The 113916-nt window shown below is 65.3% G+C and carries 104 protein-coding genes, 4 tRNA genes and 1 pseudogene (2 of these 109 cut by a window edge); 43 read left to right on the plus strand and 66 right to left on the minus strand.

Annotated elements, in window-relative coordinates:
* The 4 genes from AC6CH3_RS03790 to AC6CH3_RS03805 form a co-directional block, all read right to left on the minus strand.
* Window positions 1-354, minus strand: partial view of a GTPase gene (locus AC6CH3_RS03790; RefSeq protein WP_498131186.1) — the start only. It extends 1263 nt beyond the left edge of the window; the window shows 354 of its 1617 coding nt (coding positions 1-354); it begins with the start codon at window positions 352-354; its stop codon lies off the left edge, out of view.
* On the minus strand, window positions 351-2138 hold the full coding sequence (locus AC6CH3_RS03795) for a dynamin family protein (protein WP_498131187.1): 1788 nt from the start codon (window positions 2136-2138) through the stop codon (window positions 351-353). The genes AC6CH3_RS03790 and AC6CH3_RS03795 overlap by 4 nt, the downstream gene beginning before the upstream one ends.
* Window positions 2139-2265: 127 nt before the next feature.
* Window positions 2266-2338, minus strand: a tRNA-Glu gene (locus AC6CH3_RS03800).
* A gap of 130 nt (window positions 2339-2468) precedes the next feature.
* Window positions 2469-2540 (minus strand) — tRNA-Gln (locus AC6CH3_RS03805).
* 171 nt (window positions 2541-2711) lie between these two features.
* Here AC6CH3_RS03805 and AC6CH3_RS03810 point away from each other — a divergent pair.
* Genes AC6CH3_RS03810 through AC6CH3_RS03820 form a run of 3 tightly spaced genes read left to right on the plus strand, consistent with a single transcriptional unit; the run spans window position 2712 to window position 3867 of the window.
* On the plus strand, window positions 2712-2909 hold the full coding sequence (locus AC6CH3_RS03810; protein ID WP_498131188.1) for a hypothetical protein: 198 nt from the start codon (window positions 2712-2714) through the stop codon (window positions 2907-2909).
* Window positions 2910-2959: 50 nt separating this feature from the next.
* Entirely contained in the window at window positions 2960-3637 is a 678-nt protein-coding gene (locus tag AC6CH3_RS03815) for an SGNH/GDSL hydrolase family protein (protein WP_498131189.1), read from the plus strand.
* Window positions 3637-3867 carry a zinc-ribbon domain-containing protein gene (locus tag AC6CH3_RS03820; RefSeq protein ID WP_498131365.1) on the plus strand — a complete coding sequence of 77 codons (231 nt, stop codon included), beginning with the start codon at window positions 3637-3639 and terminating at the stop codon, window positions 3865-3867. The genes AC6CH3_RS03815 and AC6CH3_RS03820 overlap by 1 nt, the downstream gene beginning before the upstream one ends.
* Before the next feature lie 18 nt (window positions 3868-3885).
* Here the strand turns inward: AC6CH3_RS03820 and AC6CH3_RS03825 are convergent, their stop codons facing one another.
* From AC6CH3_RS03825 to ilvD, 16 genes are all read right to left on the minus strand, one after another.
* Window positions 3886-4620, minus strand: coding sequence for an HAD family hydrolase (locus AC6CH3_RS03825; protein ID WP_498131190.1), 735 nt, complete (start codon window positions 4618-4620; stop codon window positions 3886-3888).
* 17 nt (window positions 4621-4637) lie between these two features.
* Window positions 4638-6161 (minus strand): glutamate--tRNA ligase, encoded by a 1524-nt coding sequence (gltX, locus tag AC6CH3_RS03830; protein WP_498131191.1) that lies wholly within the window; start codon window positions 6159-6161, stop codon window positions 4638-4640.
* Between the two features lie 130 nt (window positions 6162-6291).
* Window positions 6292-7068, minus strand: coding sequence for a fumarylacetoacetate hydrolase family protein (locus AC6CH3_RS03835; protein ID WP_498131192.1), 777 nt, complete (start codon window positions 7066-7068; stop codon window positions 6292-6294).
* Window positions 7069-7137: 69 nt separating this feature from the next.
* Complete coding sequence (locus AC6CH3_RS03840; RefSeq protein ID WP_498131193.1) at window positions 7138-7935, minus strand: MBL fold metallo-hydrolase; 798 nt, start codon at window positions 7933-7935, stop codon at window positions 7138-7140.
* A gap of 173 nt (window positions 7936-8108) precedes the next feature.
* Window positions 8109-9221 (minus strand): branched-chain amino acid aminotransferase, encoded by a 1113-nt coding sequence (locus tag AC6CH3_RS03845; RefSeq protein ID WP_498131194.1) that lies wholly within the window; start codon window positions 9219-9221, stop codon window positions 8109-8111.
* 101 nt (window positions 9222-9322) lie between these two features.
* Window positions 9323-10375, minus strand: a complete 1053-nt coding sequence (locus AC6CH3_RS03850; protein ID WP_498131195.1) for a 3-isopropylmalate dehydrogenase — start codon at window positions 10373-10375, stop codon at window positions 9323-9325.
* A 72-nt stretch (window positions 10376-10447) separates the two neighbouring features.
* Window positions 10448-11212, minus strand: a complete 765-nt coding sequence (locus tag AC6CH3_RS03855) for a class F sortase (protein WP_498131196.1) — start codon at window positions 11210-11212, stop codon at window positions 10448-10450.
* 75 nt (window positions 11213-11287) lie between these two features.
* Window positions 11288-11986: a hypothetical protein gene (locus AC6CH3_RS03860; protein WP_498131197.1), complete on the minus strand. Its 699-nt coding sequence runs from the start codon at window positions 11984-11986 to the stop codon at window positions 11288-11290.
* 350 nt (window positions 11987-12336) lie between these two features.
* Window positions 12337-13896 carry a methionine--tRNA ligase gene (metG, locus tag AC6CH3_RS03865; RefSeq protein ID WP_498131198.1) on the minus strand — a complete coding sequence of 520 codons (1560 nt, stop codon included), beginning with the start codon at window positions 13894-13896 and terminating at the stop codon, window positions 12337-12339.
* Between the two features lie 35 nt (window positions 13897-13931).
* Window positions 13932-14687, minus strand: coding sequence for an ABC transporter ATP-binding protein (locus AC6CH3_RS03870; RefSeq protein WP_205653709.1), 756 nt, complete (start codon window positions 14685-14687; stop codon window positions 13932-13934).
* Entirely contained in the window at window positions 14684-17479 is a 2796-nt protein-coding gene (locus tag AC6CH3_RS03875; protein ID WP_498131199.1) for an ABC transporter permease, read from the minus strand. Before AC6CH3_RS03875 ends, AC6CH3_RS03870 begins: the two co-directional genes overlap by 4 nt.
* A gap of 199 nt (window positions 17480-17678) precedes the next feature.
* Window positions 17679-19268, minus strand: a complete 1590-nt coding sequence (serA, locus tag AC6CH3_RS03880) for a phosphoglycerate dehydrogenase (protein ID WP_494034231.1) — start codon at window positions 19266-19268, stop codon at window positions 17679-17681.
* Between the two features lie 127 nt (window positions 19269-19395).
* Window positions 19396-20421, minus strand: a complete 1026-nt coding sequence (gene ilvC / locus AC6CH3_RS03885; protein WP_498131200.1) for a ketol-acid reductoisomerase — start codon at window positions 20419-20421, stop codon at window positions 19396-19398.
* 82 nt (window positions 20422-20503) lie between these two features.
* Window positions 20504-21016 (minus strand): acetolactate synthase small subunit, encoded by a 513-nt coding sequence (ilvN, locus tag AC6CH3_RS03890; protein ID WP_055796055.1) that lies wholly within the window; start codon window positions 21014-21016, stop codon window positions 20504-20506.
* Between the two features lie 2 nt (window positions 21017-21018).
* Complete coding sequence (locus AC6CH3_RS03895) at window positions 21019-22926, minus strand: acetolactate synthase large subunit (RefSeq protein WP_494034229.1); 1908 nt, start codon at window positions 22924-22926, stop codon at window positions 21019-21021.
* A 428-nt stretch (window positions 22927-23354) separates the two neighbouring features.
* Window positions 23355-25076, minus strand: a complete 1722-nt coding sequence (ilvD, locus tag AC6CH3_RS03900) for a dihydroxy-acid dehydratase (protein ID WP_498131201.1) — start codon at window positions 25074-25076, stop codon at window positions 23355-23357.
* Window positions 25077-25419: 343 nt separating this feature from the next.
* Here ilvD and AC6CH3_RS03905 point away from each other — a divergent pair, with 343 nt between their 5' ends.
* The 3 genes from AC6CH3_RS03905 (at window position 25420) to AC6CH3_RS03915 (ending at window position 27911) form a co-directional block, all read left to right on the plus strand.
* Window positions 25420-26445, plus strand: a complete 1026-nt coding sequence (locus AC6CH3_RS03905; protein ID WP_498131202.1) for a sunset domain-containing protein — start codon at window positions 25420-25422, stop codon at window positions 26443-26445.
* A 164-nt stretch (window positions 26446-26609) separates the two neighbouring features.
* Complete coding sequence (locus AC6CH3_RS03910) at window positions 26610-27722, plus strand: PQQ-dependent sugar dehydrogenase (RefSeq protein ID WP_498131203.1); 1113 nt, start codon at window positions 26610-26612, stop codon at window positions 27720-27722.
* 116 nt (window positions 27723-27838) lie between these two features.
* A tRNA-Lys gene (locus AC6CH3_RS03915) sits at window positions 27839-27911 on the plus strand.
* A gap of 119 nt (window positions 27912-28030) precedes the next feature.
* Here AC6CH3_RS03915 and AC6CH3_RS03920 read toward each other — a convergent pair.
* On the minus strand, window positions 28031-28672 hold the full coding sequence (locus AC6CH3_RS03920; protein ID WP_498131204.1) for an NADPH-dependent F420 reductase: 642 nt from the start codon (window positions 28670-28672) through the stop codon (window positions 28031-28033).
* Between the two features lie 79 nt (window positions 28673-28751).
* Here AC6CH3_RS03920 and AC6CH3_RS03925 point away from each other — a divergent pair, with 79 nt between their 5' ends.
* Together AC6CH3_RS03925 and AC6CH3_RS03930 are read left to right on the plus strand one after the other, a co-directional pair.
* Window positions 28752-29087, plus strand: coding sequence for a putative quinol monooxygenase (locus AC6CH3_RS03925; RefSeq protein ID WP_498131205.1), 336 nt, complete (start codon window positions 28752-28754; stop codon window positions 29085-29087).
* A 104-nt stretch (window positions 29088-29191) separates the two neighbouring features.
* Window positions 29192-29350: a hypothetical protein gene (locus AC6CH3_RS03930; RefSeq protein WP_400581492.1), complete on the plus strand. Its 159-nt coding sequence runs from the start codon at window positions 29192-29194 to the stop codon at window positions 29348-29350.
* A gap of 53 nt (window positions 29351-29403) precedes the next feature.
* Here the strand turns inward: AC6CH3_RS03930 and AC6CH3_RS03935 are convergent, their stop codons facing one another.
* The gene (locus AC6CH3_RS03935; RefSeq protein ID WP_494036374.1) at window positions 29404-29880 is read right to left on the minus strand and encodes a MarR family transcriptional regulator; all 477 of its coding nucleotides are present in this window, start codon (window positions 29878-29880) and stop codon (window positions 29404-29406) included.
* 96 nt (window positions 29881-29976) lie between these two features.
* Here AC6CH3_RS03935 and bcp point away from each other — a divergent pair, with 96 nt between their 5' ends.
* The 8 genes from bcp to AC6CH3_RS03975 all read left to right on the plus strand — a co-directional run bounded on the left by bcp (window position 29977) and on the right by AC6CH3_RS03975 (window position 39705).
* On the plus strand, window positions 29977-30459 hold the full coding sequence (gene bcp, locus AC6CH3_RS03940) for a thioredoxin-dependent thiol peroxidase (protein WP_498131206.1): 483 nt from the start codon (window positions 29977-29979) through the stop codon (window positions 30457-30459).
* 149 nt (window positions 30460-30608) lie between these two features.
* A tRNA-Leu gene (locus AC6CH3_RS03945) sits at window positions 30609-30690 on the plus strand.
* Window positions 30691-30915: 225 nt separating this feature from the next.
* A complete protein-coding gene (locus tag AC6CH3_RS03950; RefSeq protein ID WP_498131207.1) occupies window positions 30916-31590 on the plus strand; it encodes a fasciclin domain-containing protein in 675 nt (224 codons plus the stop codon).
* 219 nt (window positions 31591-31809) lie between these two features.
* Window positions 31810-33471, plus strand: coding sequence for an ABC transporter substrate-binding protein (locus tag AC6CH3_RS03955; protein ID WP_498131366.1), 1662 nt, complete (start codon window positions 31810-31812; stop codon window positions 33469-33471).
* 78 nt (window positions 33472-33549) lie between these two features.
* Complete coding sequence (locus AC6CH3_RS03960) at window positions 33550-35055, plus strand: malate:quinone oxidoreductase (RefSeq protein WP_498131208.1); 1506 nt, start codon at window positions 33550-33552, stop codon at window positions 35053-35055.
* 69 nt (window positions 35056-35124) lie between these two features.
* Window positions 35125-38343 (plus strand): efflux RND transporter permease subunit, encoded by a 3219-nt coding sequence (locus AC6CH3_RS03965; protein WP_498131209.1) that lies wholly within the window; start codon window positions 35125-35127, stop codon window positions 38341-38343.
* An 11-nt stretch (window positions 38344-38354) separates the two neighbouring features.
* Window positions 38355-39113, plus strand: coding sequence for a phosphotransferase (locus AC6CH3_RS03970; RefSeq protein WP_498131210.1), 759 nt, complete (start codon window positions 38355-38357; stop codon window positions 39111-39113).
* Window positions 39114-39282: 169 nt separating this feature from the next.
* Window positions 39283-39705: a GNAT family N-acetyltransferase gene (locus tag AC6CH3_RS03975; RefSeq protein WP_498131211.1), complete on the plus strand. Its 423-nt coding sequence runs from the start codon at window positions 39283-39285 to the stop codon at window positions 39703-39705.
* Between the two features lie 32 nt (window positions 39706-39737).
* On the opposite strand, the gene AC6CH3_RS03980 is transcribed toward AC6CH3_RS03975, so the two are convergent.
* Entirely contained in the window at window positions 39738-40238 is a 501-nt protein-coding gene (locus AC6CH3_RS03980) for a hypothetical protein (RefSeq protein ID WP_498131212.1), read from the minus strand.
* Window positions 40239-40892: 654 nt separating this feature from the next.
* On the opposite strand from AC6CH3_RS03980, the gene AC6CH3_RS03985 reads away from it, so the two are divergent.
* A complete protein-coding gene (locus AC6CH3_RS03985; protein ID WP_498131367.1) occupies window positions 40893-43340 on the plus strand; it encodes a galactose oxidase-like domain-containing protein in 2448 nt (815 codons plus the stop codon).
* Between the two features lie 911 nt (window positions 43341-44251).
* The gene (locus AC6CH3_RS03990; RefSeq protein WP_498131213.1) at window positions 44252-44707 is read left to right on the plus strand and encodes a hypothetical protein; all 456 of its coding nucleotides are present in this window, start codon (window positions 44252-44254) and stop codon (window positions 44705-44707) included.
* Between the two features lie 187 nt (window positions 44708-44894).
* Here the strand turns inward: AC6CH3_RS03990 and AC6CH3_RS03995 are convergent, their stop codons facing one another.
* The 5 genes from AC6CH3_RS03995 to AC6CH3_RS04015 all read right to left on the minus strand — a co-directional run bounded on the left by AC6CH3_RS03995 (window position 44895) and on the right by AC6CH3_RS04015 (window position 48730).
* Window positions 44895-45698: an aminoglycoside 6-adenylyltransferase gene (locus AC6CH3_RS03995; RefSeq protein ID WP_498131214.1), complete on the minus strand. Its 804-nt coding sequence runs from the start codon at window positions 45696-45698 to the stop codon at window positions 44895-44897.
* Window positions 45699-45873: 175 nt separating this feature from the next.
* Window positions 45874-46389: a hypothetical protein gene (locus AC6CH3_RS04000; protein ID WP_498131215.1), complete on the minus strand. Its 516-nt coding sequence runs from the start codon at window positions 46387-46389 to the stop codon at window positions 45874-45876.
* A gap of 229 nt (window positions 46390-46618) precedes the next feature.
* Complete coding sequence (locus AC6CH3_RS04005; protein WP_498131216.1) at window positions 46619-47173, minus strand: hypothetical protein; 555 nt, start codon at window positions 47171-47173, stop codon at window positions 46619-46621.
* Between the two features lie 418 nt (window positions 47174-47591).
* Window positions 47592-48119 carry a hypothetical protein gene (locus AC6CH3_RS04010; protein ID WP_498131217.1) on the minus strand — a complete coding sequence of 176 codons (528 nt, stop codon included), beginning with the start codon at window positions 48117-48119 and terminating at the stop codon, window positions 47592-47594.
* Window positions 48120-48568: 449 nt separating this feature from the next.
* Complete coding sequence (locus tag AC6CH3_RS04015; RefSeq protein WP_498131218.1) at window positions 48569-48730, minus strand: hypothetical protein; 162 nt, start codon at window positions 48728-48730, stop codon at window positions 48569-48571.
* A 340-nt stretch (window positions 48731-49070) separates the two neighbouring features.
* Between AC6CH3_RS04015 and AC6CH3_RS04020 the strand changes: the two genes are divergently transcribed.
* Together AC6CH3_RS04020 and AC6CH3_RS04025 are read left to right on the plus strand one after the other, a co-directional pair.
* On the plus strand, window positions 49071-49457 hold the full coding sequence (locus tag AC6CH3_RS04020; protein WP_498131219.1) for a VOC family protein: 387 nt from the start codon (window positions 49071-49073) through the stop codon (window positions 49455-49457).
* Between the two features lie 130 nt (window positions 49458-49587).
* Window positions 49588-49842 (plus strand): annotated as a pseudogene (locus AC6CH3_RS04025) (DUF309 domain-containing protein); the annotation flags it as partial.
* 16 nt (window positions 49843-49858) lie between these two features.
* On the opposite strand, the gene AC6CH3_RS04030 reads toward AC6CH3_RS04025, so the two are convergent.
* Complete coding sequence (locus AC6CH3_RS04030) at window positions 49859-50980, minus strand: aminoglycoside 6-adenylyltransferase (protein ID WP_498131220.1); 1122 nt, start codon at window positions 50978-50980, stop codon at window positions 49859-49861.
* Between the two features lie 986 nt (window positions 50981-51966).
* On the opposite strand from AC6CH3_RS04030, the gene AC6CH3_RS04035 reads away from it, so the two are divergent.
* Window positions 51967-52677 carry a hypothetical protein gene (locus AC6CH3_RS04035; protein WP_498131221.1) on the plus strand — a complete coding sequence of 237 codons (711 nt, stop codon included), beginning with the start codon at window positions 51967-51969 and terminating at the stop codon, window positions 52675-52677.
* Between the two features lie 1814 nt (window positions 52678-54491).
* On the opposite strand, the gene AC6CH3_RS04040 is transcribed toward AC6CH3_RS04035, so the two are convergent.
* Window positions 54492-54944, minus strand: a complete 453-nt coding sequence (locus AC6CH3_RS04040) for a DUF6278 family protein (RefSeq protein ID WP_498131222.1) — start codon at window positions 54942-54944, stop codon at window positions 54492-54494.
* A 150-nt stretch (window positions 54945-55094) separates the two neighbouring features.
* On the opposite strand from AC6CH3_RS04040, the gene AC6CH3_RS04045 reads away from it, so the two are divergent.
* The 6 genes from AC6CH3_RS04045 to AC6CH3_RS04070 all read left to right on the plus strand — a co-directional run bounded on the left by AC6CH3_RS04045 (window position 55095) and on the right by AC6CH3_RS04070 (window position 59634).
* Window positions 55095-55385, plus strand: a complete 291-nt coding sequence (locus tag AC6CH3_RS04045; protein ID WP_498131223.1) for a hypothetical protein — start codon at window positions 55095-55097, stop codon at window positions 55383-55385.
* 179 nt (window positions 55386-55564) lie between these two features.
* On the plus strand, window positions 55565-55930 hold the full coding sequence (locus tag AC6CH3_RS04050; protein WP_498131224.1) for a nuclear transport factor 2 family protein: 366 nt from the start codon (window positions 55565-55567) through the stop codon (window positions 55928-55930).
* Between the two features lie 447 nt (window positions 55931-56377).
* Window positions 56378-56629 (plus strand): hypothetical protein, encoded by a 252-nt coding sequence (locus AC6CH3_RS04055; RefSeq protein WP_498131225.1) that lies wholly within the window; start codon window positions 56378-56380, stop codon window positions 56627-56629.
* 595 nt (window positions 56630-57224) lie between these two features.
* The gene (locus tag AC6CH3_RS04060; protein WP_498131226.1) at window positions 57225-57854 is read left to right on the plus strand and encodes a recombinase family protein; all 630 of its coding nucleotides are present in this window, start codon (window positions 57225-57227) and stop codon (window positions 57852-57854) included.
* Window positions 57855-58030: 176 nt separating this feature from the next.
* The gene (locus tag AC6CH3_RS04065; RefSeq protein WP_498131227.1) at window positions 58031-59170 is read left to right on the plus strand and encodes an LLM class flavin-dependent oxidoreductase; all 1140 of its coding nucleotides are present in this window, start codon (window positions 58031-58033) and stop codon (window positions 59168-59170) included.
* Entirely contained in the window at window positions 59170-59634 is a 465-nt protein-coding gene (locus tag AC6CH3_RS04070; RefSeq protein ID WP_498131228.1) for a MarR family winged helix-turn-helix transcriptional regulator, read from the plus strand. Before AC6CH3_RS04065 ends, AC6CH3_RS04070 begins: the two co-directional genes overlap by 1 nt.
* Here AC6CH3_RS04070 and AC6CH3_RS04075 read toward each other — a convergent pair.
* From AC6CH3_RS04075 to AC6CH3_RS04085, 3 genes are all read right to left on the minus strand, one after another.
* Window positions 59631-59918 carry a VOC family protein gene (locus AC6CH3_RS04075; protein ID WP_498131229.1) on the minus strand — a complete coding sequence of 96 codons (288 nt, stop codon included), beginning with the start codon at window positions 59916-59918 and terminating at the stop codon, window positions 59631-59633. The two genes, AC6CH3_RS04070 and AC6CH3_RS04075, sit on opposite strands and share 4 nt — an antisense overlap.
* A gap of 132 nt (window positions 59919-60050) precedes the next feature.
* Window positions 60051-60869, minus strand: coding sequence for a transglutaminase-like domain-containing protein (locus tag AC6CH3_RS04080; RefSeq protein ID WP_498131230.1), 819 nt, complete (start codon window positions 60867-60869; stop codon window positions 60051-60053).
* A 72-nt stretch (window positions 60870-60941) separates the two neighbouring features.
* Entirely contained in the window at window positions 60942-61733 is a 792-nt protein-coding gene (locus tag AC6CH3_RS04085) for a hypothetical protein (protein WP_498131231.1), read from the minus strand.
* Window positions 61734-61870: 137 nt separating this feature from the next.
* Here AC6CH3_RS04085 and AC6CH3_RS04090 point away from each other — a divergent pair, with 137 nt between their 5' ends.
* Window positions 61871-62533, plus strand: a complete 663-nt coding sequence (locus tag AC6CH3_RS04090; RefSeq protein ID WP_498131232.1) for a DUF1684 domain-containing protein — start codon at window positions 61871-61873, stop codon at window positions 62531-62533.
* A 62-nt stretch (window positions 62534-62595) separates the two neighbouring features.
* Entirely contained in the window at window positions 62596-63462 is an 867-nt protein-coding gene (locus AC6CH3_RS04095; protein WP_498131233.1) for a fumarylacetoacetate hydrolase family protein, read from the plus strand.
* A gap of 22 nt (window positions 63463-63484) precedes the next feature.
* Here the strand turns inward: AC6CH3_RS04095 and AC6CH3_RS04100 are convergent, their stop codons facing one another.
* The 6 genes from AC6CH3_RS04100 to AC6CH3_RS04125 all read right to left on the minus strand — a co-directional run bounded on the left by AC6CH3_RS04100 (window position 63485) and on the right by AC6CH3_RS04125 (window position 69913).
* Window positions 63485-64648 carry a cysteine desulfurase family protein gene (locus tag AC6CH3_RS04100; protein ID WP_498131234.1) on the minus strand — a complete coding sequence of 388 codons (1164 nt, stop codon included), beginning with the start codon at window positions 64646-64648 and terminating at the stop codon, window positions 63485-63487.
* A 7-nt stretch (window positions 64649-64655) separates the two neighbouring features.
* The gene (gene nadC, locus AC6CH3_RS04105) at window positions 64656-65528 is read right to left on the minus strand and encodes a carboxylating nicotinate-nucleotide diphosphorylase (RefSeq protein WP_498131235.1); all 873 of its coding nucleotides are present in this window, start codon (window positions 65526-65528) and stop codon (window positions 64656-64658) included.
* Entirely contained in the window at window positions 65521-67245 is a 1725-nt protein-coding gene (gene nadB, locus AC6CH3_RS04110; RefSeq protein WP_498131236.1) for an L-aspartate oxidase, read from the minus strand. Before nadB ends, nadC begins: the two co-directional genes overlap by 8 nt.
* Window positions 67246-67266: 21 nt before the next feature.
* Window positions 67267-68571, minus strand: a complete 1305-nt coding sequence (nadA, locus tag AC6CH3_RS04115) for a quinolinate synthase NadA (RefSeq protein ID WP_498131237.1) — start codon at window positions 68569-68571, stop codon at window positions 67267-67269.
* A complete protein-coding gene (locus AC6CH3_RS04120) occupies window positions 68568-69278 on the minus strand; it encodes an NrtR DNA-binding winged helix domain-containing protein (protein WP_494036323.1) in 711 nt (236 codons plus the stop codon). The genes nadA and AC6CH3_RS04120 overlap by 4 nt, the downstream gene beginning before the upstream one ends.
* 155 nt (window positions 69279-69433) lie before the next feature.
* On the minus strand, window positions 69434-69913 hold the full coding sequence (locus AC6CH3_RS04125) for an Lrp/AsnC family transcriptional regulator (RefSeq protein ID WP_498131238.1): 480 nt from the start codon (window positions 69911-69913) through the stop codon (window positions 69434-69436).
* A 179-nt stretch (window positions 69914-70092) separates the two neighbouring features.
* Here AC6CH3_RS04125 and AC6CH3_RS04130 point away from each other — a divergent pair, with 179 nt between their 5' ends.
* From AC6CH3_RS04130 to AC6CH3_RS04155, 6 genes are all read left to right on the plus strand, one after another.
* The gene (locus tag AC6CH3_RS04130) at window positions 70093-71544 is read left to right on the plus strand and encodes an amino acid permease (protein ID WP_498131239.1); all 1452 of its coding nucleotides are present in this window, start codon (window positions 70093-70095) and stop codon (window positions 71542-71544) included.
* A gap of 143 nt (window positions 71545-71687) precedes the next feature.
* Complete coding sequence (locus tag AC6CH3_RS04135) at window positions 71688-72725, plus strand: thiamine pyrophosphate-dependent dehydrogenase E1 component subunit alpha (RefSeq protein WP_498131240.1); 1038 nt, start codon at window positions 71688-71690, stop codon at window positions 72723-72725.
* Window positions 72718-73761: an alpha-ketoacid dehydrogenase subunit beta gene (locus AC6CH3_RS04140; protein WP_498131241.1), complete on the plus strand. Its 1044-nt coding sequence runs from the start codon at window positions 72718-72720 to the stop codon at window positions 73759-73761. The genes AC6CH3_RS04135 and AC6CH3_RS04140 overlap by 8 nt, the downstream gene beginning before the upstream one ends.
* Window positions 73754-74083 carry a biotin/lipoyl-containing protein gene (locus AC6CH3_RS04145; RefSeq protein WP_494036328.1) on the plus strand — a complete coding sequence of 110 codons (330 nt, stop codon included), beginning with the start codon at window positions 73754-73756 and terminating at the stop codon, window positions 74081-74083. The genes AC6CH3_RS04140 and AC6CH3_RS04145 overlap by 8 nt, the downstream gene beginning before the upstream one ends.
* Window positions 74084-74087: 4 nt before the next feature.
* Window positions 74088-74915, plus strand: a complete 828-nt coding sequence (locus AC6CH3_RS04150; protein ID WP_498131242.1) for an alpha/beta fold hydrolase — start codon at window positions 74088-74090, stop codon at window positions 74913-74915.
* 95 nt (window positions 74916-75010) lie between these two features.
* A complete protein-coding gene (locus tag AC6CH3_RS04155; RefSeq protein ID WP_498131368.1) occupies window positions 75011-75751 on the plus strand; it encodes a phosphoribosyltransferase in 741 nt (246 codons plus the stop codon).
* A 100-nt stretch (window positions 75752-75851) separates the two neighbouring features.
* On the opposite strand, the gene AC6CH3_RS04160 is transcribed toward AC6CH3_RS04155, so the two are convergent.
* The 3 genes from AC6CH3_RS04160 to AC6CH3_RS04170 all read right to left on the minus strand — a co-directional run bounded on the left by AC6CH3_RS04160 (window position 75852) and on the right by AC6CH3_RS04170 (window position 79374).
* Window positions 75852-77183: an MFS transporter gene (locus tag AC6CH3_RS04160; RefSeq protein WP_498131243.1), complete on the minus strand. Its 1332-nt coding sequence runs from the start codon at window positions 77181-77183 to the stop codon at window positions 75852-75854.
* Window positions 77184-77334: 151 nt separating this feature from the next.
* Window positions 77335-78789: a 4-hydroxyphenylacetate 3-monooxygenase, oxygenase component gene (hpaB, locus tag AC6CH3_RS04165; RefSeq protein ID WP_498131244.1), complete on the minus strand. Its 1455-nt coding sequence runs from the start codon at window positions 78787-78789 to the stop codon at window positions 77335-77337.
* A gap of 54 nt (window positions 78790-78843) precedes the next feature.
* Window positions 78844-79374 (minus strand): flavin reductase family protein, encoded by a 531-nt coding sequence (locus AC6CH3_RS04170; protein ID WP_498131245.1) that lies wholly within the window; start codon window positions 79372-79374, stop codon window positions 78844-78846.
* 187 nt (window positions 79375-79561) lie between these two features.
* Between AC6CH3_RS04170 and AC6CH3_RS04175 the strand changes: the two genes are divergently transcribed.
* A complete protein-coding gene (locus AC6CH3_RS04175) occupies window positions 79562-80296 on the plus strand; it encodes an IclR family transcriptional regulator (protein ID WP_498131246.1) in 735 nt (244 codons plus the stop codon).
* Window positions 80297-80394: 98 nt separating this feature from the next.
* Here AC6CH3_RS04175 and AC6CH3_RS04180 read toward each other — a convergent pair whose 3' ends face one another.
* From AC6CH3_RS04180 to AC6CH3_RS04195, 4 genes are all read right to left on the minus strand, one after another.
* The gene (locus AC6CH3_RS04180) at window positions 80395-81825 is read right to left on the minus strand and encodes an MFS transporter (RefSeq protein WP_498131247.1); all 1431 of its coding nucleotides are present in this window, start codon (window positions 81823-81825) and stop codon (window positions 80395-80397) included.
* A 171-nt stretch (window positions 81826-81996) separates the two neighbouring features.
* The gene (locus AC6CH3_RS04185) at window positions 81997-85026 is read right to left on the minus strand and encodes an AAA family ATPase (protein ID WP_498131248.1); all 3030 of its coding nucleotides are present in this window, start codon (window positions 85024-85026) and stop codon (window positions 81997-81999) included.
* Window positions 85023-86204 (minus strand): exonuclease SbcCD subunit D, encoded by a 1182-nt coding sequence (locus AC6CH3_RS04190; RefSeq protein WP_498131249.1) that lies wholly within the window; start codon window positions 86202-86204, stop codon window positions 85023-85025. The genes AC6CH3_RS04185 and AC6CH3_RS04190 overlap by 4 nt, the downstream gene beginning before the upstream one ends.
* Window positions 86205-86277: 73 nt before the next feature.
* On the minus strand, window positions 86278-87285 hold the full coding sequence (locus AC6CH3_RS04195) for an aquaporin (RefSeq protein ID WP_498131250.1): 1008 nt from the start codon (window positions 87283-87285) through the stop codon (window positions 86278-86280).
* 208 nt (window positions 87286-87493) lie between these two features.
* On the opposite strand from AC6CH3_RS04195, the gene AC6CH3_RS04200 reads away from it, so the two are divergent.
* Complete coding sequence (locus AC6CH3_RS04200; protein WP_498131251.1) at window positions 87494-88621, plus strand: ADP-ribosylglycohydrolase family protein; 1128 nt, start codon at window positions 87494-87496, stop codon at window positions 88619-88621.
* Here AC6CH3_RS04200 and AC6CH3_RS04205 read toward each other — a convergent pair.
* Both AC6CH3_RS04205 and AC6CH3_RS04210 read right to left on the minus strand, forming a co-directional pair.
* Window positions 88608-89144 carry a DUF4395 domain-containing protein gene (locus tag AC6CH3_RS04205; RefSeq protein WP_498131252.1) on the minus strand — a complete coding sequence of 179 codons (537 nt, stop codon included), beginning with the start codon at window positions 89142-89144 and terminating at the stop codon, window positions 88608-88610. The genes AC6CH3_RS04200 and AC6CH3_RS04205 overlap by 14 nt on opposite strands.
* A gap of 9 nt (window positions 89145-89153) precedes the next feature.
* Window positions 89154-90266 (minus strand): 3'-5' exonuclease, encoded by a 1113-nt coding sequence (locus AC6CH3_RS04210; RefSeq protein ID WP_498131253.1) that lies wholly within the window; start codon window positions 90264-90266, stop codon window positions 89154-89156.
* A 68-nt stretch (window positions 90267-90334) separates the two neighbouring features.
* Here AC6CH3_RS04210 and AC6CH3_RS04215 point away from each other — a divergent pair, with 68 nt between their 5' ends.
* Window positions 90335-91102, plus strand: a complete 768-nt coding sequence (locus AC6CH3_RS04215; RefSeq protein ID WP_498131369.1) for a VTT domain-containing protein — start codon at window positions 90335-90337, stop codon at window positions 91100-91102.
* Between the two features lie 85 nt (window positions 91103-91187).
* On the opposite strand, the gene rdgB is transcribed toward AC6CH3_RS04215, so the two are convergent.
* From rdgB to clpS, 6 genes are all read right to left on the minus strand, one after another.
* Window positions 91188-91898, minus strand: a complete 711-nt coding sequence (gene rdgB, locus AC6CH3_RS04220; RefSeq protein WP_498131254.1) for an RdgB/HAM1 family non-canonical purine NTP pyrophosphatase — start codon at window positions 91896-91898, stop codon at window positions 91188-91190.
* Window positions 91895-92653, minus strand: a complete 759-nt coding sequence (gene rph / locus AC6CH3_RS04225) for a ribonuclease PH (RefSeq protein WP_240460304.1) — start codon at window positions 92651-92653, stop codon at window positions 91895-91897. Before rph ends, rdgB begins: the two co-directional genes overlap by 4 nt.
* A gap of 46 nt (window positions 92654-92699) precedes the next feature.
* On the minus strand, window positions 92700-93497 hold the full coding sequence (locus AC6CH3_RS04230; RefSeq protein WP_498131255.1) for an MBL fold metallo-hydrolase: 798 nt from the start codon (window positions 93495-93497) through the stop codon (window positions 92700-92702).
* Window positions 93494-94519 (minus strand): glutamate racemase, encoded by a 1026-nt coding sequence (gene murI, locus AC6CH3_RS04235; RefSeq protein ID WP_498131256.1) that lies wholly within the window; start codon window positions 94517-94519, stop codon window positions 93494-93496. Before murI ends, AC6CH3_RS04230 begins: the two co-directional genes overlap by 4 nt.
* Window positions 94520-94658: 139 nt before the next feature.
* Entirely contained in the window at window positions 94659-95225 is a 567-nt protein-coding gene (locus AC6CH3_RS04240; protein WP_498131257.1) for a DUF2017 domain-containing protein, read from the minus strand.
* Complete coding sequence (clpS, locus tag AC6CH3_RS04245) at window positions 95218-95598, minus strand: ATP-dependent Clp protease adapter ClpS (RefSeq protein WP_498131258.1); 381 nt, start codon at window positions 95596-95598, stop codon at window positions 95218-95220. The genes AC6CH3_RS04240 and clpS overlap by 8 nt, the downstream gene beginning before the upstream one ends.
* 37 nt (window positions 95599-95635) lie before the next feature.
* Between clpS and AC6CH3_RS04250 the strand changes: the two genes are divergently transcribed.
* Both AC6CH3_RS04250 and AC6CH3_RS04255 read left to right on the plus strand, forming a co-directional pair.
* Window positions 95636-96964: a nicotinate phosphoribosyltransferase gene (locus AC6CH3_RS04250; RefSeq protein ID WP_498131259.1), complete on the plus strand. Its 1329-nt coding sequence runs from the start codon at window positions 95636-95638 to the stop codon at window positions 96962-96964.
* 9 nt (window positions 96965-96973) lie between these two features.
* Window positions 96974-97609: an isochorismatase family protein gene (locus AC6CH3_RS04255; RefSeq protein ID WP_498131260.1), complete on the plus strand. Its 636-nt coding sequence runs from the start codon at window positions 96974-96976 to the stop codon at window positions 97607-97609.
* Here the strand turns inward: AC6CH3_RS04255 and AC6CH3_RS04260 are convergent.
* Window positions 97570-97890, minus strand: a complete 321-nt coding sequence (locus AC6CH3_RS04260) for a hypothetical protein (protein WP_498131261.1) — start codon at window positions 97888-97890, stop codon at window positions 97570-97572. The genes AC6CH3_RS04255 and AC6CH3_RS04260 overlap by 40 nt on opposite strands.
* 97 nt (window positions 97891-97987) lie before the next feature.
* Between AC6CH3_RS04260 and AC6CH3_RS04265 the strand changes: the two genes are divergently transcribed.
* Window positions 97988-98608: a TetR/AcrR family transcriptional regulator gene (locus AC6CH3_RS04265; RefSeq protein WP_498131262.1), complete on the plus strand. Its 621-nt coding sequence runs from the start codon at window positions 97988-97990 to the stop codon at window positions 98606-98608.
* On the opposite strand, the gene AC6CH3_RS04270 is transcribed toward AC6CH3_RS04265, so the two are convergent.
* The 9 genes from AC6CH3_RS04270 to AC6CH3_RS04310 form a co-directional block, all read right to left on the minus strand.
* A complete protein-coding gene (locus AC6CH3_RS04270) occupies window positions 98605-100410 on the minus strand; it encodes a vWA domain-containing protein (protein ID WP_498131263.1) in 1806 nt (601 codons plus the stop codon). The genes AC6CH3_RS04265 and AC6CH3_RS04270 overlap by 4 nt on opposite strands.
* 383 nt (window positions 100411-100793) lie before the next feature.
* Window positions 100794-102572, minus strand: a complete 1779-nt coding sequence (locus AC6CH3_RS04275; protein ID WP_498131264.1) for a DEAD/DEAH box helicase — start codon at window positions 102570-102572, stop codon at window positions 100794-100796.
* Window positions 102572-102913, minus strand: a complete 342-nt coding sequence (locus AC6CH3_RS04280) for a DUF3039 domain-containing protein (RefSeq protein ID WP_498131265.1) — start codon at window positions 102911-102913, stop codon at window positions 102572-102574. The genes AC6CH3_RS04275 and AC6CH3_RS04280 overlap by 1 nt, the downstream gene beginning before the upstream one ends.
* A gap of 77 nt (window positions 102914-102990) precedes the next feature.
* On the minus strand, window positions 102991-103773 hold the full coding sequence (nagB, locus tag AC6CH3_RS04285) for a glucosamine-6-phosphate deaminase (protein ID WP_498131266.1): 783 nt from the start codon (window positions 103771-103773) through the stop codon (window positions 102991-102993).
* Between the two features lie 149 nt (window positions 103774-103922).
* Window positions 103923-105494, minus strand: coding sequence for an ABC transporter permease family protein (locus tag AC6CH3_RS04290; RefSeq protein WP_498131267.1), 1572 nt, complete (start codon window positions 105492-105494; stop codon window positions 103923-103925).
* The gene (locus AC6CH3_RS04295; protein ID WP_498131268.1) at window positions 105476-106240 is read right to left on the minus strand and encodes an ABC transporter ATP-binding protein; all 765 of its coding nucleotides are present in this window, start codon (window positions 106238-106240) and stop codon (window positions 105476-105478) included. Before AC6CH3_RS04295 ends, AC6CH3_RS04290 begins: the two co-directional genes overlap by 19 nt.
* Window positions 106241-106349: 109 nt before the next feature.
* Window positions 106350-107453, minus strand: coding sequence for an NADH:flavin oxidoreductase/NADH oxidase (locus AC6CH3_RS04300; RefSeq protein WP_498131269.1), 1104 nt, complete (start codon window positions 107451-107453; stop codon window positions 106350-106352).
* On the minus strand, window positions 107453-108478 hold the full coding sequence (locus tag AC6CH3_RS04305; RefSeq protein WP_498131270.1) for a co-chaperone YbbN: 1026 nt from the start codon (window positions 108476-108478) through the stop codon (window positions 107453-107455). The genes AC6CH3_RS04300 and AC6CH3_RS04305 overlap by 1 nt, the downstream gene beginning before the upstream one ends.
* A gap of 145 nt (window positions 108479-108623) precedes the next feature.
* Window positions 108624-110336: a DUF8094 domain-containing protein gene (locus AC6CH3_RS04310; protein WP_498131271.1), complete on the minus strand. Its 1713-nt coding sequence runs from the start codon at window positions 110334-110336 to the stop codon at window positions 108624-108626.
* A 205-nt stretch (window positions 110337-110541) separates the two neighbouring features.
* Here AC6CH3_RS04310 and AC6CH3_RS04315 point away from each other — a divergent pair, with 205 nt between their 5' ends.
* On the plus strand, window positions 110542-111870 hold the full coding sequence (locus AC6CH3_RS04315) for an AI-2E family transporter (protein WP_498131272.1): 1329 nt from the start codon (window positions 110542-110544) through the stop codon (window positions 111868-111870).
* 54 nt (window positions 111871-111924) lie between these two features.
* Here the strand turns inward: AC6CH3_RS04315 and AC6CH3_RS04320 are convergent, their stop codons facing one another.
* On the minus strand, window positions 111925-112725 hold the full coding sequence (locus AC6CH3_RS04320; RefSeq protein ID WP_498131273.1) for an alpha/beta hydrolase: 801 nt from the start codon (window positions 112723-112725) through the stop codon (window positions 111925-111927).
* Between the two features lie 20 nt (window positions 112726-112745).
* Entirely contained in the window at window positions 112746-113132 is a 387-nt protein-coding gene (locus AC6CH3_RS04325; protein WP_498131274.1) for an Rv1322 family protein, read from the minus strand.
* Between the two features lie 116 nt (window positions 113133-113248).
* Between AC6CH3_RS04325 and nucS the strand changes: the two genes are divergently transcribed.
* Window positions 113249-113916: the 5' portion of an endonuclease NucS gene (gene nucS, locus AC6CH3_RS04330; RefSeq protein ID WP_494036357.1), read on the plus strand. It continues 28 nt past the right edge of the window; the window shows 668 of its 696 coding nt (coding positions 1-668); its start codon is at window positions 113249-113251; its stop codon lies beyond the right edge, outside the window.

Below are 113916 nucleotides of genomic sequence, written 5' to 3' on the forward strand. Positions count from 1 at the left end.
ATGATGGCGCTGGCGTACCTCCAGCCAATCGAGCAGGCCTTCGCAGCCGTCCACTCCCCAGACACTCGCCAGCGGTTCCGACGTCGTGGGCCGGCGGGCGGCCGCCGTCGCGATCTCTGCGCCGTTGACGGCGTTGAACAGGGTCGACTTGCCGCTTCCGGTGGCCCCAAAGAAGCCCACCACGGTGTGGTCCGCCGACAGGGACCGCCGCGAGCTTGCCCGTTCCAGCACGCGGAGGACTTCATCGAGCACATCATCCGGGAGGACGCCCTCGGCAAGCTCACGGGCAGTGTTCAGCGCCTCAAGCCGGGTCTGTAGCTGGGTTGCTTCCCTGAGCAGGCCGTGGCGGCTCATGCGGCGTCCGCCAGCCGGGCCAGCAGCCGGGCATGGCCGGCAAGCACTTCTGCTGAAGGGCCCTGATCAAACGCCAGCCGTTCCAGGAAGCGCTCCTGTTCACCCTGCAGCAGCCTCTGGCAGCGGGCATGGAGATCTTCACGGGCAGTCCGGGCCAGGCGGCGCACGGCGTCCTCGCCGAAGAAGGCCTCAAGCAGTCTTTGGCCGACGACGGCCGTGCCGCCCGCGATGCCGACCTCCAGGCCCGTCAGGCCTGCAGTCATGGAGAATACCACCACCATCAGGGCAGCTCCGAGGCCGTTGATGCCAAAGGAGAGCCACCTCGCCTGCGTCCGCTTGCCTTGCCCCTCGGTCCGGATCAGTTCCATCAGGCTCCCCTGCCAGGCCCGGATCTCCGCGGCGACGTTATCTCCAAACCCCGGCGTGGTTCCCGAGAGATCGTCCGTGCCGAGCAGCTGGCGGCCGGCCGGATCCGAGCGCCAGCGCCGGTCCGCATCCTCGGCAGCGTTGGCCGCTTCATCGACGATGACCGCCTGCAGCCCGGTCTCAATCGCGGTTTCCACTTTCACCGCGGGGGCGGGTTCACCACGGAAAAACGCGCCCATGCGGTCCCGGAACCGGCCGATGTTCTGTTCGACGCTCCGGAAGAACTCCCCCGTGCCCACAAAATCCTGCCAGCGCGCCAGGACCTCACCGCGCAAGAGTGCTCCGTCCTGGGTGGCATGGAGGATCCGGCCCAGCGCATCCTGATATGCGCCACGGACGTCGTCGCCGAGGACTCCCGCCGCCCGCGCCTGTTCGTCCGCGGCCTCCGCCGCCAGCTGTACCCGCTGGCCGAGTGCCCTCACGGTGCCGTTGAGCGTGCGGCGGGCAATGTCCGCCCGGCCGGCGGCGTCCGCGGCCAGGCTTCCCAGCCAGGCCCTGAGAGGCTCGACGGCGGTGGCAGGCAGCATGCCGAGGTGGTTGAGCGAAACTTCCGGAATGACAAACAGCCCGGCGTCCCCGAGCCCCTCGCGGGCCAGCATCGCACGCAGGTCTTCGCTGACTTCGGCTTCCGCCGCCGGAGGGACCCTGTCGAGCACCACGGCGACCATGATGTCCCGGGATGCAGCGTTCAGCAGCAGCTTCCAGGGAACGGCATCCGCGTAGCGGTTGGCTGTGGTCACGAAAACCCAGAGGTCGGCTGCCGCCAGCAGTTGGCCCGCCAACTGGCGGTTGTCATCCGAAATGGAATCGACGTCGGGGGCGTCAAGGAGCGCGACGCCCTGCGGCACGGCCGGATCCGCCACCAGAACCAGCGAAGAGACGGCGGCCTCGTCCGGCGCGGGGCCGGCCTGGCTGGCCGGAACCTCGGCCGGTACCACGACACCCCGGATGCGGCTGAGGTTCGGCAGGATGCGCTGGTCCTCAAACCACCCGGTGTCCGCCGGATGGTGCAGGAGTATCGGCTGTCTGGTGGTGGGACGGATTGCTCCTGCCCGTGTCACCGGATGGCCTGCGAGGGCGTTGACGAGCGTGGATTTGCCCGCCCCGGTGGAACCGCCGACGACGGCCAGCAGCGGGGCGTCCAGGCTGCGGTACCGCGGGAGGATGTAGTCCTCGAGCTGGGCCACGGAACTGCGGATCTCCAGCCTGGTTTGTTCTGCGCCGGGCAGGGCCAGCGGCAACGACACGGAAGCCAGATCGTGGCGCACGGCCTCAAGCAGCGCCACAGCCCCGGCCGACTGCTCGACGGAGAACTGTTGCCGGCCGCTGGGCGACGCTGGCTCGTTGGATGAGGTCACAGCTTCATCATGCCAGTTCAGCGATTTTGCGGGCCAGCGACGGCCGGGCGCGCACACCAGCGGAATTTCCAGCAGGGCGGATTAAACACAGCAGGCTCCGGGCATATGCCCGGAGCCTGCTTTCTTGTGACCCCAGCGGGATTCGAACCCGCGTTACCGCCGTGAGAGGGCGGCGTACTAGGCCGCTATACGATGGGGCCGCGTACTTTTCCGTTCAGCATTTCTGCCGTTCGGGCTAAGTGATTGTTTCACACACTTAGCGAGTGTTCCAAATCGGTAATTCTCTCTGGAACGTCCGAAAATCTGCGGAATTCCGCGGATATTTCAGAGCTGGGATACCAGGACTCGAACCTAGAATGACGGTACCAGAAACCGTAGTGTTGCCAATTACACCATATCCCAAAGGCACTTTCGGGCCGGTCTCACAGGATCAATCCTGCGCTCCGAGCGCCTCAGCACGAGTAATTACTTTACCCGAGAGATTTGCCCCGCACAAATCGGCGGCGGCCTCACCGCATGTTAGGTGCGTCACCCCGCTCTCGCCACGGGAAGAATTTCGTGTCAGTATGCGGCATGAGTACGGTGAGCGACATCGGCAGGATCATCGACACGGCTCGCGAAGAGATGATTTTCATCGGGCCCGACCACCCCTACTACCCATTACTGGCGGGTCTGGTCGCCGCCGTGCGGGATGCATGGCAGCAGGGCTATGACCATTGCACCAGCGGCGGTTCCGGCGCGAACCCCTACGGCTGGACCAACAGTCATTAAGGGGACCAACAGTCATTGAGTGGACGCTAAGTGAAGGGCAGGGAGATCCAATGACGGTGGCGGGCGCGACGCCCTCATCCGGCCATGTAGTGCTGTTGGGCGATTCGATTTTCGACAACAAGGCGTACGTGGGCGAAGACCCGGATGTCATCACACAACTCCGCCGGGAACTTCCGCACGGGTGGCAGGCCACGCTCCTGGCTCTCGACGGCGATGTGATGGCCGGCGTGGACCGGCAGCTTCGCCTCCTGCCGGAGGACGCTACGCACCTCGTGATCAGCGTCGGCGGCAATGACGCCCTCGGTTTCTCCGACATCCTCCAAATGCCCGCCGGAGATGTCACAGGTGCGCTGAACCTTCTGGCCGCCGCCCAGGATGACTTCGCTGCCGGCTATCTGGCCATGGCAAAGGCAGTGGCCGCAACAGGCCTGCCGTCCGCCCTATGCACTATCTATGACACTCCTGCCAACGAGCCCGGGTACAGGACCATCAAAACAGCCCTTGCGATTTTCAACGACTGCATCACCCGGGCCGCTTTCTCCCTGGGCATCTCCCTGATCGACCTGCGCCTCCTCTGCAGCGAGGACAGCGACTATGCGAACCCCATCGAGCCGTCTTCGCTGGGCGGCGCGAAAATCGCTCGAGCCATCGCCCTCATGGCCATGCAAGGCCATCAGCCAGGCAGAACCACCGTCATCGCCGACCATAGACAGCTGAAAGGCACATGATGCTCATCCTCTTCGGCCTCAGCACCAAAGTCAGAGAACTGCCCTCCCGGGCTGCGACCTGCCAACACTGCGGGGCCTTTGCCCAGCAGTATCTGGAGGAGCGTGCGACCAGATTCACGCTGTTCTTCATTCCCGTCATTACAACGTCCCGGTCGTACGAGTTAACCTGCTCAAACTGTGGGCGCCGCTCCAAAATCAGCGGCCGGCAAAAGAACGCCCTGGTCCGCTAGGCACGCCCCGGCCCGCCGTCAACGAGGCGGCTGGACGAGCAGCTCGAGCAGGGTCCCGACCTCATGTCCCTTGTAGTACGGAGCTGATTCCCCCGTCCGGTTCAGCCAGACGCCGACGAGGCCGGCCGCCGTCGAGCCTTCTGCGTCGAGCAGGAGGTTGTCGCCGATATAGAGGGTACTGTCCGGGGAACTGCCCAGCAGGCGCACGCCTTCCAGGTAGATGGCAGGATCGGGCTTCGGCACTCCAACCGTGTCCGTGCCCACGAGCCTGCGGATCCGTTCCAGCCCGGCGCTGTCGAGCTTGGCACGCTGGTAGTCATGCACGTTGTTGCTCACGGCGCCGTAGGGTATGCCGGCGTCATCCAAGGCATCCAGCAGCGGCAGAACGTCCTCGAACGCCCGGACATAGCTCGGCTGGAGGCGGGCATAGGAAGTGAGCCAGCTGTGCGCTTCTTCGCCTTCGCCGAGGTCGACGCCGAAATGCCCCAGTGCCGCACGCCCCCGAAGCAGCCGCTGTTCGTTGAATGTCAATTCGCCCGCCAAATAACGGTCGTAGTAATGCGTGGTTTCGTGTGTGAAGATCCTGCCGAACCTTTCCCACCCGGCCTGGTCCATGCCCGGCAGGAGATGTTCGCTGACGTCGCGCAGGGCCGTGGTCATGGAGAAGGCCAGGTCAACCAGTGTGTCGTCAATATCGAAAAGGACCCCACCCACCGCGCCGAAGCGGCGGTCGAGGACGACGCCGGCTTCCACGCCCGCCTGCCCCTGCATCAGCTGCGGAAGGCGCGCAGCCGCGCCAATGACGAGTCCTTGCCCAGGATCACCATGGATTCGAACAGCGGGGGTGAGATCCGGCGGCCGGAGACGGCGGTGCGGACTGGGCCGAACGCCAGCCTCGGCTTGATGCCAAGGTCTTCCACCAGGGCCTGCTTCAGGGCGGTCTGGATGTTCTCTGCGCTCCAGTCCCCGATGGGCTCGAGCGCGGCCAGCGCGGCGTCGAGCACCTCGTCCAGGTTCTGGGGAAGCCCCTTGCGTGCGTCGTCAGCGATGTCGATGGCGTCGTCGTTCTTGAACAGGAAGGCGAGCATTTCCGGTGCCTCACCCAGCAGGGAGATGCGCTCCTGGATCAGCGGCGCCGCTTCGGCGAGGATCTCCTCGTGGCGCGGGGTCAGGCTGTCCCCCACGAACCCTGCAGCCTGGAGGTACGGGACCAGCCGGCCACGGAAATCCTCCGGATCGAGCATGCGGATGTGGGTGCCGTTGATGGCTTCGGCCTTCTTGATGTCGAAGCGCGCCGGATTGGCCAGGACGTCCTTGACATCGAAGTTTTCAATCAGCTGGTCCACGGTGAAAATGTCTTCGTCGGCAGACAGGCTCCAGCCCAGCAGCGAGAGGTAGTTGAGCAGACCCTCGCGGATGAAACCGCGGTCACGGAGCAAAAAGAGGTTGGACTGCGGGTCACGCTTGGACAGCTTCTTGTTGCCCTCGCCCATGACGTACGGAAGGTGGCCGAAAACGGGCATGTAGCTGGCCACGCCGATGTCCATCAGCGCACGGATCAGCACCACCTGCCGGGGAGTGGAGGACAACAGGTCCTCGCCGCGGAGGACGTGCGTGATCCCCATCAGGGCGTCGTCAACCGGGTTGACCAGCGTGTACAGCGGGGAGCCGTCCGCGCGGACGATGACGTAGTCCGGGATGCTGCCCGCCTTGAAGGTGATCTCGCCACGCACCAGGTCCGTGAAGGTGACGTCCTCGTCGGGCATGCGAACGCGCAGCACGGCTTCGCGGCCTTCGGCCTTGAACGCCGCCACCTGTTCGGCGGAAAGATTGCGGTCGAAGTTGTCGTAGCCCAGCTTGGGGTCGCGGCCGGCGGCCCGGTGGCGTGCCTCCACTTCCTCCGGCGAGGAGTAGCACTCGTAGGCGTAGCCGGCCTCGATCAGTTTGGCGACGACGTCCTTGTAGAGGTCCAGGCGCTGTGACTGGCGGTACGGCTCATGCGGGCCGCCGACTTCCACGCCCTCTTCCCAGGTGATGCCGAGCCACTTCAGCGCCTCGAGCAGCTGCTGGTAGCTTTCCTCCGAGTCGCGCGCGGCGTCCGTGTCCTCAATGCGGAACACGAACGTGCCCTTGGTGTGCCGGGCGTGGGCCCAGTTGAAGAGGGCCGTGCGGATCAGACCGACGTGCGGGGTGCCGGTGGGCGAAGGGCAGAACCGGACACGCACGGGAGTGTCGGCGGTGACTTCACGGAGGGCAGAGCTGGAGACGGCGTTCGACGCAGAAGGAGTAGTCATAGTGACTCCAACTTTACCGCCTGCATCATGGGGGAATTCGTCGTCCACTCCCCGGTTGGCTGCAGCTCCGAAAGCAGAACAGCCGCCACGCTTAGGCGTGGCGGCTGCCGGGAATGCCTGGCGAATCAGGCTAGCGGCGGACGATGGGGTTGGAAAGCCTGCCGATGCCCTCGATTTCGACTTCGAAGCGGTCCCCGGCCTGCACGAGATCGACGCCTGCCGGGGTGCCTGTCATGATGACGTCGCCGGGCAGGAGGGTGAACGCGCTCGAGACGATGGAAACGAGTTCCCGGACGCCGCGGATCATCTGGTTGGTGCTGCCGTCCTGGCGGAGCTCGCCGTTAAGCCGGCCTTTGATGGACAGGTCCTCGGGGTCAAGCTCGGTCTCGATCCAGGGTCCGAGCGGCGCGGAGGTATCGAACCCCTTGGCACGGGCCCACTGCAGATCGGTTTTCTGGACGTCCCGGGCGGTGAGGTCGTTGCCGCACGTGTATCCGAAAATCACGTCGTCCGCGCGCTCCTCCGGAACGTCCTTGCAGATCCGCCCGATCACCACGCAGAGTTCGGCCTCGTAGGAGACTTCGTCCGAGAACTCCGGAAGCACGACGGGATCATTCGGACCCACCACGGAGGTGTTGGGCTTCAGGAACAGCAGGGGGTGCTGGGGTACTTCGTTGCCGAGTTCGCGGGCGTGTTCCGCGAAGTTGCGTCCCACGCCGATCACCTTGCTGCGGGGAATGATGGGTGCCAAGAGGCGGACGTCCTCCAGCTTGTGGCGGACGTGGGTGCGTTCCACGCCGTTGAAGAAGGGGTCGCCGTTGATGACAGTGATTTCCTCACTGCCTGGCTCGCCTTCAACGACGCCGTAGAGGGGATCAGAATCAACTACAAACCGGGCAATACGCATGGCCCCAAGCCTACAGTCTCACCCGGGTGAGCCCGCCGCGCACCCGGGGGTTCCCGCTGTGGGTGCGCGTCAGAGCCGCTCGCGCAGTGAGCGCAGGTACTCCAGCTGGGCTGCCACTGAATTCTCTGCCGCGCGCCGCACGGAAGGGTCGACGTCGGCATAGACGACATCGGTGACCTCCGCGATATCCGGTTCCCCGCCGAGCCCGGCGAGGGCCGCGCGGATCTGGGACAACCGGTCCAGCCGGTGGCTGCGGTAGGCCCGGACCACGGCGTCCAGCGCCGGCAGGACAGGCCCGTGGGCGGGCAGCACCGTGGCTGGCCCCAGCCGTTCCAGCTGGTCGAGGGAGGACAGATAATCGTCGAGCCGGCCGTCCGGGTGGTCCAGCACCGTGGTGCCGCAGCCCAGGATGGTGTCGCCCGTGAGCACGGAACCGGCAGGGCCGTCGAGGGGCAGGTGGAAGCAGACCGAATCGGAGGTGTGTCCCGGAGTGGCCAGGACCCGGACCTCCGTTCCGGCCACGGAGATGACCTCGCCGGGCTGGAGCGGTGCCCCTGCGGTGCAGTGTGCCGGGTCGGCGGCGCGGACCGGGGCACCCGTCAGTTCATGGAGGCGTACCGCCCCTGCCGTGTGGTCACGATGACGGTGGGTGATCAGGATCAGCTTCACGGAACCGGCTGCCAACTCGTGCAGGTGCGCCTCGTCGAGCGGGCCAGGATCCACCACGGCAGCACCCGGATGCCCGGCCGCGGCTATGACGTACGAATTGGTGCCTTCCAGGCTCATCGGCCCGGGATTGGGCGCGAGGCGGAAGCGCGTCAGGGGGCTGCTGGCGGTCAATGCATGGCTCGAGGGCTCAGACGTCACAAGTACATCTTTGCACCAGCGGCCGTTCAGACAAGCAGCAGGGAGACCTCAGCGCTGTTCAGTCGGGCTGGCGCACCCGCCCCCGTGGGGCTCAGCCAAAGTTAACGCCCGACGGCGGCCCCCACCCAAGGTGGGGACCGCCGTCGTTCGCGTTGTTTGCCGGGCGGACCGGCTCAGGCCAGCCTGGTGAGCCAGCCGTGCGTGTCCGGAACCGTGCCCGTCTGGATTCCCAGAAGGTGCTCACGAATGGCCATGGTGGTTTCGCCGGCTTTGGCATCCTCGGAACCGATAAATTCAGTCTCGTCCTTGAGGACGCCGATGGGCGTGATGACCGCTGCCGTCCCGCAGGCGAAGACCTCGGTGATGTCGCCGGAGGCCACGCCGTCCCGCCATTCATCCAGCGTGATCTTGCGTTCGCTGACTTCCCGGCCCATGTCCTTGGCCACCTGGATGACGGACATCCGCGTGACGCCTTCCAGGATGGTGCCCGTCAGCGCCGGGGTTACAAGCGAGCCGTCCTTCAGCACGAAGAAGACGTTCATGCCGCCGAGTTCCTCAACCGCGTTGTCGTTGAACTGGTCCAGGAAGAGCACCTGCTTGCAGCCGTTCGCCTCTGCCTCCTGCTGCGCGATCAGGGAGGCCGCGTAGTTTCCGCCGCACTTCGCGGCACCGGTGCCGCCGCGGCCTGCCCGGGCGTACTGGCGCGAGATCCAGATGGAGACGGGCCTGAGCTCGCCGCCAAAGTAGTTGCCGGCCGGGGAGGCGATGACCCTGAAGGAGACCTCGCGGGCTGCCCGAACGCCCAGGAACGCCTCGGTGGCAATCATGAACGGACGGAGGTAGAGGGCTTCGCCGTCGCCCGAGGGAACCCATTCCTTGTCCGCTGCCACGAGTTCGCGGACGGCACCGAGGAAGTACTCTGCGGGAAGTTCCGGCAGGGCAAGACGGCGGGCCGACTGGTTCAGGCGCGCGGCGTTGGCCTCCGGGCGGAAGGCCCAGATGGTGCCGTCGGCATGCCGGTATGCCTTCAACCCTTCGAAGATCTCCTGCCCGTAGTGCAGCACGGCTGCGGACGGGTCCAGGGTGATAGGACCATAGGCCTCAATCCTGGCATCGTGCCAGCCGCCGTTTCCGTGTTCGTCGACCCTGTAGTCAACGATCGCAGTGTGGTCGGTGAAGTAGTTGCCAAATCCCGGGTTTGCCAGGATGGCTGCACGCTCTTCAGCAGACTTCGGGGTTGCCGAGGGATGCTGGGTGAATTCGACGCCATGGGCAGTCTGAGTCATGGTTCCTCCACGGTCGGCTGCCTGGCATGTGAACGTGGTTCAGCATCGGACCACGGCAGCATATTGGTGATTCAGGTCAAGCTTACGCCTGAAGGACGCGCCTAAACGGCAGCGGCGATGGCGTCCCCGATGGCCTTGGTGCTGCGTACTTCACTGCCGCGGCTTTCGACGTCGGCCACCACGGCGGCTTCGATCTTCTGCGCCGCGGCAGAATAGCCGAGATGCTCCAGCAGGAGAGCCGCCGACAGGATGGCAGCCGTTGGGTCCGCCTTCTGCTGCCCGGCGATGTCCGGTGCAGAACCGTGAACGGGCTCGAACATGGAGGGCGCTGTGCGGTCCATGTTGATGTTGCCGGAAGCGGCGAGACCGATGCCGCCTGTGATGGCCGCAGCAAGGTCCGTGATGATGTCGCCGAAGAGGTTGTCGGTGACGATCACATCGAAGCGCGCGGGATCAGTGACCATGAAAATGGTGGCGGCGTCGATGTGCAGGTAGTCATGGCTGACCTCGGGGAATTCCTGGGCCACGGCCTCGACCGTGCGCTTCCACAGGTGTCCTGCATACACCAGGACGTTGTGCTTGTGGACCAGGGTCAGTTTCTTGCGCGGGCGTTCGTTGGCACGCCGGAAAGCGTCGCGTACGACCCGTTCCACGCCGTGGGCTGTGTTCAGCGAAACCTCCGTGGCCACTTCATGGCGTGTTCCGCCCCGCAGCGTGCCGCCGTTGCCCACATAGGGGCCTTCCGTACCTTCGCGGACCACGACGAAGTCGATGTTCCCCGGGTTGGACAACGGGCTTCCCACGGTGCCGTAAAGCCTGGAGGGGCGCAGGTTCACGAAGTGGTCCAGGCTGAAGCGCAGCTTGAGCAGCATCTCGCGTTCGATGATGCCGGACGGGATCCGGGTATCTCCGGGGGCTGCACCTACGGCGCCGAACAGGATGGCGTCGCGGGTCCGCAGATCCGCCAGCACCTCGTCGGGGAGGGTCTCGCCCGTCTCGAGCCAGTGCTGCGCGCCCAGCTTGTAGTGGGTCTGTTCGAGAGTGACGCCCTCGGCCGCGACCACCTTTTCGAGGACCTTGAGGGCTTCGGCGGTGACCTCGGGGCCAATACCGTCGCCGGGGATGACAGCGAGATTGATCGTTGATGCGCTCATGTTTTTCAGAGTAGCCAAGCGATCCACATTCTGGTCAAACCGTCTCATTATTCAGACAGCGGAGATTGCGGCTTACTTGGACGGCACCGGTGACGCGACCACGGCCACGTTCTTGCCCCAGAGGTCCTGGGTAAAGCAACTGACGAGCACGAGGCGGTTAGGAACCACAGACCAGATGGGACTGTCCTTCAGGGAGGACTTCGTATAAGTCGTGACTGAGTCCACCTTGTAGCTGAGCTTTGCCTTGGCAGTGACGACGGTGAGTATGTCCCCCGGGACTGCGGCTGAGCTGAGGTGGTTAAACGGCGCGTCCTGGCCTTCCCAGCTGTGGCCGATGACGTAGGTCGTGTTCACGGAGCCGACGCCGGGCTGGCCGAAGGGTGTGAGCCAGTACCCGTCCATGGTCTCCGGTGGCACGATGGAGCGGCTGTCGACATCGCCGCCGCCCGGCTTCAGGGGGTGCACTGCTATGTCCATGCCGGCAGCAGGATAGATGATGCGTTGCGGAGGTGCGGCGGTAATAACCAGCGGCTTTGTGGCCGCAGACGGCTTCGGGGCCGCAGGTTTTGCGGGAGCGGCGGCCTTGCCCGCGGCGGAAGCTGTTGCAGGGGCGGCAGGTACCGGGAATTGGGTCGTGGGCGCGGCAGGTGAATACCGGGCAGCAGGCGCGTTCACGGCGGCGGCGGGTGACAGGCCGCTGCCGCCTACGCTGTAGATGAGCCAGGCAGTCAGGATCCCCAGACAGCAAAATGACAACACAAGCAGGTCCACGTAGCTGAGCAGCAGTCTTCGGCTGCCCCCACGCTCCGTCTCCCTGTTCTGTCGATGGCTGCCCATGGCTCCTCCTTGTGGCGGGAATCGGAAAGGAGGGTGCCACGTCCCAGCCACGTGGCACCCTCAAACCGCTACCGTTCAGCTGTCAAGCTTCCTGGCCCGGGCCCCGCCCCGCGCCAGGACTACGGCGGACAGGCCCGTAAAGAGGGCTGTCAGGGCGGCCAGCCAAGCAGGAATCCCGCTCTCGGTTCCGCCGCCGGCAGCCGTCTGCACGTTGTAGCCCGCATTGGTCGCAGGAGCTGCAACGGGCGCCGCCGCGACGGGTGCCGCCGCTGCAGGAGCAGCCGCTGCCGGCTTCGCCACTGGCTTTGCCGCAGGCTTGACCACCGGCTTCACCACCGGCTTCACCACGGGCTTGGCGACTGGAGCATCGGGCACCACAACCGCCGGCGGTGCTACCACCGGGGGTGCCACAACCGGAGCCTGCTCCTCGGCCGGCGGTTCCTCGGCTGAAGGCTCCTCCGCCGCTGGCTCCTCGGCGGGTGGCTCCTCGTACGGCGGCTCCTGGTAGTCGTCGTCCGGCGCTACGTAGCAGGAATCGTCATAGTGCCCGCCGTTGCCGTTCCCGTTGTTCCCGCCGTTGCCGTCGTTCTGATGGCCGTTGGTGGAGTTTTCGTTAACGTCGATGATTACTTCCGGGTTGGTCTCGGAGCCGGTTTCATGGCAGATGGTGACCGTGTCACCAGCCTGCCCGTTGCCCGGCGTGGCGATGGCCGGGAGTGTGGTGCCCAAAAGTCCAAGACCCACAAGCCCCACTGCCGCGATAGTTCGTTTCATTTCATGTCCCTCCATACCGTGATCAAACTGACCGGACCGATCGCGGCATTTCCGTCCCACACGAACCACTGTCTGAAGGTCAAACGGTGGAATAGAGGTGATGGATACTCCCAATGACGCCGTCAGTCTGCTTGCAATCTCAGGGTAGGATGCGGTGCCGCGGCAGTCCCGAGTAGCCAGTACGCCTTATTCGGAGGCCTTCTACTCGGTGGCGTCGGCCTTCGCGCCCGTTTGTACCTGCCACCACTTGGTTACGCACGGCGCGGGTTGGGTACAAAAGAAAAAGGCCCCCGCGCCCTGGGTGAAACCGGGTGCGGGGGCGCCGGCAGCAACCGCCGGAGAAATCAGGGTCAGCCTTCGGCCGGCTCCTCATACTTCGGGAAGACCGGGACCGGCGCGGGCAGGCTGGTGCCGGGCACGATCGGCACGGGGATCGCAGTGAACTGCCGTGCGTCGCCTTCCGGCTGACCCAGCGCGCCGAGCAGCGTGGCCATGGCGCCCGGCATGACAGGCTGCGCCAGGATTGCCACGATCCTCAGCACTTCGAGCGTCACGTACAGTACCGTCTGCATCCGTTCGACGTCGGTCTTCCGCAGAACCCACGGGGCCTGTTCGGCAAAGTATGCGTTGGTGTCGCCCAGTACGCCCCAGATCGCTTCGAGTGCGCGGCTGAATTCCTGCTTGTCAAAGGCCGCACGGGCCTGGTCGAGCAGGGCGTTCGCCCGGGCAAGGATGGCCTGGTCGGCAACGGTGAAGGCCCCGGGTACCGGCACGAGCCCTTCACAGTTCTTCGCCACCATGGACAGCGACCGCTGGGCGAGGTTGCCGAAGTTGTTCGCCAGGTCGGAGTTCATCCTGCCCACGATTGCCTCGTGGTTGTAGCTGCCGTCGGCGCCGAAGGGGACTTCGCGGAGGAAGAAGAAGCGGACCTGGTCGAGGCCGTACTGCGCCACGAAGTCCTCGGGGGCCACAACGTTGCCCAGGGACTTGGACATCTTGACGCCGTTGTTGTTGAGGAAGCCGTGGATCATGATGCGCTTCGGCAACTCCAGGCCGGCGCTCATCAGGAAGGCGGGCCAGTAAATGGCATGGAAGCGCGAGATGTCCTTGCCGATGATGTGGACGTCCGCGGGCCAGTACTTCCTGAAGGACTCAGACTCCGTGTCCGGGTAGCCGGCGCCCGTCAGATAGTTCGTCAGGGCGTCGACCCAGACGTACATGACGTGCTTGTCGTTGCCCGGCACCGGGACACCCCAGTCGAAAGTCGTGCGACTGATCGACAGATCCTCCAAACCGCGCTTCACGAAGCTGATCACTTCGTTGAAGCGGTATTGCGGGGCACCGAATTCCGGCTGCGACTCGTAGAGCGCCAGCAGCTTGTCCTGGTAGTTGGAGAGGCGGAAGAAGTAGCTTTCCTCCGCGGTCCAGGTGACCGGGGTGTCGGTCTCCTTGGTGTACCGCGCGCCGTCCTCCTTGACCACGGTGTCGTCTTCCCCGTAGTAGGCCTCGTCACGGACGGAGTACCAGCCCTCGTATTTGGACAGGTAGATGTCCCCGTTGGCTTCCATCTTCTTCCAGATGGCCTGGGAGGCGGTGTAGTGGTCGGCGTCCGTGGTGCGGATGAACCGGTCATAGGAGATGCCCAGGGCGGCATGGGCCGCCTTGTAGATTTCCGCGTTCCGGTCCACGAGTTCCTTGGGAGTGACGCCTTCCTTTTCCGCGGTCTGGGCGATCTTCAGTCCGTGCTCGTCAGTGCCCGTCAGGAACATCACGTCGTAACCGTCGAGCCGCTTGAAGCGGGCCATTGCGTCGGTGGCAATGTATTCGTACGCATGGCCGATGTGCGGCACACCGTTGGGGTACGTGATGGCCGTCGTGATGTAGAACGGGCTCTTGTCTGGGGAAGTCACGGGCGGAAAGTTACCTTTGGTGCGGAGGGATGGATCTAGATCAGTTCCGTCAGCGTATCGCTGAGCCGGACCAGTTCGTGATCATGTGAAGCAACGAGCACGGCAATGCCATCGGACGTGGTGTCCTTCAGGATGCTGATGATGCGGTTGGCGGACGCCCGGTCCAGGCTTGCCGTAGGCTCATCGACCACGAGCACGCGGGTTCCCAGAATGAGGGCCCGGGCAATGGCGACGCGCTGGCGCTCACCGCCGGACAGCTGGGCCGGGCGGTGCCGCATCCTGCGGCCCAGGCCCACCAGGTCCAGCAGGTCCTTGGCCATGTCCCGGCGCTGGTCCACTTCGCCGTCGGGGACAGCCGGCAGCAGGACGTTCTCGAGGGCGCTCATCCCGTCAATCAGCGCCCCGCCCTGGTCGACGTAGCCGATGAGAGCACGGCGGCGGTCGGCGATCTCGTCGTCGCCCATGCTTTCGAGCGACTCGCCCTCCCACAGCACCCGGCCCGACGTCGGCAGTGTGAGACCGGCTCCCACCGTCAGGATGCTGGTCTTGCCGGAGCCGCTGCGGCCGGCGACGCAGTGCATCTCGCCGGCGTGCAGCGTCAGGTCGAATCCTTCCACAACGCTGACGGCGTCGGCTCCGCCCTTGCCGCCGCCGTAGCGGATGGTGATGTTGTTCAGTTCCAGCGGTGTACCGTGATCGGCGGCCTTGACGAGGGTGTTGGCGCGCGTCTGGAGCGAGCCTTCGCCGTCGTCGTTCCCGCGCGCCCGGCGAAGGTTAAGGTCGTTGGTCATTGGACTACTTTCGTTGCAATCGGAATCCAGCAAAGTACGGCCACGAGCCCGGCCACGGCGGCCCAGAGCGCGGCATAGGGAGCGAGGAGCAGCCCGACACCGAGGGCGCCCAGGACGCCGAGCGGCACCGCCACCGCGCCCACCAGGACATTCTCGAAGAACCGGACCTGCCCAAGCATGTCGGGGTTCCATCCCATTGCTTCAAGCGTGCCCAGGTACTGGCGCTTGGCCTGCAGCTCGAAACGCCCGGTCACGAGGGTCAGCAGCAGTCCGACGGCAACGCCGGCGATGCCAAGGATGATGCTCGGCAGGGCGACGCTGGCAGCGGCCACTCCGCTCAGTGCGCTGGCGCCGGCCGCGCGGGGGATGTCGATCAGCAGTGCGATCAGGCCGCCGACTGCCGCGCCGAACACTCCGACGGCCACCGCGAGCGAGATGGCATTGAAGCGGTTGGTGGTGACTTGCCGGTTGGCGAACGTCAGGGGCGAGTCCACCGCGATGAGCCGCTCGTCGTGCTGCGGCTCCTGGTCCACCTCCTCGCGGTGCCGCAGCTGCTGCGCGGCGAAGAACGCCGCCGCCGCATACAGCACCAGCACGGATGCCGAGACGATCACCGTGGCAAGGTTCCAGCTCAGCAGGCTCAGGATGATGCCGGCCACTGCCAGCAGCCCGGCGCCCACAGCGAATTCCTCCAGGACCCACGAGCGGATCTTCCGCTGGGTCCAGCCCATAGCGCGGAGCGTACCGGCCTCGCGGCGCCGCTGGCGCACGTAGCTCACGGTTGATGCACCGGTCAGCAGCGCTGCGCCGCACAGAGTGAGGAAGAGCAGCGTGATGTTCGTGGCGGTCAGCGAGCCGCTCACGGCATCGGCGGCGTCCTGCCTGACCCATGACTGCTGGACGGTGCCCAGTGCAGATTCCTTGCCGGCGCCGTCCTTTGAGTAGCCGGGGACGAAGATGTTGGCGTCCTCGCGCGCGGAGCCAGCCACGACCGTGGCTTCCAGGCCCATATCACGGATCTCGTTGGCCAGCTTCTCTACTTCCGGCTGGACCTGCTTCCAGCTTCCAGGCGCCGCAGCGCGCACACGAACGGCGTCAATGACCGAGGCGTTCTTCTCATATCCACGGGCGGCCGCCAGGCCGTAGTAGTCCGTGATGGCGCCCGCGGACTGGCTGACCAGCCCCGTGGCGCTCAGCGACGGCTTCAGCGTGGTGTTCTGGACGTCCTTGCCGTGCGCATCCTTGGTCAGGGTCAGCGGCGTGGGGTCGTAGCCTCCCAGCGGGAGCCTGTTGACGTCGCCGGCTGCTTCCTGAACGGCGGCGGGATCGAAGGTCCCATAAACCATGGCGAGCGGAGATGCGAGCTTCTCCCCCGTCTCGAGGTTGTCCCGGTAGGAGCGCTCATCGACGGGATTGCGCTGGGTCTGGTCTACAGGTTCGCCTGCCGCCGTCTTTTCCGGAAGGCGGTTAACGGTTACCCACTCGCCGGGCGTCGCGGTCTTGTCCACTGCGCCGTTGGACGCGGTGGAGCCGTCTGTGTACTTGGGCGCGGAGGCAAAATTCGTGCTCCACGTGGCAGGGGTGTAGAGGCCGCGCCCGAAGCTTTCCGGGTTCCCCAGCAGCTTGGAGTGGTCCGTGGACCCCGGCCAGGAGAGGGCGAAGGGCGACTTTGATACGAACGGCAGGTAGTCCTTGCCGAGGGACCGGTCAACCGTTCCGACGTCCTTGACCACATTTCCGGCATCATCGATTTCCTCGATCTTCACCGAGTACTTCAGGTCGAGAGCTGTGCCCGAGCGGACAATCAGCGGAATCGCCTGGGAATCCTCAGTCAGCTGGCCGCTGAGCTTTGCCTGCTGGTACTGGGTCATCAACGGGGCCCAGTACTTGAGCTTTACGCCGAGGAAGTCCGGCCCCTCTTCCAGTTCCTTCATGCTGATGCCGCTGGTGAAAAGGCTTTCAAAGTGCTGTCCCACCGCAGCGGCGTTGCGGGCATCTGCGGGCGGTGCCTTCTCCAGTGGGGCCAGGAAGTCTCCAGCGGTTCCGAGCAGTGCGCGCTCGGCAACGGGGTCGACGGCGACCACGGACTCTGTGACCTCCGGTGCCATGGGCAGCGCAACGGTGAGGTTGAAAAGGTTGTGCTCGGACCCGCCTGCAGGAGCGGGGAACTTGATGCCCGTCTCCCCCTCGGGTCCGGCGATCCGGATGCTCTTGCCGCCGGCCGTTTCCTCTTCGACGAGTCGGCCCTTGCCGAGCGTCCCCTCTGCCGTGGACTTGAACAGCGTCTGCTCGGATGAGCCGTCCGAACTCGTGGCACTGGCCGTCAGCCGGTACTTCTTGGGGGTGTCCTCCAGCACCGACTCTGCCGCAGGCCATTTGCTGGGATCGGTTGCGCTCGGGTCTCCGGCCGTGGCTGTGCCAACGAGTCCAGAGTTGAAGCCGAGGTAGTCCATCGCTTCAAGCCTCGGCGCCTCGAGGTTCTGGGTGACGCGGGACACGAGGCTGATCGGCGCCGCGACGGAGGTGCCCTGGAGGTCCCGGAGGCCCTGCAGCTGGTCGAAGCTGATGCCGCCCTGGCCTGTGGCGATGTCCGGCTGCATTAATGCGCCTCCGGTACCGGCCTTGGCCTGGACCAGGATGTCGTAAAGCCCGCGCGAGTTTTCGTCCACTGTCCGGTTCAGCGCGGCCTGCGACTGGGTTTGGACCAGGACGGACAGACACATGGCGGCGATCAAAATGGCAGCGGTCAGCAGCAGCACTTTGCTTCTGATGAACCTCTGGACGGCATTCATTGGGCTCCCTGAAACCTGGATGGCGTGCGCACGCCTCATCACCGTTAAAGGCGAAGGTTGTCCCTTGCGGGCGTACAAAAGGTATTGGCCGGTCTGCCGGCAAGATCCTTAATTCGGACCTAGCCATTGTACGCAGACCGGCCAATCATACTTGGCAGGGTGACCGCCGCGGCGCGGAGTTCATCCTGTGTTCATCTTCTTAGTCTTCGAGGTCCACTTCACGCACCATCTCGGCGCCGATGCCGGCCTTGATGGCGTCAAGGACCTGCTGCGGGACGGAGCTGTCGATGGTGAGCAGCGCCAGAACCTGGCCGCCCTCTGCGCTCCGGGCCACCTGCATGCCGCCGATGTTGATGTTGTTCATGCCCAGGATGTGGCCGATGGTGCCGATGACACCGGGACGGTCGGCGTAGGAAACCACAACGAGGTGTTCGCTGATGGGGATTTCCACGTCGTAGCCGTTGACGCCGACGAGCTTCTGCACCTGCTTGGGGCCGGTCAGGGTGCCGGCGACCGAGATCTGGCTGCCGTCGCTCAGGGCGCCGCGGAGGGTGAGGACGTTGCGGTAGTCCTCGGCATCCGGGGTGGTGATGAGGCGGACGTTGATGCCGCGCTGTTCGGCGATGACAGGGGCGTTGACGTAGGACACCTGCTCGGTGACAACGTCGGCGAAAATGCCCTTCAGTGCGGCGAGTTCCAGGACCTTGACGTCAAGGGCGGCGATCTCACCGGCAACCTCGACGTCGACCTGGGTCAGCGAGTCATGCGTCAGCGCCGTGAAGATACGGCCCAGCTTCTCGATGAGCGGGATGCCCGGGCGGACATCGGGGGCGATGACCCCGCCTGCGACGTTCACGGCGTCGGGCACGAGCTCACCGGCGAGGGCGAGTCGGACAGACTTCGCCACGGAAACACCGGCCTTTTCCTGGGCTTCGTCGGTGGAGGCACCCAGGTGCGGGGTCACCACGACGTTATCCAGCTTGAAGAACGGCAGGTCGGTGCTGGGCTCCTGAACGAAGACGTCCACTGCCGCTCCGGCGATCTGGCCGTCCTGCAGTGCCGTGTAGAGGGCTTCCTCGTCCACGAGCCCGCCGCGGGCGACGTTGATGACGTAGGCGGTGGACTTCATCTTGGTAAACGCGTCCGCACCGAGCATGCCGACAGTCTCGGGGGTCTTGGGCATGTGGATCGTGATGAAGTCCGACTGTGCCAGCAGCTCGTCGAGGGTCACCAGCTTCACGCCGAGCTGGGCAGCGCGGGCCGAGGTGATGTAGGGATCGTAGGCGAGGATTTCCGTGTCAAAACCCTGGAGACGGGCGGCGACCAGGGCGCCGATGCGGCCCAGGCCGATGATGCCGATCTTCTTTTCGAAGAGTTCGATGCCGGTGTACTTGGAGCGCTTCCATTCACCGTCCTTCAGGGCGGCACTGGCCTGCGGAATGTGACGGGCCAGGCTCAGGATGTGGCCCACCGTGAGCTCAGCGGCGGAGACGATGTTGGACGTCGGCGCGTTCACCACCATCACGCCGGCCTGCGTGGCGGCCTTGATGTCGACATTGTCCAGGCCGACGCCGGCACGGGCGATGACCTTCAGGTTCTTCGCGGCGGCAATGGCCTCTGCGTCCACCTTGGTGGCGGACCGGACGAGGATGGCGTCGACGTCCTCGATGGCAGAGAGCAACTGGGAACGGTCGGCGCCGTCGGTCTGCCGGATTTCAAAGTCCGGGCCAAGGGCCTCGATGGTGGCGGGCGAAAGCTCTTCGGCGAGCAGTACTACGGGTTTTGACACGGCTGATCCTCTGCATAGCAGTCCTGGGGATAAATCAAGTCTAGGCTGACGGAAAGGCCGGGCTCACATTTGTTAAGTGTGAACCCGGCCTCACTGTTGCGCTCTGAACGGCGCCAGGCGTTACGCCTTAGCGGGCTGCGGAGCCTTCAACATAGTCCTGGTCCTGCTGCTGCCAGGAGAACAGGGAGCGCAGCTCGCGGCCGACACTCTCGATCGGGTGCTGCTCTGCCTTGGCGCGCAGCTCCTTGAACTCGATGCCGCCGTTGTCCTGGTCTTCAATGAAGCGCTTGGCGAAGGCACCGGACTGGACGTCCGCGAGAACTGCCTTCATGTTTTCCTTCACCTCGGGGGTGATGACGCGCGGGCCGGAAACGTAGTCGCCGTACTCTGCGGTGTCGGAAACGCTCCAGCGCTGCTTGGCAATGCCACCTTCCCACATCAGGTCGACAATGAGCTTGAGCTCGTGAAGCACCTCGAAGTAGGCGATCTGCGGCTGGTAGCCGGCCTCGGTCAGGGTCTCGAAGCCGTACTGGACCAACTGGGACACGCCGCCGCACAGGACAGCCTGCTCGCCGAAGAGGTCGGTTTCGGTTTCCTCGGTGAAGGTCGTCTTGATGACACCTGCGCGGGTGCCGCCGATGGCCTTCGCGTAGGACTTGGCCAGTTCCCAGGCGGAACCGGAAGCGTCCTGCTCAACGGCGATGATGTCGGGGATGCCGCGGCCGGCTTCGAATTCGCGGCGCACCGTGTGGCCGGGTGCCTTCGGGGCGACCAGGATGACGTCAACGCCTTCCGGTGCCTCGATGTAGCCGAAGCGGATGTTGAATCCGTGGGCGAAGGCCAGGGCCTTGCCGGGAGTCAGCTTGTCCTTGATGGAGTCGTTGAAGATCGAGCGCTGGTACTGGTCCGGCGCAAGGATCATGATGACGTCGGCCCATTCGGCGGCGTCGGCAACGTTCTTGACCGTGAAGCCTGCGTCCTGTGCCTTCGCGGTGGAGGGCGAGCCTTCCTTGAGGGCGATGACAACCTCGACGCCGGAATCGCGCAGGTTCAGTGCGTGGGCGTGGCCCTGGGAGCCGTAGCCCACGATGGCCACCTTGCGACCCTGGATGATCGACAGGTCTGCGTCGTCGTCGTAGAACAATTCAGTCACTTGCGTAACTCCTCTTGAGTGGATTTGTTGTAGATGGGTGTGGTGGTGCGGTTACAGGCGGAGCGTGCCGCTGGGGCATTGCCTAAGCGGAGCGCAGCGCCCGGTCACTCATGGAGCGGGATCCCCGTCCAACGGCCAGGGTGCCGGACTGCACAATCTCGCGGATACCGAAAGGCTCCAGCACCGACAGCAGTGCCGTGAGCTTTTCGGGGTGGCCGGTTGCTTCAATGACCACGGAGTCTGTGGAGACGTCAACCACTGAAGCACGGAACAGGTCTGCAGCCTGGGTCACCTGCAGACGAGTTGCGGCATCCGCACGTACCTTGACCAGGATGTGGTCGCGCTGTACGGAAGATTCGGAAGTCAGTTCAACAATCTTGATCACATTGACCAGCTTGTTCAACTGTTTGGTGACCTGCTCGATCAGGTCACCGTCGGCATCGACCACGACGGTCATCCGGGACATGCCCGGAACTTCCGTGGGGCCGACGGCCAGTGAATTGATGTTGAAGGCACGGCGGGCGAAAAGGCTGGCCACGCGGGTCAGCACACCGGGCTTGTCTTCGACCAGAACGGACAGTGTGTGGCGGCTCATGATCAGTCCTCCTCTTCCCATTCCGGGGTCATGTTGCGGGCTACCTGGATCTGGTCGTTGCTGACCCCGGCGGGGACCATCGGCCACACCATGGAGTCGGGGCTGACCACGAAGTCGATCACCACGGGCCGGTCGTTGATTTCCAGTGCCTTCTGGATGGTCGCGTCGATGTCCTCCGCACGGTCGCACCGGAAGGACGCGCAGCCGTAGGCCTCCCCGAGCTTGACGAAGTCCGGGATCCGGATGGTTTCGTGGCCCGTGTTGAGGTCCGTGTTGGAGTAGCGCCCCTCGTAGAACAGGGTTTGCCACTGCCGCACCATGCCCAGCGAGGAGTTGTTGATGACCGCGACCTTGATGGGAATCTTGTTGATGGCGCACGTGGCCAGTTCCTGGTTGGTCATCTGGAAGCAGCCGTCACCGTCGATGGCCCACACCACGCGGTCCGGCTCCCCCACCTTGGCGCCCATGGCGGCAGGAACCGCGTAGCCCATGGTGCCGGCACCGCCGGAGTTGAGCCAGGCGTGCGGGCGCTCGTACTTGATGAACTGCGCGGCCCACATCTGGTGCTGGCCGACGCCGGCGACGTAGATGCCCTCGGGGCCCGTCAGCGCACCGATGCGTTCGATGACGCGCTGGGGCGCGGTGAGGCCGTCCTCGGGCTCAGTCCAGCCCAGCGGGTAGGTGTCCTTGAGGTTGTTCAGGAACGACCACCAGCTGGTCAGGTCCGGGGTGCCGGAGGTGCCGAACTGGGTGCGGACTGCCTCCGTCAGTTCCGGAATGATCTCCTTTACCGAGCCAACGATCGGGACGTCGGCGGTGCGGTTCTTGGAAATCTCGGCGGGGTCGATGTCCGCGTGGATCACCTTGGCGTTGGGCGCAAACGTCTTCAGGACGCCGGTGACCCGGTCGTCGAAACGCGCGCCCAGGGTGATCAGGAGGTCGGACTGCTGCAGGGCAGTCACGGCGGAGACCGTGCCGTGCATGCCCGGCATGCCGACGTGCTGGGGGTGTGAATCAGGGAAGACGCCGCGGGCCATGAGGGTGGTGACCACAGGAGCGCCCGTCAGTTCCGCCAGTTCACGGAGCTCGGCCGAGGCATGGGCCTTGACCACGCCGCCGCCGACGTACAGCACGGGCTTGCTGGCGGCAGCGATCAGTTTCGCGGCCTCTCGGACCTGCTTGTTGTGTCCGCGGACCACCGGACGGTAGCCGGGAAGGTCGATTTTCGGCGGCCAGGAGAAGGTCATCTGGCCCTGCTGGGCATCCTTGGCGACGTCAACAAGGACCGGTCCCGGGCGTCCCGTCGAGGCGAGGTGGAATGCCTCGGCCATGACATGGGGGATGTCATTGGGGTCTGTCACCAGGAACGAGTGCTTGGTGATGGGCATCGTAATGCCCACAATGTCGGCTTCCTGGAAGGCGTCGGTGCCGATTACTCCGCTGGAGACCTGGCCGGTGATGGCCACGAGCGGAACCGAATCCATGTGCGCATCCATGATGGCGGTGACGAGGTTTGTGGCACCCGGGCCCGAGGTGGCGATGCAGACGCCCACCCGCCCGGTGACCATGGCGTAGCCTTGCGCGGCGTGGCCGGCTCCCTGTTCGTGACGGACCAGAACGTGATTCATTTTGGAGGCCATCAAGGGGTCATAGGTGGGCAGGATCGCGCCACCGGGCAAACCGAATATATCGTCGACGCCGAGTTCTTCGAGCGAGCGGACAATTGCTTCTGAGCCGGTCATCACCGTCGGGGGTACGACGTTGTTCGGCCCAAGGACAGGAGAGGCGGTTGCAGCAGTGTCGGCGCCGACGGCGGTTTCAGCCGTCCGGTCGGCGCGTTCCGGAGCCTTGGAGGCTCCAGCGGACTTAGTAGCCATCAGCGAGGGGCTGATCGGCGATCCTTTGCTCATCGGACTCTTCCTTAGTGGATCTTGGATTGGGTGGTGCTGTATGAAAGCTCAAAAAGCTGCCACGCTGGGAAATAAAAAAACCCCTCAGCCTGGCGGCTCTTCGAGGGGTTGCGCGTGACAGTTCGTTACCAGTCGGGCTATAGAGCCACGCGCTTGGTAAGGACGACGACTGCATCTGCAGCGGTGCGGCCGGTAACGAGTGCGATCATGCGTTCAGTTTTCCCTCTGGTGGGATGCGTGTCAACGACGGCGGCGTGCATCTCACCATGTGGACATCATTGTCCACTTTTTGATCCTCCCTAGGAGGAACAAACCCTCCCGCCCGCCGTGGGCGGCAGGCGGGAGGCTCCTGCCCCGAGCGCCCGGCGCGGGCGCAGTGCGTTCTCGGAGCCTCCCTTACTAAGCTTGGTTGCCCAAGCTTAATAGCGTCACCCGCAGTATGCCCCGGTGGAGGCGCTGTGGACCAGCTTGGCGTACTTGGCCAGGACACCCTTGGTGAACTTGGCCGGGAGCGGTTCCCAGCCTTCCTTGCGGGATTCCAGCTCGGACTCGTCGACCAGCAGGTCGAACGTCCTGGCGGCGATGTCCACCCGGATCCGGTCGCCGTCCTTGACGAAGGCGATTGGGCCGCCGTCGACCGCTTCCGGCGCAACGTGGCCGATGCACAGGCCGGTGGTGCCGCCGGAGAACCGTCCATCGGTCAACAGCAGGACATCCTTGCCGAGACCAGCGCCCTTGATGGCGCCGGTAATGGCGAGCATCTCGCGCATGCCGGGGCCACCCTTGGGTCCTTCGTAGCGGATCACGACGACGTCACCCTTCTGGATCTGCCCGTTGTCCAGCGCGTCCAGGGCGCCCTGCTCGCGTTCGAAGACGCGGGCGGTGCCCTCGAAGACGTCGGCATCGAAGCCGGCGCTCTTGACCACGGCGCCTTCGGGGGCCAGCGAGCCGTGCAGGATGGTGATGCCGCCGGTCTTGTGGATCGGGTTGTCCAGCGCCCGCAGAATCTTGCCGTCAAGGTCCGGCGGGTTGATGGCCGCGAGGTTTTCGGCGAGGGTCTTGCCGGTAACGGTGAGGCAGTCGCCATGCAGCAGTCCGGCGTCGAGCAGTGCCTTCATGATGACCGGCACGCCGCCGATCTTGTCGACGTCGGTCATGACGTAGCGGCCGAAGGGCTTCAGGTCGCCAAGGTGGGGGATCTTGTCCCCGATGCGGTTGAAGTCGTCGAGCGTCAGTTCGACTTCGGCTTCACGGGCGATCGCGAGCAGGTGCAGCACCGCATTGGTGGAGCCGCCGAAAGCCATGGTCACGGCGATGGCGTTCTCAAAGGCCTTCTTGGTCATGATGTCGCGGGCGGTGATGCCGAGGCGCAGCAGGTTGACCACCGCTTCGCCGGACTTGCGGGCGAACTCATCACGACGGCGGTCCGCCGAGGGCGGGGCGGCGGAGCCCGGCAGGGACATGCCCAGGGCCTCGCCGATGCAGGCCATGGTGTTGGCCGTGTACATTCCGCCGCAGGCACCTTCACCCGGGCAGATCGCCTTTTCGATGCGCTCCAGGTCCCCGCGGCTCATCTTGCCGGCGGCACACGCGCCGACGGCCTCGAAGGCGTCGATCAGGGTGACTTCCTTTTCGGAGCCGTCCTCAAGCTTGACCCAACCCGGCATGATGGACCCGGCGTACAGGAAGACGCTCGCCAGGTCCAGGCGGGCCGCGGCCATCAGCATGCCCGGCAGGGACTTGTCGCAGCCGGCCAGCAGCACCGAGCCGTCAATGCGCTCAGCCTGCATCACGGTTTCCACGGAGTCGGCGATGACCTCGCGGGAAACGAGCGAGAAGTGCATGCCCTCGTGCCCCATGGAAATGCCGTCAGAGACGGAGATGGTGCCGAACTGCATCGGGAATCCGCCGCCCGCATGAACGCCTTCCTTGGCGCCCTGCGCGAGCCGGTTCAGCGAAAGGTTACACGGGGTGATTTCGTTCCATGAGCTCGCGACGCCGATCTGGGGCTTGGCGAAGTCGTCGTCACCCATCCCCACAGCGCGGAACATGCCACGCGCGGGAGCCGCGTGAATGCCGTCGGTGACCACCCGGCTCCGGGGCTTAATGTCAGGCTTGTTGTCGGTTTCGATCTGGGTGTCCTCACTCATGCGTCAAAGTCTATGACTCTGATCGTCCGCCCAACGACCCGAACCGGCGCGGCAGGCGGAATTTTCAGGAAATTTCGATCAGATGGTGGACTCTCGTCTCAAATAATGAGAACGCGGGCAGGCCGTTCTTCACGCCTGTGGCGCATGTCATGTCACCCCATCCAGTATCCGGAGCCGCTTGAAGTCCATGAAGCGAGGCTACGTCACCGCCGCTGAACCGGTGAACCCGGCTAAGAGTCCCAGCCCGGGCCCAGACGGGGATTGACAAACCTAGACAGCCATGTTGGCAGCGACGTACCGTCAAGCAACGGCAACCTCGTGTTATCGACAGAAGGGCTTTGCTATGGAGTGGATCATCTGGGTCATCGTCATCGTGTTGATCATTGCAGTCGTCTGGTGGCTGCTGAACCGCAATTCGGGCAACGCCGCCGGAACCCGCGACACAGCCGCTACCGGCAAGGTCGCCTCCTCCCCGCTCACGGGATCCAGCGCCCGGGAGGCAAGCGCCTCATCTGGCGCCGCTGAATCGGGACCAGAGCGCCGGGACACCACAGCCGGGAACACGGCAGCCGAGGGTGCTGCGGGCCTCGTCACGGCCGGGGGCGCAGGGGGCGCAGGAATGGCCGGCGCCACACAGACGGGGCAGGCACCGAATGCATCTCCGTCACCCGAGCCGGCACCCGTCCGGCAGGAATCGCCCGGCGCAGACCGGACAAACCCCGAGGACGTGGAGCCGGACATCGAATCCTGGGACGCCGCGACCCCCCGCACGGCTGCCGGAACCCCCGCTTCCGCGGGCGGCGACGTCGATGACTGGGAGGACGACGAGGACAAGGCCGAGTGGGACACCCAGTGGTCCGAAACCGGTGCCCGGACCGAATCAGCACCGGCAACGCACCTCCCGGCCGCAGGGCATGCAGCAGCTCCGTCCACGCCCACTCATCACCCTGAATACACCGAACCGCACGCCCCCACCCTGCCCGGGGCCGAATCCGCGGCTGCCGATGCCTGGGATGCGGACGCTGAGACCCGGCAAAGGATTGATTCATCAGCAGCCGCCGAGGCCGGAGCCAGCCACTCTGCCGAGCCTTCCGGCCACCCTGAAGCCGCGGGCATGACGACGGTTCCGGTCAGCGCGGAGCTGGCAGGGGCAGATGTTGCCGGTCAGCCCTATGGTGAAGGCTCGGCGGCCTCCGCGGCGGACGGCAGCGGTCCGGAAGGCTACACGGTGAAGGCCGATACGGCGTCGATGACCTACTACGACGAAGACAGTTCCGGTTATGACGAGGCGCACGCGGACGCGTGGTTCCTCTCCCCTGCGCACGCCGAGGCCGCAGGGTTCCGGGCACCGCGCCGGACAAGGCGCTGACAGCGCGGCTCGCGGCGCACTCATCCTTAGAACGCTGATACTCAGACAACGGGCAACCCCGGGCGGGCAGGACGATGATGACGAACAGGGCGCGCAGCACCAGGGCGAGTGCGGCGCGGGTTGGCGCATGCAGGCGAGCGCAGGCTGGAGCGGGCGCGACTGCGGTGGCTGTTGTTCTCGCGCTTGGGGGCTGCACGGGAGACGGTGCCGGGTCTGCGGGCGGCATGGTCACTCCGGCTCAGGGAACTCCCGGACTCCAGCGAACGCCCGGCACGACGCCGGCGAGTCCCGGAACGGGCACAGCAACCGCCCTCGGGGCGCCCCGGGTCCGCACCACCATTGAGGGCCTGCAGTTGCCCTGGTCCACGGTGTTCCTGCCGGACGGTACGGCGGTGATATCCGAGCGTGACTCCGCACTCCTGAAGTCCGTGCGGAACGGCACGATCAGCACTGTCGGCGAGGTGCCCGGCGTGGTTCCCGGCGGCGAGGGCGGGCTCATGGGCCTGGCCCTGTCCCCCGGCTATGCCTCCGACAGGTTCCTCTATGTCTACTTCACGGCGGCCGAGGACAATCGGATCGCCCGGCTGCGCATCGAGGACGCCGGAACAGGCGGCGGCCTCCGGCTGGGTGACCCGCAGGTCATTTTCTCCGGCATTTCCAAAGCATCCACACATAACGGCGGCAGGATCCGTTTTGGCCCTGACGGATACCTCTACGTGGGGACCGGCGATTCGCAGCGCCGCGAACAGCCGCAGGACCGGAACGCCTTGGGCGGGAAGATCCTTCGGCTGACCAAGGACGGGAAGCCGGCGCCCGGGAATCCGTTCCCGGACAACCCCGTCTACAGCCTGGGGCACCGGAATGTCCAAGGCCTCGCCTGGGACAGCGAAGGCCGGCTCTGGGCCAGCGAGTTCGGCCCAGAGGTCAACGACGAACTGAACCTTATCCAGGCAGGCGGAAACTACGGCTGGCCCGACGTTACCGGCGCGCCGGGTCGCGAAGGGTTCATCGACGCCAAAGTAGTATGGCCCTCCACAGCCGACTCATCCCCGAGCGGGCTGGAGATCGTAGGCAACACGGCCTTCCTGGGCGCCCTCCGCGGACAGCGCATCTGGAGCGTTCCGCTTGAGGGCGAAAATGCCGGCACTCCTGTGGCCCATTTCACACGGCAACATGGCCGGATCAGGAACGTTTCGTTGGCCTCAAACGGGGAATTGTGGGCGCTGACCAACAACCAAAACCCTGATTCTGTGCTGATTTTGAGCCTGTCCGGCTAGCCGACGGGGCCGTCCGGGGCCCGATTTCACATGGGCCAAAAGTTCGTGTAGAGTTACATGTCGTTGCGGAGGTCAACGAGGGAAACAAAGCCCCACGGTTGAACGAAACAGCAGCTGCACCTCTAGCTCAATTGGCAGAGCAATTGACTCTTAATCAATGGGTTCCGGGTTCAAGTCCCGGGGGGTGCACAGATGAGAAACCCCGTCTTCAAGGCCACCACCTTGAAGGCGGGGTTTCGTTTTGCCCCGTTGTTTCGCTGCTGAAGCCTCGTCAGCATTCGGTGAGGGGTCGCAGCAACTCGCAGCGCCTAGATGGTCCGCGTCGCCAGGGCCAGGTTCTCCTTGAGCTCGGCGGCGTTCTGGCGGATGACGTAGGCAGGGCGGTCGCGCTCAACACGCCAGCTCTCGGACAGCGGCCCGATGTTGACGGTGTCGAAGCCGAACTCGTCATACAGCTCCGTCACCAGGTCGCTGGCCTCAAGGTAATCACTGGCCGTGGCAAGTGCGCGGCGGTTCTCCGTGCCGGCCGGAGCACCGTCCGTGGTGATTTCCCTGGCCATGATGTGGTTGAAGCCCTTGGCGACTTTGGAAGTGGCCAGGAGTTTCTGCAGCAGCCCCGACGTGGTTTCTTCACCGTTGTCGAGGACCGGGAAGCGGCCGTCGCGTTCCCAGTAGTAGTTGTTGGTGTCGATCACGATCTTGCCCGCCAAGGGCTCCACCGGAATGTCGCCGATGCTCTTGAGGGGAACGGTGACGACGGCGAAATCACCCGCCGCTGCCGCCTCGGCCGGCGTCGCGGCCCGCGCCTGCGGTCCCAGCTCCGCAACGAGGCCTGACAGGGTTTCCGGTTCCCGTGAATTACTGATTACCACGTCATAGCCGAGCTTCACCGCCTTGCGGGCAATCTGGCTTCCGATATGTCCTGCACCGATGATTCCGATTGTTGTCATGTCCGGGCCAACCGCAATCCGGCAGGAGTTATTTCGAACATTACGCAATACTGCGGGGGGCTGGGTTAGCGTGGGTCCCATGACCTTTGCGAATGTGGGAAGCCTCGGGACCAAACCCGGCCAGCGTGATGCCGTAGTGGCCATCCTGCTCCGGCCCATGCCTGAGCTGCGGGATGCCGGATGCCTGCTCTATGAAGTCGGGATCAACGATGACCAGCCGGACAACGTGTATGTCTGCGAGCTTTGGGAATCCCCCGAGGCTCACCAGGCCTCCCTGAAGTTGCCCGGTGTCCAGGGCGCCATCCAGGAGGCGAGGCCCCTTCTGTCCGGCGAGATGGGCGGCAGCCAGTTCAGGGTTCTTGGCTCTCCGATTGCCGGGCCTCGAGCCCGACACAGTCGCGTGGATGAGGCCTAGAAACGTGGACGCAGCCTAGCAGCCGGCCCTGACCGAAGCGGCCGGGCCGCCCCGGAGCGTGTCCTTCCCCGCTGGCTTGACCGGTCTCGCATATCTTCTTTGGTATGGATGAGGAGCACCCCGGGGAGTTGACCGGGCAGATATCGATCAATGAGTTACTCATTGCCATGGGCGAAGAACCCGTGGTCAGCATGTTGGACCTGACCGTTCCGGACGACGCCTCGTCCCTGGCTGATGGTCAGCCAACCCTGCCGGGCCTCTGAGCTACAGAGCTTCGTTGAGGAACGCCGCGGCGACCACGAGGGTGCCCACTGCTTTAGCGGGGCGCCTCCACGGCGAGGCCCGAATCAACATTCGAGACAATTGCAGCGGTCTCCGGCGATGCAAAGCGTGTGGCCAGTTCCCGCACCACGGCCTTCAGCTCCTGCCGGAGGACGTCCGGATCGATGGATGCGGCGGCAAGGACAGACCGCTCCATGTCCGCCGCGGCGGTAACGGCTTCGGTCCCGCGCTCCGTGAGCGAGACGACGTGGCTGCGGCGGTCGGAGGTGCTGCGTTGGCGGACGATGTGGCCGTGAGCTTCAAGCCGGCTGAGCGTCTTCCCCATGGTTTGCGCCTGGACACGGACCAACTGCGCGAGCTGCGCCTGCGTCATGGGGCCGTTGTTGTAGAGAACTTCAATGGCAATGACCCCAGCGTGGGTAAGGCCAATGGCCCCCAGCTTTTCATTCCAGGAGTGTTCAACAAGGCGTGCCGCCGTGGACAAGAGGCGCCCGGTGGGCCAGCGATCCATATCAGGCATACCAACAAGTATAGCCAAGTGTGGATTCGTCCCGGCGCAGGAGCCTTACTAAGCTGAAATGTCACGCATGAAAACAAGGAGAATATTTTGGCTGAACGACTCAATCCCGGCGACGTCGCCCCGGATTTCACACTGAAAAATTCCGAGGGAGCAGACGTCAGCCTCAGCGGTTACAGGGGCCGCCACACTATCGTCTACTTCTATCCGGCTGCGGCCACGCCCGGCTGCACGAAGCAGGCGTGCGACTTCCGGGACAGCCTGGCGTCCCTGCAGTCTGCCGGCTACGAGGTTCTGGGGATCTCTCCGGATCCCGTTAGCAAGCTTGCTGCCTTCGCCGAAAAGGAGGGCCTGACCTTCCCCCTGCTGTCGGACGATAGCCACGCGGTGGCGGAGGCCTATGCAGCGTGGGGTGAAAAGAAGAACTATGGCCGGACGTACGAGGGCCTGATTCGCTCCACCGTCGTCGTGGATCCGGACGGCAAGGTGGCACTGGCGCAGTACAACGTCCGGGCCACCGGCCATGTGGCCAAGCTGCGCCGGGACCTGCAGCTGGCGGAAAGCGGCAGCTGAGCCAGACCGCAACGACGGGAGCGGCAATTCACCGCACGGCCGCTGCCGGGGGCGCCGCTGACCCGGGGCCCGCCCGCTGACGGTACAATGAAGGCTGGCGATCGCCGTCGTAGGTTTTCTGTTGTTGAGAAGGCCGAAGGCGGAGCCGCGCGCGAGTGGTGAAATTGGCAGACACGCAGGATTTAGGTTCCTGTGCCTTCGGGCGTGGGGGTTCAAGTCCCCCCTTGCGCACAAGAGAACAGCACGCTGAACACGGGTGGAGCCCCGGACCAACTGGTCCGGGGCTCCTCCCGTTTAAAAGTTTCTGACGGTCCACCCATCCGCCGCCTCCCTGCGGACGAATACCCAGTGAGACACCAGCCAAGGGTCGGTGTCCACGCAGTCGCAATAGGGCCACATGCGGGGATCGGAATCGATTCCTGCCGGCAACGATCGGCACAACCAAGGAGAATCACAATGCAGTCCTTCAAGCGCACCACTTTCACCGTCGCAGGCGTCGCAGCTGCAGCCCTGCTGAGCCTCACCGCGTGCGGCGGTTCCGCGACGACGGCACCCAGCTCCTCGCCAGCGGCGGCCGAGCCGTCCGCTTCCAGCATGGCGCCCTCCCCGGCGGAGACCAGCTCTGCAGCAATGGATCCGGCAGCGAACCTCGCCGGTCCCGGCTGCGCCGCGTACGCCGAGCAGGTCCCCAGCGGCGCGGGATCAGTTTCGGGCATGGCACTTGACCCTGTCGCTGTCGCCGCCTCGAACAACCCGCTCCTGAAGACCCTCACGGCCGCCGTGTCCGGCAAGCTGAACCCGAAGGTCAACCTGGTGGACACCCTGAACGGCAGCGAGTTCACGGTCTTCGCGCCCGTCGATGACGCGTTCGCGAAGATTGACGCCGCCACGATTGAGACCCTCAAGAAGGACGACGCGCTCCTGAGCAAGATCCTGACCTACCACGTTGTTCCCGGCCAGGTCACGCCGGACAAGATCGTCGGCACCCACAAGACGGTCCAGGGCGGATCCGTCAATGTGACCGGCACCAAGGACGCGCTGAAGGTCGACGGCGCCAACGTGATCTGCGGCGGAGTCCAGACCGCCAACGCCACGGTGTACCTGGTGGACTCGGTGCTGATGCCCAAGTAGCCTCCGCTGAAGCCACTGCTGAAGCCTCCGGCGGGATCTGGGATTCCGTCGGGGACGGGAAGCCGTGGTCCGCACCCTCGCGTGCGGGCCACGGCTTTGCCGCGCTCCGGCCACCCCGTCCGTCATTTAGACTGGACACCGGGCCAGCAGACCGCAGCCGCCCATTGCCGCAGCCCGGCAGTCCAGCAGCCCAGAGGTGATAATCCAGTGCCCAGCAGTATGACGCGACGCACGGCCATTAAGACCGGCGCCGTTCTCCTGGGCCTGTCACTAACATCCTGCACGGGGGAAGCGGCCCCGCCGCCGTCGTCCGCGGCTCCCGCCGCCACACCCACGGCCAGCAGCCCGACAGCCACGTTCAACTTCGGCACGGCCGCGCCGCCCCTGGGCCTTGACCCGGCACTCGCCAACGACATCGAATCCCAGCGCATAACACGCCAGATCCTCGAAGGACTGGTCGGCGTCAACCAGACCACCGGGGAACCGACACCGCTGCTCGCCACTGAATGGACAGCATCTCCGGACGGCCGCTCCTACACCTTCACCCTTCGCTCCGGGGTGAAGTTCCACGATGGCTCCCCCTTCAACGCAGCAGCCGTCTGCAGCAACTTCGAGCGCTGGTTCAACTTCCCGGCAGCGCTCCGGCAGCAGGCGCCGGGCAGCAGTTTCAAGGGAGTGTTCAAGGAACACTCGGACGAGGCGAGCCTCTCCGTTTTCAAGGCCTGCACGGCGCTGTCGTCGCTCCTGGTGAGGATTGACCTCACGGAGCGTTTTACCGGCTTCCTCCAGGCCCTGACCCTGCCGGCTTTCGCTATTTCCTCGCCCAAGGCGCTCGCCGCGGGGCGCGCCGATGTGCTCAGCGAAAGGCGCGGCAGCCAGGCGGTGTCCGCCTACGCCACCCATCCGGTCGGCACCGGACCGTACCGCTTCGCGTCCTGGGACAGCGCCGGCGTCACGCTGCTCAGCAACAAGGACTATTGGGGTGACCGCGGCCAGATCGGCACCATCAACTTCATCACGTACAACCATCCGCAGACACGGCTCCAGGCCCTGATCGACGGCAAGATCGACGGCTACGATGCCGTGACGGTGGGGAACTTCGACCAGCTCGTCAAGCGCGGAAAGCAGATCGTCCAGCGTGACCCGTTCTCGGTGATGTACCTGGGCATGAACCAGGCCATTCCCGTGCTGGAGGACCTCAAGGTCCGGCAGGCGGTCGAGCTGGCCATCGACAAGGACACGCTGATCCGCCGGTTCTTCATCGACAACACGGCGCAGGCGTCCCAGTTCGTCCCGCCCAAGCTCAGCGGATTCAACAACAACGCCCCGGCCCTGGGGTACGACCCCGCCAAGGCCGAGGAACTGCTCGCCGAGGCAGGCTACAAGGGCCAGCCGCTCAAGTTTTACTATCCAACGAATGTCACCCGGCCATACCTCCCCACCCCGGAGAAGGTCTATGCCGAGATCAGCCGGCAGCTCACAGCCGTGGGCTTTAACATCAGGCCGGTTCCGGTGGACTGGGCGGACGGCTACCTGCAGAAGGTCCAGTCCCCGGGGGACCATGCCTTCCACCTGCTCGGCTGGAACGGGTTCTACTCCGACGCGGACAACTTCCTGGGTCCGCTGTTCGGCCAGAAAAACGGCGAATTCGGGTATCAGGACCCTCAGGTCTTCTCCAAGATCGACCGTGCCCGCGGCCTGCCCGACGGCAAGGAGCGGACGGAGCAGTACCAGACCATCAACGCCCAGATCGCCGAAACGGTGCCGGCGGTGCCTATCGCGTTTCCCATTTCGGCGCTGGCCCTCTCCGACCGCGTCATCAGCTACCCCGCGTCGCCGGTCTTAAATGAAGTTTTCACCAAGGTCCAACTAAAGCCTTGACGGACGGGGACAATTTCAGTTAGTAACCGGTGCGGGATATTCTGTGACAGCCAGAGCCGCTGCTATCGGAGACTGATTGTGACCTTCATTTCCAAGACCCAACATGCCGACGTCGTACTGATTGGCGGCGGCATCATGAGCGCCACCCTGGGTGCGTTCATCAAGCAGCTCGAACCCAACTGGACCATCTCCCTGTTCGAGCGCCTCGACGAAGCAGGCCTTGAGAGCTCGGGTCCCTGGAACAACGCCGGCACCGGACATGCCGCCCTGTGTGAACTCAACTATTCGCCCGCAGCCAAAGACGGCTCGGTCAACCCCGCCAAGGCACTGCACATCAACGAGCAGTTCCAGCTGTCCCGCCAGTTCTGGTCCCACCTCGTGACCAACTCCCTGATCGGATCCCCCAAGGGCTTCATCAACACCGTCCCGCACATGAGCTTCGTGATCGGCGAGGACAACTGCAACTTCCTCAAGGCCCGCTATGACGCGCTGAAGCAGCATCCGCTGTTCCGCAGCATGGAGTACTCGGAGGACTACGCCCAGATCGGCAAGTGGGCACCGCTCATCGTCAAGGGCCGCGACCGCAATGCGCGCATCGCCGCCACCCGCGCCGCCGAGGGCACCGACGTCGATTTCGGGGCGCTGACCCGCGAGCTGACCGCTTACCTGGGGAACAACGGCGTCGAGATCAACTACGGCCACGACGTTTCAGACATCAAAAAAGCGTCCGACGGCGGCTGGGACCTTTCGCTCAAGCACCCGGCTTCCGGGGAACGCGGCAGGATCCACGCCAAGTTCGTTTTTGTCGGCGCCGGAGGCGGCGCCCTGCACCTGCTCCAGGCGTCCGGGATCCCGGAGAGCAAGGGCTACGGCGGATTCCCCGTTTCGGGCCAGTTCTTCCGCTGCACGGACCAGTCCCTCGCCACCCAGCACAACGCGAAGGTCTACGGCCAGGCCTCCGTCGGTGCCCCGCCCATGTCCGTTCCGCACCTGGACACCCGCTACGTGGGCGGCAAACGCTCCCTCCTGTTCGGCCCGTACGCCGGATTCTCCACGAACTTCCTGAAGAGCAGCAGCTGGCTGGACCTCCCGCTGTCCATCCGTCCCGGCAACATCGTCCCGATGCTTGCCGTTGCCAAGGACAACATGGACCTGACCGCCTACCTGGTCAAGGAGGTCGCCAAGCGCCACGGAGCCAAGGTCGAGGCGCTCCGCGAGTACTACCCCGAAGCCAAGGACGGCGACTGGGAGCTCATCACGGCCGGCCAGCGTGTGCAGATCATCAAGAAGGATCCCAAGAAGGGCGGCATCCTGCAGTTCGGCACCGAGGTGATTGCCGCACGGGACGGCTCCATCGGTGCCCTGCTGGGCGCGTCGCCGGGCGCCTCCACGGCCGTGCCCATCATGATCGAGCTGCTGCAGAAGTCCTTCCCGAAGAACTTCAAGGGCTGGCAGTCCAAGCTCAAGGAGATGATGCCGGGCTACGGCGTCAAGCTCAATGACAACCCGGAGCTGGCCGCGGAACTTGAAAAGTCCACGGCCAAGGCACTCCAGCTTGACGTGGCGCCTGCCGTGCAGCGCTAGGACCCTGTCCGGGTTGCGGCAGGCTCCACCACAGGCAACAGTCCGTCAACCCTTCCAGGAGACCAAGCGATGTTCCGGCTGGCCAGTCTTTCCCTCGGCAACCGTGCGCTGATCGCGCTCATCACCGTCTTTGCCTCGGTGTTCGGCGTGATCACCATGTCCTCCCTCAAGCAGGAGCTCATCCCTTCCGTTGAGTTCCCGCGGATCACGGTGATCACGTCGATGCCGGGGGCGTCGCCGGAAGTCGTGGACAAGCAGGTCAGCAGGCCGCTGGAAACCGCCCTGAACAGTGTCGAGGGCCTCGAATCGACCTCCTCCACCTCGCGGAACGGCACGTCGCAGGTCAGCATGGTGTTCGAGTACGGGTCCGACCTTGACCGTGCACGCAACCAGATCGACCGTGCCATTTCCAATGCCAAGCGCACGCTCCCGGAGGATGTGCAGCCGCAGGCCATCGCGGGCAGCATCAGCGACTTCCCCATCGTGTTTCTGGCTGTCTCCTCCGACAAGCCGCTCGGCGAACTGAACACCGACCTTCAGCGGCTGACGGTCCCAAAGCTTCAAAAGCTCGACGGCGTCCGTGGCGCCGAGGTGACGGGCGGCGCCAGCCAGCACATCCTCGTCCTGCCGCGGCCGGCCAGCATGGCCTCCAGCGGGGCGACCATCCAGTCCATCCGCAATGCGCTGACCAACAACGGCGACCTCATCCCGGCAGGAACCATTGAGGAAAAGGGCCAGAGCCTGTCCCTGCAGGTCGGGAGCCCCGTGGACTCCGTCACCGCCGTGAAGGCCCTGCCGCTCGGCGGCGTGAAGGGCGGCGCCACCATCGGTTCCGTGGCTGACGTCAGCATCAGGGACGATGCGCGGACCTCCATCACCCGGACCAACGGCAAGGAAACCCTTGCCGTCTCAGTCACCAAAAAGCCCGAGGGCGACACCGTGGCCATTTCCCACGCGGTCAAGGACTCCCTCCCGCAGCTGGAGGCGGAGCTCGGTTCCAACGCCAAATTCACGCCGGTCTTCGACCAGGCACCCTTCATCGAGAAGTCCATCAAGGACCTCACCACGGAAGGCCTGCTGGGGCTGGGCTTCGCCGTAGCCGTCATCCTCGTGTTCCTCATGTCGGTCCGCTCCACGCTGGTTACGGCCGTGTCCATTCCGCTGTCCCTGCTGATCACGTTCATCGGGCTCTCGGCCACCGGCTATTCGCTGAACATCCTCACCCTGGGTGCGCTCACCATCGCCATCGGCCGGGTGGTGGATGACTCCATCGTGGTGATCGAAAACATCAAACGGCACCTCAGCTACGGCGAGCGCAAGCTCACGGCTATTCTCACCTCCATTCGAGAAGTGGCGGGGGCGATCACCGCATCGACGCTGACCACGGTGGCAGTGTTCCTGCCCATCGCCTTCGTGGCCGGCCTTGCGGGCGAGCTGTTCCGTCCGTTCGCGCTGACCGTCACCATCGCGCTGCTGTCATCGCTGCTGGTGTCGCTGACGATCGTTCCAGTCCTGGCCTACTGGTTCCTCAAGGCCCCCGCCGAAGCACGCGGCCCTGGGACGGCCCCGCAGCCGGCCCCCGAGATAGAGGCCAAAGCCCATGAGGCGGAGCAGCGCAGCCTCCTGCAGCGCGGGTACCTGCCGGTGCTGACCAAGACCCAGAAGCACCCGGTGGTGACGCTGGTGGCGGCCGTTCTGGTGCTGGGCGGAACCGCCGCCATGACTCCCCTGCTGGCCACGGACCTCCTGGGCCGCTCCGGCGAGAACAGCATGACGGTGAAGCAGGAGCTTCCCGCCGGCACCAGCCTCGAAGACACAAGTGCGGCGGCGCAAAAACTCGAAGGAGTACTGCTCGGCATCGACGGCATCAAGGACGTCCAGGTGACCTCCGGCAACGCACAGGCCGGCTTTACGGCGCTCACCTCCTCCGGCGCATCGAACTCCACCTTCACGGTGGTCACCGACGAGGCGGCCAAGCAGGCCGACCTGCAGCAGACCGTCCGGACGGAGCTGTCAAAGGTCAGCGGGGCAGGCAAGGTTTCCGTGGGCGCCCAGCAGGGCGGCTTCGGCACATCATCCACCGTGGACATCACGCTGAGGGCCGCGACGTCGGCGGATCTCAGGAAAGCCAGCGACGCCATGGTCGCCGCCATGACCGGTGTCCCCGGCAGCACGGAGGTAACCACCAACCTGGCGGCCAGCCAGCCCGTGGTCCAGGTGAAGGTGGACCGGGCCAAGGCAGTGGCTGCGGGCCTGAACGAGGAACAGGTGGCCGGTGTTCTGGCAGCCACCGTCAGCCCTGTCCCGGCGGGCACCGTGCGCATCGAAGCGGACGACTTCCCCGTCCGCATCGGCGAGGGCACCCGCTTCACGAGCATCGCGGCGGTCCGTGCCATCCCCCTTCCCGCTGCCGGCGGCCCTGTGCCGCTGGGCAGCGTCGCTGCCGTCGAGCAGGTTGACGTGCCGGTCTCCATTACCTCAAGCAACGGCCAGCGTACAGCGAAAGTCTCCGTCACGCCGTCGGGCGCCAACCTGGGTGCGGTGAGCACCGAGGTCCAGAACCGGCTGAAGACCGTGCAGCTCCCGGCGGGGGTCACCGCCGAAATTGGCGGCGCCACCACCCAGCAGGCTGAGTCCTTCCGACAGCTCGGGCTCGCCCTGCTCGCCGCCATCGCCATCGTGTATGTGATCATGGTGGCCGCGTTCAAGTCCCTGGTCCAGCCGCTGATCCTCCTGGTCTCGGTTCCGTTTGCGGGCACCGGCGCCGTTGCACTGCTCCTCGCCTCCGGGGTTCCGCTGGGACTGCCGGCACTCATCGGCATGCTGATGCTGGTGGGCATTGTGGTGACCAACGCGATCGTGCTGATTGACCTGATCAACCAGTACCGGAAACCGCGGGCGGGCAGGCCGGCCATGAACGTCGCCGATGCCATCACCCACGGAGCCCGGCAGCGCCTTCGCCCGATCCTCATGACTGCCTTGGCAACCGTGTTTGCGCTGACGCCCATGGCGCTTGGATTCACGGGCGGCGGCGGGTTCATCTCGCAGCCGCTGGCCATTGTAGTCATCGGTGGCCTGGTGTCCTCCACGGCCCTGACGCTCGTGCTCGTCCCCGTGCTGTACCGGCTGGTGGAGGGGCGCCGCGAGAAAAAGACAATGCTGCGCGAGCTGAAGGAGCGCCCGGGCTTCGCTCCTGCCGACGACGTCGATGCCGAATTCGCCGACTGGACCACGGGCATGATCCCCAGGACCAGCGGCCGCCGAGCCGCCCCCGGCGCCCCCGAGTAGGTCCTGCCGGGATGGGTGAGGAAGAGACAGAGCTGGCCGGAGGCAACGCGTCAGGCAAAGTTGTACGGGTCGGTGACACCGTGCGCAAACCCTGGATCGATAGCAGCGCGGCCGTACAGAGCTATGTTGGCGTGCTCCGAGCGCGTGGCGTGGATGCCCCCGAACCGCTGGGCCGCGACGAGCAGGGGCGCCATGTGATCGAGTTCGTGGAAGGCAGGCTGGCGCTGGATCACATGCCGCTTGGGCACGACGATTTGCTGCGGGTGGGCAGGATGATCCGCCGCATCCACGATGCCAGCGAAGTCGTTCCGATTCCGGACCCCGACGGCTGGAGAATGCTGCTGCCGGCGGAGAATCCGAACCTGATGTGCCATAACGATCTCGCGCCCTGGAACCTCATCATGGGAGATCGCTGGGTCTTCATTGATTGGGATGGGGCAGGGCCGAGTACGCGGCTGTGGGATCTGGCCTACGCCGCGCAGTCATTCGGCATGCTCATCGCCGGGCAAGCCGTCGAATCCGCTGCCGCGAGGCTCCGTGCTCTCGTGGACGGGTACGGTGCAGACGACGCCCTGCGGGAGGCGCTGCCGGCCGCCATGTCGGAACGGACTGCGGCGATGTTCGAACTCTTGCGCTCCTCCAGCGAGAGCGGATTCCAGCCGTGGGCCGAGATGTATTCGAACGGGCACGGCGAGCACTGGCGTCTCGCCGCCGATTACGTCACCCGAAACCAAGCGGCCTGGGAGCGCGCCCTGTCCCGATTGGAGTAGACGTCCCACAGAGGGTCCCGTCAACACGACGGGTTTTAGAAGCTGGCGTGGCTGTACAGGGGCCACGCGGGACGATACTGGACCTGTGATGAGAGCAGCGAGAACCGACGACCTCCCTCGATTGCAGGCGATTGAAATTGAGGCGGGGGCAGCCTTCCGTACGATCGGGATGGACGCTGTCGCAGACGATGCACCGCCGTCACTGGACACTCTGGCCGTCTATGAACGGGACGGGAGGGCTTGGGTCGCAACCGATTCCGCAGACCAGGCGGTTGCTTACATTCTGGTTGACATTGTTGACCGGGATGCCCACATCGACCAGGTGACTGTCCACCCTGATCATGCCCGGAACGGCGTTGGCCGGGGACTCGTCGATGAGATGGCCCGCTGGGCTGTCGCACGCGGACTCACGGGGATGACGTTGACGACCTTCAGAGATGTCCCGTGGAACGCCCCTTACTACGCGCGTCTGGGCTTCGTACTGCTACCTGAGCACGAGTGGTCGGAAAATATGCGCCGGATCATGCAGGCGGAGACTGCCCGTGGTTTGGGCGGGTGGGAACGGGTGGCCATGAGGAAGACGTTGACGTAGGGCGGAGCTTGGAATCGTCTGACTCGGGAAAGTCAGATGGCCGGCGCGTCCCGGGTGCGGTTACTTCGGAAAATGACCACGAGCGCTGCTACCAACGACATGGCGCTGACGGTATAGAGAACCTTGCCCCAGGGCGCGTGATCCCCGCCCGAAATTGCAAAGGCGTCAGCGAGCCCCATCCCGGCTGGAAAGGATGCCATCCAATGTGATGGTGCCGCTAACACGAGCAGCAATAGGTTGAGGCGTGCAGCGGCTTTTCTCGAGATGGAATGCTTCAGCCCCGCAATCAGAACCGCTGCAGCGAGCAATATTCCGATGGCTGCCCAGGTAAGAGCCACTGGCGCCGCAAGTGATTCATTCGCCCGGTCCATAACCGCATGGATTTCGGCCAGCGTGGCGCCTGGTACAGCAGCCAGAGGGTTCCACACCAGGACCTGTAACGCACCGGCAACTGCGTAGCCCACCACGAGCAGGAATCCGGCTACTACTATCCATGTAGCCCAGCGCTGCCTATCTTTTCCCCCATGATCCATAGTCGCAGCCTAGCGCGGATGGCTCCTCTGGCCGCCGGAGCGGAGGATAACCTCTGAGGATTGTCCCCAAGTGTGGGCAGCAAGACGCGCGGCACCTGGGTGGACAGAAACGGCCCGGCCTTTCCTGCCATGAGATGCAATGCGCAACTTCTATTGGCTGTCTGACCTTGGGTCCCTTTCTGCGCCCCTTCATGGTTTGCGGCAGGGGGCCTTTTGCGCATTGTCCATGTGTGCAGTCCAAGGTTTTTCCAAGCTGCCCGGACTAGCGTTCGCCATGCATGGGGATTGAATCCAGGCGGAGGCGCAGATGTCTCGACTTGTATCCGCGGTTGCGGTCGCATCCCTACTGCTCGGAGCATCGGTGGCGTGGAGCCGGACGGATGCCCAGATGGTGGCTCCCCACGACTCCCCGAGCGCGAACGGATCACATGTGCACAACCCGGCGCTGCCGGCCGCGGCATGGGAGCAGGCCCCGGATCCGTTGTCACGGGCAGGCTGGACGGTTTCGGCCAGCGACGAGGAGATTTCCGGCGAGAGCGGCCGGGCCGCCAACGTCCTCGACGGGGACCCCGCCACCTTCTGGCACAGTAAGAAGACCGCCCCTGCTGCCCCCTTGCCGCACACCCTGACGATCCACACCAAAGTCACAAAACCATCTCGGGGGTCCGCTACCTCCCGTCCACCGACCCGGACGGGAGGATCGGCAGCTTCGAGATCCGCGTCAGCACCAACGGCACCACGTGGGGCACCCCGGTGGCCCGCGGCACCTGGGCGGACAGCAGTGACGAGAAAAGCGTGACGTTCGCTGCGGTATCGGCGCACTATGTCCAGCTGCGCGCCATCACCGAGGCCGGCAACCGCGGGCCGTGGAGCACCGCGGCGGAGATCAACCTCATAGGGCAGACCAGCGGGGACCTGACGGTTCAGGCAGTGGCGAGCGGGTCGCCGGGATCTTGGGGTCCAACGATCAACTTCCCGATTGTCCCGGCCGCGGCGGCCCTGCTTCCCGGCAACAAGCTGCTGACCTGGTCCGCCTACTCCCCCACCACATACGGTGGCGCCACAGGCCGCACCCAGACGTCCACCCTGAACCTCACCTCCGGCGCCGTGAGCCAAACCGAGGTGGCCGACACCGATCACGACATGTTCTGCCCCGGGACTTCGATGCTGCCGGATGGCCGGATCATGGTCAGCGGCGGCAGCAACAGCACGAAAACCACCCTGTACAACCCTGGGACTAACACCTGGACCGCGGGGCCGGCCATGAAGATCGCCCGCGGCTACCAGTCCAACGTGACCACCTCCACCGGTGAGGTGTTCACCCTCGGCGGGTCATGGTCCGGCGGTATCGGCAACAAGCACGGCGAGGTGTGGTCCGCCGCCGGCGGCTGGCGGTCACTGCCGATTGTTCTGGTTGACAACATCCTGACCAAGGATCCCGCCGGCGAGTTCCGTGCGGACAATCACGCCTGGTTGTTTGCCGCCCCTGGCGGCCGGGTGTTCCATGCCGGGCCGAGCCGCCAGATGAACTGGATCTCCACCACAGGCGCCGGCAGCATCAGCTCCGCCGGTCTGCGCGCCGACAGCGCGGACGCGATGAATGGTAACGCCGTGATGTACGACGTCGGCAAGATTCTCACCATGGGCGGGGCGACCGCCTACTCGAACACGCCCGCCACCGCCCGGGCGCACACGATCGACATCACCAACGGCGTTACCGCGGCCCGAACCGCCGACATGGCCTTCACCCGGTCGTTCGCGAACGGGGTCGCTCTGCCGGATGGCCAGGTGCTCGTGGCCGGCGGTCAGGCCACTCCTGCTCCCGCCACCGACGTCGGCGCCAGGATGGCTCCAGAGCTCTGGAACCCGAAGACAGGGCTGTGGACTACCTTGGCCCCGATGGCGATTCCCCGGACGTACCACAGCGTCGCCCTGCTGCTCCCGGATGCCCGGGTGTTCGTCGGCGGCGGCGGGCTGTGCGGCAACTGCACCACAAACCATCTGGACGGCCAGATTTTCACGCCACCCTACCTGCTGAACCCCGACGGCAGCCCGCGCGTCCGGCCGAGGATTGTGAGCGCGCCGGCCGCCGCCGATCACGGCAGCACGATATCGGTAACCACCGGATCGCCGACCCCCACGTTCTCCCTAATGCGGACGAGCACGGTGACCCACACCGTGAACACCGACCAGAGGCGGATCCCGCTGACCGCAACCGCCGTCTCGGGCAACACCGCCTCGCTGAAGCTGCCAGCGGATCCCGGCGTGCTGGTGCCGGGCAACTACCTGCTCTTTGCAATGGACGCCACCGGCGTGCCCAGCGTCGCCAAGACGATCAAGATCGCTACCCTGCCGGCTACCGCTCCATCCCGCCGGAGCATCGGCAGCGCCGCTGACATTGTGGCCGCCGGTCCGGACGGTGTGCTGTGGAACTACCCGGCGTCCGGCCAGGGCACCTTCCAGCCCCGGGAAAGGATCGGCGGCGGCTGGTCCGGGCTGGCAAAGGGGCACGTGTCCGACTGGAACAACGACGGCGTCTTCGACATCATCGCGCAATGGAGGAACGGCCGGCTGAGTTTCTACCCCGGAAAGCATGATGGAGGGTTCGCGCCGGCTCAGGCCATCGGTTCTGGATGGGACAGCTATCACCAAACGGTCGGCCGCTGGCGCATGGCTGATAACTACCCGGGAATCGTTGCCTACGACGCTGCAGGAACTCTCTGGCACTATAGCAACAGCGCCGGAAAGACCTTGAGTCCACGCACCAGGATCGGAGCAGGTTGGCGCGGCCTCTACCTCACCATGGTGGACTTCGACCAGGACGACAGGCAGGACCTCCTGGCCAAACGCAGCGACGGCAGCCTAGCGCTGTACCGCTCAAACGGAACCGGCGCCTTCGTCTTGGAATCCAGGAAAGTGGTCGGCGCCGGTTGGAACACTGTCAACAGCATCACCAAAGTGTCGGCATTTACCAGCGGAAGCCACGGAGTCATCAGCCGGCTGACCGACGGCAGGCTCGCCCACTACCCCTTCAGCAAGGGGACCTGGGGGACGCGAACCATCGTCGGCTCAGGCTGGAACGGCTACAACATCTTCCGGTAACCCCGAGGCAGTCAATCGTAACGCGGCAGAGCTCCGGGACGGCTTCCTTGGCCGCCGCCGCGTCGGCAAACTGGCCCGCGTAGTTCGCGACGAGGACACCTATCGACTCATGCGCCACATCCAGGACGACCCACCAGTACTATGATCCAGCAGAAGATCCCCCAAAGGTTATTGCCACTGCCATCTGTCACCTTGCCCGGTCCTCGAACTGCACCACACCTGCACCGTGGATCCCGTACTAATGGACCCACAACCGGTCGGTATTGCGTGGCTTATTTACGAGCGCCCAGACTGCGGCGAGATCGCCACGTCGCGCTAAACAGCGGCTGGTGGACCCCCAGCGACGTCCCCAGCCCGTTACACTCCAGGCAATATGTATACCGGGAAGGACTGGCGCGGTCCTTATAGCGGCGCGGGGCCGCGATTAGTACCAGTACCGTCTTCCGGCAAGAGGGCGTCCGATTGCACCGAGCACGAAAAGCACGAGGCCGATAACAGCCAGAATCCACCCAATAGTTATCAGGATTCCAATGTTGAAAATATAACCAAGGATTAGTAGAACAACTCCGAGTGAAAGCACCTTAGTCCTTACCTTCCCAAATATTCGGACCAACCCTAAGTTGCAAGACGATTGCTTGCGCTCGTCCCATTCGTACCACACCGGGTTGTCGAGTGGAACAGGAACCTTGTACAGATGTCCGTCCCAGCACCGTCCTTTTTTGGCGGCAAACACGCACCGCCAGGTTCACCTTCACCTCCCGTCCGGTGCTGGCGAACAGCGTCTGCGGCGACCGGTAGGTGAACCAGTAATCGCCGGCCTGTGCCCCTCAGGGCGACTCATCTGAGTACGCGATTGCCGGGGGAGACACGGAGGGATAGCCGTCGCACTGAGGCGGTTGGAGAATAGCGCCATGGGCGGATCTATGTATGTTCGCAGGGCCGATGTCTCCGGCCATCTTTCCCTGCGGGGGCGGATGTCGGCCGAGCTCGAAGCCTTCGGACCCTATGCCGCTCGCACGGGCGCAGAGGGGATTGAGCCGAGCAGTGTGTCCGCCCGTGCGGCCTGGGCTGCGGCTGGTCAGACAGTCATCACCCACTTTGTCATGGCATCAGGACCCGGTTCCGGCGCCGAAGTGTCCGAGTGCCTGGTGACGTTCAAGCCCGAGAGCCCCGGCCCCTATCACGCCTCATTCCTCATGGCGGCTCTAGCCGATGAATTGACCGAGTTCGCCAGAACGAGGGTGCTTTCGGGTTTTGCTGACACTGCCAGGTCCATCAGCGTGGTCCACGGCCCCCGCATAATCTGCGCGTCGACGGTCATCCCGTTCTCGGCTGGGCACTGCCTGCCAGGGGCGCGACTGGATTAGCGGTTGTTCACCGTGACCGCGTTTTGATGTGGCTTGGGGCGGAGGATCGGGGTGTCATTCCCGCGACGATCTATACAAGTGACAGCGGCACGTTTGTGATGAGCGGACGCATCATTTCGACGGACTGATGGGCGAACCCTGAGCGACACAGCTCGCCTGGAATCTGACGCGCATTGAAGATCAGGGGTCACAAGACTATTTGCAATTCGCGGTGCAATAGTTCCTTGGTGGCCTGTTCGAGCTCCAACGGCCAAGAGGCCGCGCACTCCTCGGCAAGCATGCGCGCCCTGCCCAGATAGACGGCTGCCATGCTCTGCTGTGCTTCTCGAATGCTGAGCTCGCTGAGCCCAAAAGCCGGGACTCCCTGCAGGCATTGCATTTGTTCCTGGCTCAAATAGCGGCCAATCCGCTTAGTGACCGTCTCACTTCGAATCCCGTTCTCAGCTAGCAACAGATTGACCAGCAGACGATCGCGCATCATAGCCGTAGCCTGCGCAAGGGCGATGAGATCGCCGCGACGGACCGATGCGACCGTTTTGCCGAGGAAGTACAAGAAAATCTGGACGTCTTGGGCGGGAAAGAACGGCTGGCCGGGAGGGTGTTGTGAATTTGGTCTGTCCTGCATTAGAGCATCGCGGTCAAGGAGAATGCGGCGCGCTCCATTGGAAGGCTGTTCGTTCTCCGAAGAGTGAACATTTAAGTCGATGTGGATCCAGTCGGAAGTGAGGCAGATAAACGCTCCCGTCAGTCCAGGAATCGCATCTGAGAGGACCAGATGCACTTGGGAATCGAGCCATTCGATGGCGGCGAAATTCTCCGGCTCCCTCACCTCCAGGTGAAGGTCAATGTCGCTCCAGTCATCTGCCAATCCCCGTGCTAGCGAGCCTTCGAGCCAGACTGAGCGTATGCGTTCATCATCGATACATTTCGTCAGCAGCATTCGAAGCGTAGGTCTAAGCCGAGGGGGCACATCTTCAAGAGTGGCGTCCATACGGAGATTGTTTCATCCCCCGACGGCCTCACATCCAGGAACTAAAAACCACGCTGGATGGCTCTCCACCAGGTACCTTGTAGACGCGTCCGGCTTCGGAACCTTAGCGGACGCGCGGAGATTGCGGATGGTGCAGGACGGGGGGTGCCTTACGGCGTCCAGTATTGTGTGGGGATTAACCGTCGAGCGGCGCAACACCGCCGAATTCCACTTTGACCGGGCACCCAGCCGCCTTTGAATACTTGCGCTCCAAGCTGGCGACGTCCGATGTGGCCTTGACTGATTCATCCAGGGTGAGGGTCAGGTGTGAACCGTCAGGCGATACCGAAGTGATGTTGACAGCAGGGTCGGAGGCCCATAGCTCGTTGGCAAAATCGCTCAGTTTCCCAGGAGAACAGGCGGTTGGCTGGATTGAAATATCGACGTTTGGAAGCCGGGCCAGTAGGTCCCGTAGCTTCGCGCTTACCTGGCCGTGCCAATGAACGATAATCCGGTTCCCCTCGATCACTTCGACTGAGGCGAGCTGAGCATCCCCGGCCAGCTCCCCGCTCAGCGTGCTGGCCGCATGAGAGATCGTTCCGTCGGCAGGCGCGGCTTCAGGACTGACCAGTGAGTCAGTAGGCGGTTGCGTCGGCGTCGGCTCCTGCGTGGGCGGTTGGGCAGCTTCGCCGGCCGGACCCGCCTGCCCCATTCCGGCGCAAGACGTAGCGAAAAGTGAGAGACCGAGTAGGGCAACAGTTAGGCGCCTGATCAACTTTGAACCTCCACTTGGCGCAGCCATACCTCATGCTATTGATCGGTCCGGAATAGGGCTACCCCGCCGCGGCTGCTGCCATTCTGGGAACGCTGAACGAGACATTCTCTGCATTGGGGCCTCCACTTCGATGGCTGGGGGCGGCATCCAGATCGGTGACTGTCCCCTATTTGGTGACACGAAGCGTAAGTTCGTAGTGTTCGCGTTTTGATGCCGGATGGTCACTGGGCGGGAACACTGACACTTCGATTTCTATCAGCCCTCCTGCTGCTTCAGCATCGGATGAGACGGCGTTCATTGCCTTTTGTGTGCAGTTCTCTGCTTGTTCATTTGCTTCCGGAGTGAAGCTGGACCTGCGGGTGATGACCTTGTATCCAGAATCTGTAAGAAGCTGGTGCAGCTCCGGGCAGCTTATGGAATCCATCCCGAGGTCCCACTTCTGGTTCAGCTCAGGGCATGCTGGTACGAGGCAGTAATAACCGGTGTGCAGCGTTTCGGAATCGCTGACCAGCTTCCACTCCGGCTCAGTCTTGAGTTGCTCTGCCACAACCCTCATGTAGGGTGGAGCCTCCTTGCCATTGACGTGGACGCCCATGGTGAAAACAGAGAACAGCTCAGCGGCGGCGACCAAGCCAACCAAAATTCCTGCCCACCAGAGCAGGACGTTACGAGGGTTCTTCTTCTTGCGGGGCAATGGCAGCCGGTACGGGTCGTCGCTCACGTTGAAGTCCTGCTCTCGCAATCGCGTTGGCTCACAGGCTGATCGTAAGCCCCTGTGCTGCAGTTGCTCCCATAGAAAATCCCAATAGGGCGGGTCTGTCCGCAAGCGTCCCGTTAGCCGGTCGATCACGTGCTGCAGGAGCCTGCCGACACGTTCCGCGCTGTGAATCTCAGCGATAGATGGCAGGCTTTTCACGGCGCTAAATGTCACGCTCGCTGTCCTCAACGCGGCCCGGACGGGTAGCCACATCAGCTGCCTGCTCCTGCCGGCTGTCTTGAAACGCCAGGGATTCAAGGTGTTGCACTCATCATCTGAACTCCCCGCAGCACCTAGGTTATGAGACAAGCCAGACGGACCAGACGCAGGGGCGGTCTGCCTAAGGGAATCGCTATCTGGAACCATCCCCACCCATCTGCCTTCAACTTGTGGGATGGAGCGAGTTGGCCCAGCCATTCCAGTACGTTGCGGTTTGGCTCTCCTGGCGAACCACGCGGTCGGGCGCGTCGCCCTTAGCGGGCCAGAAGCTGAGCTGATAGGTGTCGATTGGCTCCTCCGTTTCAACGGTTGTGTCCACTGCACGGGCAGAGTCCATTCCCTTTGCCGCGTACCGGACGCGATAGGTGCCGGGGGCTAGGTCTATTGGATATGAGACCTGGCCTGCCCACTCCTCTAGGAAGGGACGGTTGACCATTGTGGATGAGACTTCGACGACGTCCTCCCATGCCCGGTCCAGTGGCGGTTCTGCATCGGAGAACTCGACGCTGAAATTCACGTGACCGGTGTGCAGACCCGTGACTAGAAATAGGAGGTTGGGGCTGGATGCACCGCACAGGCCATTGCACTGACCTCGAAAAGATGCCTCCAAATCGGAATCGAAGACGGGCCCGGACACGACATAGGCCTGGCCGTAGTGCACCCACAATCGACCTTTGAAGAGGGTCTTCATGGCAACACTCTAGACTGCTCGCGGATCTTATCTCGGCGCCCAAGATGCCCCAGCCACGGGTCCGCAATGTGCACTGCAGTGCCCGTTGGGCCAGCGGCTTACAGGCGGTGCTGCTCCATGACCACAGCAGGGTATCCCAGCAGATTAACCCTAAATGGCCAAGAAACTGAGGTGGCTATTATTGGTGGGGTGGATGGACCTTTGAGCAAGGGAACGGTGAAGACCTGGCATCGCGAAGAAGGGTGGGGATCTATCCGGATTGAGGGCGTGGCCGCAGAATGCTTCGCCCATTTTTCTTGCATCGTCCAGAGGGCTAATGAGTTTCTTGAGCTTGTTCCAGGCGAGACGTAAGGCTTACTTGGCACGAGGCGCAGCAGGATGAATTCTCCATTGTTGCGGACCGCGTGGAGCGTTCCTAGCCTGACCTCTATAGGGCTAACCCAGGAGTGCTACCTGGACTGACCTGCCTCGCCGGTATTCGGCTTTGCCTTGAGTTCTTTGATTCGGAGGCGGAGAAAGATGATGACCAGCACTAAGGCGTAGATCGCCGTTATGGCGATGGCTGCCATCACTGCGAAATAAAGAATCCCCAGTACTCCGAACGACACCATGCCAAGCCCCCACTATCTGTGTGTCTACTTGCCTAGGCTCCGAGGCTAGCACTGCTCACCGGTTGTCATCTAAGGAACCCTCTACGGCTTTCTGCCGTACGGGGCAAGGTCTGCCCTCGCTCGTGGAAAAAGCTGAGGAGTCCCTCGTATCCGCCGACATTAGTCGGAAGAAGTACCGCGATTTCCTAAGTCACTGGCTTGTACTCGGCCCCTTCTCGGCATCCCCTCCGGCAGCTCCTGCAAAGGTTCAGCGGGATCTTCGGGGATCCTTGAACGCCACACCAAGAATTCAAAGCACGCGGCCGAGCGAAGTGCATGGCTCGAGGGCAGGATAGAGAACATGGAAGTCCTTGGGAGCCGCATCCTGCTTCATCCGTCCGAACCTGGGCAGAGCCAGCGGTTTTATCGGGACACGTTGGGCTTGGCCATCTACCGAGAGTTCGGGAGTCGTGATGCGCCAGGTCTGGTGTTCTTCCTGGGAAACGGTTTTCTCGAGGTCAGTGGACGGTCGACTGATCCGCAGGGGAGCGCCTTGGAGATCTGGATTCAGGTTCGCGACGTGCAGCTCGAGCACGATCGGCTGCTGGCGGCCGGGGTACCGGTGATCCGCAAGCCGCAGCAGGAGCCGTGGGGGCTGGTGGAGATGTGGATCGCGGACCCCGACGGAGTGCGCATCGTGCTCGTTGAGGTTCCAAAGGATCACCCCCTGCGGCGCGACCAGCGGTGATCATTTCTTCTCTCGCGGCCGCCGTCCCGACGGCATCCTTTGCAGTGGAACGGATGTTCGAAGGGCCGGGTCGTAGCATTGGGCAGATGAAGGTTGGTAAGGTCCATGGACGCTCAGAGCGGAAACTGCAATGACCGGTGAAAGGGATCGGGATGCTTCAAGGCGCCCGCGGCAGGCCCGGCCACGTGACGCTCTTGGGCGGCCGCTGCCGTACGGAAGCGCTGGCGTGGAGCCGGTCTCCGAGGAGCCGCTGCCGCCGGCGGAGACGTTGGTCTCGGCCCGGAGCCTAGTGGAAGCGGGCCGGCCCTTCGCCGCGCATGAGGTACTTGAGGCCCGATGGAAAGCTGGGCCGGCCCAAGAACGCAACCTTTGGCAAGGTCTCGCCCAGATCTGCGTCGGGCTCACCCACGCCGCCAGGGGGAACAGCGTTGGCGCGCTCCGGCTTTTCGAGCGCGGTGCAGCCCGACTCGAGGAGTACGGTTCCGGCGAAGGGCCGACGTACGGGCTCGACCTGTCCGCCGTTGTGAGTTGCGCACGCGATCGGATGGGCACCGGCCGCTGAGCTCGCGAACAGCATCCTCGCGGCAGGCGGCGGAGGCACTATTTCCGGGACACTGCTGAGAGTTTGCTTGACCATTAACTTGTCTCATAAGGGGGAAGGTCCAATGGGACAGATTCGCGGCAGCGTGGGATTGTCCCGCACGAGGATCGTCCTTGCGGGCATCCGGATGCATTGCGAGGATGGCTTCGACCTCGCGGTGGACGCGGTCGTGGTTAAAGGACCGGAAGCCAAGGCCGTCCGCGATACGCCTGCCAAGCTTGGCGAACAAGGCGATCGAAGTGCGCAGGGCCTTGGCAGAGTCCGCAGCGTCGAAATGCCCCCAGGCCTGTTCAAGCGCTTGCTGCACGTCGGCGTCCATCCATTGCCGCATGCGGGAGCCCAGGAAACGCACGTCGTAGTCGCGTCCGTGGCGCACGTGGTGATCCCACTCGATGAAGGTCAGCAGTGATGCTTTCAGGTCTCTGTCTCTAATCTTGCTTGACCATGGCTCGTCTCGAACGATTGCCTTTGCGCACATCAGTGCGGCCGCGTACCCCCAGTTCAGTCGCTCCTCAAATGCCGCCTCGTCGGGCAACGAAGTTCCCGCCGCAGCCACATGCAGTGAGCCGGAAAGACCGTCCTTGTCCACGAGGACGGTGAAAGGCCGCTCATAGCGGATCGTCGGCAGCACGTCAGACCTGATGACTGTCAGGTCCAGCTTGCCGCCGATGTAGTACACCAAGCGGGCCGGGTGCCACCCGGGGGTTGCCAAGCGTTCGACAAGGAGCACGTCCCCGAGTTGATCCCACCAGGAATCATCTGCAAGGAGCGGTGCCGGGTCCGTGGCGTAGATCTCGATATCGCGATCCGACAGGGGGTGCGTCTCGTGTGCTGCTGCGGAACCAGTCATCACCATCGCGCGCACGTTCTCGCTGTTCTGCGCCCATGCGGTCAGCGTGTCGATTGCTTTGTCGTACTCCACGCCTCCAGCTTTCCACAGAGTACGGCGCCCAGCAGGGCCGGGCGCCCGTAAGCCGGTCGACAACGTGAGCAATTTCCGTGAAAGCGCCCTTAAGCGGATCCTGCACCGGGCACCTGCTGAGGTTGCGCGAGTCTGACCACGTGCAGTCGGATGCTAGTCGCCTTCAGTTCCTTCCCATCACTGAGCCAAGCAGCGGCGAACTTTGCATAGTCTCGCTAAGCGGGGAGAGCTATGCTGGGTACCAACTCTTCATCAGAGCAAATAAGGAGAGGCCCCGCTCCTGGCAGAGCGAGACCTCTCGGTTCGAATTGGCTAGAAGGGCCAATGATGGGCGAGTTGACCAAATGCAAGGATGATCGCCGCTATCCCGTAGAGGACCTTCGTACAGTCCAACCGGATGGCGGCGTTCACGTTAACGCGAACCCTGGATTTTCGTTTGCTGGCCATAGGGCCATAGCCTCCTGTTCTATCCAGGTTGAAGTGGAACCACTTCGACCTGGAAGATACTGGCGTCTGAGTGAACCGAACAAGCAAAACTGTATGGACTGGCCACTGCTATCTCCACTACAGTGAGATGACGGGTAAAGCCGCAGGTTTGACACATGGATATCAACGTTGACGTAAGTCAAAAACGTGCGGCTTTATACGTTCAGACTTAGGTGTGGAAATTAGGGGTTATGGGCGTTTTCACCGTAGATCTTTCCCGAGCGCCTAACGTCAAGGAGCGCAAAGCGCTTACTTCCAGACTGGAACGGCTCGAAGGTGGTTACGGTGAGTCCGTGGCTCGCGTCATTGCTTCCACGACTCATCTGCTTGGCGGGAAAGGCCCCCTGGCCTCCAAAGGGTTTCGGGTCAGACCTGCCTTCTCGTACAAGGCAACGCCTCCTCCGGGGGACTTTTCTGACAGAAAAGTTCCTTCACACGATCTCCGTCCGCCCGCGACACGCATCTCATCCAGTCAGGGATCAACCCTCAGGCTCTACCTCATGAGCATAGCCATCGCTCAAATGGGCAAAACAGCTGGTGGAACCGCCGGCTCTCTGCCCATCATCGGTGAGGCCGAAAAGGATAAAGACCTTCTCGGTCTAACCGATATAGTCGCGACCAACGCGGTCAAAACCCAAGAGAAGAACCACTACCTCCATGCACGTGACAAACGCGCCAGGTCTATCCGCAACAGCCTGACCACGCTCAGCAACGCTGGCCTCGTAGATCTCGGTTCAAAGCCGGGAGGTGGCACTGACTTCGAAAATTACACGCTCCTCGACGAAACCGGAGGCTCCGTAATTGAACCCAGTGTCTATAAAGTGCCCAGACCACATGACGTCACCATCACCTTGCCCCCGGGGTTCATCACCAAGTCTTGGCTCCATGTCCTCGAGGACTCAGAAATCACCCTCCTGCTCATGATTGCTTGCGGCCTAAGGAGCCTGTCAGGCACAGGTGTAGCTATTTCTGGAGAAGACAGAGTTCTGCATTACGGGATTGGACCGGATACGTACGCTCGCGCGCGAAAAACCCTGGAATGGTTCGGCCTTATCGACGTGACCGAGAGCGATCGCCACCGGGATGGTCGCACCGAAGGCGATAAGCCGCATCAGCTTCACCGGTTCGCAATCATTCCGTCCGGGTTCGACCATGAAGCCCTCACAACGGCTAAAACAGCTATTACCGAGCAGCTAGCTCGCCGTCAGTGATGGAAGTCGCGGCGCGGGCCTAATCCTCATGCCGAGCCTAAAAGCCATACATGGCAAGGCCGTCAGCCATGAGGGGTGCTCGTAGGCTCTCAACAGTCGCCAAGTCTCCATCACGCCGGGTACTGAAGCGCCGCACTTGCCCGAGGGCTCCTTTCCGCACCCTGGCGCCAGCGTTCGTAAGCCGGTCCAGGCGGGGAACCGTTTATGGACGCTTCCGCCGACCCTGCAGGTGAGCAACTGAGAGCTCGGTGCCAAACCTGCGAGGGCTGTCCGGTGTCTGGGGTTGGGGGCTAGGGTTTGGGCATGACAGGGGGCAAAATGCGGGAGCGTGATGACGAAGGTCGGCGGGAGCAGGGGAAGAGACTGCCAAGTTCACGGATGCGCCTGTTCGTTGTGGGCCTTTGGGTGGTGGTGGCTGCGATATGGGCGGGCTTAGCTTTCTCCGCGAAAGGCGAAGCTCAGGTTTGGTCTTCTCTCCTTGTAGCTCTATTCCTTTCCCTGGCGGCTATTAACCTGTTGCCATTCCGTAAGTCCCCTAAGCGTAAGGATGGACCAACGTAGACCACGGGCCTTACTAACGGGGCAGCAGGTTGGGCCGTACGATCCAACATCCACTTCTTGTAAGCGGAAGGGCATGCGGATCGGGTTGTGCGGTTGCGTTTAGGGGTGGGGGATTATCCGTCGAGCGGGGCAACGCCGCCGAATTCCACTTTGACCGGGCACCCAACTGCCTTTGAATACGTGCGCTCCAGGCTGGGGACGTCTGAGGTGGCCTTGACTGATTCATCCAGCGTGATGGTCAGGTGTGAACCGTCAGGCGATACCGAAGTGATGTTGACAGCAGGGTCGGAGGCCCATAGCTCGTTGGCAAAATCGCTCAGTTTCCCAGGAGAACAGGCGGTTGGCTGGACTGAAATATCGACATTTGGAAACCGGGCCAGTAGGTCCCGTAGCTTCGCGCTTACTTGGCCGTGCCAATGAACGATAATCCGGTGCCCCTCGATCATTTCGACTGAGGCGAGCTGAGCATCTCCTGCCAGCTCCCCGCTCAGCGTGCTGGCCGCATGAGAGATCGTTCCGTCGGCAGGCGCAGCTTCAGGACTGACCAGTGAGTCAGTAGGCGGTTGCGTCGGCCTCGGCTCCTGCGTGGGCGGCTGGGCAGCTTCGCCGCCCGGACCCGCCTGCCCCATCCCGGCGCAAGACGTAGCGAAAAGAGAAAGACCGAGCAGGGCAACCGCTAGGCGCCTGATCAACCTTGAACCTCCACTTGGCGCAGCCACACCTCATGCTATTGATCGATCCCGAATAGGGCTACCCCGCCGCGGCTGCTGCCATCCTGGGAACCCTCTACGGTGCGTGCTTCAAGAATGCAAGGACGTGGGCACTGGGGAGCTGACAACCACGTTCCCAAACATCATCGCGGACTTTAGCCTCAGCTCATGAGTGAGGCTAAAGAGCCTAAGCGGTTGCAGCCCAGGATGACCCGCGGCGGCTTTCGCTTCATGTTCGTCGGGTGGACGGCCATGGCCCTGCTGTAGCTGGTAGCGCTGGTCGTCTCTTGGGTGGCAGGGAAGCCTTGGGACTTAGGCAGCTATCTGTGGCTCGCCACGCTTCTTGTCGCTTTGGGTGGGCTTGTATTTCTGCTCTATGTCCGCCGCAATGACAGGCCCTTCTGGGACGAGGAAGAAGCCCGCAGAGCTGAGTGGGACCGTCGGGGGCGGGCATTTAACTGCAGGCGAATCCTCTGCGACCAACTGTGCAGCTCCTCCTCCGATGCTTGTAGCCGGGGATTTAGGTGCCCAAAGGCGAACCCTCTACGGTTCTTGCCTGACGAGCTGGAGGACGTGGACATAGTTTTGTTCGAGTGTGGGATTCGGTGCCGCTAGGCGCCGCAGTGCAATTCGGACGACGTCGACGGCGACTTTTCTGGTGACGCGCACTACGGGGTATCTCTCCTCGACAACCTCCCAGTGCGCGCCGGGAACAGTGTGCGTGAGGAGATCTCCGTAGAACATCCCGACAGGGCGGGCAAGCTCGGCCGGCAAACCATCATTGATGGCTTGATCAAGAGTGGCGAGGCTTTCTGCTTTACGTGGCAGTGTTTGACCTCGCTCTTGGAAATAGCTGAGGAGCTCATCGTATCCACCGACGTTAGTCGGCGGGGGTACCACGGCATCCGAGGTGACTGGCTTATATTCTGCGTACCTTCTCGGCATTCCCGCTGGCAGTTTCTGCAGAGGTTCGTCGGGATCTTCCGGGATGCTCATGTGGTCATCCTAAGCACACCCATTTAGCGTTTGTTGGATTGCCGGGAGCCGAACCCTCTGCGGTGCGTGCGTCAAGAATTCAAGGACGTGGGCAATGGGGAGGCTGACAACCAGGTTCCCAAGCATCGTCACGGACTGTAGCCTCAGCTCATGAACGAGGCTAAGGGGCCCAGGAGGTTGCAGCCCAGGATGACCCGCGGCGGCTTTCGCTTCCTATTCGTCGCTTGGACGGCCATGGCCCTGTTTCAGCTGGTAGTGCTGATCCTCTCTTGGGTGGCAGGGAAGCCGTGGGAAATGGCCAGCTATCTTTGGCTCGCCACCCTTCTTGTCGCTTTGGGCGGGCTTGTATTTCTGCTCTATGTACGCCGTAATGACAGGCCCTTCTGGGACGAAGAAGAAGCCCGCAGAGCTGAGTGGGACCGGCGGGGGCGGGCACTTTAGCGGCCGGCGCATCCGCTGCGACCAACCGTCCATCCCATGCTCCGATGCTCATGGCCGGGGATTCAGACGCCCAAAGACGAACCATAAGCGGGACGACGGGAACGCCGTGATGGCGAGTAGCGAGGGGAAGTAGGCCGCTGGAAGTTCCCAGAGCGGCCAATCACTGACACACTCGGTCAATGCTCACTCAGGACGTGCTAGATGCTGCATTAGAACGAGCCGACGCCCTAAAACGACGTGACGGTGAATCTTTAGGTCGCTTACGGCATCCGAAGTTCTGCTGGATCTCACACAAAGGAGACCAGTTCGATCGCGATGCTTACCTTAGATCCAACCTAGAGGGCCAGAACACCTGGCATGGTCAAACTCTCGAACAGCCCAGTATCACGATGTTTGGTACCACCGCCGTTCTTACCTGCATCGTTACAGACGATGTATCAACGACGGCCGGCAGGAGCCGCTACCGAATGCCCATGACTCAAGTCTGGATCCATGAAAGTGGCAGATGGCTACTCGCTGCCGGCCATGCAGGTCCGCGCCTCTAGCTTCCCAGGGCGTGCGGGTCGGGGCGTGCGGGTCGGGGCGTGCGGGTCGGGGCGTGCGGGTCGGGTTGTGCGGTTACGTTTGGGGGAAGGCTCTGCGGACGTGCTTTCACTGGTTCCGTTCGTCATCCTCGTCGGGGAGACGAGACTTAGCCGCGGCCCAAGTCAGTGCATGAGGCATACGGGGCATCTCGCCGCTTGGTCATCTGCGAAAGGTTTTTTAGTAGCCGTCCCACAAGTCCTTTGCGGAGTTAACGCAATTGTGTAGGTCGAGCTGTCGACTGTCGCGTATGGACCGAAGGCATCTCAAGCAGTACCTTGCCTCACATGGGAGAGAGCGGATACGAGTGAAGGCGCCTAGGTTTACCTTGCGGAGCCAGCTAAGGTACGCACCAGTGATGGCATTGTTGCTTTACCGGCCGCCGACCTAGGGAATTTACGAGGATCACGATGAACGCCTCCACAGCGCCCATAATTTTCGGGTCGATCTTACTCGTCATGGGCGCGCTAAGTTACTGGGGCCGCTTCAAGTTGGCAAGGCTCAGAGCCAAGGCCTCTGCAGCCGCCAATCCGGGCGGCAGCTACGATGTAGCCTACCGACGGTGGGTCCGCTACGGTTCGATATCTGGCATCATATATCTCTCGGTGGGCGGCGTTTTCTTTCTCTCGGGCGTTATCGGCCTCCTTATGTCGACGGGTTGATCGTCAATGACTTGGTATGTATCGGTCCTCATAGTTTCAGGTTTAGTCATCTGTTTCTGCACGAATATTTTCGGACGCCTGGCTCTAGGAACTTCGGCGGCCCTGAACGCTAGTGAAAAGATCCAAAAGCGGGTCGCGAATCTGTTCAGGGTAGGAATTCTACTCTTTGGGCTATTTTGCATCTTCGTTGGCATTTACGCGTTATTCTCAGGAATCCAGCTGATATAGGCCTAAAGAGGATGCAACGGTCGCGTTTGCAGCACGACGGATACGGAGTTAGGAGTTCATCGGGAAGCGGATCTGCCGATGTCATGGCGCTGGACCTGATGTTCCTCTGGGGAGTGAGAGAACGTCCTGGCGCACGCAATAGAGAGCATGTCTCTACAGCCTGCCCCGTCTCACGAGAGCGTCGTCCGCGTGATCCGCTGAAAAACGTCCGTAAGAGGCCCGTCCGCATAACGTCCCGTAAGCCGGTCCCATACCGGGCAAACCCCGCAGCCAACTGAGCGATTACAACATCGTCCCGAGAAGTGTCCCGCAAGACCAGTCCGGCGGCCCGTCCGGGGACGGGGTGTGATATGAGACACTGCTATTCATGCCTGAACTATTGGTTGGCTACGCCAGGGTTTCGACAGACGAGCAGGACCTCACAGCGCAACGGGACGCTCTTCTAGCCCTTGGCATCGATGCATCACGGATCTACGTCGACCACGGCCTTACCGGCAGCAACACGAACCGTCCAGGCCTCCGTGAAGCGCTGGCAGCGTGCCGCGAAGGCGACACGCTCATCGTCACCAAGCTGGACCGGCTCGCCCGCTCCGTCCGGGATGCTCATCAGATCGCTGATGACTTAGCCGCACGCGGGGTAAAACTCAGCATCGGCGGTTCTGTTCATGATCCCACCGACCCAATCGGCAAACTGCTGTTTAATGTCCTGGCCATGGTCGCTGAGTTTGAAGGTGACCTCATCCGTGCACGGACCCGCGAGGGGATGAGGGTGGCCAAGGCCAAGGGCCGGCTGCGCGGGAAGAAGCCAAAACTCTCGCCCAGGCAGGAAGCACACCTGGTTCAACTGCACGCCAATGGCGAACACACCATGTCTGAGATTGCCGAATTGTTCTCCGTGGGCCGCTCCACCGTCTACCGCGCGCTAGAGCGGTCCCGCCAGAAGCAGGAGTCGCGGCTGGCGCCTGACCATAACCGTCAGGGCAAGACCACCTCGTAGGGCCGCACCTCCTGAGGGCCATTCTCAGCGACGGTCACAAGCAAGCGCACGGCAGGGAGAAGGGCGTGGGAATAACCTTCCGTGCTCAACGTTACATGGACTGATAGATGCATATGCATCTAAATCGGGTACAGTTGAAGCAAGCCCGGAACAGTTCGGATAACGGAAGGCACATCATGCAGATCGGCGTATTCAGCGTCAGCGACATCACCACGGACCCCACGACGGGCCGGACGCCCACCGAGAACGAGCGCATCAAGGCTGCGGTGGCCATCGCCAAGAAGGTCGAGGAAATCGGCATGGACGTCTACGCCCTGGGCGAGCACCACAACCGGCCCTTCTTCTCCTCCTCCCCCACCACCACGCTTGCCTACATTGCCGCCCAGACCGAGCGCATCATCCTTTCCACGGCCACCACGCTGATCACCACGAACGATCCCGTGAAGATTGCCGAGGACTTCGCCATGCTGCAGCACCTCGCCGACGGCAGGGTGGACCTGGTCCTCGGCCGGGGCAACACGGCTCCCGTCTACCCCTGGTTCGGCAAGAACATCCAGGACGGGGTCGAACTGGCGATCGAAAACTACAGCCTGCTGCGCCGGCTCTGGGATGAGGACACCGTGAACTGGTCCGGCAAGTTCCGCACGCCGCTGCAGAACTTCACCTCCACGCCCCGGCCGCTCGACGGCGTGGCCCCCTTTGTGTGGCACGGCTCGATCCGCACGCCGCAGATCGCCGAGGTGGCGGCCTACTTCGGCGACGGGTTCTTCGCGAACAACATCTTCTGGCCCAAGGAGCACTACCAGCAGCTCATCGGGCTCTACCGCGAGCGCTATGAGCACTACGGCCACGGCAAGGCAGACCAGGCGATTGTCGGCCTCGGAGGGCAGTTCTTCATGCGGAAGAACTCCCAGGACGCGGTCAAGGAGTTCCGGCCCTACTTCGACAACGCCCCGGTCTACGGCCACGGCCCGTCCCTCGAGGATTTCACGTCGCAGACTCCGCTGACCGTGGGCAGCCCGCAGGAGGTCATCGAGAAGACCCTCACCTTCCGCGAGTACTTCGGCGACTACCAGCGCCAGCTGTTCCTCATCGACCATGCCGGCCTGCCGCTCAAGACCGTTCTGGAGCAGCTTGACCTGTTCGGCGAAGAGGTGCTGCCGGTGCTGCGCAAGGAGTACGCGGCCCTGAAGCCGGCCCATGTCCCGGATCCGCCCACCCATGCCGGGCGTGTCGCCGCACGGATGGCCGACCAGGACGCGGGCACGGAAGCCGTTGCCGCTTCTTCCGCCTCGGCGCCAGCCCGGGAGGCGTGATGCCCGCCCGGACGACGGCGGCGGCGTCACCGGTGCGTCTTGCGGCCGAAACCTGGGAATCCCTGTTCCGCGCGCAGGTCGCCGTGATGCGGCGCCTGCAGTCGGGGCCGGCATTCAAGGCTCTGGCCTTGAATGAGTACGACGTCCTGTTCACGCTGTCCCGGTGCCCCTCCGGCTGGCTGCGCCTGAACGAGCTCAACGACAACGTGCTGCTGAGCCAGTCCAGCCTCAGCAGGCTGGTTGAGCGGCTTGAAAAGCGGGGCCTGGTGGCGCGGATGCCGGCCCCGGATGATGGACGGGGCATCCTGGTGAAATTGACGGACGAAGGGGCGGAACTGCAGAAACAGATTGGCCGCGAACACGTCCGGGATATCGCGGAGCTGATCTCACCGGCGCTGACGGCTGCCGAACAGAGGGAGCTGCTAAGGCTGACGGCGAAACTGCGCAACTCCCTGCCACGCTAGCCTGGGCGGCGGCGAGTTCTGCGGCAGCCCGGGGTGAGGACGCAGAACTCGTTGCCTTCCGAGTCGGCCAGGCACACCCATGGCACATCGCCCTGGCCGACGTCGGCGTCAGTGGCGCCCAGATCCCGCAGCCGGGCCACCTCTGCCGCCTGATCGTCACCGGGGTATGGCTGACGACATCGATGCAGACGGCGGCGGGATCGGGCCAGACGATGCCTACGGGTTCGATGTTGGTCACGCCGGGTCCCTCGCTGGAAACGCCCCAGCCGAGCGCCTCTGCCCAAAACCGGCCGAGCGCTGAGTCATCCCGAGCCTTGAAATTCACCTGAACAAGTCGCAGCCCCATACCGCCCGACCCTATACCAGGCCCTGCCCGATATGGGAGATACCAGGCCCTACCCGATGTGGGAGGCTGCCTAGCGGAGGACGGCGAGTTTGTCCGGGTCCTCGGCCGGCAGCTCGCCGTTGACCACCGCGATGATCTTCATTTCCCGCATTGACAGGCTTCCGCCTACGGTGGACAGGAAGGCCGTGTCAGAGGAGTCGCGCCCGGATGTGATCCTCAGCATCGTCTCCCTGGGGGCGAGCCCCGTGGGATCTATGACATGCCACGCGCCGTTGATGTGTGCCTCGGCCACGGCATGGAAGTCCATCGGCGACAGGCCGGGTGCGTACACCGCGGCCAGGCGCGCCGGCACGTTCTTGGCCCGCAGCAGGGAGATGGCCAGGTGGGCATAGTCCCTGCAGACCCCGCGGCGGTTCAGGAGTGTTTCCACTGCGCCGTCGGTTCCGCGGGACGAACCGCTGACGTAGCGGAGCTCGTTGCAGACCCAGTTGCGCACCGCACGGAGGAGTTCCTGCCCGTGCAGGCCGCCGAATTCCGCATAGGACGTGGGGAGCAGCCGGTCCGATTCCGCGTACCTGCTCGGCCGGACGTAGCGGATAAGCTCCATCAGGGATGCTTCTTCCGGTTCGGCGAAGCCCTTAACGGTGGCTGTATAGTCCACGGTGACTTCCGTGGGATCGGCGAACTCCATGTAGTGGAACCTGCCGCCGTGGTGGTCGGAAAGCTCAGTCACGGGAACCTGCTGGTCTCCGCCCGAGTCAGAAGTCGACACTGAAAGGGTTTCGGCGAGGGAGGTATAGCCCGGATTCCTGGCCACGGATATAGCCAGGGCTGCCTTGGTATCGGCCACGGTCTGAAAGACCAGGCGTGCAGCCACAGTGCGTTCCATTAATCTCCGGAGTGTGAGGAAAGTGGAAGCCAGTCGCAGCTGCGGACCGTTGGGTATGCCGGCGGCAGCGGACTAGTTCTTGATCTCCAGAGACATTAGCATCCGTTGGACGTTGGCAAATTCGGAACCTTCGTTCACGTAGTCCGCGGCCTGGTCCAGAGTGTCGAAGGCTTTCGCGGGCGCCACCTTCTCGTCCGGCGCGAAGGACTTCAGGGACCGCACGTCGCTGAAGGAGTAATTCCCCTGGCCTTCCAGCCCGCGGACCACGTTCTGCAGCTGGCACGCCTTGGAGTCGGCTCCGCCCACCACATTCGTGATTCCGTAGGAGCCGAAGAACCGGTACCCCTGGATCACCCGGAACACCACATGTGGGGAAATCGTGCCTTCACCGCCGCTGTGCGGCAGTTCCACCGGCACACTGCTGACCACCACATAGGACTTCCTGGCGGTGGCGGTGCACGCTGGCGGCGCGGATTCCGGCAGCCCGGTCTGGAGGGTGGCGAGGTAGGTACCCTCGGCGTCCTTGACCTCGATTTTGACGGCGCCGGGCAGTGTGCCCTTGTCCGGCTCCACAGCCTGGGCTATCCATTCCTTCGGCAGTTCGAAACTGACTTTCTTGGCGGGATCGGCGAAGACTTTCCAGGCCGACGCCGTCGTGCCGGGTTGGGCGGACGGGGCGCCTGACGCGGTGGCAGTCGGGGAGGCTGTTGCCGGCGTTGCGCCGGCGGATGCGCTGCCGCCGCTTGGTTCCACGGTCCAGGCCGGGGAACCCTTGCTGTCATTGCCACAGCCGGCCACGAGCGTCGCAGCGAGCAGCGCGACGGCGGCCGCACCGGTCCTGCGGGAAGCTGTCATCCCAGTCATGCCTCCAGCCTAGTGCGCGGCACCGCCCGGTCTGGGTCTTCGGCCTCCGTGTTTCGCGGACGGAGCTGCGCCTGCCGGGAGCTGTGCCTGCCGGAATCGACGCGCAGCCGGATCGGAAAGGAGGCTAGGCTGTGGATATGGCGGAACACGAGCTTGACGCAGCGGAGAAGACCTTGGCGGGCATGTCCGCCGTCGACGTTGCTGACTGGCGGCTGCGTACGTTTGCCCTGTATGACAATGTCCGCAGAATTGCCGCGGACAGCCCCGCGGAAGCGCATACGTACTGGCGGCAGGAGCGGGACCGCATGTTCGCCACGCACCCGGCGTCGGCCCTCACGGCGGAGGCTAAGGCGAGTTTCGGCGGCCTCAGGACAGCCGACTACGATCCGATCTACCGCTTCCACGTGCCCCTGACCAAGGAGGGCGCCGGCCGCGAGATCAGTGTGGAAACCGGCACCGACGGCCTCGTCAGGTTCCTGCGGCTGGGAACGTTCGACCTGCCAGAGATGGGTCAGCTGGCTGTCTGGAAGCTCATTGGCTACGGCGGAGGAATCTTCGTGCCGTTCCGCGACGCCACCGCAGGCCAGCCGGGCGGCAGCTATGGCGCCGGCAGGTACCTGCTGGACACCATCAAGGGAGCGTTTCACGGCGTCCGCGGCTCGGGCCCGGATGCGGCGTTCGTGCTGGACTTCAACTTCGCCTACAACCCTTCGTGCGCCTACAACGAGGCCTGGGCGTGCCCGCTGGCCGGTCCCGAGAACCGCCTCGCGGTCGACATCCCGGTGGGCGAACTGTACTGACGCGGCGCAATGTCAGGGCATGGCGTTCACTGCCGACACCTGCCCGTGCCTAGGATGGCTGAATGACTCCTGCTCCCCCGCGCCGGATAGCCCGTGTCCGCCCCCTTTCCTCCGCGACTGACGGGAGGACACCCCCGGGTGGTGAACGTGGTGAACAGTTCTATGTCACCAACGCGGCCCCTGGCTTCGAGACCGACGCCGGGCGGCAGTGGACGGTCATCGACAGCCCCTTCCCCGGCTCGCCGGCCAACGCCGGCAGTGCGCCGCGGACCGGCTGGGAGCCCGGCGCCACGGTGCCGCAGGACGCCTTCCGGTTCCTTGCCCCCAGCGTCCCCGGCAATGTCCTGGGCATGGCCCACAACACGGGCCGGGCAGGCCGTGACCTCCCGCCCCAGGCCTTCCACAAGGCGGCCACCAGTGTCGTCGGCCCGGGTGAGGCGATTGAACTGCCCCACGGAGCCGGCCTGGTGGAGCCGGAAGCGGAACTGACCGTCGTCGTCGGCCGCAAGGCCAAAGCCCTGACCCTCGGCACTGCACGAAGCGCCATCCTGGGCTTCACGATCGGCAATGACGTCACCGCCCGGGACCTGCAGAAGTCCGACGATCTCTGGCTCAGTGCCAAGAGCCAGGACACCTTCACGCCGGCCGGCCCCTGGATCGTCACGGGGCTGGATGCCGCCGACCTTCCCGTCAGCATCGTCCACAACGGCACCGAACTCTCGCCCGCAAGCACTGCTGACCTTGGCTGGAAAGTGGACGAAATCCTGGTCTACCTCAGCTCCTTCATGACGCTGCACCCCGGCGACCTGGTCCTCACCGGCTTCCCGGCCACTTCGGCGAGGCTCGCGGCCGGAGACACCGTCACGTGCCGGGTCGGCGGCATCGGCGAACTCACCAACCCGGTCAGGTTGGCCGCACCGCTGGATTAGCCCGCTTCGGCCGCCAGCGCAGCTACCTGCTGGCGGAGCCGAGCGTGCGGACGCTTCCGACGGCGGCCCGCACGGCCACCGCCGCTGCGTCCAGGTCCGCTTCGGTCACCGAGGAATCGAAGCTGAACCTGACGGCGGTCTGGGCGATTTCAGCTTCTATCCCCAGCGCGAGGAGCACCGGGGACGGCGCGTCGGATCCTGCGGCGCACGCCGAACCGCTGGAGCACACCACGCCCTGCCGCTCCAGCTCCAGCAGCACCGATTCACCGCTGGTGCCCGGGAAGCAGAAGGACGCGACGGACGGCAGCCGGTCCACGGGATGACCGGTCAGCACCGCTCCCGGGACTCCCTCGAGCACCGCGGTGATGAACCCGTCCCGGAGGCCGGTCACCCGTTCCGCAAGCCGCGCCTGACCGTTGTGGGCCAGGGCCAGCGCGGTGGCCAGGCCGACGGCCCCCGCCACGTTCTCCGTGCCGGACCGGCGGCCGCGTTCCTGGCCGCCGCCGTGCACGAGCGGCTCCACGCGGGTGCGGCCCCGCACGAACAGCACACCGCAGCCCTTCGGCGCCCCGATTTTGTGGCCCGAGATGCTGAGGGCATCGACCCCCAGGGCCTTCACGTCCACGGGCAGCCAGCCGGCGGCCTGTACGGCATCGGTGTGGAACGGCACGCCGTGCTGCCGTGCCAGTGCCGCCAGTTCGGCCACGGGCTGGACTGTTCCCACCTCGTTGTTGGCGAACATGATGCTGACCAGCGCCGTTTCGGGCACCAGCACGGCGGCCAGGGCGTCGGCGGTCACGCGCCCGGCGCCGTCCACCGGCACCACGTCCACGCTGAAGCCGTGAAAGCGTTCCAGGTAGCGGGCCGATTCCTCCACGGCGGGATGCTCGATGGCGCTGATCACCACTCGGTTCAGTGCCGGGTCCGCGGCCTGCCGTGCCAGTGCCATGCCCTTCACGGCGAGGTTGTCGGCTTCCGTTCCGCCGGACGTGAACGTCACTTCGCCCGGGCGGCAGCCGAGCACGTCCGCCACCGTCTTGCGGGCATCGGCGAGCGCCGTTGCGGCTGCCCCGCCCAGCGAGTGATGGCTGGACGGGTTGCCGAACTCTCCGGTGAGCAAGGGCCACATGGCTTCCAGCACTTCCCGCCGGACGGGGGTGGTGGCGGCTGCGTCAAGAAAGATCATGGCCTGCTCAGCTGACCGTCAGCTCGACGTCCAGGCCGAGGTCCAGGGACGTGACCGTGTGGGTCAGGGCGCCGATGGAGATGACATCCACGCCCGCCGCCGCAATGTCGGCGACCGTTCCCAGATTGACGTTGCCGCTGGCCTCCACCACGGCCCGGCCTCCCACCTGCCGCACACCGGCCCGCAGCTCCTCAAGGGAGAAGTTGTCCAGCATGATGGTGTCCACGCCGGCGGCCAGCACGGGCTCGATCTGATCTGCGCTGTCCACCTCCACCTCGAAATGCGTGGTGTGCCCGAGCTGCGCCTTGGCGGCCGCCAAGAGGGTGGTGAGCCGTTCCGGATCGCCCCCGGTCATCACGGCGAGGTGGTTGTCCTTGGCGAGCACGGCGTCGGACAGGCTGTAGCGGTGGTTTGCCCCGCCGCCGCAGCGCACCGCATAACGCTCCAGGACGCGCAGGCCCGGCGTGGTCTTGCGGGTATCCGTGATGCGGGCGTTGGTCCCGTCCACGAGCCGGACGAACTCGGCGGTGCGGGTGGCGATGGCGCTCATGCGCTGGGCCAGGTTCAGTCCGACGCGTTCCGCAAGCAGCACGCTGCGTGCCCGGCCGCTAACCCGCGCAAGGCGGGTTCCGGCGTCGAACGCTTCACCGTCAGCCACCAGCAGTTCCACCTCAGTGTCCGGATCGACGAGCAGCATGGCGTCCCGGAAGACGGTGCCGCCGCTGAAGACGCCGGGAACGCGGGCGTTCAGCACGGCCGTGGCCCGTGCCTCGGCCGGGATCAGCAGCTGCGAGGTGATGTCCCCGCTGGGCGCGTCCTCGGCGAACGCCCGTTCCAGGATGTCCCGGACGGGTGCTGCAGGGAGGGTCAGGCTAGTCATGGACGAGGCTCGCTTTCCGGCTCATGGTGTAACGCGTATCAGTGTCTGCAGCGGCCGCCGCGGCCGGGACCGCAGGCGTGCCGTCCGCGCGGTAGTGCGCCCCGAGCGACGTCCTTCTCTCCCGGGCGGCGTGGACCAGGAGCTGGGCGGACAGCAGCAGGTTCGCGTCCTCATGCTCCCGCGGATCGTCCACGGTGGGCAGGCGTTCGGGACGGACGACGGCGGCCCAAGCCGCAAGCGCGGCCCCCGCCGCCCGCAGTTGCGCACCGGTTCGGAGCACACCCGCCTGGGCAGTCATCAGCCGCCGCAAGGCCTGGCGGGAGAACTCCCCCGGTTTGGCAAAGGACGTCTCAATCGGCCCCGGAGCAGGAGTGCTCTCGAACTCCCACGCCGACTCCCACTCAAGGGAGGCGCTGGCAGTACGTCGCAGGTCCGATTCGGCGGAATGCACGTCACCAGCCAGGAACGCCTCGACGGCGCGCCGGCCGAAGACCAGCCCTTCCAGCAAGGAGTTGCTGGCCAGCCGGTTCGCGCCCTGGACTCCGGTGCGGGCGACTTCCCCGGCGGCGAAGAGCCCGGGCACTGTGGTGCGGCCGTGCAGGTCGGTGGTCACACCGCCCATCCAGTAGTGGGCCGCGGGCGCGACGGGGACGAGTTCGCGGGTCCAGTCGACACCGGCCTCACGCGTGCGCCACGTGATGGTGGGGAACCGGCGCTCGAGATATCCGGGCCCCTTCGCTGCCTCGATCACGCGGGCGTCGAGGTACACGTGGCCGTTGGGATCGCCCAGTGCCGCGAGGTGGAGGGCGATACAGCGGGAAACGACGTCCCGCGGGGCGAGCTCGGCGTCCGCATGGTAGTCCGGCATGAAGCGGTGGCCGCGGGCGTCCACGAGGATGGCGCCCTCGCCGCGCACTGCTTCGGAGATCAGCAGCGGGTCCTGGTTGCCCTCGGATTCAGCGGCTTCGGCGCTGCGGACCATGCAGGTGGGGTGGAACTGGAAGAACTCGAGGTCCGTCACGGCAGCACCCGCCCGCCAGGCGAGCGCCAGGCCGTCAGCGGTGGCAACGGAGGGGTTGGTGGTCTGGGCGAAGAGCTGCCCGGCGCCTCCGGTGGCAAGCAGCACAGCGTCGGCCTCGATGCTTTTCAGCTGGCCGTCGTGCAGGTACTCCACACCCGTCACGCGCCGGCCGGTCCGAACCAGCGCCGTGGTGCGGGCATGGCCCAGCAGCCGGATTTTTCCGCTTGCCTGGGCGGCCAGCACGGCGCAGATCAGTGCGTTGGCAATTCCCGCCCCGGTCGCGTCGCCCCCGGCGTGCAGGATCCGCGGCGCAGAGTGGGCGGCCTCAAGACCCAAGGCGGGATCGCCGTCGTCGTCCAGGTCAAAGCGCACGCCGAAGCGTTCCAGCCCTGCAATATCCCGGCGTGCCTCGGTGCAAAGCACCCGCACGGCGTCCGGGTCGCAGTGGCCGGCGCCGGCCTTCAGCGTATCGGCGATGTGCGCCGCCACCGTGTCCCCGGGCGACGGTTCGTCCAGGACGGCTGAAATGCCGCCCTGGGCGTAGTACGTGTTGCTGTCCGCGAGCGCGGCCTTGGTGAGCAGCACGACGTCGGCCCCTGCTTCCGAGGCGAGCAGGGCCGCGTAAAGGCCGGCGATGCCGCTGCCAACGACAATCAGCCGGCGGCCGGACGCCAGGGGTCCGCTGGATGTGATCATCCGTGCCTCACTTCGGGGTTACTAGGGCTTGGCGGCCAGCATGCGCTCAAGAGCGGTCCTGGCGTTCTGCTGCACCGCGTCATCCACGGTGATGCGGTTGACCACGCGGCCTGCGACGAGTTCCTCCAGCACCCAGGCCAGGTAGCCGGGGTGGATCCGGTACATGGTGGAGCACGGGCAAATAACGGGGTCCAGGCAGAAGATGGTGTGCTGCGGGTACTGGGCCGCGAGGCGGTTCACCATGTTGATCTCGGTGCCGATCGCGAACACTGTCGGTTCCTCGGCGGCCGCGATGGCCTTCTGGATGAAGTCCGTGGACCCGGCGGAGTCGGCGGCATCCACCACCTCCATGGGGCACTCGGGGTGGACAATCACGTTGACGCCCGGGAAGTCGGCGCGGGCCTTCTCGATCTGCGCCACATTGAAGCGCTTGTGGACGGAGCAGAACCCGTGCCAGAGGATCACCCGGGAGTCCAGCAGCGCCTGTTCGTCGTTTCCGCCGAGCTCCTTGCGCGGGTTCCACATGGGCATCTGCTCCAGCGGCACGCCCAGCGCTTTGGCGGTGTTCCGGCCCAGGTGCTGGTCCGGGAAGAACAGGACGCGCTGGCCCCGCTCGAAGGCCCATTCCAGCACGGTCTTGGCGTTGGAGGACGTGCAGACGATGCCGCCATGCTTGCCGCAGAAGGCTTTGAGCGCGGCTGACGAATTCATATAGGTGACGGGGATGACCGGAACACGGCCCTCGGCGTCGGGCTCGGTGCCGAAAATTTCCTCCAGCTGTTCCCAGCAGTCCTCTACGGAGTCCTCATCGGCCATGTCCGCCATCGAGCAGCCGGCAGCGAGGTTGGGCAGGATGACCGCCTGCTCCGGCTTCGAGAGGGTGTCGGCGGTTTCCGCCATGAAGTGCACGCCGCAGAACACGATGGCCTCGGCGTCAGGCCGGGTGAGGGCCGCATTGGCCAGCTGGAAGGAGTCGCCGACGAAATCGGCGTACTGCACCACTTCGTCGCGCTGGTAGAAGTGCCCCAGGATGACGGCACGGTCGCCCAGGGCGTCCTTGGCCGCACGGATTCGGGCATCGAGCTCGGCGTCGCTTGCGAGCTTGTACTCCTCCGGGAGCTGGCCCTGCCGGGGCGTCGAGGGCGGTGCCACGTCGGCGCTGGAGGCTCCCGGACCGTACGCGGGGATGCCTGCCAGGGCTTCGGCCAGGTCATAGTCCCAGGGGCCTTTGGCCAGTGCCGGGCTGCAGGTGCTGCCGGCAGCCGCTGCGCCTTTCTCGGCCTGTTCACGCGTGATCAGCTGGATTGCTGTGTTGACGCTGCTCATGGGGTGCTCCTGTTATCTGGGTCAAGGCCGGGGCGGCCGGTAAATCGGTAGAGGCGTGGCGGGCGGTGTTTGCCGCCCTGGAGGTACTCACCGGTTTCTTCGATGTCCGGTGTGGCTTTGATGTGGCGGCGGAAGTTCGCCGGGTCCAGCCGGGTGTCCAGGACGGCCTCGTAGACCTCCCGGACCTGGGCGAGGGTGAAGTATTCGCCGAGGAAGTGGTACGCGATGGAGCCGTAGGTGAGCTTGTTCCGCAGCCGCCAGAGGCCATAGTCAACGATCGCGTTGTGGTCGAAGGCAAGGTCCCCCAGCCTGTCCGCCCGGAACCACCTGACATTCTCCGACTCTCCGGTGAGCGCGGCCTCGGTGGGCTGGACCAGCGCCCAGTAGACAATCGACACCACGCGCTGGGTGGGTGAGCGGTGCAGGCCGCCGAAGGCATACAGCTGTTCGAGGTAACTGGGCGTGAGGCCGGTGGTTTCACGCAGGTTCCGTGAGGCGGCGTCCTGCAGGGATTCCGAGTGGGTCAGGGGGCCGCCGGGGAGCGCCCAGAGGCCCTTGAACGGCTCCCGGATGCGGCGCACCAGCGGCAGCCACAGCGTCGGTCGGCCCGAGGCCTCGCTGGGACGGAGGGCGAAGATCACCGTGGAGATGGCCAGCGACGGCGGTGCAATCTGCCGCTCGGCCACGTTGGCTGAGGTGGTGTACACGGTTTTTCACCCGCTTCGCTGCGTCATCGGGCCGATCCTGCTGACCGCCCTCTAGTTAAAGTCATAATGACTAAAACTGATTCTACGGCTCACCGGACGTGGATCAAAATGTTGCAGCCGGGCATGCCTTGGCAAGAGGTGGGCGGCCGCCGCCGCTACCTGCGGTTGCTGGCCGCCTCGGCTTCCAGAAGGGGGAGCGTCCGGCCCTGGAAATGGGTGTTCAGCACGATCACCGAGGAGGAGCGAACGACCGTTTTCGTGGCGATCATGGCGTCGAGCACGCGCTGCAGATCCGGGTTGGAGCGGGCGGCGATGCGGGCCATCAGGTCCGAGCTGCCGGACACCGTATGGATCTCTATCAGTTCCGGAATCTCCGCGAGCGCCTCGACGACGGCGTCGTGCCCCAGGTCCTGGTTGATGGTCAGCGAGCAGAATGCCACGACCGGAAAGCCGAAATGGGAAGGGTCCGGAAGGGGCACCCACGATCCGATCACTCCGCTGTCCGCCATGCGGTCCAGCCGCGCCTGCACTGTGGCACGGGCGACCTTGAGCACCCGGGAGGCTTCGAGCACCGAGGCCCGCGGCACATCGGTAAAGAATCGGACAATTTTGGCGTCCAGTCCGTCGACCACCATCACTATTCCCCACCCCTCGGGATGCCGTCAGTGCAAAATGGCGCTGATCCGGCGCTGATCCTGCACAATCTGCACTCATGGTCTCACATGCGGATGCTATGGCGTCCGACACAAGGCGGTAAATTCGTAGCGTCCCAAAAGGACCCCCTTTTCCACCGACCCCAAGAAGGTACGCAGGCATGACAATGAAGTCCACGGCGGAGCGTCCGGCAGTAGAACTCGGCCACAGCATGAAGCCCAGGCAGCTGACCATGATGGGCCTGGGCAGCGCCATCGGCGCCGGGCTTTTCCTCGGTTCCGGCGCAGGCATCCAGGCCGCGGGGCCGGCGGTCCTGCTCTCCTATCTGGTCGCCGGAACGCTGATCATCCTGGTCATGTGGGCGCTTGGCGAAATGGCTGCCGCCAACCCCAACAGCGGAGCGTTCTCCGTCTATGCCGAGAAAGCCATGGGCAAGACTGCAGGCGCCACCGTGGGCTGGCTGTGGTGGCTGCAGCTCGTGGTGGTCATCGCCGCGGAAGCCCTCGGTGCGGCGGGGCTGCTGTTCTCTGTCTGGCCTGTGATTCCGGTCTGGGCACTGTCGCTCGTCTTTATGGTGGCGTTTACGGCCATCAATCTGGCCGGAGTGAAAAATTTCGGCGAGTTCGAGTTCTGGTTTGCCATCCTCAAGGTCGCGGCCATCGTGCTGTTCCTGGCCATCGGTGCCGCGCTGCTCCTGGGAATCCTGCCGGACGTCGCCTCCCCCGGCCTGGCCAACATCACGTCCGATTTCGCCCCGGCGGGACTCGGCGGCATTGCGACAGCCCTGTTCGTGGTGATCTTTGCCTTCGGCGGCACGGAAATCGTCAGCGTCGCCGCGGCGGAGACGGAAAATCCTGAGCGCAGCGTGGCCAAGGCCATCCGCACCGTGGTCTGGCGCATCCTGGTCTTCTACATCGGATCGGTCTTCGTCATAGCGGCAGTCCTCCCGTCCACCTCCGGGGCCCTCGCTTCGCCATTCGCCGGGGTCCTGGATGCGGCCCGCATTCCGGGCGCCGGTACAGCCATAACCCTGGTGGCCGTCGTGGCCCTTCTTTCCGCACTCAACGCCAACCTCTACGGCGCCTCCCGCATGGTGTATTCCCTGTCCCAGCGCCGCGAGGCACCCCGCTTCCTGTCGGGCCTCAGCAGCGCCAAGGTGCCGGTGGTTGCCGTGGGCGTCTCCGTAGCTTTCGGCTTCATTGCCACCGTCCTCGAACTGCTGTTCCCCGAACGGATCCTGCCTGCACTGTTCCAGCTTGTCGGCTCGACGTGCCTGGTGGTCTGGGGCACGGCCCTGGTCTCCCAGCTGATCCTGCGCCGGCGGGCCGACCGGGACGGCACTCCCCTGCCCCTGCGCATGAAGGGGTTTCCGGCCCTGACGGTGTTCGGACTCGTGCTCCTCGGGCTGGTCTTCGCCGTGGGCTTCAGCGCCGAGAGCAGCCGGATCCAGCTGGTCAGCACCATTCTGCTGATCGCCGGCATCGCCGCAGCCTGCCGCTTCGGTGCCCGGCTAACTGCGAAATCCGCAGCAAAGGCAGCAGCCGATGATCCGGAATCCGGCGTGGCCGACGAAGGATCACGCGCCGCCTCGACTGCCACCGTGCCCGAATAGGCGCCAGCACCCAAGAGAGGAACGCCGGCCCTGCTGCACAATTTGTGCAGCAGGGCCGGCGTTTTGCTGCGCAGTCCTGACAGTCTGATGGGCCGGCTGCCTGTTGATTGCCGGGCGCCAAGGCTGTGACTAGGGTCACAGCTATGGACACTTTGCCTCTGCCGGATGGCGGCAACGCCGCTGCCCCGCCCACGCCCGACGAGCTGCGCGAGCTGTACTCGCTCATGGCCGCGGTCCGCCACCTTGATGTCGCGGCCGTCGCCTGGCAGCGCCAGGGCATCATTCCCGGCTACGCTCCGGAGCTGGGCCAGGAGGCTGCCCAGGTGGGCAGCGCGTACGCCGTGGACAGCGCCCGGGACTTCGTCTTTCCCACGTACCGCGAGATGGGCGTCGCCCGTGCCATGGGCGTCAACATGGTGGAGTACATGTCCACGCACAAGGCCACCTGGCACGGCGGGCTGTACGATCCCAGGAAATCGCGCCTCGCCCCGATCCAGGCAGTCGTGGCCGGCTCGGTGCTGCACGCGGTGGGCTGGGCCCACGGCCAGACGCTGGACGGCAGCGACGCCGCGGCAATGACGTACCTGGGTGACGGTGCATCATCGCAGGGCGACGTCCACGAGGCCATGAACTTCGCGGCTGTGATGAAGGCCCCGGTAGTGTTCTTCGTCCAGAACAACGGCTGGGCCATCTCCCTGCCCACAGAGCGCCAGGTGGCCGGCGGCTCAGTTGCAGCGCGCGGCGCCGGCTACGGCATTCCGGGTGTTCAGGTGGATGGCAACGACGTCCTCGCGGTCCTGGGGGCCACCCGGCGCGCCTTCGCCCACTGCCGGACAGGGAATGGCCCGGTGATCATTGAGGCCATGACCTACCGCCGGGGCCCGCACTCCACCTCGGACGATCCGGGACGCTACCGCTCACTCGACGAGGAACGCGAGGGAGCGGGTGAGGATCCGCTGCACCGATTCCGGCAGCAACTGCTGGCGGACGGTGTCGCCGACGAGGGGTTCTTCGCCCGGACGGACGCCTCCGCCGTCGCGGAAGCGGAAAAGATCCGCGAAGGCCTCGAAGCGCTCGGTCCGCGGCCGGGCAGCGAAATGTTTGACCTGGTGTTCCAGGAAACAACGCCCACACTGCAGTCCCAGGCGGCCAGCTGGCGCGAGGAGTCAGAACATGTCTAATGGAATTCTTGAGGACGGGGCGACCATGACCGGAAGCCGGAGCGGAGCCACCCTCACGCTCTCCATGCAGCAGGCGCTGAACCGGGCACTGGACGAGATCCTCACCGAGAACCCCAGGGCCGTGATCTTCGGCGAGGACTGCGGCCGGCTGGGCGGTGTTTTCCGGATCACCGACGGGCTGCAGGCAAAACACGGCGTCAGCCGGGTCTTCGACACCCCGCTGGCGGAGTCCGGCATCCTCGGCATGTCCGCCGGACTCGCCATGGCCGGCTTCCACCCGATCCCGGAAGTCCAATTCGACGGCTTCGCCTATCCCGCCATCAACCAGATCGTCTGCCAGATCGCCCGGCTGAACTACCGCAGCCGCGGCGCTCTGCCCATGCCCATCACGCTGCGCGTTCCCAGCTTCGGCGGCATCCGCGCGCCTGAACACCACGGCGAAAGCCTTGAGGCGCTCTTCGCCCACGTCCCGGGCCTGAAGGTTGTCTCGCCGTCCAACCCCCACGAGGCGTACCACCTGCTCAAGTACGCCGCCACCCGGCCCGACCCGGTGATCTTCATGGAACCGAAGTCACGCTACTGGCAGAAGGGCGACGTCGACCTGAGTGCCGCCGGCGGCGGTGCGCCCACAGGCGCGAAAGTCATGCGGGAAGGGCGGCACGTCACGCTCGTGGCCTGGGGTGCGATGGTGGCCCGCTGCCTGCAGGTGGCGGACCTCGCCGCCGAGGACGGCATCGACGTCGAGGTCCTGGACCTGCGCTGGCTCAAACCCATCGACGCCGCCGCCCTGGTGACATCCGTGCGAAAGACGCGCCGCGCCGTCGTCGTCCATGAAGCGCCCCTGACCTCCGGCCTCGGGGCCGAAGTGGCCCAGCTGGTCACGCAGGGCTGCTTCGACACCCTCAAGTCCCCCGTCGAGCGCGTGACGGGATTCGACGTTCCGTACCCGTCCGGGGACCTGGAGGATGAATACATTCCCAACATTGATCGGATTCTTTTCGGCATCCAGCGGGCATTGGAGTACCGACGTGGCTGAAATCACCTTCCCGCTGCCGGACCTCGGCGAAGGCCTCATCGAGGCGACCGTGCTGGAATGGCTCGTTTCCCCGGGCGACCAGGTGGAGCGCAACCAGCCGCTCGTCGAGGTGGAAACCACGAAATCCGCGGTTGAATTGCCCAGCCCGCAGGCGGGTAAGGTGGTGCGTATCCACGGCGGGCCCGGCGATAAAATCAATGTCGGCGAGCCCCTGATTGTGTTTGAGGTGCCGGACAACACCGCCGGCATCGTGGGCACGGTCCCGACGGAAGAGGCACCGAAGCGCCGGGTCCGCCTGAGCGCCGTACTTGACGAGGACTGACATGATGAGCGGCAGACACACCGGCGAACAGCACCTGCACACGGTGGAGGGCACCGATCCCCAGCTGTACGTCGCTGTGCATGAGCCCAAGACCGACGCCGGGCTCCGGCCCATCCTGCTGATCCACGGATTCTCCTCCTCCAGCAAGCTCAACTGGGAGGACACCGGCTGGCTCGCGTTCCTCCTGGAGGCGGGCCGGCGGGTGATCACGGTGGACCTGCCCGGACACGGCCGCAGCGGCGCTCCCGAAGACATGGACTCCTACTCGCCAAGCCGGATCCGTGCGGACCTCCTGCAGATAGCGTTCGACGCCGGCGCCCGGCCAGTAGAGGCCGGTGACCCTTCCAGCGGGCTGGACGTGATCGGCTACTCACTGGGTTCCCGGCTCGGCTGGGAGTTCGGCGCCACCCAGCCGGAGCTCGTGCATAGGCTGGTCCTGGGCGGACCGAACATGGCTGATCCGCTCGCCGAATTCGACCTCGTTGCCGCCCAGCACTACCTGGCCGACGGCACGCCGATTGAGGACGAGTCCACCGCCGGGCTCCTCAAAATGGCCCAGGCACTGCCCAGCAACAATATCTTCGCCCTGCTGTCCCTGGTGGAGGCCATTAAGACCGAGCCCTACGACCCCGCAGAAGCCGTGCCGCACATGCCCATGCTGCTCGTGGCCGGTGAAAGCGACGAGCGCGCGGCGTCCCTGCCGCAGCTCGCGGAGCTGGCCGCCAAAGCCGGTTCCATGATCGAGCAGCTCGTGTTGCCCGGGCGGAACCACACCAGCGCCATCACCAGCCGCGCCTTCAAGCAGGCCGCCGTCGGCTTCCTGGGCAGCTAGGCCGGCCGCCGGCGTCCTTGTATTAGGCAGGGGGCCCCGGAATGACGACGGCGGTAGGCTGGATTTGACTGGTGGAGAAACCGGAAGAGGATCCCATGGGCATGGTTTTTGAGGACCGGGAAGATGCCGGCAGGCGCCTTGCCGCAGCCCTCCCGCAATTCCGCGGGCGGCCGGACACCGTGCTGCTCGGGCTCGCGCGGGGCGGCATCCCTGTGGCGGCCGCCGCCGCCGCCGCGCTCGACCTTCCCTACGGCGCCCTCCTGGTCCGCAAGCTCGGCATCCCCGGCCACGAGGAGACGGCCTTCGGCGCCCTGGCCTACGCGCGGGCGATAGCGGCCTCCGGCACGTCCCGGGAGGAAGATGGCGGGAGCGAGGCCGGGCCCCAGGGGTCCGAATCCGGAAGCGCTGAGACCGGCAGGATTGTCCGGCTGCTCAACCGGCCGCTCGTGGAGCGCATCCTGGAGACCGGCGCCAGGCAGGAATGGCTGGACCTGGTGGAACACCGCGAGCGGGACGAACTGATGCGCCGCGCCGGTTCCTACCCCGGCGCCCACCTGCCGCTGGGCGGCAAGACCGTGCTGCTGGTCGACGACGGCCTCGCCACCGGCGCCACCATGCGGGCCGCAGTGGAGGCGGCCCGGTCGGCCGGCGCGGCACACGTAGTGGCTGCGGCCCCCGTGGGTTCGATCGAGGCGGAACGGTCCCTCTCGCGGGTCTGCGATGTGCTGTGCCTCCATCTGCCGGGCAAGTTCCGGGCCGTGGGAAATTTCTACCGGCGCTTCGAACAGTTAACCGACGACGACGCCATCGGCCTGCTGCACGGCGCGAACGCCTGACCTTGATTCCTGTGTCACGGCTGCGGGGTCACGGCTGCGGGCCCGGACCTCCGGCCCGGGCCCGCAGCTTTGCGAACTTACTTAGTGCGCTGCATCAGCGTCAGTGATGGCTGATGCCCAGCGGGCGGCCCCTGGTTTCCTTGGCGAGAAGCACGCCGACAGCGGAGATGACGCAGAGGACCATGATGTAGATGCCGATGGATCCGGTCCAGTTCGTGGCCTGGAGCAGCGTCTCCGCGATCGTCGCGGCGAACGCGCCACCAAGGATGGCACCGAAGGCGTACCCGATCGAGATGCCCGAGTAGCGGACGTTCGCCGGGAACATCTCCGCGTACATGGCTGACATCGGTCCGTAGGACAGACCCAGGCCGATCGTCAATACGAACAGCGCGACGCCGTAGAGCACGATGTCCCTGGTGTCGATGAGCGCGAACATCGGGATCATCCAGGCGAAGACGATGCCGTAGCCGATGAGGAAGGTCTTGACCCGCCCGATCTTGTCCGAGAGCCACCCGCCGACCAGCGTGAAGATCAGCCAGCCGAAGGACGCCAAGGTGGTGGCCAGCAGTACCGGCGGAACAGGCATCTTCAGCGACCTGGTGGCGTAAGCGATAAAGAAGGCGATCAGCAGGTAGCCTGCCGCGTTGTTGCCGATGAAGATCATCGTGGAATACAGAACCGACTTCTTGTGGTGGCGGATGAGCTGGCCCAGCGGCGCCTTGCTTTCAGCCTTGCGAACGGCCATTTCCCGGAACACGGGACTCTCGGCGACAGCCCGCCGGATCAGATAGCCGACGACAATCAGCACGATGGAGAGCAGGAAGGGCACACGCCAGCCCCAGGCAGCAAAGTCCTCCCGTGACATGCCCGAGTTGAGGAAGAACAGCAGGCCGGTGGCCAGGATCATCCCGACCGGAACGCCGATCTGGGGATAGGCGCCGAACAGTCCGCGCTTGCTCTTCGGCGCGTGCTCCACCGCCATCAGCGCCGCGCCGCCCCATTCGCCGCCGGCGGAGAAGCCCTGGATGATGCGGAGGGTGATGAGCAGGATCGGAGCCCATACCCCGATCTGGGCGTAGGTCGGCAGCATGCCGATGAGGGATGTGGCGGCGCCCATCATGATGAGCGTGAAGACCAGCATGGCCTTTCGCCCCAACCTGTCACCGAGGTGGCCGGCAATGACTGCGCCGAGCGGGCGGAACAGGAAGCTGATGCCAATCAGGGCGAAGGAGAGTATCTGCGCCAGGCCGGGATTCGAAGCCTGCAGCGGCGTGAGGAACAGCGGCGACAGCAACGTCGCCGTCAGCTGGGCGAAGATGAAGAAGTCGTACCACTCGATGGTGGTGCCGACCAGCGTCCCGGCAAGGACTTTCCGTTCCTCGCGCTTGCTGCTGGGGCCCGCCTCTGAATCGACGGTGGAAAATGCGGTCATTGAAACTCCGTGGCTGGGGGCAGCTAAAGAGTACTGCCGGGATTGGATGCCGAGCGATTTACTGATCGAACGGTCAGTTGGTATGAGGATACTATGAAAATGTGACAAAGCACACTGAAAATTTCGGCGGGGCCCATTGTAACCGGACGAATCAATCCGTCCGTTTCAGGAATTCCCGCAGCCTGGCCCTGACGGGTTCACGGTTGTAGGTGTTGACGAGGGCCCCGGCCATCCGGACGGGGTCACCGAAGAAGAAGTACTCATAGAGGGACTGGCGGCCCGAGAAGCCGGAGATGGAGGCGTCGAAGGCCAATTTGAAAAGGCGCACCCGCTCAGGCCCGGTGAGTGTCTTCCCCTGCAGGTAGAGGTCAATGTCCGCCCTCGCCCCGCTGTTGACATCAGCTTCGCCGGGGAGCGCCATGAGTCCGGAGGCCGAGAACTTGCGGATGATCTGGGGAAAGCGCTGGGCCACCTTCGGGTACCAGTTGCGCGCGGCGTTGAGCGTGCTCCATTTGGGCAGCATGACGCCTGCGTCGTTCAGCTCGGCGTCAGCCTCCGAGGCGCGCACGAGGGCTTTGCCGATTTCGACGTCGATGATCAGTTCTGCGATGTCCTCCTGGATGTGCTGGAAGCCGTCGATGCCGATGGAATCCGCCAGCTCGGACGCCAGTCCAAGGAAGAACTCGCTCTTGGCAATCGTGCGGGTCACCACCTGGTGTGTCATGAGTGCGCCCGCACCGGTCTCGGTGTAGAAGGCGTTGCAGAGCTGCGGGTTGCCGAGCATGAAAATGCGTTCATCCGGGACGAAGACGTCGTCGAAAATGGCGACCGCATCCATTTCCTCGTAACGGGAAGCCAATGGCTCATCATGGGTGCTGCCGCCGTTGTAGAGCGAGGTGCGGCACAGGTACCGCAGTCCCGGCGTGTCATTGGGAATGGCAAAGGCGTACGAGTACGGCGCGTCCTCCGGTGTGCCGCGCAGCACCGTGGACGGAAAGACGAGCAGCTCGTCGGCGATGGGAGCTATGGTGGCCAGCATGCGGGCACCGCGGATGACGATGCCGTCGCTGCGCTCTTCCACAATGTGCGCGGAGAGCTGGCCGCCAAGCTGCTCGGAGCCGGACACTGACCGGTTGACCTGCGGCGGGATGAGCGTGTGGGTTGCCAGCGAATCGTTCTCGCGCGCCCACTCGTAGTAGTTGTGGATGTTCTCGGCAAATTTCGGGTCAGCCTGGGAGAACCACTTCCCGGCGGTGGCGAGCGCCGTCAGGGAGGAGTTCATGTAGTCCCCGGTGCGCCCCAGGAAACCGTTGGACGCTTCCGCCCAGGTGGAAAACGCGCGCCGCCGGTGGCGCAGGTCTTCCACGGTCTTGGGGACCAGGAAGGAGGCGTTAACGAGGTCCCCGGTGGTGGGCGATGTATAAGTCAGCGCTTCCTGGTGCTGCGGATCGTGCTGCATGTCGAACAGCTTCGCGTAGGACCTCGCCACATTGCGGAAGGCAGGGTGTTCCGCGACTTTCTCCTTGACCACGTCGCCGTCAATCACGACGTGCGGTGTCATGGCGTTGAGTTTGTCGAGATACTGCTGGCCGGTGCGGATTCCCATTGTTCTGTCTCCAGTCGTCGTTGAACTGCAGGTTGTTGGGGCGGGGGCTGTGCGTCAGAGGAGGTCTTCCATGCCCAGCTGGCTTTCCGGGATGGTGGTGAACGCGCTGTTGGCGAAGGCCAGCGCGTCTCCGTTGCGGTAGTTGAAGTCCACGACTTCGCCGAGGTAGAGGGTGTGGTCGCCGCCGTCGTACGCCGCCCACGGCTTGCATTCAAACCAGGCCAAAACGTTGGACAGCCGCGGCGCCGTCGCGCTCTCCACCCACAGCGGTTCGGGGCCCGGGCGGCCGGCGAAGTGCATCGCCAGCTGGCGCTGTTCCGCCCCCAGAATGTTGACGGTGAACGGGCGGCCGGCCAGCTCATCGTGCGCCGTGCTGCTCCGGGCAATGCTGACCAGGACCAGCGGCGGCTCCATAGACACCGAAGTGAACGAGTTCACCGTGATGCCATGGCGTTTCGTAACGCCGTCGAACGTGACGATCGCGACGCCGGTGGCGAACCTGCCCAGGCTGCCCCGGAAACGGTGGGCGCGCGGAACCGAGGTCCGCCCCGGAACTTCCGGGGCCGCTTCCGGCTTCGCAATCATCCTCGGTTCCTTGAGTGGCGGGGAGTGAGTCCGGTGAATGACCGCCGGCGGTGCACCACCGGAGGCGTGTTCAAAGAGGTATTCTATAGTTGAACTTGTGATTCCTATATGGAACGCTAGCCGAACGTGATCCCCAACACAAGACCCGGGAATAAACCGCCCCTTCCCCCCGCCTAGGATGGACAGCATGAATCCAATCGCCAGCGCCGGTGCACGGGCCGCGCAAGCCCAGGTCTCCCCGTCGCAGACGCTTTCCAGGGGCATCCGGGCCTTGGAAATCATGGCCGAAGCCGAAAATCCCCTCACGATCGCCGAACTCGCGGACGCCATGGGCGTCCACCGGTCTGTCGCGTACCGGATTCTGCGGACCCTCGAGGACCACTCGCTGCTGGTCCGGGACGACGCCGGCAGGGTGCAGCCCGGTCCCGGCCTGGCTGTCCTGGCGAGGGGAGTCTCCCGCAACCTCCAGACGGCGGCCCTCCCTGAACTCACCCAGCTTGCCAATGCCCTCAACATGACAGCGTTCATTGCCGTCTGGGACCACCAGGACTGCGTCACGCTCGTCACGGTGGAACCGCGGCACTCTGCCGCCACGGTGGTCCAGCACCCCGGTTCCCGGCATCCCATCAGCAGCGGGGCTCCCGGCATCGCCATCCAGTCAGCCCTGCAGGAAGACGACTGGAACCGGCTGGCCCCCGGAGTGCCGTACCGGGCGGAGGCTGCGGAGGCACGCGCGCGGGGCTACGCCGCGAGCCACGATGAGGTCATTGCCGGGGTTTCCTCGCTGGCCGCCCCCGTCAGGGTCCCCGGCGGACGGCCGGCAGCGGTCGCCGTCGTCTATATCCGTTCGTCCCAGGACCCCGCCGGTGTTGCCGCGGCACTCACCGAGAGCGCAGCGCGGATCGAAGCGCAGCTCGCCTGACGCTGCCGGCCCGGGCCGCCCTTCGCGCGCCGCTGTCAGGCGTGACGCTGTTCAGCTGTGACGCCGTTCAGCTGTGACGCCGGGAAGCAGCAGGACATTCAGGAGGCGGGTGCTGCAGCCGTCTTCGCCTGATTGCGCGGGATGCAGCGGACGACGACGGCGGCAACGGCGCCGAGCACGAACAGCGCCACTGCGGCCGCCACCGCAACACTGAAGGCCGCCGTGTAGCCATGGTCCTGGGCCAGCTGGCCGGCGATCCACGACCCTGCTGCCGTGCCGGCCACAATGCCGCTGGCCAGCGCCGTCATTACCGTTCCGAGACGCCCGGCAGGCGCCACCATTCCGCCGATCGCAAAGACGGTCACCATGACGGGCCCGACCGGGAGGCCGAGGACCAGCAGCACCAGGACCATGGTCCACGTGGAGTCCGGCAGGAGCAGCAGCGCTGACAGTCCGGCCATGACTGCGGCGCAGGCCAGCCAACGCGCTGAGACGGTGAACCTGGCCGGCCAGTAAGCCACCGTAATCGCCGCCGCCGCCGAACTCAGCCCCATCACCGAGTACAGGAGGCCGGCAGCCTCGATTGTCGCGAAGGCTTCGGAGAAGGAGCTCAGGGCCGTCTGGGCGGAGCCGAAGAAGGTGCCCATGCAGATCATTGCCAGCACCGGAACAGCGACGGCGGCGATGGTTGCCCACCGGCCGCGGCGGTCAATGCCTGCCGGGGCGGAGCCGCGTTTCACGGCACCGGAGGAATTGCGGGGCGCGGCGGTCCTGAGTGGAACAGCCAGGTGCGTCCGGTGGATTGCGAAGGCCGGCACGAGTGTGATGGTCATCGCCGCGGCAAGGGCCAGCGGCAGCCAGGGCGCCACCAGGCTGGCGAGCAGTCCCACGAGGGCCGGCCCCAGGACAAAGGTCAGTTCGTCCGCCGTGCCTTCATACGCCAGCGCCGTGTCCAGATCCGGGACGCTGCCTTTGCGGCCGCCGCCTGACGTCAAGGCCACCCACCTGACGCGGGCCAGGGGGCCTACCTGGGGACAACTGAAACCGGCGAGGAGCGCGGCCGCAAGGACCGGCCCGGCTGCAGCGGAAACCCCTGCAACAACACTGCCGGCAGCGGGACTGCCTGTGCCGGGAAGCGCATGGGCCAGGGCAATCAGCGTGAGGACGGCCACGGCATTCAGGACGGCGGCCACCAGCAGCACGGCTCGCTGGCCCCGGCGGTCCGCGAGGGCGCCCAGGACAGGCGCACCGACGGCCGAGCCGATCCCCACCGCTCCGGCCGCTGCGCCGCCAGTGGCATATGAGCCGCTCACGGATGTGACCAGGGTCAGCGTTCCGACAGTCAGCATGGCAAGCGGGAGGCGTGCGAAAAGGCCGAGCGGAATGAAGCCCTTACCGGCCAGCCGCGCCAGCCGGGCGAACCTGCCGCCGAAAGGGGCGGGTCCAGAATCGGCAGGTGCGGTATCCGCGCGAACATTCCGGGTGTGGAAATTTTGGGAGGGGCGCTTGGGCGCTGTGGAAGTCGTCATGTTTCCGGGCTCGTTCAGTCGTGCGCACCGTCCCCCCTCCCGATGCGCGCAACCCGGTGACTATCCGATTGTACTGGACGGGTTGTACCGGACGGGTTGGTACCGGACGGGTTGGTACCGGACGGGTTGGTACCGGACCGGCTGTAAGCCGGTTGCCAGCCTCGGGGCGCGTCAGGCCGCCATGACGGCATCGGAGATGTGGAGGGTGGAACCGTTGCGGCCCTTCACCACCTGCAGTTGGGTGCCGATCCGCTGCTTCATTTCCGCCACGTGGCTGACAAGCCCGACCACGCGCCCGCCATCGCGCAGTCCCTCGAGGGCGTCCATGACCTGCTCAAGGGCCTGCTCGTCGAGGCTGCCGAAGCCCTCGTCCACGAACAACGTCTCAATGTCCACACCGCCCGCCTCGTGCTGCACAACGTCTGCCAGACCCAGCGCGAGCGACAACGAGGCCATGAAGGACTCCCCGCCAGAGAGCGTGGACGTGTCGCGCCGCTGGCCGGTCCACGCATCCACCACTTCGAGTCCCAGCCCGGATTTTGCGCCCCGCGCGGCTTTCGCGTCCGTGTGCTGGAGCGTGTACCGGCCGTCGCTCATGGCGACCAGCCGCTCTGACGCAGCGATTGCCACCTGTTCCAACCGGGCCGCCAGAACATAGCTGTTGAGGCTCATGCGGTAGCTGTTGTCGCCGCCGCCCCGGACGGAGTCCGCCAATGCCGACAGGCGTTCTGCCTTATCACGCGGAGTCCGTCCTGATTCTGCCAGCTCTTCGTAATCTTCCCGCAGACCGCGCATGGCTCTGCACTTCTGCGCTGCCAGCCCGGCGGCGAGCGCAAGGTCTTTCGCCTGTCCGGCTGCCCGTTCGGCCTCGGCCCGCAGACGGTCTGTTTCCCCCGCCTCGGCTGTGATGCCGGCTGCGTGCTCTTCCTCGGCGAGGATCAGCTCCTCACTCGCGAACAGTTCCTCAAGCCGTGCCTGTTCGTCCCTTCCCGCCAGGACTGCCGCTTCCAGGCGCGCAGCGTCCTCCGGGTCCAGCAGGGCCTCATGGGCTGCGGCGGCGGTGCCGAAACCGGCTTCCGGCAGGGCAAGCTCGAGCTGGGCGTGCGCTTCATCCAGGCGGGCAGATGCGAGCTCCCACGTGGTGCGGGCAGAGGCAGCCCGTTCCAGGACGGCAATCGTTTCGTCGATGCCGGCAGAGCGCCGGCGCAGGCTGGGGTACCCGGCCCGCAACGCGGCAAGCGCGGCTTCAAGGGCTGTTGACTGCTGGTCCAGTTCGGCCAGCGTGGATTCCAGCTGCGCGATGCGCGACAGGCACTCGGTTCGTGCCTGCTCCGTGGCGGTGACGTGGTCCTCGAGGCCCTCGTACCGTGCCCTGGCCTCGGCCAGTTGCATCTCCGCGGCCTCCGCTTCAGCTGCCGCTGCCCGGGCAACCTTGGCGGCTGCGGCCGCGTCAGCCGGATCAGTGTCTCCGCCCTGTCCCGCCAGCACGGCAACCTCCTGCCGGGCTGCGGCAAGCTCGGCATCCAAGGCAGCGAGACTCAGCTCTGCGGCATCGCAGGCCTCCCTGGCCCGTTCCTCCTCCTCGGCAAGGCCCCGGACGGAGGCTGCGGCGGGCACAGGTTCCGGATGCTCGGTGCCGCCGCAGACGGGGCACGGTGCCCCGGCTTCCAGACGGGCCGCCAGTTCCGCCGCGGCGTTGGCCAGCCGCTGCTCACGTATGTCGAGCCATCGTTGACGGGACTCCTGGTACGCATCACGGCCCTTGAGGTGCCGCTCCGTGGCGGCTGCACATTTTCCGGCCGCAGCTCCGTAGCGCCGGACCACGTCCACGAGCTCGTCGGCAGCCATCGACTCCTTGGTCCGGAGCACTGCCTCACTTGCCAGCTGGGCCAGTGGCTGCAGCCCGGCGTGGAGCCGGTCCATTTCGGTGCCGAGGGCGGTGAGGGTTTCGGCCTGGTTCTCGGTGGTACGCAGCAGTTCCTGGCGCCGGGCGGTGACGTCTGTGCTCCTCGCAGCCAGCGCTGTGAGCCGGTCTTCGTCGGCCGCGCGCTCGTTCACGACGGCCAGCAGCGCGCGCAGCCGGCCGAGCTCGGCGGCGGTATCGACGTCTGCGGGATCTGTGTGCGCCAGCTCAACGTCCGTGCGGGCCGCCGCCTGAAGGTCGGCTGCAGCGCGTGCCATGGCACTGGCTGACCGCTCCACGGCTGACTCGGCCGCGGCAACGGCTTTGAGCTGCCCCCCGAGGGTTTCTGCTTTTCGGTGCAGGGCAAGCCGGGCAGCATTCCGTTCCAGAACGGGTGCGGCCTCGCTTGCTGCTGATTTTCGGCGCATCGCTGCGGCAAGTTTCAACTGGCGGCTTTCACGGGCCAGTTCGGCCTCGAGCCGGGCGGCGTGCTCGCCGCGGAGGGCCTCGGAGGATTCTGCCGCGGTGCCCAACTCCGCTGCCCGGCACGAGGCGGCATCCTCGAGCCAAACCAGAAGTTCCCGGTCTTTGCCGGCATGCGGAGCATTGTCGAGCTCCAGCCCCAAGGCCTCAGCCTCGGCCCGCGCCCGCTCCACCAAAAGGGCGAGCCTGCCGTTGTGCCCGCTGACTTCCTTGGCGGCTTCGGCAGCCTTCAGGGCCAGTTCACGCTCAACGGCTTCAAACCGTTCCGTTCCAAAGAGCTTCTGCAGAAGGTCCATCCGGTCTGAGGCCTTGGAGCGCAGGAACGCCGCGAAGTCTCCCTGGGGCAGCATGACCACCCGGGTGAACTGCTCCCTGTCCATGCCGAGAATCGCGGCGATCTCACCACCGGCTTCATCGTTTCTGCCGGACTTCTCAATCCATTCCCCGCCGACCCGCTCCCGCAGGAGCGTTTTGGCCTTCTGCGCGGTGAAGCCGTTCCGGCCGCGGGCGCTGGGCTTGTCCCACGCCGGAAAGCGCGAGACCTCGAAGCGCCGGCCCCTGGCTGTGAACTCACAGGTGACGCTGGGTTCTGTCGCCGGCTCGGCGTGGTCGCTGCGGAGTCTCTTGCCGTCCTGCCGCGCCCCGGGCACTGAGCCGTAGAGGGCGTAGCAGATCGCGTCCAGCACGCTGGTCTTCCCGGCACCGGTGGCACCGTTGAGGAGAAACAGCCCGTGGGCGCTGAGCCTGTCAAAATCGATGGTTTCCGTGCCGGCAAAGGGCCCGAAAGCAGAGATTTCCAGCCGGTGGATCCTCATAGCGACACTCCTTGCAGGCGGACAGTTTCCAGCGCCTCGGCCAGCAGGCTCCGCTCGGCGTCGTCGGGCTCACGGCCGCGGACGTGCTCCAGGAACCCGCAGCAGATCGAGAGGTCGTCTTCGGCCTCGGCGAGGCGGCTGCTGTAACTGACTCTGGCCGACGGCGGCGCGCCCTCCGGGTCAAAGCCGAGCACGAGGGTATCCGGGAACCGCGCCCTCAGCCGTTCCATTGCCTGGGCCGGGCGCTGGGCGTCGGTGAGGGTCACCTGGCAGTAGGCGTCCTCGGCCCAGGCATGTTGGCCGGACTCGAGGAGTTCGGAAATGGTTCCCCGGAGGACGGCCAGTTTTCTTGGCGCATCCCAGTGAACCGCCTCCACCGCCGTGATGCCCGATTCGTCAACGTCAATGAGCCAGCCGCCCTTTTGGTGCTGTGCCTCAGAGAAGGAGTAGGCCAACGGAGATCCTGAGTAGCGCACCTCAGGCGACAGCGCCTGCCGTCCGTGCAGATGGCCCAGGGCGGTATAGCTAAAGCCTGCAAAGAGGTCCAGCGGAACGGCACCGACTCCCCCGATGCTGAGATCCCGCTCGCTGTCCGAGCTGATTCCGCCACTGGCGAAGGTGTGCGCCAGCACCACGGAGTGGACGTCCCGCGACCTGCTGCGCCGGGCGATGTCTGCCCGGATGCGGTCCGTGGCCGCGCGGGTGACCTCGAAATGGCTGGCAGTCTCCACGCCGAGATGGTCGGCGACGAGCCGCGGTTCCAACCACGGTATGCCGTAGATCGCCAGCGCGGGGCCCTGCCCATCGTCCGGCCGTCCCCCAAGCGGAAGCAGCAGCGGCGTGTCCATTTCCGCGAGCCGGGTGCGCAGATGCACGCCGCCCCGCTCCATGAGCCGAGAGGCAAAGCCGAGCCTGATGGCGGAGTCATGGTTCCCGCTGGTGAGCACTACCCGGGCTCCGGCGCCGGACATCCGAACCAGGGCGTCGTCCAGCAGGCCGACAACGTCCACTCCGGGCAGCGCGCGGTCGTACACGTCGCCGGCGATGAGGACGATGTCGACGGACAGTTCCTCGACGCGGGCGACCAGCTGGTCGACAAACGCGCGCTGGGCATCGAGCATGCCAACGCCGTGGAAGGACCGGCCAAGGTGCCAGTCGGAAGTGTGCAGTAACCGCATGTTTTTAAGCTATCCGTAGGGACTGACAGTTTTGCCGACCGCGCCTGGGCGCGTCCGAATCCCACGGTGGTGGCTACTGGCGGCCAGGGCCGTCGAAGAAGTCGCGGGCCTCGTCGGGTGCAGGGGCCGGCCTTGCCTCCGGCGAGGCTGAACGGCCGGGCCCCTTACTGTCCGAGGTGTCACTGTCAGAGGTATCACTGTCAGGGGTGTCACTGTCCGATGTGCCGGTGACCGTTTCCTCAGGGGCCTCTTCGCCGCCGTCGGCCCCTTCACTGTCCGCAACGTCAACACCGTCCTCCGTACCCGTTGCAGGCTTGCCGGCCGTGCTGTCGGAGAAGCTCCGGAAAACCAGGCCGCCAATGGCCGCGCCCACCAGCGGGGCAATCCAGAACAGCCACAGCTGCCCCAGCGACCAGCTGTTGCTGAACAGCGCTGACGCGGTGGCCCGTGCGGGGTTGAACGGAGCGTTGCCGATGGCCTGGCCGAACTGCAGGAGCACCGCCAGCGTCAGGCCGACGGCGAACGGTGCCGCCGCCGCGTGGACGTTGCGGCGTGCAGTGGTGCCGAGGAAGACGGCGACCAGCAGTGCGGCACCGAGGACCTCGGCCAGGAGGACACCTGCCAGGGACGCCTGGATGACAGAGTGCTCGCCGAAGCCGGCAGTGACCGTATCGAAGGCTGCCCGGGTGTCCGGGATGGTGGGGATGGTCCGCAGGACGCCGAACAGCGCCAGCGCGCCGGCGGCGGCGCCCGCCAGCTGGGCGCCGACGTAGGCAGCGGCGTGGCCGGCCCTGATCCGCCCCGCGACGAGGTTGGCGAGCGTGATGGCCGGATTGAAGTGCCCGCCGGAAACATGGGCGAAGGCGAGCATCGCGGCCGTCACAGCCAGGCCTGCAGCCAGCGCCGCCGGCAGCGGGTTCGACTGCGGGAGGGTAAACAGCGGCACGCCCAGTCCGGCGACGACCAGGAACAGGGCTCCGAACGCTTCGGCCGCCAGCCGGGAAAGCAGTCCGGGCCGGAAGCCAGGGTCATCCGGGGGCAGCTCGGCATCGGTCGTGGATACGGACACAGGCGTGGTCATGTTCGGAGAATCCTTTGTTTTGTCGGCCGGGAACACCGGCATGTGCCGGGTCAGCCTCTGCAGTCTGCCAGTCGAGTCTGGACGGTTGCTGAATCCGAGCTTAGCGTCCCGCAGCCGGGCCCGTTCGGGAGTGAGGAAGGCCACACAACGGAGGGCCCGGTTTCGGCGGGTCGGATCCATGGCGGTCCCGGCGGGTAAATTTACTTTCATGAGCAATGTTTCCGGCACAGCGGCCGTGCCGTCCCCGAAGTCCCGCATCCACGGCTGCCTGTTGGGCGGCGCCCTTGGAGACTCCCTCGGCTATGCCGTCGAGTTCGACTCCATCGCCGTGATCCGGAGCCGGTTCGGCCGGCAGGGGTTGCAGGACTTCGCAGCGCTCGACGGCGGCAGCCACTTTTCGGACGACACGCAGATGACGCTGTACACGGTGGACGGGCTCGTCGAGGCGCTGGAGTGGGCGAATGCCGGGGTGGGGGCGGATGCGAACGCCTGCGTGTGGCTCGCCTATCTCCGCTGGCTCGATACCCAGGGCATGTCGGCCCCGGATCCGGCTCCCAGGCCGCAGCAGCGCTGGATTGACCGCCAGCCCGTGCTCAGACAGCGCAGGGCCCCCGGCGCTGCCTGCCTCAGCGGGCTGGCGACCGGGGAGATGGGCACGGTGTACCGGCCGGTCAACCCCGATTCCAAGGGCTGCGGAACGGTCATGCGGTCGGCGCCGTTCGGGCTGATCCCGCACATTCCGGCCGAATCCGTCTACAAGCTGAGCTCGGACGCAGCCTCCCTGACGCACGGACACCCGTCGGCCCGCCAGAGCGCCGGGGTCTTCAGCCTTCTGATCCATTCCCTGGTCCAGGGGCAGGGCCTGCTGGAAGCCGCACAGGTAGCCGCTGACCACGTCCGGTCCGATGCGGAAGCGGCGCCGGAACTCCGCGAGCGCCTCGACACCGCAATCCGGCGTGCCGGCGAAGCGGCCGCACCGGGGGCGGGAACGGCGGCACTGCTCGCCCCCGAGGACCTGGTCCGCGAACTCGGCGAGGGCTGGGTGGCGGAGGAGGCACTCGCCGTCGCGCTTTACGCCGTCCTGGCCACAGCGGCAGGTGCCCCAACACCGGCAGGTGGCCAAGCGGCGCCCACTCCGGCGGACCACTTCAGGGCGGCCATTGCCGTGGCCGTCAACCACAGCGGAGACAGCGATTCAACGGGATCGATCGCCGGAAATATCCTCGGCGCCTACTACGGCGAGGCATGCCTCCCGGCGGACTGGCTGGAGGCGCTCGAGGCACCCGACGTGATCCGTGGCATGGCGGACCAGCTGGTGGCTGTTACAACTGCCTGAGGGAAATGTTGTTGCAGGCTTCGCAGACGTCCTCAGGGATCATGCCCCGGCGCTGCAGGAAGCCGAAAATCACGCAGCCGAGGCAGAAACCGGCAAAGGCCTCCAGCGCAGCAGCGGCGATGAGGACGGCGAGCAGCACCCAGGCCGCGGGTGCCAGGCCCGCGAAGAACAGCACCGCCGCCGCAGTGGTGACCGCGGCCCCGATCCCCTGGGCGAACCGCTTGGGCGGTCCGGGAACCAGCTTGGGGCGGCCGAGCCGCGGAGCGAGCACCTTGACTGAGAGCAGCGCCAGCGGGGAGATCCGGGGGCCGAAAAGCACCCGGAGCCAGAAGCCGGCAGCAATGATGGCAAGCCCCCAGCCGGAGCCGGTGAGGAGCGTGGCGGCGGCGAGCAGCACCACGAGTCCGGCCGTGATTCGGGCGGCGTACTCATTGACCGGATTGGGAAAGGCGAACACCGCCCGCCAGTCCACCCCGCCCGTCGCCGTGGCCGGGGAAACGCTGGTCTCTGTTGGTCTGCTCATGGAGCAAGGCTAGGAGCGCAGGGCCGCCGCGGGGAAGCTTTGTTGCGCCACATGAATTCCGGCACCGGCCTGCCCGGTGTGCATGATGCCGGCATCCATCGTGCCGGCATCCATCGTGCCGGCATCCATCGTGCCGGCCGCCCCGCCGACCATCTGCAGGAATTCGCCCTCGGACAGGACCTCGATGGCCTGCCCCCGTTCGTGCAACTCCAGCACGCGTCTGGCCTTGCCGGTGAGCCGTCCGGACCGGAGGTCGCGGGCGTCGAATCCGTCGCCCACCACAAGGACGCTGGTCCGGGCGGTGACCCGGCTTTCCGGCCGGGCCCCCATCTCGGCGGAGCGGATTTTTGCCTCCGGCCGTGGCATGGCCAGCTGTCCGGTGAACACCACTGTCTGGCCGAAGAGCGGGTTGCCGGGTTCGGCGTCCGGATTCGGCGAGGGGTTGTCCCCTTCCTGGGGCCATCCGGTTCGGAAGGGCCGGGCAGGTCCGTCACTGCCGGCGGCGGCGAGGGCCGTGAGAGTCGCCTTGGACAGCTCGTCTGCGGCCGGGTGAAAGGCCTGCTGCTGAGGTAGCGACAGGCCGAGTGACAGGTAAAGCTCCGCAACGCTGTTTGCCCGGTTGCGGGCCGCGATGTCGATCAGGATGCCGGCGCAGGCCCTCGCATCCTCGGCTGCATCGTGGTGGTTGATCAGGGGCACGCCGGCCTCTTCGGCAGCGAAGGGCAGGGAGTTGGAGACCAGTGAGTAGCAGCGCCGGGACAGCATGACGGTGCAGACGTAGTCGTATGCCGGCCCGGGCAATCCGGAGACCTCGAGTCCGGAGCGGATGACGCCCAGGTCGAAGGCGGCGTTGTGCGCGGCGATGATGTCGCCGCCTATGAATGCGCCGATTTCAGCGAAAAGCTCCCCGAAGCGCGGCTGGCCGGCAACCTTTTCGGGCGTGATGCCGTGGATCCGCACGTTGTGGTAGTCGAACGTGTCGTGGTTTTCCGGAGGTCTCATCAGCCAGGACGCTTCCTCGACGATCACACCGCCGCGGACCTTGCTGAGGCCAACGGCGCACGGCGAACCGCGAAAGCCGTTGGCGGTCTCGAAGTCGATCGCCGTAAAGTCCAAACTCACGGGCTCAACTTTAGCGCCGCGGAAGCAGTGGCAAGGTCAAGTACCCTTGGAAGGTGAACTTTAATGCCATCAGCGACTTTGCCGTGCCCATGTTGGGAGGAGCCGGACCGGTCCAGCCGCAGCTGGCTTCGTTCCTTCCCGACTGGCTAAATCCCCAGGTCTTCCTCGCCGACCCTGCCCTGGCCCCATGGGTGGTGTTGCTGGTCTGCGGAATCATCTTCGCCGAAACCGGCCTGCTCATCGGGTTCTTCCTGCCCGGCGACTCCTTGCTGTTCACTGCCGGCCTGCTCGTGGCGACCGACACGATCAAGTTCAACATCTGGCTCTTTGCCGCGCTCATCATCGGGGCGGCAATCATCGGAAACCAGACGGGCTACCTCATCGGCTCCAAGGCAGGCCCGGCGATCTTCAACAAGCCGGATTCGCGGCTGTTCAAACACGAGAACGTTGAAAGCGCCCACAAATTCTTTGAGAAGCACGGCGGCAAGGCCCTGATTCTGGCCCGTTTCGTCCCCATCATCCGCACCTTCGTGCCGGTCATCGTCGGCGTGGCCCAGATGGACAAGCGGAAATTCTTCCTCTTCAACGTGATCGGCGCGTTCCTGTGGGGCGGCGGCGTGACGCTCCTGGGCTACCTGCTGGGCGACAGGATTCCGTGGGTCCGCGAGAACCTGGACATCATCTTCATCGTGATCGTCCTGCTCTCCGTGATTCCGATTGGCATCGAGGTCTTCCGCGGAATGATCGCCAAGCGCCAGGCTGCCAGGTACGGCACGGATGTGGTGGAGGAGTTCATCGAGGAGCACGAGCCCGAAGAGGAACGCAAGACGCCGTAGGTCCTCACACACAACGAACGGCCGTTCCCCGCATAAGCGTTGCTGGCCAGCGACGCCTATGCGGGGAACGGCCGTTTAACCGGACCTAGCCCTGGGCGAGGGCTTCGACTATCGCCGGCAGCAGTGCGCGGAAGGCCTGCCCGCGGTGGCTGATGGCGTTCTTCTCCTCGGGGGTGAGCTCCGCGCAGCTGCGGTCGAGCCCGAGGGGCTGGAGCACCGGGTCATAGCCGAAACCGCCCTCACCGCGCGGTTCGCGCAAAAGGGTGCCTGCGAGCTGGCCGTATTCCACCACCTCGCGTGCCCCGTCCCCGGACGCGGAGCCGGACGCGGAGCCGGATGCCGACGCCGGCACTGCCAGGGCCGCTGCGCACACGAAGGCCGCGCCGCGGTGGGCATCCGGCACATCAGCGAGCTGGGCCAGCAGCAGCCGGAGATTGGCGGCATCGTCGCCGTGCCGCCCGGACCAGCGGGCAGAAAAGATGCCGGGGGCCCCGCCGAGCACGTCCACCGACAGCCCGGAGTCGTCGGCGATCGCCACCAGCCCCGTGGCATCGGCCACGGCCCGGGCCTTGAGCAATGAGTTCTCCGCAAAGGTTACGCCGGTCTCGGCCACGTCAGGGCCCCCGACGGCGGACGCGTCCACCACCTGCGTGTCCACGTCCAGCCCGGGAACCTGCCCGCGCAGCAGCTCGCGCAGTTCCCGGAGCTTCCCCTTGTTGTGCGTGGCCAGGACGAGCCGGGGCGCGCCGGGCTGCCTGCCGGCCGTGTTTTCGTTTACGGTTCCCTTGCCGGTCACGGCGCTTCGGCCAGGGTCTCGCGCTGGATGGCTGCGAGCTGCTCCGTCCCCAGAAGCGCAAGGTCGAGCAGCTTGTTGAGCTCATCCCGGTCGAACGGGGCACCCTCGGCGGTGCCCTGCACCTCGACGAACTTGCCCGAACCCGTCACCACGACGTTCATGTCGGTCTCGGCCCGGACATCCTCGATGTACGGCAGGTCAAGCATCGGAACGCCGTCGATGATGCCAACGGACACGGCGGCGATGGTATCCACAAGCGGCTGGGCGTTGCGGGCGATCATCTTGTTCTCGCGGGCAAAGCGGATCGCTTCGGCGAGGGCCACATAGGCGCCGGTGATGGCGGCAGTCCGCGTCCCGCCGTCGGCCTGGAGGACGTCGCAGTCCAGAACGATGGTGTTTTCGCCGAGTGCCTTAGTGTCGATGATCGAACGCAGCGAGCGTCCGATCAGGCGGGAAATCTCATGGGTGCGGCCGCCGATCTTGCCTTTGACCGACTCGCGGTCGGACCGCGTGTTCGTGGCGCGCGGGAGCATGGCGTACTCGGCCGTGACCCAGCCGCGGCCTTCGCCCTTGAGCCAGCGGGGAACGCCCTCGGTCAGAGAAGCCGTGCACAGCACCCGGGTGTTGCCGAACTCGATCAGGGCGGATCCTTCCGCCTGCTTGGACCAGCCGCGGGTGATGCTGATGGGGCGGAGCTGGTCCGGGGTGCGGCCGTCGGCACGGATGACGGGGGCAGTGGTTGCTTCGGAAGTCATGCCCTTAGCTTATCGATTTATCCACTGGCGGCTGGCGCCCCAAGCCTCAGACGGTGTAGTGAACTCCGGCGACCGCAACCGCGACATCGCCGCCGAAAGCCGGACGTGCCTCGGCCATGACCTTCGTCTGCGATGTCCAGACCGGGATGTGCGTCAGGAGCAGACGGCGGGCGCCGGCCACCGCAGCCGCCTCGCCGGCCCGCTTGCCGGTCAGGTGGACGTCCTTGATGCCGTCGTCGCGGCCCTCTTCGAAGGCCGCCTCGCACAGGAACAGGTCAGCGTCCTTGGCAGCTTCTTCCAGCCCGCGGCACGAATCGGTATCGCCTGAGTAGGTCAGGACGCGCGTCACGGCCGCCCCGGCCGCGTCGGGTTCGGTCGCCTCCACGCGCAGCGCGTAGGCCTCCTCCACGGGATGGTTCACCGTGAAGGGTGTCACCGTGAAGGGCCCCACGGTGACGGACTGGCGCTCGGTCCAGTTGGTGAAGTCGAATTCCTCGTGCATGCCGGGGTCGAGTTCGAGGCCATACGCGGTGGCCATCCTGTCAGCCGTTGCGGCAGGTCCCCAGACCGGGATGCGCCCCCGGTTCCAGCCGCCCGGTTTCCAGCGCACGGCCACGTGCAGTCCGCACAGGTCCATGCAGTGGTCCGGATGCAGGTGCGTCAGGAATATGGCGTCGATGTCCTCGAGGTCCGTGTAGCGCTGGATGGCGCCGAGGGCTCCGCTGCCAAGGTCCATGACGACTTTCCAGGTGCGTTCGCCGTCGTGCGCTGTCAGCAGGTAGCAGGACGCGGGCGAGCCGGGGCCGGGGAAGGATCCGGTGCAGCCGACGATGGTGAGCTTCACAGGGCGGAACCTCCGGAAGAGGAGTTGCCGCCGGCACCCTGTCCCACAAAGTTCGAGATGCGCGGCCGGGCAGCCGCGCCCTGGGCGGCGGCGATCATCTCCGGCGTAATGCGCGCCAGGCTGCCGGTAGGATACTGTGCCGCCACATGGTCGACATGTTTGACGCTGAGGACCTCGGGCCCGAGGAACCTGCGCGCCAGCGCCTCGAACTGGCTGGCGTCGCCCGTGGCGATGAAGCTGTGTTCCGGCGCGGCGGCGGCAGTCCGTTCCAGGCCCCGGCTGGCGAGCGCGCGGTACACGTCCTTGGCCGTTTCCTCGGCGCTGGAGACGAGGGTGACGTCCTCGCCCATGACGTAGGAAATGACCCCGGTCAGCAGGGGGTAGTGGGTGCAGCCCAGCACTACCGTGTCCACTCCCGCAGCCTTCAGCGGCTCGAGGTACTCCCCCGCCACCGCCAGCAGTTCGGGCCCGGTGGTGATGCCCGCCTCCACATAGCTGACGAACGCAGGGCAGGCCACGGAGGTGATGGAAAGGTCCGGGGCCGCAGCAAACGTGTCCTCGTAGGCACGCGAACCCACGGTGGCCGAGGTGCCGATGACGCCGACGCGGCCGGTGCGGGTGGCCGCCACGGCCCGCCTGACGGCCGGCTGGATCACCTCGATCACGGGTATCCCGTAGCGGGCCGTGTACCGCTCGCGGGCGTCCCGGAGGACCGCGGCCGACGCCGAGTTGCAGGCGATGGTGAGCAGCTTGACGCCGGAATCCACCAGTTCATCCATGACACCCAGGGCATTGGCGCGCACCTCGGCGATGGGGAGCGGACCGTAGGGCCCGTGGGCCGTGTCACCGACATAGAGGATCGATTCGTTCGGCAACTGGTCGATGATGGACCGTGCCACAGTGAGTCCGCCGACGCCCGAATCAAAGACCCCGATCGGCAGCGATCCCAGAGTCCCGCCGATGTCCGTTGCGGAATCCGGCGCAGCTCCTGCTGCGGGATCCGTGCTCGATGCTGAAGTCATGATTATTCGAGGATAGGTCTTCCCGGTAGGCGCGGCCATCAAATGTGGTGTCCGCCTCGTGTCGAATTTGTCACATTTGGGAACCCACGCGCACTCCCATACGTGGAGGCCCGGCGGACGGAGTGCCCGGATGTAAAGGCTAGGGCCGGGTTTCCAGGGACTGCAGCATGGCCTGCACGAGTGACTCCTGCAGCCACGTGGTGAAGTTGTAGACGAGGGCCAGGTAGCTCTCCACGTCTTCCGCCTGGGACCAGTCCTGCATCTGGTGGACGTGGTCGGCATCGGCCTCGTCCCGGATGTCGAGCCGTTCGGCCAGGACCAGCCGGACGTCATTCAGGGCAGCGGACCAGTGCCGGGCGTCCGCCGCCGTCAGGACCAGCTCCTCCTTGTCCAGGTCCAGTGCGGCGGCGCGCAGCGCCCCGATCTTGCCTTCCCGCAGGGAACGTTCGGTGAGCTGGCGGAACTCGAGGGAGGCGGCGCCGTCGTCCTTAACAACGTTTGGCAAAAGCCTTCGTAGCGCCCGGTCCGACGGCTCCTTGACGTCCATGTCCAGGCCGATCATGGCGGCGAGCGGATCCTGCTTTCCCCGGTCTTCCGGCTCGAGCATCGAAATGACGTCGTCGAACAGGCTGCGCAGCAGCTCCCGCTCCGTGGGCTCCAGGAATCCCGTGATGCCTTTGAGCCCATATTTGAAAGCCTTAGCCACGTTTTCCCCTGCCCTTGCCCGGGCCGCCGTTCTTGCCGCCCCCGCTGTTTCCTCCGGTGGCCTTCTCGACCGTCGCCCACAGGCCGAAGCCATGCATGGCCACCGCGTGCTGTTCCACCTGTTCCTTGCTGCCGTGGGCAACAATGGACCGGCCCTTCTTGTGGACCTCCATCATGAGCTTGTTCGCTTTGCTTTCCGAATAGCCGAAATAGCTCTGGAAAACGAAGCTGACATAGCTCATGAGATTGACCGGATCATTCCAGATCACGAGGTTCCAGGGGATGTCAGGGGCCGTCAGGGCGTCGGTGGACACCGCTGTTCCGGTATGGGTGCTCTCCTGGGTGTCAGGGCCGAGCGCAACGCTTAAGGTCATCTGTCCATTCTATGGGGAGGCGCACTAGAGTGATTTTGTGAGTACCTCCCCGGGCTGGAACCAGCCACGCACGTCCCTGTTCACGGATCACTACGAGCTGACGATGCTGCAGGCCGCGCTCCATTCGGGCACCGCGCACCGCAAGTCAGTCTTCGAGGCGTTCGCACGCAGGCTGCCCGACGGCCGGCGCTACGGGATCGTGGGCGGCACCGGCCGGCTGCTGGACGGCATCGCGGCCTTCCGCTTTGGCGAGGCTGAACTGGAGTTCCTGGGCCGCACACAGGTGGTCAACCAGAAAACCCTGGACTACCTGGCCGACTTCCGCTTCACCGGGGACATCTGGGGCTATGCGGAAGGCGAGGCCTACTTCCCGAACTCCCCCGTCCTGATCGTCGAATCGACGTTCGCCGAGGCCTGCATCCTGGAGACCTATATCCTCTCTGTGCTGAACCACGACAGCGCCATCGCCTCGGCGGCCTCCCGGATGATCACAGCTGCCGGGAACCGGCCCTGCATCGAGATGGGCTCCCGGCGGACGCAGGAGGAATCAGCCACGGCTGCTGCCCGCGCCGCTGTCATAGCCGGCTTCGACAGCACCTCGAACCTGGAGGCCGGGCTGCGCTACGGGCTCAAGACGGTGGGCACCGCCGCCCACTCGTTCACCCTGCTCCACGACACCGAACGCGACGCGTTCGAGGCGCAGGTCGCCTCCCTCGGGGCGAGCACCTCGCTGCTCGTGGATACGTACGACGTCGAAACCGCCGTCCGTACGGCCGTGGACATCGCCGGGGACAAGTTGGGCGCCGTCAGGCTCGACTCGGGGGACCTGGTGGAACAGGCGCAGTGGGTGCGGCAACTGCTCGATGAGCTGGGCAATGAGAACACCCGCATCGTGGTCACCTCCGACCTCGACGAGTTCGCCATCGCGGCGCTCCAGTCCGCGCCGGTGGACGCCTACGGCGTGGGCACGTCCCTTGTCACCGGCTCCGGTGCACCCACGGCGAGCATGGTGTACAAGCTTGTCAGCCGCACCGATGACGACGGCGACTTCGTGTCCGTCGCCAAAACCGCGAAGAACAAGATCAGCAAGGGCGGGCGCAAATACGCCCTCCGCCGGCTCAACGAGCACGGCACGGCCACCCAGGAACTCATCGGCGTGGGGCACCGCCCTCTCGACGACGGCAACGACCGGCCCCTCCTGCAACAGTTCATCAAGAACGGGGAACTGCTGCCGGGCTGGACCGGTCACGAAGGAGTGCTTCGCGCCCGCCAGCGCCACGCCGACTCAATGGCCGAACTGCCGGCGGTCGTTCACCGCCTGCAGCGCGGCGAGCCGGCCATCCCCACTCTTTACGAGGAAAACTGAGGAGAACTGATGTCACGTGCACTGATCATTGTCGACGTCCAGAACGACTTCTGCGAGGGCGGCGCGCTGCCGGTGGAAGGCGGCGCCGCAGTGGCAGGGGCCATCAGCGAATTCGTTGAAGCGCATCACGGCCAGTTCGACCACATCGTGGCCACGCAGGACTGGCACATCGATCCCGGTGCGCACTTCTCGGAGACCCCCGATTTCAAGGACAGCTGGCCGCCGCACTGCGTCGCGGGAACGCAGGGGGCCGAGCTTCACCCGGACCTCGAGACCGAACACATCCAGGCTTACTTCCACAAGGGGCTGCACACCGCCGCGTACTCCGGCTTTGAAGGCCTGCTCGCCCCCGAGGACGCTGTGCCCACCGGCGACCGGAAGCCTGGTTCCCTGCCCTCACCGGGTGATGCGGACTACGCGCCCGAAGAGGACAACATAGGCCTGGACGACTGGCTCCAAAGCCACGACGTGGAAGACGTCGTGGTGGTGGGCCTCGCCACCGACCATTGCGTCATGGCCACCTCCCTGGATGCGGTGCAGGCGGGCTACTCGGTCACCGTGATCAAACGGCTGACGGCGGGAATCGCCGACGACCTGGACGACACCTACGCCGAACTGGAACTGGGAGGCGTCGACCTCGAGTAGGTGTGCCGGCGCATGAGGGCGCCGTGCGCCGCCAGTAGCCTGGGCACCACAAAATACACAGCAGCAGGCACGACCAGCAGAGTGAGCACGAGCGCACGAAGCACAGGATGCAGGCCCTCAAGCAATGGCGCGGTCACCGTCATGCCAATGGCAACGAGCGGGAAAATCGCCAGCCAGGTAATGAGGGCCCGAATATGGATGGACGTTGGCTGGGGCAGGGCCGCGGCAGCGGGCTGCTTCGCCGCCGTTAGGGCTGCTTCGGGACTGCGGGTGCTCTTCACGGCATCTCCAACTATCTAGTTGCTTTGTCGGTAATGACCCTAGCCAAGATCCCGATACAAGTGCAACTATCTAGTTGGAAACAGCTAGACTTAGCGGATGGCCTGGAATACCGACCGCACCAAAGCACTGCTGCTGACCGCTGCCACCGCGGAGTTCAGCGAAAAGGGGCTGGCCGGTGCGCGAGTCGACCGGATCGCCGCCGCCGCTGGCGTGAACAAGGAGCGGATCTACCAGTACTTCGGCAAAAAGGACGATCTCTTTGACGCCGTGCTTGCTGTCGAACTTGCCCGCGTGATGACAGACGTCCCCATCGAAGGCCGTGGAGCAGCAGCGTTTGGTGATTACGCCGGGCGGCTGTTCGACCGGCACTCTACAGAAGGCTCCCTCCCACGGCTGCTGTTTTGGGAGGGGTTGGAGCGCGGGCGCAACGCCGTGGACCGCGCCGCCCGGGCAGATCATTGCGCTGGGAAGGTGGCCCACGTGATGGAAGTCCTGCCGGGCATTGACCGCACGGACGCCGCTGACCTGATCGTTACCGTGGTGACGCTCTGCGACGGCTGGGTCGTGCTGCCGCAGCTCGACGCGCTACTGGCCGGCAGCGCACCGGGCCGCGCGCCCCGCCGTCGTGCCTTCATTGTGAGGACTGCCACGTTGTTGGCGGAGTCGCTGCTGGCGGAGTTGCCGCAAAATTTTGGCAGCAGGTTACCGGACAGCTAGAAGCTGGTCACGAGGTCACCCAGCACGGCTTCCAAGTGGTTCGGGTCAGTGGCGTCGTAGTAGTGTGCACCGCTGGCCATGGCGATGGCCCGCAGGGATTCCGTGTCGGCGTCGGCACCATAGGCGAGCGTGAACACGAGCACCGGGGTCCTGTGGTGCTGGTGGCTCAGCTGCTCCGTCAGCGACTTGAGGTCACCGGGATGGGTCGTGTCGTTCTTGCCATCGCTCAGGAGCACGATCGTGTTAATTTCGGATTCGTCGTATTCGCTTGCCTGTTCGGCGGCGAACTGCCCCACGGCTTCGTACAGCGGTGTGGCGGCCACCGGCTGCAGGGCATTGAGTTCCGCCAGCAGGTCGCCCTTGTTCGTCCTGAAAGGGGCCACGGGACTGACGAGACCAGGAGTCAGCGGGCCATCCGCCACGTGGGAGAACGCTGCCAGTCCCAGTTTGTCGTCATCGGTGAAGTGCTCCAAGGCACGGGTAACGGCGTTCTTGGCTCCCTGCAAGCGGGTTACGCCCGGGGCAATCTCCTGCCCCATGGAACCGGAGACGTCCAGCAGGAACAGCGCCCGGGCCCTTTTACGGATTTTCGGAAAGCTCTTCTGGACGTTGACCAGGACGTCCGCGCTGGGAAGCGGGACCGGCTGCAGGAACCGCGCGTAGTGGCCGGTGTTGGCGACCGTGGGATCCACCTTGTCCTGAATTGTGCGGTAGCCGGTGGTCTTGACCACTTCCTGGCCCTGCTCCGTCCGGGCGTAGGCCAGGAAGTCATCGGCAGCGAGGCGCTGCTGGCTGCTGACCCAGTCGCCGGAGACGGCCACAGCGGGATTGTCAGCAACCATGACGCCGTCGCTGGGGTAGATGGCCAGCAGCGGCTCCCTTGGTGCGGGGCCCGCCTGCTTAGTGACGCCGTCGTTGCTCGAAATTCCCCGGTTGTAGTCCCATACGGACTTTTCATCGACGATGACGGCCGAGAGGAATTCTGAAACGTCTCCGGCGTCATCCGCCTGCCGGGCGTGCCAGAGGAAGTGCTCAGGTGTGGCCATGTAATGGCTGGTGCTCAGCTCGCCATCCTTGACCTTGGTTATGACGGAGGGCTGGGTCAACTGGTCGCTGTGGATGTCCTTAAGGTTCCCACCGGCCACGCCATAGGACGCCAGCAGGCCCATGAGCCCGGACGTGGAAACTGTAGGACTGGCCTTGCCGAACTTGAATTTGCCCCAGTCCGCGTGGCCAAGGCGTTCCCAGACACCGGGGTCCTTCGACACCGCGAAGACTTCGGCCCAACTCGGTGCCTTGGCGTCCCAGCCGATCGCCTTGGCCATCGAGGCCGGCATGGCCACCACGATCCCGCTCCTCGCCACACTGGCGCCTTCCTGCCGGACGCCGCTCCCAGCGCGGTCCTCGGCCACGCGCAGCCAGGCCGTGGAGTCCGGCAGCCACACGGCAGGCCGTTCGGCGGCAGGAATGGAGGCAAATCCGTCTGCCATCCGGATGGCCGCCACTCCGGATTTTTCCTGGCCCACGTTTACCGAGACGCACTTGCCGTCCACGCTGCGCGGCTTGGCAAGGTAGGCAGCCGCCAGCGACCGGACCATGTCGGCGTTTTCGAGTGATGCCAGGATCCTGAGGGGGATGCAAGGGGCCGCGCCTGTGCTGACGGCAGGGCGGTCCTCCGGAAGGACCGCTTCTGCCTGCGTCCCAGTGGCGGCGGACTGTGATGAGCCGATACCGCCCGGACTGAGGAGGGGCGGCAGGACCAGAGCCGCGGCGATAAGGCCCACGACTACGGCTGCAGCCACAACTGAAGTCCGGATCCAACCGGGGTAGCTTGGCTTGGTGGGGGCACGGCGACGGCCCATATTCGTATCCTTGACATCCAGGGATATGCCGCAGTTGCAACATACCGGCGGAAACTGCTCGCGGCCGCGGTGGCCGCCAAGTGCGCCTAGCCCCCGCCCCGATGCGGATGGCACCTGGATACGCACCTTCGAGGATATACAATGCCGGCCGTTGAGGGTGAATCAAGTCATATGGCGGACATCGTCCCGGATGAGGGCAGTCCGAATACACAGAACTGCTCCCCTACACGGAACTGCTCCCCGGCAGATGGAACTGAATTCACAGTCCAGTCACTGGGGAGCAGTTCAAGGGGCACGTCGCGACACCCCTGCTTTCGGCTCGGCTACTTGCGGCCGACGAACCAGTCCTGAAGCTTCTTGAGCCTGGACTGCAGCTGCTCCTCGTTGGCCTGCGCCACGGGCGGGCCGCCACAGACAGTACGCAGCTTCGTGTGGACCACGCCGTGGGGAGTCCCCGTCCGCGCGGACCAGGCGGCCACGTTTTTGGCAAGCTCGTTCCGCAGGTCCATCAGCATCCGGTGGTCCGGGACTGCCGGCGCCGCCGGAGCCGCCGCGGGTCCCTGGCGCTTTTTCCGGCTCTGCTGCTCGTGCTGGCGCTGGCGCAGCAGCGTCCCCACCTGTTCGGCGTCCAGCAGGCCCGGAATGCCGAGGAAGTCCAGTTCGTCCTCGGACCCGATGTCGCCGCCCGTGCCGAATTCGCCGCCGTCGAACAGGACGCGATCGAAGGACGCCTGGGAATCAAGGGCCTCGAACTTGCCCTTGGTCAGGCTGTCAGAGGCCTTGTCCTCACGGTTGGCCTCGTCCATCAGTGAATCTTCAGGATTGAAGAGGCCGTCACCGTCCTCCTTTTCCGGCCGGTCCAAGGCATGGTCGCGTTCCGCCTCCATGCTGTTGGCCAGGGCCATCAGCTGCGGAACGGAGGGCAGGAACACCGAGGCAGTCTCGCCGCGCTTGCGGGCGCGGACAAAGCGCCCCACCGCCTGGGCGAAGAACAGCGGCGTGGAGGTCGACGTGGCGTACACGCCCACGGAAAGACGGGGAACGTCCACACCTTCGGACACCATGCGCACGGCCACCATCCAGCGCTTTTCGTTCGCCGAGAACTCTTCGATCTTGCTCGATGCCTTGGCGTCGTCCGACAGAATCACGGTGGGCGATTCGCCGGTGATCTTCTTGAGCTGGCCCGCATACGCCCTTGCGTCCTCGTGGTCCGTCGCAATCACCAGGCCGCCTGCATCGGGTACGGAGCGGCGCACTTCGCTGAGGCGCTTGTCCGCTCCGGCCAGGACGGCCGGAATCCACTCCCCGGCGGGGTTCAGGGCAGTGCGCCATGCCTGGGACGTGACATCCTTGGTCACCGCAGCCTCGCCCAGGGAAGCGGCCATTTCCTCGCCGGCGCTGGTGCGCCAGCGCATCTGGCCCGAATATGCCATGAACATGACCGGCCTCACCACGTGGTCGCGCAGCGCGTTGCCGTAGCCGTAGGTGTAGTCCGCCTTGGACCGCCTGATGCCGTCCCGGTCCTCCGCATACTCCACGAACGGAATGGGCGAGGTGTCGGAGCGGAAAGGCGTACCGGTCAGCGACAGGCGCCGGACCGCCGGATCGAAGGCCTCGCGCAGGCCGTCTCCCCAGGAGAGCGCCTCGCCACCGTGGTGGATCTCGTCCAGGATGACCAGTGTGCGTGCAGCCTCGGTCTTGGCACGGTGCAGCAGGGGCTTGCTGGCCACCTGGGCATACGTGACCGCAACCCCGATGAAGCCGCGGCCGTGCTGGCCGTCGGAATTCTTGAAGTTCGGATCGATGGCGATGCCCACGCGTGCGGCAGCGTCAGCCCACTGCCTCTTCAGGTGGTCCGTGGGGGCAACGATGGTGACCCGGTTGACGGTACCGGATTCGATGAGCATGGACGCCACACGGAGGGCAAAGGTGGTCTTGCCAGCGCCGGGGGTCGCCACAGCCAGGAAGTCGCGCGGACCAGTGCTGAAGTAGCGGTCAAGGGCTTCCTGCTGCCAGGCACGGAGCTTCGGGGCGGTTCCCCAGGCTGCACGTTCCGGATAAGCCGGGGGCAGGGTGGGTCCGCCGAAGAGTGTCTCCGTCACTACTTGTTGTTGCCTGAGTCCCCGCCGGACCCCTTGCCGCCGTCATTCCCCGGGCGCAGGCCGTCGTAGACCTCTTTGCACATCGGGCAGACGGGGAACTTCTGCGGGTCACGCCCGGGCGTCCAGACCTTGCCGCACAGCGCGATGACGGGCTCACCGGTCAGCGCGGACTCCATGATTTTTTCCTTGCGGACGTAATGCGAAAAGCGCTCTCGGTCGCCGGGCTCCACTTCCTGGCGCTGTTCCTCGCGCTCAATGGTGGCCGTGGACGATCCGGCTCCGGAGAGCTCACGCATGGGGTCGTTTTCGAGAGGATCCGTCATGCTAGTCATGCCATCCATCTTAGCCCGTCCCGGAACGAGGGCTGCGGACCCCGGACCCGAGCCGCGCAGCGGGGACACGACGGCGGTCGGGGCGTCTACAGGTCCTGCCAGGCCGGCTTGTGGTCGTACGAGTGGCGGTAGTAGTCGGCCAGTTTCAGCGACGACGCCGCAGCCTCGTCAATGAGGATGGACGCGTGCGGGTGCAGCTGAAGGACCGAGGCGGGGCAGACCGCCGCCAGCGGCCCCTCGACGAGATCATGGACCGCCTGGGCTTTCTGTGCCCCGGTGGCCACGAGCACCGCGTGGCGTGATTCGAGGATGGTGCCCAGTCCCTCGGTCAGCACGTGATGGGGCACCTCGCCAAGGCTGCCGAAGAAGCGGGCGTTGTCCCGGCGTGTCTGCTCTATGAGCGTCTTGATGCGCGTCCGGGAAGCCAGCGATGAACCCGGTTCGTTGAAGCCGATGTGCCCGTCGGTTCCCAGTCCGAGCAGCTGCAGGTCCACTCCGCCACTCTCCCGGATGGCGTCCTCGTACGCCCGGCACGCGGCGAGTATGTCCTTCGCGCTGCCGTCCGGGCCATGGACGTTTTCCCGGGGAATGTTGACCCGGCCGGCAAAGTCCCTGCGGATGACTTCCAGGTAAGACTCCGGGTGGCCGGCTTCCAGCCCCACATACTCGTCCAGCAGAAAGCCACTGACCCGGCTGAAGTCCAGCAGGCCACGCTCGTGGCGCGAAGCCAGTTCGTCGTAAACGGGAAGGGGCGACGAACCTGTGGCCAGCCCCAGGACCGCATCGGGCTTGCGGCGCAGCAGCGCCTGGATGGCATCCGCTGCCAGCGAGGCGATCTGTCTGTTGCCGGGAAGGATCACGACCTCCACGGTCCACCGCCTTTCATCTCCAGGTCTTGACCGGACGCGTACGGTCCAGGCCAGCGGTCTCCTGCCAGGTCAACATGCTGCAAAGTCAGCCTCCCGCACACTCAACCTCCTGCATAGTCAAACACGTGCGGAGCTGCACCGGCAGGCCCTTACCTGTTGACTGTCAGCTGCGCCAGCAGCTCGGGTCCGCGGGCGTCCAGCCAGTGTCCGCCGATGCGTACGCCTGCCACGAAGAGAGCCATGCCCAGAAGCGGCCCGACGGCAAGGTTGGCCCAGCCAAAGGCCGGGTCGCCGGTTACGGACTGGGCGATGACCAGGGCGGCCTCCGGAATCGACAGCACCAGCAGGACGCCCATGCCGCAGAACTGAACGGCCAGGGTCTGGCCGACGTTGCCGGGCGGTTTCTTGAAGGGGCTGTCCCCGGGAAGCGGAACGGCTGCCGTATAGCGGGCCGAAACCACCGACGCGAGGCCAAGCCCGCTCAACAGCACTCCAAGGGACAGCCCCAGTATGGCGGGCAGCCATTCCCAGTCGCCGGTCAGGAAGAACGGCCCCACAGCCAGGACCAGCACGGTAGGCAAGGCAAACGTGAGGCAGGCCAGAGCGCGTCCCAGCCGGTCGTGCAGGCCGCGGACTCCCGCGGCGAGGTGCAGGGCGAATGCGGTGTTGTCGTAGGACACATCGGCCGAGATGGACCAGGCCAGCAGGAATGCGGTCAGCGGGCCGACGATCATAATGATGCCGAAGTTGCCCGTCTGGCTTCCCTGGAACGCGAGCACCACTGGCAGGAGCGGAATGGCCACGAGGGATCCGGAGTACCGGGGATCCCGGAACCAATACGTCAGGGAACGGGCCGCAATGGCGCCTGTGGGCGAGGCGGGAAACAGCCCGAACAGCCCCATTCTTCCGCCCGTCCTGCGGTTGCTCCCGGCGTAGGACGGCGTGACCAGGGCCCGCTCCAGCAGGAGTTTCCAGCACCAGGCCATGCCGGCGAGGGTCACCACACCGATGAGGAGCTTCAGGGCCGCATCAACGGGACGCCCCGCCGCAAGGTCCCCGCCCAGTGACCAGGCTGCGCCGAGGGGCGTCCAGGACAGAACCCTCGCAAGTTCGGTGAGAAAGTCCCGGGAGTCCGCAATCCCCTGTGCTATTCCGGCCACGATGGGACCCATCAGAATCAGGGGCACCATGAAGGCCAGTGCGCTGGCATCCTTGAAGCGCCGCGACGCCGCCAGGCTGGCGGTGGCGGTGGTGACCACCTTGGACAAAACAACACAGCTCAGCACGGCAAGGACGGCACCAACGAGGGCTCCGGCAGCCGGGATGAACCCACGCCACCAGGTCCCTACCGTTGCCAGGGCCACCAGTGCCGTAGCCAGCCCGGGAATCCCGATCAGGCCTCCCACAGCAAGGCCTGCCAGCAACTGGGGCATGGGGATGGCCGAGGTTGTGAACCGCGAGGGGTCCAGCGTCATGTCGGCCGCCGCGGCAACCACGGGCACGATCGCCCAGCCGAGCAGGGCCGCCGAGCCGCCCAGCACCACAACGGTCTGGGCGAGCACAGGGTCCTGCTGACGGAGGAGGAGCAGCGCAGCGACACACATGCCCACGGTCCCCAGAGCGTACAGCCCGCCGATTGCCAGGCCGAAGAGCTGCAATGGACTCCGCCGCAGCCCGTTCCGCAGCAGGGTGAGTTTCAGTCTCAGAAGGTGCGCAACCACTCGAGCCCCCCTGTCTGGACCTTGCCGCCCACCAGTTGGACGAACCGCTCCTCCAGGCTGAGGCCGCCGCGGACGTCAGCCACCGTCCCGGCGGCCAGGAGCCGTCCTGCGGCAACGACGGCAACGTGGTCACACATCCTCTGCACCAGATCCATGACGTGGCTGGAGACGATCACGGTTCCTCCGGTGGCGACGTATCGCTCCAGGATGTCCCGGATGTTTGCTGCGGAGACCGGGTCAACAGATTCAAAAGGCTCGTCCAGGACCAGCACTTTGGGTGCATGGATCAGGGCTGAGGCGAGGGCTATTTTCTTGGTCATGCCGGCCGAGTAGTCCACCACGAGCGTTCCGGCGTCCCCGCCAAGGTCCAGCGCGGTCAGCAGTTCCCCGACGCGGGCCGAGACCACGGCCTTGTCCATGCCGCGGAGCAGCCCCGCGTACGTGACGAGCTGTTCGCCCGTGAGCCTGTCGAAGAGCCTGATCCCGTCCGGCAGGATGCCCATCAGCTTTTTGGCTTCCAGCGGCCGGGCCCAGACGTCCACGCCGTGGACCACCGCCGTGCCGAAGTCGGGCCGCAGCAGCCCGGTGGCCATGGACAGCGTGGTGGTCTTGCCTGCGCCGTTCGGGCCGACAATTCCGAAGAAGGAACCGGCAGGAACCTCCAGGCTGATACCGTCGACGGCGATCTTGCTGCCGAAGCGCTTGGCAAGTTCCCTGATGGACAGGGCTGCGGAGGGAACACTCATGAACTCACCCTATCCGCGCCGCGTCCGCAGGGGGATCCCCCTCAGGGAGTAAAGCGCCGCGGGCGGTGGGTCCGTCTCAGGGAGGAGGCCCGCGCGCAGCTGCGGGCGGTCAAAAGGTGCGCCGGGGCACCGCCCGCACGTACTGGGGTGCCCACTTCAGGTCATGACCAAGCTCGAAGGCGGCCCGCAGCCACCAGTGCGGATCCCGCAGCGCCGCCCTGGCGATGAAGACGCCGTCGGCCTGTCCGGTGGCAACGACATGCTCCGCCTGCCCGGGCGACGTCAGCAGCCCGACGGTGCCCGTTGCAATGCCCGTTTCGCGGCGGATGCGGGCGGCGAAGCCGGTCTGGTATCCCGGCCCCGGCTGGATCTGCTGGTGCGCTACGGCGCCGCCGCTCGAAACATCGATGAGGTCCACGCCGCGTTCTGCGGCCTGGACGGCAAGGTGCACGGAGTCCTCGACGACGACTCCCCCGTCGGCCCAGTCCGTGGCCGAAATCCTCAGGAGCAGCGGCATGGAGTCTGGGATCACGGCACGCACGGCGTCGACGACGGCAAGTGTCAGCCTGTTCCTGCCTGCGGCATCCCCGCCCCAGGCGTCGGTGCGGTCGTTCACGAGCGGACTTTGGAACTGGTGCAGCAGGTAACCGTGGGCGCCATGGAGCTCAATGGTGTCGAACCCTGCATCGACGGCCCTCGTGGCGGCTGCCGCGAAATCAGCGATGACGCCCCGGATGTCTTCCTCCGTCATGGCCGCAGGGGGAGCATAGCCGTCAAAGGCCGCGGTACCGGGCCCCACGGTTTCCCAGCCGCCGGCGGAAGCGGGGACGGACCCCTTCTCCGCGGAGAACGGCCAGTAGGCGGAGGCTTTTCTGCCTGCGTGGGCGAGCTGGGCCCCGATCTTGGCGTCCGCGGCGCCGTGGCGGTGCACGAAGTTCACGATCCGCTCCCAGCCGGCTGCCTGCTCAGCGTTGTACAGACCGGCGTCACGCGGGCTGATCCGCCCGCCGGCGTTGACAGCCGCGGCCTCGGTGAGGATCAGGGCCGCTCCCCCGGCGGCGAAGGAGCCCAGGTGCATGAGGTGCCAGTCGTTGGGCACGCCCGGCGCGGCTTCGGGGTCGCAGCTGTACTGGCACATGGGCGAAACCCAGCCCCGGTGCTGCAACTGGAGCGAGCGGAGGGACAGCGGCCTGAAGAGGGCCGGAACTGTCACTAGAACAGCACTCGGGCCAGCGCCTGACGGGCTTTCGCGACGCGCGGGTCAGTGCTTCCAACGACGTCGAACAGCTCCAGCAGCCGTACGCGGGCTGCCTCACGCTCCGGTCCGAAGTTCCTGCCGATGAATGCCACCACGCGGTTCAGGGCATCCTCCACGTGTCCGCCGGCAACGTCGAGGTCTGCGACCCCGAGCTGGGCATCCAGGTTGTCGGGTTCCTCGGCCGCACGCTGCCGGATCGCCTCGCCGTCGGGGCCGGACAGCTTCTGGAGCCGGTCCATGAGTTCAACCTGCGCCAGGCCTGCCTTGGCCTCGGCGTCGGCCGGCATTTCCGTGAGGGCCTGCCGGTAGGCCGCCGCGGCTGCGGTGTAGTCCCCTGCCTCGATGGCATCGAACGCAGCCTGATGCAGCGGCGGGACCGGTGCGGGGGCGGGCTCGGCCGTGGCAGCCCCGCCGACGTTTCCGGACACGCCATTGGCTGCGGCGACCTTAAGCAGTTCGTCCAGCAGTGTGCGGATCTGCTGCTCGTCCGCCCCGCCCTGGAACAGCGGGACGGGCTGGCCCTTGAGTACCGCCACCGCCGTGGGCACAGCCTGCACCTGGAACGCCTGGGCAAGCTGGGGAAAGGCGTCGATGTCCGCCGCGCCGAGCACCAGCCGGCCGGCATAGCTCTGGACGATCCGCTCCAGTGCATCAAGCACGCCCGCCGATTCAGGCGAGTACGCGGCCCAGAGTGCGAACACCACGGGCACCTGCGTCGAAAGCTCCACGAGGTCCTGGAAGTTGGCCTCGGTGACGTCGACCCGGAGCGCCGGCGCCTCGGAGCCGGCAGCGCCTGGCGCGCCGGCCGGGGCCGCTCCCGCCGGGCCGCTCCCGGCGGCGCTGCCAGCCGAGGGGGTGCCTGCGGCGGGAGCCGCTGGCGGCGTTTGGCGCTGCTTGAGTGCGGACAGATCGACGGCGCCGCGAAGATTGAGCTGGCTGTCGGCGGCTGAAGGGACAGGACGGGAAGCTGGCGAACTCATAGCTTCCACTCTAGCCACTCCCGGCGCCGCAGGAAGCACCGTTAACGCAGCACTGTTAATGCAGAGAGCACCGTTGGTTAACGAACAGAGCACCGTTGCCGTGGGCCACGGCAACGGTGCTCTGTTAATACAGAGAGTTCTGCGTTTACTTGAAGCTGGCTCCGACGAGTCCGCGCGTGGCGGCCACGAGCTTCATCGGGTCCTTCGATCCTGTCGGCGGAACGTAGACAGCCACGGATTCAGCGAAGTTCAGCACCATGCCGGAGGTGGTTTCCTTGCCCCCGGCGAGGACTGCGGCGTCGTTTCCGATGGTGAGCTTGTCACCTTCAGCCTTGGGCGTGCCGTCGAAATTGAAGGTGAGGCGGCCGAGCACCAAGGCTCCGCCATCCGCGGTGCGGAAGACCACGGTGCCGTCCGGGACGACCTTGTGGGTGAAGGCGAACTCACCGTTCACGCCCGACTTCACGACGTCGGCCTGGTAGGACAGCGTGTCCGCGATGTACGGCGAGGACTCGCCCTCAACCAGCTTGCTCTTGAAGGTGGAGTTGGCGTTGGTCAGGCGGTCAGCAAGACCGGAGAGTGCTTCCTGCCCGCTGTACAGCAGACCGGACTTGTCTCCGGGGGCCAGTGACTCGGTGCCGTTCCGGGCAATCGACGGGAACGTGGTGCCGGGTTGGAGCGGGCTGGTGCCCATCAGCTTGTAGTTGTCGCGCGGGGACTTCTGGACCAGGGTCAGCAGCTGGGGCACCACATTGCCCTCACCCTGCGTAACGGCCAGCACCTGGCGCGGCCAGGCGCGCTTGCTGGTCACCACGGTGGTCAGCAGCTTGGTCGAGCGGACCGGCATCCGTGCATCGTAGGAAGCCACGCGGGAACGGATCTTGTAGTTCTGCGTGCGTACCTCGAGCTCTGTCCCGGCAACGCGGGCGGCGAGCTTCTTGGAGTCCTTTGCTGCGTCGCCGGCGTCAGTGGCACTCGCCACCTGCTCCAGGATCCGGCGGAACTGGGCGTCCAGAAGCACGGGTGCGCCGCCGGCATCGCCGGAGGGGGCCGCCGTCGAGGATGCCCCCTGCGTCGCAGCGGGCTCCGGCGTCTGGCTGGCCTGGGCGGCAGCGCCCGTACCGGCGAGCAGCGCGGCGGTGGATGCGGCCACAATGAGGCTCAGGCGCGAGGAGGAGGACCCGGCCGCGGCCTTGGCGCGCTTGGCGAACAGGTTGCCCGGACCGGCAGCGGAGCCGCCCTGCCCGGGGGTTCCGCGGTTGCTGCCCCTGGGCTTGAGCACCAGGAGCGCACCACCGGCGAGCATGAGGAGTACGCCGATCACCATGAACGGCACAGCCCACGGAGTGGAGGTGTCGTTGGGGAAGGTCATTGAAATCGACGACGGCGCGGGCTTCTTGCCGTCGCTGGCCAGCAGGAGTGACCACTCGCCGTCGGCAGGTGGCGACCACGTGTAGTCCAGTTCGCCGCTGGCGTTTTCGCTGGAAACCCACAGATCCGATCCGGCCGGCGACGGGGCCGCTGCTTCGCCGTCGGTGCGCTCCACCTGCAGCGACTTCTTGTCCTCGGAGAGCCCGGTGACCGTGTTGTGCGCCGTCTTGCCCACCCAGGCGGTGACGTCGTCAGGACGGCCTGCGGCGAGGAGGAAGTTGCCCTCACCCTTGACCTTGATGGTCACCGTTCCGCCTTCGAGGGTGCGGAGCTTCTGGTCGATAACGGTCAGCGGCGCGGCTTCGGCATCGGCGGGTGCGGTGGCCGTCACCGTCTCGGCGGGGGCCCACACCGTCTTCTGTCCGATGCCGGCGAGCAGTGTCAGGAGGCCGAGCAGCACGAGTGCAACTGCAGTCTTGAAACGCAAAGGAGTCCTATCATCAGCGGGGGTTTGCCTTCAATAGTAACCGTTTTGTTACCAATCCTTCAGTTCGGGTCGCCTGACCCTTCCCGGGACACTCCACTGGAACAGTGCACATCCGGCTATTCACAAGGCTGCTGATAGTGTTTGCGATGATCATCACATGCGGCCCGCAGCCGCGGCGCCATGGACGGAAAAGGCATCAAAAGCAGTGACTGAACACACGGATCCGTCGATGCACGGCCCGGAAAACCTGCCCCACGCCGGCTCCTCCAATGACGCTCCAGCCGCGAAGCACGCTCCGCATGAACACGGCAAGCCGCAACGGACCATGGCACGCCGCCCCGCCGCGATTGGAGCCATGCTGAAGCGGCTGCGGCAGCCCATCCCCGGCGCGCAGCCGAGGCTCAGGTTCGAGATGCCGCCCGAACAGCTGGACACACTCGAAGCCGAACCGTCGGAGGCCGGCGACACCGCCCGGTTCGGCGCCCCCGGCCCCCGGATTTCTGCCCAGCATCCGCTGTACCTCGGCTTCATGGGCACGGTCGGCGTCGGCCTTGCCCTCCTGGTGTACTGGATCGGTTCCAACACCACGCAGCTTCTGCTGTGGATCGTCGCAGCCCTGTTCATAGCGCTGGGCCTCGATCCGGTCGTGCGCTGGCTTGAAAGCCGCAGAATTCCGAGACCTGCCGGGATCCTGGTGTCCGTCTCGGTACTGGTCGCCGCGGTGGTGGGCTTTTTCGCCACCCTCATTCCCACCATCGTGGAACAGGTCACCGAACTCGTCAGGCTGGCCCCGGTGTGGGTCCGGGACTTCATCGATTCGGAGTTCTTTCGGACGGTGGACAGCCAATTCGGCGTGCGCGACCGTATTGCCGAGGAACTGGATAAATTCGTCAACAACCCGGCGGCCATGGGCGGCATCTTCGGCGGCGTAGTGGGGTTCGGCTCCACCGTGGCTAACAGCCTTTTCGGAACCCTGATCGTGCTGGTGCTCAGCCTCTATTTCCTGGCAGCCCTGCCGGCCATGAAGAAGTGGGGGTACCGGCTCGCCCCGCGGTCCCGGCGCGACAGGGTGGAAGCGCTCTCCGAGGAAATCACCCGCTCGGTGGGCAACTACGTGATCGGACAGGCCGTGGTGGCCCTCCTGAACGCCACGTTCGCCTTCATCCTCATGTCCGTCATCGGGGTGCCGTTCGCTGTGCTGCTGGCTTTCGTCGTGGCCCTGCTGGCATTCATTCCCCTGGTCGGCGGGCTGATTGCCGGTGTGCTGGTCATCCTGATCACCCTCACACTGGGCTGGCAGTCGGCCCTTGCCTATGCCATTTGCTACTTCGCCTACCTGCAGTTCGAGGCGTACTTCATCTCGCCGCGCATCATGCAGAAGGCCGTCGCGGTGCCGGGCGCCGTCGCCGTGATCTCGGTGATCGCCGGAGGCAGCCTCCTGGGCGTCCTCGGGGCCCTGATTGCGATCCCCACGGCCGCCGCCGTCCTGCTCCTCGTCAAGGAGATCTACATCGTCCGCCAGGACAAGCACTAGACAAGCACCAGGCCGCCAGGACAAGCACCAGGCGCCAGGATAAAAACCGGGCCGCTAGGCGGTCGCCGTGGCCGTGGGTCCGCTCCACTCCTGGGCGAGGCCATCGGCACCCGAACCGGCGCGCGTGACGTCATCAACGATCTCGTTGAGCACCCGGGCAGCCTGCTTCTCCCCCACCCAAAGGTGCTTGGCGCCGTCGACCCCCACGACCCTGGCCTGCGGCACGAGGCTGAAGCGGGCGGCCGCGGCGTCCGGCCGGAGGTAATCGTCGTGTTCGGGCACGAGGACAGTCAGTGGCTTGCCGGATTCCGCCCACTGCCGCAGGTGCGCGTCCGTGGCACGGTGCAGCGGCGGGGACAGCAGAATCGCGCCTTCCACCTTTGAGGCCACGGGTTCAGCGGCGCCGTACATGAGGGCGAGCTCCGTGCCGAAGGACCACCCCACGAGCCAGCGGTTCGGCAGGCCCCTCTCGACTGCGAAGCGGACCGCGGCTTCAACGTCATACCGTTCGCCGATGCCTTCTTCGAATTGCCCGTCGCTGGTGCCCCGGGGCGACGAGGTTCCGCGGGTGTTGAAACGCAGCACCGCCACGCCTGCGAGTGCCGGCAACCGATAGGACGCCTTCCTGTAGACGTGGGAGTCCATAAAGCCGCCGTGCGTGGGCAACGGGTGAAGCGTGATCAGCGTGGCGCTGATCTCCCCCGACTCGGGCAGGGCAAGCTCGCCAACGAGCGTGCGGCCGTCTTCGGTGTGGATCTCGATGTTCTCGCGGCGGGCGGGCAGCACCGTGGAAGCGCGGATGGCGGTGGCTTCTGCCGGCTGGCTGAAAACGTACGACGACGGGTCAAAAGTCATGCGTAACAGCTTAGCTTCCGCTACCGGTACCGAAAGTTCCGCGACGTCCAGCAGTTGGTGTGCCAGTGCCGGCGCTCGGCGAGGCCGGCCGCTGCCCCGAATATATGGTCGTCGGCCCACACGACGAGGTGGGCGATCCCCGGCAGCACGGCAGTGGAGCACCCCGGGCAGATGTAGGCCTTTTCTGCCTTGCGGGCAGTCATCGTACGCACCATCCAGACGCCATCCGGTGCGTTCTCCCGCCGGGCGATCCCGGCGCGCGCCCGCTCAAGGTCTAGCTCGGGAACCGGCCCGGAACCGTGCTTGCCTCCGGCCGCGGGCTTCCGGGACCCGGAGCGCTCTGCGGAGGAACGCCCTGCGGAGGAGCGCCCTGCTGAGGAACGGCGGGGACGGTTCGAACGCGGCATGCTTCCATTCTGCCCCAGCCAGAACCGTGTCCTTACCTGCCTTGCCCTCCGCACGGGGGCTGCGCGGCCTCCCCGCGGAAATCGGGCTGCCCGGCTGACGCGGTAGTGTGTACGGCGTGCGTCTAGTCATAGCCCGTTGCTCTGTTGATTACGTTGGCCGCCTCAAAGCCCATCTGCCCCTCGCCACGAGGCTGCTCCTGGTGAAAGCCGACGGCTCTGTGCTGGTCCATTCTGACGGCGGCTCCTACAAGCCGCTGAACTGGATGAGCCCGCCCGCTTCCCTGCGCGTCTCCTCACCGGATGAGACGGATGTTGAGGTGGGCGTCATCGAACAGTGGACCGTGCAGTCCGCCAAGACTGACGACAGGCTGATCATCAACATCCATGAACAGCTTCACGACACGTCACATGAGCTCGGCCAGGATCCGGGGCTCATCAAGGATGGCGTCGAGGCCGACCTGCAGCGGCTGCTTGCCGAACAGATCGAAACGCTGGGGTCGGGGTTCTCGCTCATTCGCCGCGAGTACTTCACGGCGATCGGCCCCGTGGACATCCTGGCCCGCGACGCTGACGGCGCCACCGTGGCCATTGAGCTCAAGCGCCGCGGCGACATCGACGGCGTGGAACAACTGACCAGGTACCTCGAACTGCTGAACCGGGATCCCCTGCTGGCTCCGGTCCGCGGGATCTTTGCCGCGCAGCAGATCAAGCCGCAGGCCCGCGTCCTCGCGGCCGATCGCGGCATCGACTGCATCACCCTGGACTATGACGCCATGCGCGGTGT

This window comes from Arthrobacter sp. GQ119 (assembly GCF_059759125.1).

Bases quoted from the DNA above. Each gene is read 5' to 3' on its own strand.
- AC6CH3_RS03810 (WP_498131188.1), top strand. From the start codon at position 2,712: ATGAGTACGGTGAGCGACATCGGCAGGATCATCGACACGGCTCGCGAA.
- AC6CH3_RS03815 (WP_498131189.1), top strand. From the start codon at position 2,960: ATGACGGTGGCGGGCGCGACGCCCTCATCCGGCCATGTAGTGCTGTTG.
- AC6CH3_RS03820 (WP_498131365.1), top strand. From the start codon at position 3,637: ATGCTCATCCTCTTCGGCCTCAGCACCAAAGTCAGAGAACTGCCCTCC.
- gltX (WP_498131191.1), bottom strand. From the start codon at position 6,161: ATGACTACTCCTTCTGCGTCGAACGCCGTCTCCAGCTCTGCCCTCCGT.
- AC6CH3_RS03835 (WP_498131192.1), bottom strand. From the start codon at position 7,068: ATGCGTATTGCCCGGTTTGTAGTTGATTCTGATCCCCTCTACGGCGTC.
- AC6CH3_RS03845 (WP_498131194.1), bottom strand. From the start codon at position 9,221: ATGACTCAGACTGCCCATGGCGTCGAATTCACCCAGCATCCCTCGGCA.
- AC6CH3_RS03850 (WP_498131195.1), bottom strand. From the start codon at position 10,375: ATGAGCGCATCAACGATCAATCTCGCTGTCATCCCCGGCGACGGTATT.
- AC6CH3_RS03855 (WP_498131196.1), bottom strand. From the start codon at position 11,212: ATGGGCAGCCATCGACAGAACAGGGAGACGGAGCGTGGGGGCAGCCGA.
- AC6CH3_RS03860 (WP_498131197.1), bottom strand. From the start codon at position 11,986: ATGAAACGAACTATCGCGGCAGTGGGGCTTGTGGGTCTTGGACTTTTG.
- AC6CH3_RS03870 (WP_205653709.1), bottom strand. From the start codon at position 14,687: ATGACCAACGACCTTAACCTTCGCCGGGCGCGCGGGAACGACGACGGC.
- AC6CH3_RS03875 (WP_498131199.1), bottom strand. From the start codon at position 17,479: ATGAATGCCGTCCAGAGGTTCATCAGAAGCAAAGTGCTGCTGCTGACC.
- ilvN (WP_055796055.1), bottom strand. From the start codon at position 21,016: ATGAGCCGCCACACACTGTCCGTTCTGGTCGAAGACAAGCCCGGTGTG.
- AC6CH3_RS03895 (WP_494034229.1), bottom strand. From the start codon at position 22,926: ATGAGCAAAGGATCGCCGATCAGCCCCTCGCTGATGGCTACTAAGTCC.
- ilvD (WP_498131201.1), bottom strand. From the start codon at position 25,076: ATGAGTGAGGACACCCAGATCGAAACCGACAACAAGCCTGACATTAAG.
- AC6CH3_RS03905 (WP_498131202.1), top strand. From the start codon at position 25,420: ATGGAGTGGATCATCTGGGTCATCGTCATCGTGTTGATCATTGCAGTC.
- AC6CH3_RS03920 (WP_498131204.1), bottom strand. From the start codon at position 28,672: ATGACAACAATCGGAATCATCGGTGCAGGACATATCGGAAGCCAGATT.
- AC6CH3_RS03925 (WP_498131205.1), top strand. From the start codon at position 28,752: ATGACCTTTGCGAATGTGGGAAGCCTCGGGACCAAACCCGGCCAGCGT.
- AC6CH3_RS03930 (WP_400581492.1), top strand. From the start codon at position 29,192: ATGGATGAGGAGCACCCCGGGGAGTTGACCGGGCAGATATCGATCAAT.
- AC6CH3_RS03935 (WP_494036374.1), bottom strand. From the start codon at position 29,880: ATGGATCGCTGGCCCACCGGGCGCCTCTTGTCCACGGCGGCACGCCTT.
- AC6CH3_RS03950 (WP_498131207.1), top strand. From the start codon at position 30,916: ATGCAGTCCTTCAAGCGCACCACTTTCACCGTCGCAGGCGTCGCAGCT.
- AC6CH3_RS03955 (WP_498131366.1), top strand. From the start codon at position 31,810: ATGACGCGACGCACGGCCATTAAGACCGGCGCCGTTCTCCTGGGCCTG.
- AC6CH3_RS03965 (WP_498131209.1), top strand. From the start codon at position 35,125: ATGTTCCGGCTGGCCAGTCTTTCCCTCGGCAACCGTGCGCTGATCGCG.
- AC6CH3_RS03970 (WP_498131210.1), top strand. From the start codon at position 38,355: ATGGGTGAGGAAGAGACAGAGCTGGCCGGAGGCAACGCGTCAGGCAAA.
- AC6CH3_RS03975 (WP_498131211.1), top strand. From the start codon at position 39,283: ATGGACGCTGTCGCAGACGATGCACCGCCGTCACTGGACACTCTGGCC.
- AC6CH3_RS03980 (WP_498131212.1), bottom strand. From the start codon at position 40,238: ATGGATCATGGGGGAAAAGATAGGCAGCGCTGGGCTACATGGATAGTA.
- AC6CH3_RS03990 (WP_498131213.1), top strand. From the start codon at position 44,252: ATGGGCGGATCTATGTATGTTCGCAGGGCCGATGTCTCCGGCCATCTT.
- AC6CH3_RS03995 (WP_498131214.1), bottom strand. From the start codon at position 45,698: ATGGACGCCACTCTTGAAGATGTGCCCCCTCGGCTTAGACCTACGCTT.
- AC6CH3_RS04000 (WP_498131215.1), bottom strand. From the start codon at position 46,389: ATGGGGCAGGCGGGTCCGGCCGGCGAAGCTGCCCAACCGCCCACGCAG.
- AC6CH3_RS04010 (WP_498131217.1), bottom strand. From the start codon at position 48,119: ATGAAGACCCTCTTCAAAGGTCGATTGTGGGTGCACTACGGCCAGGCC.
- AC6CH3_RS04015 (WP_498131218.1), bottom strand. From the start codon at position 48,730: ATGGTGTCGTTCGGAGTACTGGGGATTCTTTATTTCGCAGTGATGGCA.
- AC6CH3_RS04020 (WP_498131219.1), top strand. From the start codon at position 49,071: ATGGAAGTCCTTGGGAGCCGCATCCTGCTTCATCCGTCCGAACCTGGG.
- AC6CH3_RS04035 (WP_498131221.1), top strand. From the start codon at position 51,967: ATGAGCATAGCCATCGCTCAAATGGGCAAAACAGCTGGTGGAACCGCC.
- AC6CH3_RS04040 (WP_498131222.1), bottom strand. From the start codon at position 54,944: ATGAGCATCCCGGAAGATCCCGACGAACCTCTGCAGAAACTGCCAGCG.
- AC6CH3_RS04045 (WP_498131223.1), top strand. From the start codon at position 55,095: ATGAACGAGGCTAAGGGGCCCAGGAGGTTGCAGCCCAGGATGACCCGC.
- AC6CH3_RS04050 (WP_498131224.1), top strand. From the start codon at position 55,565: ATGCTCACTCAGGACGTGCTAGATGCTGCATTAGAACGAGCCGACGCC.
- AC6CH3_RS04055 (WP_498131225.1), top strand. From the start codon at position 56,378: ATGAACGCCTCCACAGCGCCCATAATTTTCGGGTCGATCTTACTCGTC.
- AC6CH3_RS04060 (WP_498131226.1), top strand. From the start codon at position 57,225: ATGCCTGAACTATTGGTTGGCTACGCCAGGGTTTCGACAGACGAGCAG.
- AC6CH3_RS04065 (WP_498131227.1), top strand. From the start codon at position 58,031: ATGCAGATCGGCGTATTCAGCGTCAGCGACATCACCACGGACCCCACG.
- AC6CH3_RS04070 (WP_498131228.1), top strand. From the start codon at position 59,170: ATGCCCGCCCGGACGACGGCGGCGGCGTCACCGGTGCGTCTTGCGGCC.
- AC6CH3_RS04080 (WP_498131230.1), bottom strand. From the start codon at position 60,869: ATGGAACGCACTGTGGCTGCACGCCTGGTCTTTCAGACCGTGGCCGAT.
- AC6CH3_RS04085 (WP_498131231.1), bottom strand. From the start codon at position 61,733: ATGACTGGGATGACAGCTTCCCGCAGGACCGGTGCGGCCGCCGTCGCG.
- AC6CH3_RS04090 (WP_498131232.1), top strand. From the start codon at position 61,871: ATGGCGGAACACGAGCTTGACGCAGCGGAGAAGACCTTGGCGGGCATG.
- AC6CH3_RS04095 (WP_498131233.1), top strand. From the start codon at position 62,596: ATGACTCCTGCTCCCCCGCGCCGGATAGCCCGTGTCCGCCCCCTTTCC.
- AC6CH3_RS04100 (WP_498131234.1), bottom strand. From the start codon at position 64,648: ATGATCTTTCTTGACGCAGCCGCCACCACCCCCGTCCGGCGGGAAGTG.
- nadC (WP_498131235.1), bottom strand. From the start codon at position 65,528: ATGACTAGCCTGACCCTCCCTGCAGCACCCGTCCGGGACATCCTGGAA.
- nadB (WP_498131236.1), bottom strand. From the start codon at position 67,245: ATGATCACATCCAGCGGACCCCTGGCGTCCGGCCGCCGGCTGATTGTC.
- nadA (WP_498131237.1), bottom strand. From the start codon at position 68,571: ATGAGCAGCGTCAACACAGCAATCCAGCTGATCACGCGTGAACAGGCC.
- AC6CH3_RS04125 (WP_498131238.1), bottom strand. From the start codon at position 69,913: ATGGTGGTCGACGGACTGGACGCCAAAATTGTCCGATTCTTTACCGAT.
- AC6CH3_RS04130 (WP_498131239.1), top strand. From the start codon at position 70,093: ATGACAATGAAGTCCACGGCGGAGCGTCCGGCAGTAGAACTCGGCCAC.
- AC6CH3_RS04135 (WP_498131240.1), top strand. From the start codon at position 71,688: ATGGACACTTTGCCTCTGCCGGATGGCGGCAACGCCGCTGCCCCGCCC.
- AC6CH3_RS04140 (WP_498131241.1), top strand. From the start codon at position 72,718: ATGTCTAATGGAATTCTTGAGGACGGGGCGACCATGACCGGAAGCCGG.
- AC6CH3_RS04150 (WP_498131242.1), top strand. From the start codon at position 74,088: ATGAGCGGCAGACACACCGGCGAACAGCACCTGCACACGGTGGAGGGC.
- AC6CH3_RS04155 (WP_498131368.1), top strand. From the start codon at position 75,011: ATGGGCATGGTTTTTGAGGACCGGGAAGATGCCGGCAGGCGCCTTGCC.
- AC6CH3_RS04160 (WP_498131243.1), bottom strand. From the start codon at position 77,183: ATGACCGCATTTTCCACCGTCGATTCAGAGGCGGGCCCCAGCAGCAAG.
- hpaB (WP_498131244.1), bottom strand. From the start codon at position 78,789: ATGGGAATCCGCACCGGCCAGCAGTATCTCGACAAACTCAACGCCATG.
- AC6CH3_RS04170 (WP_498131245.1), bottom strand. From the start codon at position 79,374: ATGATTGCGAAGCCGGAAGCGGCCCCGGAAGTTCCGGGGCGGACCTCG.
- AC6CH3_RS04175 (WP_498131246.1), top strand. From the start codon at position 79,562: ATGAATCCAATCGCCAGCGCCGGTGCACGGGCCGCGCAAGCCCAGGTC.
- AC6CH3_RS04180 (WP_498131247.1), bottom strand. From the start codon at position 81,825: ATGACGACTTCCACAGCGCCCAAGCGCCCCTCCCAAAATTTCCACACC.
- AC6CH3_RS04185 (WP_498131248.1), bottom strand. From the start codon at position 85,026: ATGAGGATCCACCGGCTGGAAATCTCTGCTTTCGGGCCCTTTGCCGGC.
- AC6CH3_RS04190 (WP_498131249.1), bottom strand. From the start codon at position 86,204: ATGCGGTTACTGCACACTTCCGACTGGCACCTTGGCCGGTCCTTCCAC.
- AC6CH3_RS04195 (WP_498131250.1), bottom strand. From the start codon at position 87,285: ATGACCACGCCTGTGTCCGTATCCACGACCGATGCCGAGCTGCCCCCG.
- AC6CH3_RS04200 (WP_498131251.1), top strand. From the start codon at position 87,494: ATGAGCAATGTTTCCGGCACAGCGGCCGTGCCGTCCCCGAAGTCCCGC.
- AC6CH3_RS04205 (WP_498131252.1), bottom strand. From the start codon at position 89,144: ATGAGCAGACCAACAGAGACCAGCGTTTCCCCGGCCACGGCGACGGGC.
- rph (WP_240460304.1), bottom strand. From the start codon at position 92,653: ATGACTTCCGAAGCAACCACTGCCCCCGTCATCCGTGCCGACGGCCGC.
- murI (WP_498131256.1), bottom strand. From the start codon at position 94,519: ATGACTTCAGCATCGAGCACGGATCCCGCAGCAGGAGCTGCGCCGGAT.
- clpS (WP_498131258.1), bottom strand. From the start codon at position 95,598: ATGACCTTAAGCGTTGCGCTCGGCCCTGACACCCAGGAGAGCACCCAT.
- AC6CH3_RS04255 (WP_498131260.1), top strand. From the start codon at position 96,974: ATGTCACGTGCACTGATCATTGTCGACGTCCAGAACGACTTCTGCGAG.
- AC6CH3_RS04265 (WP_498131262.1), top strand. From the start codon at position 97,988: ATGGCCTGGAATACCGACCGCACCAAAGCACTGCTGCTGACCGCTGCC.
- AC6CH3_RS04280 (WP_498131265.1), bottom strand. From the start codon at position 102,913: ATGGATGGCATGACTAGCATGACGGATCCTCTCGAAAACGACCCCATG.
- AC6CH3_RS04295 (WP_498131268.1), bottom strand. From the start codon at position 106,240: ATGAGTGTTCCCTCCGCAGCCCTGTCCATCAGGGAACTTGCCAAGCGC.
- AC6CH3_RS04305 (WP_498131270.1), bottom strand. From the start codon at position 108,478: ATGAGTTCGCCAGCTTCCCGTCCTGTCCCTTCAGCCGCCGACAGCCAG.
- AC6CH3_RS04320 (WP_498131273.1), bottom strand. From the start codon at position 112,725: ATGACTTTTGACCCGTCGTCGTACGTTTTCAGCCAGCCGGCAGAAGCC.
- AC6CH3_RS04325 (WP_498131274.1), bottom strand. From the start codon at position 113,132: ATGCCGCGTTCGAACCGTCCCCGCCGTTCCTCAGCAGGGCGCTCCTCC.